The sequence below is a fragment of the Micromonospora haikouensis genome, from assembly GCF_900091595.1.
Taxonomy (GTDB): Bacteria; Actinomycetota; Actinomycetes; order Mycobacteriales; family Micromonosporaceae; genus Micromonospora; species Micromonospora haikouensis.
Window position 1 is genome coordinate 1 of record NZ_FMCW01000009.1, and the last position, 115,343, is coordinate 115,343.

Annotated in this window: 93 protein-coding genes and 1 tRNA gene (1 of these 94 running past the window's edge); 45 read left to right on the forward strand and 49 right to left on the reverse strand. The window is 73.9% G+C overall.

All coding sequences use genetic code 11. From position 1 onward, the window contains the following. The 3 genes from GA0070558_RS34210 to GA0070558_RS32785 form a co-directional block, all read left to right on the forward strand. Positions 1-290, forward strand: a 290-nt coding sequence (locus tag GA0070558_RS34210) for a transposase family protein (RefSeq protein ID WP_141722197.1), incomplete at its 5' end; no start/stop codon positions are given. Positions 291-299: 9 nt separating this feature from the next. Continuing rightward, complete coding sequence (gene pglX, locus GA0070558_RS10765) at positions 300-1,568, forward strand: BREX-2 system adenine-specific DNA-methyltransferase PglX (protein WP_256091867.1); 1,269 nt, start codon at positions 300-302, stop codon at positions 1,566-1,568. Positions 1,569-1,764: 196 nt separating this feature from the next. Next, the gene (locus GA0070558_RS32785; RefSeq protein ID WP_141722198.1) at positions 1,765-2,568 is read left to right on the forward strand and encodes a hypothetical protein; all 804 of its coding nucleotides are present in this window, start codon (positions 1,765-1,767) and stop codon (positions 2,566-2,568) included. A 56-nt stretch (positions 2,569-2,624) separates the two neighbouring features. On the opposite strand, the gene GA0070558_RS10775 is transcribed toward GA0070558_RS32785, so the two are convergent. The 3 genes from GA0070558_RS10775 to GA0070558_RS10785 all read right to left on the reverse strand — a co-directional run bounded on the left by GA0070558_RS10775 (position 2,625) and on the right by GA0070558_RS10785 (position 4,671). Then, positions 2,625-3,524: an SWIM zinc finger family protein gene (locus GA0070558_RS10775; RefSeq protein WP_141722199.1), complete on the reverse strand. Its 900-nt coding sequence runs from the start codon at positions 3,522-3,524 to the stop codon at positions 2,625-2,627. A 65-nt stretch (positions 3,525-3,589) separates the two neighbouring features. Continuing rightward, complete coding sequence (locus GA0070558_RS10780; RefSeq protein ID WP_091278186.1) at positions 3,590-3,793, reverse strand: DUF397 domain-containing protein; 204 nt, start codon at positions 3,791-3,793, stop codon at positions 3,590-3,592. 23 nt (positions 3,794-3,816) lie between these two features. Then, positions 3,817-4,671 (reverse strand): helix-turn-helix domain-containing protein, encoded by an 855-nt coding sequence (locus tag GA0070558_RS10785; protein ID WP_091278189.1) that lies wholly within the window; start codon positions 4,669-4,671, stop codon positions 3,817-3,819. Positions 4,672-4,818: 147 nt separating this feature from the next. Between GA0070558_RS10785 and GA0070558_RS10790 the strand changes: the two genes are divergently transcribed. The 5 genes from GA0070558_RS10790 to GA0070558_RS10810 all read left to right on the forward strand — a co-directional run bounded on the left by GA0070558_RS10790 (position 4,819) and on the right by GA0070558_RS10810 (position 15,469). After that, on the forward strand, positions 4,819-5,337 hold the full coding sequence (locus GA0070558_RS10790) for a hypothetical protein (RefSeq protein ID WP_091278191.1): 519 nt from the start codon (positions 4,819-4,821) through the stop codon (positions 5,335-5,337). 83 nt (positions 5,338-5,420) lie between these two features. Beyond that, entirely contained in the window at positions 5,421-9,179 is a 3,759-nt protein-coding gene (locus GA0070558_RS10795; RefSeq protein WP_218106981.1) for a DUF6079 family protein, read from the forward strand. Beyond that, positions 9,176-11,992 (forward strand): BREX-2 system phosphatase PglZ, encoded by a 2,817-nt coding sequence (gene pglZ / locus GA0070558_RS10800; RefSeq protein WP_091278193.1) that lies wholly within the window; start codon positions 9,176-9,178, stop codon positions 11,990-11,992. The genes GA0070558_RS10795 and pglZ overlap by 4 nt, the downstream gene beginning before the upstream one ends. Continuing rightward, entirely contained in the window at positions 11,989-13,308 is a 1,320-nt protein-coding gene (brxD, locus tag GA0070558_RS10805) for a BREX system ATP-binding protein BrxD (protein WP_091278195.1), read from the forward strand. Before pglZ ends, brxD begins: the two co-directional genes overlap by 4 nt. 73 nt (positions 13,309-13,381) lie before the next feature. After that, positions 13,382-15,469, forward strand: a complete 2,088-nt coding sequence (locus GA0070558_RS10810; protein ID WP_091278411.1) for a DEAD/DEAH box helicase — start codon at positions 13,382-13,384, stop codon at positions 15,467-15,469. A gap of 21 nt (positions 15,470-15,490) precedes the next feature. On the opposite strand, the gene GA0070558_RS10815 is transcribed toward GA0070558_RS10810, so the two are convergent. The 3 genes from GA0070558_RS10815 to GA0070558_RS10825 form a co-directional block, all read right to left on the reverse strand. Continuing rightward, on the reverse strand, positions 15,491-17,722 hold the full coding sequence (locus GA0070558_RS10815) for a S8 family peptidase (protein WP_091278197.1): 2,232 nt from the start codon (positions 17,720-17,722) through the stop codon (positions 15,491-15,493). Between the two features lie 143 nt (positions 17,723-17,865). Next, positions 17,866-19,818, reverse strand: coding sequence for an excinuclease ABC subunit UvrC (uvrC, locus tag GA0070558_RS10820; protein WP_091278199.1), 1,953 nt, complete (start codon positions 19,816-19,818; stop codon positions 17,866-17,868). A gap of 10 nt (positions 19,819-19,828) precedes the next feature. Then, entirely contained in the window at positions 19,829-21,169 is a 1,341-nt protein-coding gene (locus tag GA0070558_RS10825; protein WP_091278201.1) for a jacalin-like lectin, read from the reverse strand. Positions 21,170-21,400: 231 nt separating this feature from the next. Here GA0070558_RS10825 and GA0070558_RS10830 point away from each other — a divergent pair, with 231 nt between their 5' ends. Beyond that, entirely contained in the window at positions 21,401-24,640 is a 3,240-nt protein-coding gene (locus tag GA0070558_RS10830; RefSeq protein ID WP_091278204.1) for a penicillin acylase family protein, read from the forward strand. Positions 24,641-24,694: 54 nt separating this feature from the next. Here the strand turns inward: GA0070558_RS10830 and GA0070558_RS10835 are convergent, their stop codons facing one another. From GA0070558_RS10835 to rsgA, 3 genes are all read right to left on the reverse strand, one after another. Then, positions 24,695-25,165, reverse strand: a complete 471-nt coding sequence (locus tag GA0070558_RS10835; protein WP_091278205.1) for a Rieske (2Fe-2S) protein — start codon at positions 25,163-25,165, stop codon at positions 24,695-24,697. Positions 25,166-25,387: 222 nt separating this feature from the next. Next, complete coding sequence (uvrA, locus tag GA0070558_RS10840; RefSeq protein WP_091278207.1) at positions 25,388-28,333, reverse strand: excinuclease ABC subunit UvrA; 2,946 nt, start codon at positions 28,331-28,333, stop codon at positions 25,388-25,390. Positions 28,334-28,617: 284 nt separating this feature from the next. Continuing rightward, the gene (gene rsgA, locus GA0070558_RS10845; protein ID WP_091278209.1) at positions 28,618-29,670 is read right to left on the reverse strand and encodes a ribosome small subunit-dependent GTPase A; all 1,053 of its coding nucleotides are present in this window, start codon (positions 29,668-29,670) and stop codon (positions 28,618-28,620) included. A 178-nt stretch (positions 29,671-29,848) separates the two neighbouring features. Between rsgA and GA0070558_RS10850 the strand changes: the two genes are divergently transcribed. Continuing rightward, on the forward strand, positions 29,849-30,565 hold the full coding sequence (locus tag GA0070558_RS10850) for a maleylpyruvate isomerase family mycothiol-dependent enzyme (RefSeq protein WP_091278211.1): 717 nt from the start codon (positions 29,849-29,851) through the stop codon (positions 30,563-30,565). 6 nt (positions 30,566-30,571) lie between these two features. After that, positions 30,572-31,225 carry an MBL fold metallo-hydrolase gene (locus GA0070558_RS10855; protein ID WP_091278213.1) on the forward strand — a complete coding sequence of 218 codons (654 nt, stop codon included), beginning with the start codon at positions 30,572-30,574 and terminating at the stop codon, positions 31,223-31,225. A 30-nt stretch (positions 31,226-31,255) separates the two neighbouring features. Here GA0070558_RS10855 and GA0070558_RS10860 read toward each other — a convergent pair whose 3' ends face one another. Together GA0070558_RS10860 and GA0070558_RS10865 are read right to left on the reverse strand one after the other, a co-directional pair. Further along, complete coding sequence (locus tag GA0070558_RS10860) at positions 31,256-31,879, reverse strand: DedA family protein (RefSeq protein WP_077939142.1); 624 nt, start codon at positions 31,877-31,879, stop codon at positions 31,256-31,258. A 10-nt stretch (positions 31,880-31,889) separates the two neighbouring features. Then, on the reverse strand, positions 31,890-32,663 hold the full coding sequence (locus GA0070558_RS10865) for a class I SAM-dependent methyltransferase (RefSeq protein WP_077939141.1): 774 nt from the start codon (positions 32,661-32,663) through the stop codon (positions 31,890-31,892). A gap of 182 nt (positions 32,664-32,845) precedes the next feature. On the opposite strand from GA0070558_RS10865, the gene GA0070558_RS10870 reads away from it, so the two are divergent. Beyond that, a complete protein-coding gene (locus tag GA0070558_RS10870; RefSeq protein WP_043967472.1) occupies positions 32,846-33,049 on the forward strand; it encodes a cold-shock protein in 204 nt (67 codons plus the stop codon). 180 nt (positions 33,050-33,229) lie between these two features. Here the strand turns inward: GA0070558_RS10870 and GA0070558_RS10875 are convergent, their stop codons facing one another. Next, positions 33,230-33,745 (reverse strand): MarR family winged helix-turn-helix transcriptional regulator, encoded by a 516-nt coding sequence (locus GA0070558_RS10875; protein ID WP_091278214.1) that lies wholly within the window; start codon positions 33,743-33,745, stop codon positions 33,230-33,232. Between the two features lie 184 nt (positions 33,746-33,929). On the opposite strand from GA0070558_RS10875, the gene GA0070558_RS10880 reads away from it, so the two are divergent. Beyond that, on the forward strand, positions 33,930-36,101 hold the full coding sequence (locus tag GA0070558_RS10880; RefSeq protein ID WP_091278216.1) for an MMPL family transporter: 2,172 nt from the start codon (positions 33,930-33,932) through the stop codon (positions 36,099-36,101). A gap of 162 nt (positions 36,102-36,263) precedes the next feature. Here GA0070558_RS10880 and GA0070558_RS10885 read toward each other — a convergent pair whose 3' ends face one another. Beyond that, positions 36,264-37,649, reverse strand: a complete 1,386-nt coding sequence (locus GA0070558_RS10885) for a DedA family protein (RefSeq protein ID WP_091278415.1) — start codon at positions 37,647-37,649, stop codon at positions 36,264-36,266. A gap of 137 nt (positions 37,650-37,786) precedes the next feature. Here GA0070558_RS10885 and typA point away from each other — a divergent pair, with 137 nt between their 5' ends. After that, positions 37,787-39,655, forward strand: coding sequence for a translational GTPase TypA (typA, locus tag GA0070558_RS10890; protein ID WP_091278218.1), 1,869 nt, complete (start codon positions 37,787-37,789; stop codon positions 39,653-39,655). Between the two features lie 55 nt (positions 39,656-39,710). Continuing rightward, the gene (locus tag GA0070558_RS10895) at positions 39,711-40,577 is read left to right on the forward strand and encodes a serine hydrolase (RefSeq protein WP_091278220.1); all 867 of its coding nucleotides are present in this window, start codon (positions 39,711-39,713) and stop codon (positions 40,575-40,577) included. Between the two features lie 434 nt (positions 40,578-41,011). Here the strand turns inward: GA0070558_RS10895 and GA0070558_RS10900 are convergent, their stop codons facing one another. Continuing rightward, complete coding sequence (locus GA0070558_RS10900; RefSeq protein WP_091278222.1) at positions 41,012-41,809, reverse strand: tyrosine-protein phosphatase; 798 nt, start codon at positions 41,807-41,809, stop codon at positions 41,012-41,014. A 44-nt stretch (positions 41,810-41,853) separates the two neighbouring features. Here GA0070558_RS10900 and GA0070558_RS10905 point away from each other — a divergent pair, with 44 nt between their 5' ends. Both GA0070558_RS10905 and GA0070558_RS10910 read left to right on the forward strand, forming a co-directional pair. After that, positions 41,854-42,951, forward strand: a complete 1,098-nt coding sequence (locus GA0070558_RS10905) for a mandelate racemase/muconate lactonizing enzyme family protein (RefSeq protein WP_091278224.1) — start codon at positions 41,854-41,856, stop codon at positions 42,949-42,951. 57 nt (positions 42,952-43,008) lie between these two features. Beyond that, the gene (locus GA0070558_RS10910; protein ID WP_091278418.1) at positions 43,009-43,998 is read left to right on the forward strand and encodes a C40 family peptidase; all 990 of its coding nucleotides are present in this window, start codon (positions 43,009-43,011) and stop codon (positions 43,996-43,998) included. A 62-nt stretch (positions 43,999-44,060) separates the two neighbouring features. Here the strand turns inward: GA0070558_RS10910 and GA0070558_RS10915 are convergent, their stop codons facing one another. After that, the gene (locus tag GA0070558_RS10915) at positions 44,061-45,059 is read right to left on the reverse strand and encodes a TerC family protein (RefSeq protein ID WP_091278227.1); all 999 of its coding nucleotides are present in this window, start codon (positions 45,057-45,059) and stop codon (positions 44,061-44,063) included. Positions 45,060-45,473: 414 nt separating this feature from the next. Between GA0070558_RS10915 and GA0070558_RS10920 the strand changes: the two genes are divergently transcribed. Together GA0070558_RS10920 and GA0070558_RS10925 are read left to right on the forward strand one after the other, a co-directional pair. Further along, the gene (locus tag GA0070558_RS10920) at positions 45,474-45,767 is read left to right on the forward strand and encodes an antibiotic biosynthesis monooxygenase family protein (RefSeq protein WP_043969328.1); all 294 of its coding nucleotides are present in this window, start codon (positions 45,474-45,476) and stop codon (positions 45,765-45,767) included. Between the two features lie 276 nt (positions 45,768-46,043). After that, the gene (locus tag GA0070558_RS10925) at positions 46,044-46,814 is read left to right on the forward strand and encodes an SDR family oxidoreductase (RefSeq protein ID WP_091278229.1); all 771 of its coding nucleotides are present in this window, start codon (positions 46,044-46,046) and stop codon (positions 46,812-46,814) included. A 63-nt stretch (positions 46,815-46,877) separates the two neighbouring features. Here the strand turns inward: GA0070558_RS10925 and GA0070558_RS10930 are convergent, their stop codons facing one another. Together GA0070558_RS10930 and uvrB are read right to left on the reverse strand one after the other, a co-directional pair. Further along, complete coding sequence (locus GA0070558_RS10930) at positions 46,878-47,831, reverse strand: helix-turn-helix domain-containing protein (RefSeq protein ID WP_091278232.1); 954 nt, start codon at positions 47,829-47,831, stop codon at positions 46,878-46,880. 100 nt (positions 47,832-47,931) lie between these two features. After that, positions 47,932-50,040 carry an excinuclease ABC subunit UvrB gene (gene uvrB, locus GA0070558_RS10935; RefSeq protein ID WP_091278234.1) on the reverse strand — a complete coding sequence of 703 codons (2,109 nt, stop codon included), beginning with the start codon at positions 50,038-50,040 and terminating at the stop codon, positions 47,932-47,934. 312 nt (positions 50,041-50,352) lie between these two features. On the opposite strand from uvrB, the gene GA0070558_RS10940 reads away from it, so the two are divergent. Further along, positions 50,353-52,242: a hypothetical protein gene (locus GA0070558_RS10940; protein WP_091278236.1), complete on the forward strand. Its 1,890-nt coding sequence runs from the start codon at positions 50,353-50,355 to the stop codon at positions 52,240-52,242. A 31-nt stretch (positions 52,243-52,273) separates the two neighbouring features. On the opposite strand, the gene coaE is transcribed toward GA0070558_RS10940, so the two are convergent. Continuing rightward, the gene (coaE, locus tag GA0070558_RS10945; RefSeq protein ID WP_091278237.1) at positions 52,274-53,458 is read right to left on the reverse strand and encodes a dephospho-CoA kinase; all 1,185 of its coding nucleotides are present in this window, start codon (positions 53,456-53,458) and stop codon (positions 52,274-52,276) included. 350 nt (positions 53,459-53,808) lie between these two features. Then, positions 53,809-55,302: a 30S ribosomal protein S1 gene (rpsA, locus tag GA0070558_RS10950; RefSeq protein WP_043967455.1), complete on the reverse strand. Its 1,494-nt coding sequence runs from the start codon at positions 55,300-55,302 to the stop codon at positions 53,809-53,811. 427 nt (positions 55,303-55,729) lie between these two features. Here rpsA and GA0070558_RS10955 point away from each other — a divergent pair, with 427 nt between their 5' ends. The 4 genes from GA0070558_RS10955 (at position 55,730) to GA0070558_RS10970 (ending at position 57,849) form a co-directional block, all read left to right on the forward strand. Beyond that, positions 55,730-56,548 (forward strand): class I SAM-dependent methyltransferase, encoded by an 819-nt coding sequence (locus GA0070558_RS10955; protein ID WP_396788085.1) that lies wholly within the window; start codon positions 55,730-55,732, stop codon positions 56,546-56,548. 97 nt (positions 56,549-56,645) lie between these two features. Then, the gene (locus GA0070558_RS10960) at positions 56,646-57,248 is read left to right on the forward strand and encodes a Uma2 family endonuclease (protein ID WP_256091868.1); all 603 of its coding nucleotides are present in this window, start codon (positions 56,646-56,648) and stop codon (positions 57,246-57,248) included. A gap of 42 nt (positions 57,249-57,290) precedes the next feature. Then, positions 57,291-57,512, forward strand: a complete 222-nt coding sequence (locus GA0070558_RS10965) for a hypervirulence associated TUDOR domain-containing protein (protein WP_077939128.1) — start codon at positions 57,291-57,293, stop codon at positions 57,510-57,512. 49 nt (positions 57,513-57,561) lie between these two features. Then, positions 57,562-57,849: a DUF3140 domain-containing protein gene (locus tag GA0070558_RS10970; RefSeq protein WP_043969323.1), complete on the forward strand. Its 288-nt coding sequence runs from the start codon at positions 57,562-57,564 to the stop codon at positions 57,847-57,849. Positions 57,850-57,942: 93 nt separating this feature from the next. Here GA0070558_RS10970 and polA read toward each other — a convergent pair whose 3' ends face one another. From polA to GA0070558_RS11010, 8 genes are all read right to left on the reverse strand, one after another. Next, positions 57,943-60,651 (reverse strand): DNA polymerase I, encoded by a 2,709-nt coding sequence (gene polA, locus GA0070558_RS10975; RefSeq protein WP_091278239.1) that lies wholly within the window; start codon positions 60,649-60,651, stop codon positions 57,943-57,945. Positions 60,652-60,780: 129 nt separating this feature from the next. Next, positions 60,781-61,491 (reverse strand): ABC transporter ATP-binding protein, encoded by a 711-nt coding sequence (locus GA0070558_RS10980; protein ID WP_043967447.1) that lies wholly within the window; start codon positions 61,489-61,491, stop codon positions 60,781-60,783. After that, the gene (locus tag GA0070558_RS10985; protein ID WP_255705384.1) at positions 61,481-62,386 is read right to left on the reverse strand and encodes an ABC transporter ATP-binding protein; all 906 of its coding nucleotides are present in this window, start codon (positions 62,384-62,386) and stop codon (positions 61,481-61,483) included. Before GA0070558_RS10985 ends, GA0070558_RS10980 begins: the two co-directional genes overlap by 11 nt. A gap of 7 nt (positions 62,387-62,393) precedes the next feature. Further along, positions 62,394-63,548 (reverse strand): branched-chain amino acid ABC transporter permease, encoded by a 1,155-nt coding sequence (locus tag GA0070558_RS10990; protein WP_077939125.1) that lies wholly within the window; start codon positions 63,546-63,548, stop codon positions 62,394-62,396. Then, positions 63,545-64,495, reverse strand: coding sequence for a branched-chain amino acid ABC transporter permease (locus tag GA0070558_RS10995; protein ID WP_091278241.1), 951 nt, complete (start codon positions 64,493-64,495; stop codon positions 63,545-63,547). The genes GA0070558_RS10990 and GA0070558_RS10995 overlap by 4 nt, the downstream gene beginning before the upstream one ends. Positions 64,496-64,587: 92 nt before the next feature. Further along, positions 64,588-65,757, reverse strand: a complete 1,170-nt coding sequence (locus GA0070558_RS11000) for a branched-chain amino acid ABC transporter substrate-binding protein (RefSeq protein ID WP_091278243.1) — start codon at positions 65,755-65,757, stop codon at positions 64,588-64,590. Positions 65,758-66,022: 265 nt separating this feature from the next. After that, the gene (locus GA0070558_RS11005; protein WP_091278245.1) at positions 66,023-67,318 is read right to left on the reverse strand and encodes a hypothetical protein; all 1,296 of its coding nucleotides are present in this window, start codon (positions 67,316-67,318) and stop codon (positions 66,023-66,025) included. A gap of 127 nt (positions 67,319-67,445) precedes the next feature. Further along, positions 67,446-68,066, reverse strand: coding sequence for an ANTAR domain-containing response regulator (locus tag GA0070558_RS11010; protein ID WP_043969321.1), 621 nt, complete (start codon positions 68,064-68,066; stop codon positions 67,446-67,448). A gap of 94 nt (positions 68,067-68,160) precedes the next feature. On the opposite strand from GA0070558_RS11010, the gene GA0070558_RS11015 reads away from it, so the two are divergent. Then, a tRNA-Leu gene (locus GA0070558_RS11015) sits at positions 68,161-68,235 on the forward strand. Between the two features lie 35 nt (positions 68,236-68,270). After that, positions 68,271-69,020 (forward strand): transcriptional regulator, encoded by a 750-nt coding sequence (locus GA0070558_RS11020; protein ID WP_091278246.1) that lies wholly within the window; start codon positions 68,271-68,273, stop codon positions 69,018-69,020. A 39-nt stretch (positions 69,021-69,059) separates the two neighbouring features. Here the strand turns inward: GA0070558_RS11020 and GA0070558_RS11025 are convergent, their stop codons facing one another. Beyond that, on the reverse strand, positions 69,060-70,238 hold the full coding sequence (locus GA0070558_RS11025) for a trans-sulfuration enzyme family protein (protein ID WP_091278248.1): 1,179 nt from the start codon (positions 70,236-70,238) through the stop codon (positions 69,060-69,062). Positions 70,239-70,340: 102 nt separating this feature from the next. Between GA0070558_RS11025 and GA0070558_RS11030 the strand changes: the two genes are divergently transcribed. The 3 genes from GA0070558_RS11030 (at position 70,341) to GA0070558_RS11040 (ending at position 73,569) form a co-directional block, all read left to right on the forward strand. Then, on the forward strand, positions 70,341-70,820 hold the full coding sequence (locus tag GA0070558_RS11030; RefSeq protein WP_043967433.1) for an Lrp/AsnC family transcriptional regulator: 480 nt from the start codon (positions 70,341-70,343) through the stop codon (positions 70,818-70,820). Between the two features lie 171 nt (positions 70,821-70,991). Next, on the forward strand, positions 70,992-72,587 hold the full coding sequence (locus GA0070558_RS11035) for an MFS transporter (protein WP_091278250.1): 1,596 nt from the start codon (positions 70,992-70,994) through the stop codon (positions 72,585-72,587). Next, complete coding sequence (locus GA0070558_RS11040) at positions 72,559-73,569, forward strand: LLM class flavin-dependent oxidoreductase (RefSeq protein WP_043967429.1); 1,011 nt, start codon at positions 72,559-72,561, stop codon at positions 73,567-73,569. Before GA0070558_RS11035 ends, GA0070558_RS11040 begins: the two co-directional genes overlap by 29 nt. A gap of 223 nt (positions 73,570-73,792) precedes the next feature. On the opposite strand, the gene GA0070558_RS11045 is transcribed toward GA0070558_RS11040, so the two are convergent. Further along, a complete protein-coding gene (locus GA0070558_RS11045) occupies positions 73,793-76,060 on the reverse strand; it encodes a rhamnogalacturonan lyase family protein (protein ID WP_091278251.1) in 2,268 nt (755 codons plus the stop codon). 223 nt (positions 76,061-76,283) lie between these two features. Between GA0070558_RS11045 and GA0070558_RS11050 the strand changes: the two genes are divergently transcribed. Further along, positions 76,284-77,702, forward strand: a complete 1,419-nt coding sequence (locus GA0070558_RS11050; protein ID WP_256091869.1) for a pyridoxal-dependent decarboxylase — start codon at positions 76,284-76,286, stop codon at positions 77,700-77,702. A 4-nt stretch (positions 77,703-77,706) separates the two neighbouring features. On the opposite strand, the gene GA0070558_RS11055 is transcribed toward GA0070558_RS11050, so the two are convergent. After that, on the reverse strand, positions 77,707-78,681 hold the full coding sequence (locus GA0070558_RS11055) for a sulfite exporter TauE/SafE family protein (protein WP_091278255.1): 975 nt from the start codon (positions 78,679-78,681) through the stop codon (positions 77,707-77,709). 121 nt (positions 78,682-78,802) lie between these two features. After that, positions 78,803-79,273, reverse strand: a complete 471-nt coding sequence (locus GA0070558_RS11060; protein WP_091278257.1) for an RrF2 family transcriptional regulator — start codon at positions 79,271-79,273, stop codon at positions 78,803-78,805. Between the two features lie 223 nt (positions 79,274-79,496). Between GA0070558_RS11060 and GA0070558_RS34220 the strand changes: the two genes are divergently transcribed. Both GA0070558_RS34220 and GA0070558_RS11070 read left to right on the forward strand, forming a co-directional pair. After that, positions 79,497-80,789 carry a serine/threonine-protein kinase gene (locus GA0070558_RS34220; RefSeq protein WP_256091870.1) on the forward strand — a complete coding sequence of 431 codons (1,293 nt, stop codon included), beginning with the start codon at positions 79,497-79,499 and terminating at the stop codon, positions 80,787-80,789. After that, positions 80,786-82,573 carry a vWA domain-containing protein gene (locus GA0070558_RS11070; protein WP_256091871.1) on the forward strand — a complete coding sequence of 596 codons (1,788 nt, stop codon included), beginning with the start codon at positions 80,786-80,788 and terminating at the stop codon, positions 82,571-82,573. The genes GA0070558_RS34220 and GA0070558_RS11070 overlap by 4 nt, the downstream gene beginning before the upstream one ends. Positions 82,574-82,615: 42 nt before the next feature. On the opposite strand, the gene GA0070558_RS11075 is transcribed toward GA0070558_RS11070, so the two are convergent. The 3 genes from GA0070558_RS11075 to GA0070558_RS11085 all read right to left on the reverse strand — a co-directional run bounded on the left by GA0070558_RS11075 (position 82,616) and on the right by GA0070558_RS11085 (position 85,585). Further along, positions 82,616-83,500 carry an acyl-CoA thioesterase gene (locus GA0070558_RS11075; RefSeq protein WP_043967423.1) on the reverse strand — a complete coding sequence of 295 codons (885 nt, stop codon included), beginning with the start codon at positions 83,498-83,500 and terminating at the stop codon, positions 82,616-82,618. Further along, positions 83,497-84,945: a pyruvate kinase gene (gene pyk, locus GA0070558_RS11080; RefSeq protein WP_077939116.1), complete on the reverse strand. Its 1,449-nt coding sequence runs from the start codon at positions 84,943-84,945 to the stop codon at positions 83,497-83,499. The genes GA0070558_RS11075 and pyk overlap by 4 nt, the downstream gene beginning before the upstream one ends. Positions 84,946-85,228: 283 nt before the next feature. After that, positions 85,229-85,585 carry a YciI family protein gene (locus GA0070558_RS11085; protein WP_043969319.1) on the reverse strand — a complete coding sequence of 119 codons (357 nt, stop codon included), beginning with the start codon at positions 85,583-85,585 and terminating at the stop codon, positions 85,229-85,231. Between the two features lie 404 nt (positions 85,586-85,989). Between GA0070558_RS11085 and GA0070558_RS11090 the strand changes: the two genes are divergently transcribed. The 6 genes from GA0070558_RS11090 to GA0070558_RS11115 all read left to right on the forward strand — a co-directional run bounded on the left by GA0070558_RS11090 (position 85,990) and on the right by GA0070558_RS11115 (position 91,601). Next, entirely contained in the window at positions 85,990-86,670 is a 681-nt protein-coding gene (locus tag GA0070558_RS11090; RefSeq protein WP_091278263.1) for a PAS domain-containing protein, read from the forward strand. Next, positions 86,667-87,371 (forward strand): PP2C family protein-serine/threonine phosphatase, encoded by a 705-nt coding sequence (locus GA0070558_RS11095; RefSeq protein WP_091278264.1) that lies wholly within the window; start codon positions 86,667-86,669, stop codon positions 87,369-87,371. Before GA0070558_RS11090 ends, GA0070558_RS11095 begins: the two co-directional genes overlap by 4 nt. A 54-nt stretch (positions 87,372-87,425) precedes the next feature. Continuing rightward, positions 87,426-89,018 (forward strand): GMC family oxidoreductase, encoded by a 1,593-nt coding sequence (locus GA0070558_RS11100; RefSeq protein WP_091278267.1) that lies wholly within the window; start codon positions 87,426-87,428, stop codon positions 89,016-89,018. A 66-nt stretch (positions 89,019-89,084) separates the two neighbouring features. Then, complete coding sequence (locus GA0070558_RS11105; protein WP_091278269.1) at positions 89,085-89,957, forward strand: aldo/keto reductase; 873 nt, start codon at positions 89,085-89,087, stop codon at positions 89,955-89,957. Between the two features lie 105 nt (positions 89,958-90,062). Then, entirely contained in the window at positions 90,063-91,064 is a 1,002-nt protein-coding gene (locus GA0070558_RS11110) for an SEC-C metal-binding domain-containing protein (protein ID WP_091278271.1), read from the forward strand. A gap of 93 nt (positions 91,065-91,157) precedes the next feature. Further along, complete coding sequence (locus GA0070558_RS11115) at positions 91,158-91,601, forward strand: nitroreductase family deazaflavin-dependent oxidoreductase (RefSeq protein WP_091278273.1); 444 nt, start codon at positions 91,158-91,160, stop codon at positions 91,599-91,601. Positions 91,602-91,610: 9 nt separating this feature from the next. Here the strand turns inward: GA0070558_RS11115 and GA0070558_RS11120 are convergent, their stop codons facing one another. Beyond that, positions 91,611-92,417 carry an esterase/lipase family protein gene (locus GA0070558_RS11120; protein WP_091278275.1) on the reverse strand — a complete coding sequence of 269 codons (807 nt, stop codon included), beginning with the start codon at positions 92,415-92,417 and terminating at the stop codon, positions 91,611-91,613. A 300-nt stretch (positions 92,418-92,717) separates the two neighbouring features. Between GA0070558_RS11120 and GA0070558_RS11125 the strand changes: the two genes are divergently transcribed. Continuing rightward, entirely contained in the window at positions 92,718-93,482 is a 765-nt protein-coding gene (locus GA0070558_RS11125) for a class I SAM-dependent methyltransferase (protein WP_091278277.1), read from the forward strand. On the opposite strand, the gene GA0070558_RS11130 is transcribed toward GA0070558_RS11125, so the two are convergent. Together GA0070558_RS11130 and GA0070558_RS11135 are read right to left on the reverse strand one after the other, a co-directional pair. Further along, positions 93,403-93,747: a hypothetical protein gene (locus GA0070558_RS11130; RefSeq protein WP_439709586.1), complete on the reverse strand. Its 345-nt coding sequence runs from the start codon at positions 93,745-93,747 to the stop codon at positions 93,403-93,405. The genes GA0070558_RS11125 and GA0070558_RS11130 overlap by 80 nt on opposite strands. Further along, positions 93,744-94,010: a hypothetical protein gene (locus GA0070558_RS11135; protein WP_256091873.1), complete on the reverse strand. Its 267-nt coding sequence runs from the start codon at positions 94,008-94,010 to the stop codon at positions 93,744-93,746. The genes GA0070558_RS11130 and GA0070558_RS11135 overlap by 4 nt, the downstream gene beginning before the upstream one ends. A 78-nt stretch (positions 94,011-94,088) precedes the next feature. Here GA0070558_RS11135 and GA0070558_RS11140 point away from each other — a divergent pair, with 78 nt between their 5' ends. After that, on the forward strand, positions 94,089-94,304 hold the full coding sequence (locus GA0070558_RS11140) for a helix-turn-helix transcriptional regulator (RefSeq protein WP_043967415.1): 216 nt from the start codon (positions 94,089-94,091) through the stop codon (positions 94,302-94,304). A gap of 871 nt (positions 94,305-95,175) precedes the next feature. Here the strand turns inward: GA0070558_RS11140 and GA0070558_RS11145 are convergent. The 3 genes from GA0070558_RS11145 to GA0070558_RS33360 all read right to left on the reverse strand — a co-directional run bounded on the left by GA0070558_RS11145 (position 95,176) and on the right by GA0070558_RS33360 (position 96,549). Then, positions 95,176-96,009 carry an SAM-dependent methyltransferase gene (locus GA0070558_RS11145; protein ID WP_176734178.1) on the reverse strand — a complete coding sequence of 278 codons (834 nt, stop codon included), beginning with the start codon at positions 96,007-96,009 and terminating at the stop codon, positions 95,176-95,178. 211 nt (positions 96,010-96,220) lie between these two features. Next, positions 96,221-96,382 (reverse strand): hypothetical protein, encoded by a 162-nt coding sequence (locus GA0070558_RS33355; RefSeq protein ID WP_176734179.1) that lies wholly within the window; start codon positions 96,380-96,382, stop codon positions 96,221-96,223. Continuing rightward, positions 96,373-96,549 carry a hypothetical protein gene (locus tag GA0070558_RS33360; RefSeq protein WP_176734180.1) on the reverse strand — a complete coding sequence of 59 codons (177 nt, stop codon included), beginning with the start codon at positions 96,547-96,549 and terminating at the stop codon, positions 96,373-96,375. The genes GA0070558_RS33355 and GA0070558_RS33360 overlap by 10 nt, the downstream gene beginning before the upstream one ends. A gap of 146 nt (positions 96,550-96,695) precedes the next feature. Here GA0070558_RS33360 and GA0070558_RS11150 point away from each other — a divergent pair, with 146 nt between their 5' ends. Further along, positions 96,696-97,265 (forward strand): hypothetical protein, encoded by a 570-nt coding sequence (locus GA0070558_RS11150; RefSeq protein ID WP_091278281.1) that lies wholly within the window; start codon positions 96,696-96,698, stop codon positions 97,263-97,265. 386 nt (positions 97,266-97,651) lie between these two features. Here GA0070558_RS11150 and GA0070558_RS11155 read toward each other — a convergent pair whose 3' ends face one another. Together GA0070558_RS11155 and GA0070558_RS11160 are read right to left on the reverse strand one after the other, a co-directional pair. After that, positions 97,652-98,083, reverse strand: a complete 432-nt coding sequence (locus GA0070558_RS11155; protein WP_091278283.1) for a hypothetical protein — start codon at positions 98,081-98,083, stop codon at positions 97,652-97,654. Positions 98,084-98,200: 117 nt separating this feature from the next. Further along, positions 98,201-99,085 (reverse strand): LysR family transcriptional regulator, encoded by an 885-nt coding sequence (locus GA0070558_RS11160; RefSeq protein WP_256091874.1) that lies wholly within the window; start codon positions 99,083-99,085, stop codon positions 98,201-98,203. Between the two features lie 102 nt (positions 99,086-99,187). On the opposite strand from GA0070558_RS11160, the gene GA0070558_RS34225 reads away from it, so the two are divergent. After that, entirely contained in the window at positions 99,188-99,580 is a 393-nt protein-coding gene (locus GA0070558_RS34225) for an FAD-dependent oxidoreductase (RefSeq protein WP_256091875.1), read from the forward strand. Further along, positions 99,514-100,143: an FAD-dependent oxidoreductase gene (locus tag GA0070558_RS11165; RefSeq protein ID WP_256091876.1), complete on the forward strand. Its 630-nt coding sequence runs from the start codon at positions 99,514-99,516 to the stop codon at positions 100,141-100,143. Before GA0070558_RS34225 ends, GA0070558_RS11165 begins: the two co-directional genes overlap by 67 nt. A gap of 59 nt (positions 100,144-100,202) precedes the next feature. Here GA0070558_RS11165 and GA0070558_RS34230 read toward each other — a convergent pair whose 3' ends face one another. The 3 genes from GA0070558_RS34230 to GA0070558_RS11180 all read right to left on the reverse strand — a co-directional run bounded on the left by GA0070558_RS34230 (position 100,203) and on the right by GA0070558_RS11180 (position 104,628). Beyond that, on the reverse strand, positions 100,203-101,057 hold the full coding sequence (locus tag GA0070558_RS34230) for a hypothetical protein (protein WP_256091877.1): 855 nt from the start codon (positions 101,055-101,057) through the stop codon (positions 100,203-100,205). Positions 101,058-101,060: 3 nt separating this feature from the next. After that, positions 101,061-103,619, reverse strand: coding sequence for an FtsK/SpoIIIE domain-containing protein (locus tag GA0070558_RS11175; RefSeq protein ID WP_091278288.1), 2,559 nt, complete (start codon positions 103,617-103,619; stop codon positions 101,061-101,063). A gap of 181 nt (positions 103,620-103,800) precedes the next feature. Further along, positions 103,801-104,628 carry an SGNH/GDSL hydrolase family protein gene (locus GA0070558_RS11180; RefSeq protein ID WP_091278290.1) on the reverse strand — a complete coding sequence of 276 codons (828 nt, stop codon included), beginning with the start codon at positions 104,626-104,628 and terminating at the stop codon, positions 103,801-103,803. Between the two features lie 196 nt (positions 104,629-104,824). Here GA0070558_RS11180 and GA0070558_RS11185 point away from each other — a divergent pair, with 196 nt between their 5' ends. Further along, positions 104,825-106,378 (forward strand): M1 family metallopeptidase, encoded by a 1,554-nt coding sequence (locus GA0070558_RS11185; protein ID WP_091278293.1) that lies wholly within the window; start codon positions 104,825-104,827, stop codon positions 106,376-106,378. 48 nt (positions 106,379-106,426) lie between these two features. Here GA0070558_RS11185 and GA0070558_RS11190 read toward each other — a convergent pair whose 3' ends face one another. Both GA0070558_RS11190 and gltB read right to left on the reverse strand, forming a co-directional pair. After that, the gene (locus GA0070558_RS11190) at positions 106,427-107,929 is read right to left on the reverse strand and encodes a glutamate synthase subunit beta (RefSeq protein ID WP_091278295.1); all 1,503 of its coding nucleotides are present in this window, start codon (positions 107,927-107,929) and stop codon (positions 106,427-106,429) included. Further along, positions 107,922-112,586, reverse strand: coding sequence for a glutamate synthase large subunit (gene gltB / locus GA0070558_RS11195; protein ID WP_091278297.1), 4,665 nt, complete (start codon positions 112,584-112,586; stop codon positions 107,922-107,924). The genes GA0070558_RS11190 and gltB overlap by 8 nt, the downstream gene beginning before the upstream one ends. Before the next feature lie 145 nt (positions 112,587-112,731). Between gltB and GA0070558_RS11200 the strand changes: the two genes are divergently transcribed. Beyond that, on the forward strand, positions 112,732-113,583 hold the full coding sequence (locus GA0070558_RS11200) for a GNAT family N-acetyltransferase (protein ID WP_077939091.1): 852 nt from the start codon (positions 112,732-112,734) through the stop codon (positions 113,581-113,583). Between the two features lie 256 nt (positions 113,584-113,839). Here GA0070558_RS11200 and GA0070558_RS11205 read toward each other — a convergent pair whose 3' ends face one another. Both GA0070558_RS11205 and lgt read right to left on the reverse strand, forming a co-directional pair. Further along, a complete protein-coding gene (locus GA0070558_RS11205; RefSeq protein ID WP_091278299.1) occupies positions 113,840-115,027 on the reverse strand; it encodes an FAD-dependent oxidoreductase in 1,188 nt (395 codons plus the stop codon). Between the two features lie 15 nt (positions 115,028-115,042). Further along, on the reverse strand, positions 115,043-115,343 hold the final stretch of the coding sequence (gene lgt / locus GA0070558_RS11210; RefSeq protein WP_091278301.1) for a prolipoprotein diacylglyceryl transferase. 839 nt of this gene lie beyond the right edge of the window; 301 of the gene's 1,140 nt are visible here — the last part of the coding sequence; the start codon falls outside the window, past its right edge; it ends in the stop codon at positions 115,043-115,045.

The window sequence follows — 115,343 nt, forward strand, 5'->3', positions numbered from 1 at the left end:
TGCGAGCGGCCGGCACCGACCTGCGACCCCTCGGCGACCTGGGCTACGAAGGCGAGTCCACCACCATCACCGTGGCGTTCAAGAAACCGAGGAACAGCCGCCTCACCACCATCCAGCAGCAGTTCAACAAGGCCCACAACAGCCTGCGAGCCATCGGCGAACGCGGAAACTCCCTGCTCAAGACCACCTTCAAGGCGCTGCGCAACATCAGCCTCGACCCATGGCGCATCGGCAAGATCGTGGCCGCCGCACTCGTCCTGCTCCACACCGAACACGACCGCACCACATGACCACCTCTTGTGATCAGAACATTGCGCGGAATGGCTCAGTGCCTGACGGCCGCGAGCCCGGCGGCGGTCGCGGCCGAGGAGACGCCTACCGCCGAGCGCCTGGCCGACGCCGAGCGCGAGTGGCATTCGCTCCGGGGCCGGATGATCGCACTTCAGGAGGAGCTGGACTGGCAGGTCTATGCGCAGTACGGCCTGCTGCCCGAGGAACTGACCGCCCCGGCCCGTTCCGTGCCGGAGTTGAGCCTCGGTGAGCGGGCCTTCGAAATCGTGCTCGCTCGGAAGGTGAAGGAGGGCAGCGCCGACACGCAGTGGTTCGTCCGGCACGGCTCGACGCCGATCACCGAGCTGCCCGATCACTGGTCGCCGGAATACCGGGCCGTGGTCCGGAAGCGGATCGAGGTCATCGAGTCGAACCGCTACCTCGCGCTAATCGAGCGACCGGAGTGCAAGCGCCGCTGGGCCACCCCAGGCTGGGACAAGCTGCTCGACGCCGCACTGCGGAATTGGCTGCTGGACCGGTGCGAGGCGCGGGAGCTGTGGTATGCCCCGGACGAGAACGGCAATCCGCAGCCCCGCGCACTGTCGGTGGCCGAACTCGCCGACGAGTTGAGCCGCGACCCGAACGTCCTCGCCGTGGCCGCCCTCTTCGACCCGAGCCGGGAACTGCCCAGGATCCTCGCTGACCTTATCGACGGCGAGCATGTCCCGTACCTGTCGAAGCTGCGTTACACCGCCAGCGGCCTGACGAAGCGGGCCGAGTGGGAGTTGGTCTGGGAGAAGCAGCGCCAGGAGGACGCCGCCCCCGACGAGCCGACCCGGCAGGCGATCCGCAAGACGATCCCGGTGCCGCCGAAGTACAAGCCCGTCGACTTCCGGAAGAACAGCTACTGGTCCAACCGGGGAAAGCTCGACGTGGCCAAGGAACGCTTCGTCTCCTACCCGGGCGCGGGGCGGGCGGGTGACCCCTCACTCCTGATCGGGTGGGCCGGCTGGGACCACCGCGATCAGGCGCAGGCTCTCGCCCTGCTCATCGTCCAACGTCAGGAGGCGGACGGCTGGACGGCAGAGCAGTTGACGCCGCTGCTGGCCGGGCTGCACGAGGTGCTGCCCTGGGTCCGCCAGTGGCACGGGGAGATCGACCCGGACACCGGCGAATCCCCGGCGGACGCCTACAGCGGCTTCCTGGACGAACGGCTCAACGACCTCCACCTCACCGAGGCCGACCTGACCGGCTGGCAGCCGCCGGCCACCCGTGGCCGGCGGCACCAACAGACCTGATCGCCAAACAACTACGTAAACGGCGAATAAGGGAGATGAGTCCAAGCAGGTCAATGGATCGATGTCGGCGGCCCTGTTGAGCAAGCCAATGTCGGGCCTACGACTCCGACTTGCGGCGGAACCCTATACGCCTGGAAGCTACTGCCGCGGAGGTTTCCGTCAACCGTTCGTAGGTACGACTTCCAGGGGGCACAGGATGCAAGCCGAAGCCAGTAATGCGCAGGAGCACATCTGCGAAAACTGTGGCGTGATCTGCGTACCACAAGGTGACGGCTGGATCCATCCCGAGCCGTGGGCCACCCTCAAGTCCCGTCGCGTCTGCGACAACCCGAAGGAACTACGTCCTGCCAACCCGCGCGAGATCAAGAACGGCGCGATGCAGTCGCTAAAGCGGGATCGCTGGATGATCGAAGAGCAACTCGCCGCGCTTGTCGTGCCCGAGGGATCGCTTATACGAGTGGGTGTCGTCGGCTGTTATGCCCCGACTCCTGAGGCGACCATTCACCCTCGCGGTTGGGGCTACCTCGCCAGCGACGGCCACTACGGTCTCGGGGCAACCACCACAACCCGCCGCTACGACGGACCTGGAGAACTGGCCGCTGAGCTGCGTGCATTGTTCTGGGCCCTGCGCAGGCTGCTGCCCCGCTACCGCCTCGAAGTGCTTACCGACTATCCGGAGATCAGGGAACTGATGAATGCTTGGCGGCGCGGCAATGTCGAGGCCATCCCACCTGGCTACGACTCGGAGCGACGCGACTCCGGACGCGAGGCCAAGCTAAGCCGGGCAGCTCGGACTGTGCATCTGAACGCCGACCGGGTCGTCGTCGAGGTCGTCGAGAACTACGCCGACACGCCGCTTGGTCTAGGTGCAGACAATCTCGCCCAGATCGGCTGGAAGTGGTGCTCCGGCAAGCTACACAAGGGCGACGCCAAGGACAGAGGGCTCGCCGCAGCCGCCCAGCATCTCAACGTCGCCCCGGCATTGCTGTCAGGAGACTGACCGTCCGACAGCCGGCCAGCAATCCGCTGCATGCAGCGCGGGTGTTGTGACGGATATCAGCGGCGATTCCGCAGCGCCTTGACCCGTTGGTGCCCGAGCACGGCGAGATAGTCCCACGGCTCGTCGAGGCAGGAGTCGACCTCGGCCGCCTCGATGATCTCGGCGAGCCGGGCGGCCAGTTCGTCAGGGTCCGGCTGCACCTGCTCGCAGAGCTGGACGTGGACCGCCCGGAGCGCGCCGCCGATCTCGGCCGGCTCTTCCTCGTACGTCTCCCAGGCGTCGTAGAGGTAGCCGGAGAGTCCGTCCCACGCGCGGGCGGCGCGCTCGACCAGCAGCAGTGTCTCCTCGGTCGGCGGTCGTTGGGCAAGCATCTCGACTTCCTCGACGATCGCCCGCCCGGCCTTCTCCACGTCGTGCAGATCCCAATGGTTACCGCTGGTCGCCTCGTGGGCCAGGTTGTCGATCGTGCGACGGATGTCGTTCAGCTCGGCGGCGGTGAGGGACGCGAGCTGACCGGCCTGTGCCCGCAACCTGCTCTCCAGCACGCGATCCGTGGCCGCCCACTCGGCGACCAGCAACGCCAGCCGTCGGGCGGGGATGTTCCGTGCGAGTTCGACCAGCCCAGCGACCCGGGGGTCGACCGCCAGGGCCGACGGTGGCGTGGCCGCCGAGGACCAGGCGAGACCTTCGTCCAAGGCAGCGAGCGTGAGGGCCACCGCGTGCGCGCACAGCCCCGCGCCGTCCGGGCAGTCACACTCGGCGGTGAAGCCGTCCGCCGTGATGCCCACCCAGACCTCAAGCGGTGGCTGCCCGGCCTCCCTGACCACGCCGGATGCTCCCCCGCCGGCCGGCGCGAACTCCACCGGCTGACCGGCTGCCCGCAACTTGTCCGCCGCTGCGCAGGCCACGAAACCGGCCGCGTCCCGCAGGGCTTCGATGTCGATACTTACCGCCATCCGGCCATCTAACCGGGTGTGGGTGATGCCGCCCGCATCAGGGCGGCGATCAACTCGGCGAGGGATCAGCCGCGCAGGCCGCGCCGCAGGCCGACGACGAACGACGACCAGGCGTCCCGGTCGAAGAGGAGCGCAGGGCCACCCGGGTCTTTGGAGTCCCGCACCGCCAACGCGGAAGAGATTTCGGCCACCTCTACACAGTCAGACCCATTTGCACTGCTACGCGAACTCTTACGCCACGTCACGTTCGCAAGGTCGGGCGAGGTCATCGCAGTGCTCCTCAGGCCAAGACTCAGTCTTGAAGCTCGGCGCAGATCCTGACGAGGAAGTCAGCAGACTGGTCAGGGTCAAGCGCCTTCGCACGTAGGTGGTCGAAGACGAGTCTATATCGCGATACCTGCTGATCCTCCTCCAGCAGGAGTGTGTTGGTGTCGTTGTCCACGTAGACGATGGTCGGGTCGAGCGCCGCCTCCGCGTAGTCAAGGATCGTGAAGGCACCACCCATCGAAGCGTGCGCGCCCGCAGCGAAGGGCAGCACCTGCACCTCAACCGTCGGCAGTTGACATGCCTCGACAATGCGCGCCAGTTGAGCACGCATGACCTTGGCACCGCCGACGACCCGCCGAATCGCAGCCTCGTCCAGGATGATCCAGAGCTTCGGCGGCACATCCCGCGCAAGCAGGACCTTCCGAGCTTGACGCGCCGCGATGACTCGATCAACTTCCTCCTTGCTGGCGGCGGTCCGCCCTGCGTGGATGATCGCCCGCGCGTACTCCTCCGTCTGCAACAGCCCGGGAACGTAGAGGCTCTGGAACGTGCTGATCGCCGTCGCCTCCGCCTCGAACCCCACATAGTCGTCGGGCAGGACATCGCCGTACGCGCTCCACCAGCCCTTCTGTCGCGCCTGGCGCGCAAGACTGGCCAACGCATCCCGCTCCTCGGGCGACGCCTCATAGAGATCCAGAAGCTTCCGCAACCCGTCCGAGGCGACCCCGCTATGCCCCTGCTCGATGCGGATCACCTTCGCTCGATGCCAGCCCACCGAGCGAGCAACCTCATCGACCGTCAACCCTCGCTGAGCGCGCAGGCGTCGCAGCTCACGACGCAGTCGACGCGCACGAATCGTCGGGCTTGCAGTCGATGCCATAGCAGACCTCCGTAGGACCACGGTTGGGGACATAGAACCAGACAGCACATCTGAATGCCATCTAACATCCTTCACTGCTACGTTGCAAGATCGCCTGCCGTGGTGCACGCTCAGTGTTCGGTAACTCACCGGAGTCCGGAGGTAGTGGTGACTGAAAATCAAGCGTCGCAGTGGTCCGAGTCCGACTTTCATCGTGAGCTGGCGGCCATGCTGGACGGGGCCGACGTGTCCGAGCGGGTCCAGGCCGCCATCGCGCACGCGCTGACGAAGCCGGACGCGCTCTCGTCGTACGTCAATTCCCTGGTCACCCGCTACACGACGGACCGCGAGCGGGGCTCGGGGCGCAACCGGCCGCCCGCCGGGGCGTACGAGATGCACCGCCGGTGGACGCTGCACCTGTCCTACCTGGCGCCCGACCTGCGGGAGGCCCGCGACCAGGCCGTCGTCTACACGGAGGGCCTGACGATCCTGCGCCCCGAGCTGCCCGCGAGCGCCGCACTGCTGTCCCGGGCCGATGCCTGGAACCACGTCGAGCCGGTGTTCTGCGGCCGGACCGGTCCCGACGGCGAGGTCTGCATGGATGTCACCGGGCATCCCGGCTTCCACAGCGCGGCCGGCATCGGCGGGCTCTGCTGGGGCGACGGGGACAGCGGGGCGGGCCAGTGACGGCTCCGCCGCGCCCGCGGGTATCACCGCGGCTACGCGCGCGGTTGGTGGCCGCCGGCATCCGTTCCGCTACGGTGTTACGCATGCTGGCACCGCCCTCTCAACCCCTCCTCCGGGACTTCATCGAAATCCCCGACCCCAGGGCCACCAGCGACAGCGACTACGTGCTCAAGCTCGCCGACGGGATCAGCGACGCCGAGCAGACCATCAACGAGTACGTCATCCCGCCGAGTCTGGCCGACAACTTCGACCAGGCCCTCGGGCTGATCTCCACCGCCCTGTCCAGCGGCGCGTCCCGGGCCGCCTACCTGCACGGCTCGTTCGGCTCCGGCAAGTCCCACTTCATGGCGGTGCTCCACGCGCTGCTGCGCGGCGACCGGGCCGCCCGGGACCGGGACGAGTTCGCCCCCCTGCTGGCCCGGCACGACTCGTGGCTGGCCGGGCGGAAGTTCCTCCTCCTGCCATACCACCTCATCGGGGCCAAGTCGCTGGAGCAGCGGGTGCTCGGCGGCTACGTCGAGCAGGTCCGCCGGCTGCACCCGGACGCCCCGATCCCGGCGGTGCACCGCACCGACGCCCTGCTCGAACAGAGCCGACGCCTGCGCGAGCAGATCGGCGACGAGGCGTTCATCGCCGGCCTGCCGCAGGGCGAGGACGAGTGGGGCGACTCCTGGGACCCGGCGCAGCTCGACGCGGCCTTCGCCGCCGCCTTCGACGACGACGGACGCCGCCGGCTGGTCCGCGACCTGCTCGGCACCTGGCAGCAGGGCTTCTTCCGCAACGCCATGGAGGACGCCGAGGGCTTCGTCTCCCTCGACCGCGGCCTCACCGAGATCGCCCAGCACGCCAAGGATCTGGGCTACGACGCGCTGGTGCTCTTCCTCGACGAGCTGATCCTCTGGCTCGCCAACTCCATCGGCGACCAACAGTTCGTGGCCCGGGAGATCCAGAAGATCACCAACTTCGTGGAGGGCAGCGACGCCCGCCGGCCCATCCCGGTGGTCACCTTCATCGCCCGGCAGCGGGACCTGCGCGACCTGGTCGGCCACGAGGTCACCGGGGCCAGCGAGCTGGGCTTCCAGGACACGCTCAACCTGGCCAGCGGCCGGTTCGACGTGATCACCCTGGAGGACCGCAACCTCCCCGAGATCACCCGCCAGCGGCTGCTCAAGCGGATCGGCGGCGACGGCGGGCCGGCCGACCAGGCGATCACCGAGGCGTTCGAGCGCCTCAGGCGGGTCCGCGACGACGTGTGGACGACGCTGCTCGGCACCGACACCGGCAGCGGGGCCGATCTGGAGTCGTTCCGCAAGACGTACCCGTTCAGCCCGGCCTTCGTCTCCACCCTCGTGCACGTCTCCAGCGCGCTGCAACGCTCCCGCACCGGGCTGAAGCTGATGCGGCAACTGCTCATGGACCGCCGCGACGACCTGCGGCTCGGCGAGCTGATCCCCCTCGGTGACCTGTTCGACGTGCTCCGCAGGGGCGGCGACCAGCCGTTCACCGAACGACTCAAGGCCGAGTTCGAGACCGCCCAGAAGCTCTACGAGGGCAAGCTGCGCCCATACCTGCTGGACCGACACCGGCTCACCGACGACGACCTGGCCGCCGCCCGCCACGGTGGCACCCCCAACCGTGAGCTGGCCGGCCGGATCAGGGCGTTCACCGGCGAGGACCGCCTGGTCAAGACCCTGATCCTGTCCGCGCTGGCCCCGTCCGTGCCGGCGCTGCGCAACCTCACCCCCCGCAAGCTGTCCGCGCTCAACCACGGCAGCATCACCAGCACGGTCCCGGGCGGCGAGGTCGGCCAGGTCCGACGGCGCATCGAGGACTGGGCGTCCCGGTTCGGCGAGATCAAGATGCTCGACGGCGACGGGGTGCGCCTCGACCTGATCGGCGTCGACGTGGAGAGCGTGCTCAACAACGTCCGGCATCTCAACACCCCCGGCAACTGGCGCGCCCTCGTCAAGCGGCTGCTCTGGAAGGAACTCGACGTCGCCGAGACCAACCAGGACTGCGACCAGGCGACCCTGGTGTGGCGGGGCAGCCGCCGCAGCGTCGAGATGATCTATGGCAACGTCCGCGACGAGAAGGACCTGCGCGACGACGCCTTCCACCCGTTCGTCCCCACCGCCTGGCGGATCGTCGTCGACTACCCCTTCGACGACGGCGGCTACCACCCCTCCGACGACCGCAGCCGGGTCCAGCAGTTGCGGTCCCGCTTCACCGACCAGGTGCTCTGCTGGATCCCGGCGTCGCTGACCACCGCCCGCCAGGCCGACCTGGGCCGGCTCGTCGTATTGGACAACTTGCTAAGTGGCCACCGGTTCGACGCGGCGGCCAAGCACCTCAGCGAGGACGACCGGCGGCGGGCGCACGCCACCCTGACCAGCCAGCGCGACGCGCTCCTGGTTGCGGTCACGGGGGTGCTCAAGCAGGCCTACGGGCTGGCCACCAAGAAGCCCGAGGACGTCGTGCCGACGTACGACGAGCATCTCATCACCCTCAGCAACGGGCCGACGCCGACGCTGCCGGTCGGGGCCCGGCTGGCCGACGCGCTGCGCGACGTCGCCGACCAGCTCCTCCAGCAGCAGTACCCCGCCCATCCCGACTTCGACCCCGACCGGCGCGGCGAGGCGCTGAAGCCCGCCGACCTCCGGACGGTCCTGGAGTACGTCCGACGCGCGGTCGAGGCACCGGACGGGCGCACCGAGGTGGAGAAGAAGGACCGGGCGGTGGTCCGCCGGATCGCCAACCCGCTGCTGCTCGGCGAGATGCACGAGGCCGCATTCGTCCTCGGCCGGCACTGGGTGGAGCACTTCCAGCGCCGGGCCGGTCAGGAGGGCATCGACGGCGACCTGCGGGTGGCCGACCTGCTGCGCTGGCTCGACGACCCCCGCCCCCAGGGGCTCGACCCGCTCGTCGCCCAGCTCGTCCTGGCCAGCTTCGCCGAGCAGACCGACCGGACGTGGATCCGGCGCGGCGGCGGTGTCGTCACCCCGCAGCCCGAGCTGACCGCGATCACCGGGGAGCTGGCCCTGCGTACGCCGCAGCGGCCGGACCCGGCGGACTGGACGGCGGCCCGCGAACGCGCCATGCACCTGTTCGGCTTCATGCCGCCCGACCTGGCCCGGGGCCGGCTGGTGGCGATGTTCGTGCAGGACCTGTCGAAGCGGGCCCGGTTGCACCGTAACGCCGCGCACCGCCTCGTCGAGGAGCTGGAACACCAGGGGCCGCGCATCGGCCTCGACCCCCGGTCCGGTGACTGGCCCCGGCTGCGCACCGCGCAGGTCGCCGCCGACCTGCTCGACGGGCTGGACTCGCGGCACCAGGACATCGACATCGTCCGGCAGCTCGCCCGAGCCGAACTCGGCGGGCCGCCCCAGCGCGCGGGCCGCAGCATCCGCAGCGCCGAGGAGGTGGGGCACGCGCTGCGCGAGGCCCCCTGGGACACCTTCGGGCTCCTGACCGAGCTGGACGAACGATGGACGGCCGAGGCCACGGAGATCCTGACCGCCCTGCGGCAGGCCCTCCGGGACGACGAGCTGACCACCCCGCTGACGGGCGCGCTCGGCAAGGCGCGCAGCCGGGCCAACGACCTGCTGCGCCGGGCCACCCGTCGAGCCCCCCGCCCCACCCTCGAACAGCCGCCCGTTGCCCCGCCCGAGGGGGGCCACCACCTCGATGTGATTCTCACGCCCGACGGCGCGGGCCCCGAGGAGCACGGCGCTACTGTCCTGGCCTCCGACGACGACCTCGACGCCGCGGTGGAGACGATCCGCGCCCTGGCCCGGCAGCACCCCGGGCGGAGGATCGAGCTGCGCTGGCGGATGTTGCCGTGACGCGTACGACCGAGGAGCCGGTGGGCCGGGTCGCCGCCCGGCCCGCGGCGTTGCCCGTCAACCCCGGCGCGCTCGCGCAGCGGATCGGTCAGCAGTTCCGCGCCCACCCGCCCCGGGAGGGGCCACCGCCGGTGGTGCTGGTCGCCGCAGCACCGGTCTGGCCCCACGACCCGGTGCTGGCCGTCGGCGGGGACCGCCGGGTCCGGGTGGTGCCCTGCCCCTCCGTGCTGGCCGTCTGGGAGCAGGTGGCGCTGCCCCACGACGACCCGACGGTGTTGCTGACCGACGTGCCCCAGCACGAGCTGGGCATGGGCATCCTCAGCCGGGTGTTCCGGCGACGCGTCATCCACCTCGACCCGTGGGCCCTAGTGGCCGAGTCCTTCGGCGCCCGGCACGTCGACTCCCGGTTGGTGTCGCTCCCCTGGGCCGGGACGGCGCTGGTCGAGGCGATGCCGGCGAAGGGGTGGCCCCGGCTCACCGGCACGGTGCTGGAACGGGACACGGCGCTGCGTCACCTGGCCGCCGAGCGCCTGGGATTGGCGCGGCTCGGCGTCGAACCCGACGATCTCGACGTCACCGGTCTGCTCTGGTGGACGACCCTGCCCGGGGCGGCCGACCTGCTCACCTCGCTGCCCGAGGCGGAACGAGCCGGGCTGGTCACCTGGCTGACCGAGGTGTTCGGCGCACCGCTGCGGGCGCTGTCCACCCTGCTCGCCGTGGACCGGCTCGCCGACGCGATGCCCCTCGGCCTCGTCTGCGAGGCGCTCTGGTCACCTGCGGTCGGCGCCGATCCGGACACGCTGCGCGCCCAGGGGCGCGTCGAGCAATACTTCGGCAGCCCCCCGTTGCCCACCGCCGTGGTCACCTCCTTCGCCGCCGCCACCGACCGGGCGACGGTCGACCTGCTCCAAGCCGCCGCGCGGAACGACGCCTGGCTGCCGTCCGCCCGGCAGGCGAGCCACGCGGTCCTGGACCGGGCCGAGGAACTGCTGACGATGTTCGGAGCGCAAGAGCCGGGTCGGACGAGTCGCATCCTGCGCACCGGGTTCACGCACCGCCTCGGCGCGGTGGCGACCACCGTGCAGGCCGCGCTGCGCGCCCTCGATCACGCCGACCGGCAGCCGGAACGGGTCCCCGCCGCGCTGGACGCCGCCCACGCAGCGATTGCCGCGCTGGAGAGCCACCACCTGTCGGGTAGCTATCCGCACCGCGTCGAGCGGGCCCGGATGGTGCTGCGGCTGCTGCGCTGGCTGGCGACCGACGCCAATCAGCCCACCGGAGTCGCCGACGGCATCGAACGGCAGGTCGCCGAGTGGGGCTGGGTCGATCTCGCGCTCGAACACGTCTGGGCCGGCGACGACGCCCACCCGGGACTCGGCCGGGCCTACCGGGCCGTGCACGACCGGGCCCGCGACCGCCGCCGGGACTTCGACGGCGTCTTCGCCGAGCAGCTCGCCCGCTGGACCAGGGACGGCAGTCCGGACGGTCGCCTGCTCACGGTGGAGACGGTGCTCCCCCGGGTCGTCGCGCCCGTGGTGCGCGAAAGCACCCGGCCGGTGCTGCTCGTCGTCATCGACGGCATGAGCGCGGCCGTCGCCGCCGGGCTCGGTGCGGAACTCGCGACCCTGGGCTGGGTGGAGTACGACCCGCTCGGCGGGACGCGGCGGCGGGGAGCCGTCGCCGCCCTACCCACCGTGACCTCGGCCTCCCGCGCGTCGCTGCTGTCCGCCGCGCTTAGCGAGGGTGACCAGGCGACCGAGCGGGCGGCGTTCCGGCAACATCCGCTGTGGCGGGGCCGTCGGGCGGAGCTGTTCCACAAGGGCACGGTGCACGGCAATGCCGGCGAGGTGCTGCACGAACGCCTGGTGCAGGCGCTCAGCGAGGTGGACATGCTGGTCGGCGTCGTGGTCAACACCGTGGACGACGCGCTCGACCACGGCCGGGAGAGCGCCGACGCCGGCTGGCAGCTCGCCAATCTCGGCCCCCTGCGTACCCTGCTCGACCACGCCCGCTACCACGGGCGCGCCGTGATCATCACCAGCGACCACGGTCACGTGCTCGAACGCGACGGCGAGCAGCGGACCGTCGTCGCAGCGGCCTCCGCGCGGCACCGCACCGACCCGACGCCGCCCGCCGACGGCGAGGTGGAACTGGTCGGCTCGCGGGTGGTCGCCGACGGGCAGCGGGTGGTGGCGCTCTGGGATGCGGGGCTGCGTTACCTGCCACGCCGGGCCGGCTACCACGGTGGGGCGTCCCTGGCCGAGGTGACCGTGCCGATGCTTGCGCTGCTCCCGCTCGGCGCAGCGGCCCCGACGGGTTGGCGTCCCGTCGCCGCCCAGGAGCCCCCGTGGTGGACGGCAACGGTCGCCGGGCACGAAGCGCCGCCCCCGCCCCGGCCGGCTCAGGATGGGCGGGAGCGGGCCGGACGGAAGCCGAAAACGACCGTCCCGCCGCGCGACACCGCCGCGTTGTTCGACCTCCCGGCGGCCCCGGATGTCCCCTTGCTGGACCGGCTGTTCGCCTCGGAGATGTTCGACGCCCAGCACGCCCTGACTCCGCGCCGGGTGCCGATCGGCAAGATCCGGGGAGCCCTGGCGGCCCTGATCGACAACAACGGCGTGCTGCCCACCGTACTGCTCGCGGAGCGGGCGGGCGAGCAACCGGGCCGCGCCAACGGCTTCGTCGCGACGCTGCAACGGATCCTGAACGTGGACAACTTCCCCGTGCTGTCCCAGGTCGACGACGGTCGCACCGTGCGGCTCGACGTGCCGTTGCTGTGCCGCCAGTTCGGGGTGCCGGAGGAACGCCGGTGAGCCAGCAGGTCAGTGCCGCACGACGTCGCCTCGTCGTCGACGCGCTGCGGCGCGGCGCGGTTCCCGAGTCCGGCCTCGACCTGCTGGCGGTGGGGCTCGACCGCTTCAGCGGGGCGATCAGCGAGGAGATCGAGACGGTACGCACCGGCGGCGCGGTGTTCAAGGCCGTGCGCGGCGAGTACGGCTCCGGCAAGACCTTCTTCGCCCGCTGGCTCGCCGAGCAGGCCAAGCGCGCCAACCTGGCCACGGCCGAGGTGCAGGTATCGGAGAACGAGACGCCCCTGCACCGGCTGGAGACGGTCTACCGGCGGCTCATCGAACGGCTCACCACCGCCACGTTCCCGCCCAGCGCCCTGCGGCAGATCATCGACGCCTGGTTCTACGCCTTGGAGGAGGACGCCCTGGCCGCCGGGGACCTCGATCCGGCGGACGAGCAGGCGGTCGGGCGCGTCGTCGACGATCTGCTCGCCCAGCGGCTGGCCCGGGTCAGCCGGACCGCCCCGAGCTTCGCCATCGCGCTGCGCGGCTACCGCACCGCGCTCGCGGCGGGCGACGCCACCGGCGCCGAGGCGGTGCTCGCCTGGCTCGGCGGGCAGCCCCACGTCGCGGCGGCCGCCCGCCGACACGCCGGCGTACGCGGCGACCTCGACCACTTCGGGGCGCTCGGCTTCCTCCAGGGTTTGCTGGCGGTGCTCCGCGACTGCGGCTACGCCGGCCTGCTCGTCGTGCTGGACGAGGTGGAAACCCTGCAGCGAGTCCGCTCCGACGCCCGGGACAAGGCCCTCAACGCCCTGCGGCAGCTCGTCGACGAGGTGCACGCCGGTCGGTTCCCCGGGCTGTACCTGGTCATCACCGGCACGCCGGCCTTCTACGACGGCCCGCAGGGCGTGCAGCGGCTGGCGCCCCTGGCCCAGCGGCTGGCCACCGACTTCCCCGCCGATCCCCGCTTCGACAACCCCCGCGCGGTGCAGCTCCGCCTGCCCGGGTTCACCGTCGACTCCCTGGTCGAGCTAGGCCGACGGGTGCGCGACCTGTTCGCCGCCGGCTCCCCCGCCGAGGAGCGGCTGCGGGCCGTGGCCGACGACGCCTACCTGGCCGACCTGGCCCGCGCGGTCACCGGGCAGCTCGGCGGCCGGGTCGGGATCGCGCCCCGGCTCTTCCTGAAGAAGCTCGTCGCCGGGGTGCTCGACCCGGTCGAGCTGTACCCCGATTTCGACCCCCGCCGGGACTACGCGCTCACCCTCGCCCCCGCCGAACTGACCGACGTCGAACGCAACGCCACCCGGGCCGACGACATCGAGCTGGAGTTGCCGTGACAGCCGCTGCGGCTCCCGCGTGACCGGGCCGCACCCGGCCGAGCCAGCCTCCGCCGCCGATCGGCTGCATCCGGTGTTGCTGCACCACATCGTCAACACCCTCGGGTGGCCACGGCTGCGCGGGTTACAGGAGAGGGCCGTCATTCCGCTGCTCGCGGGCGACGACGCGCTGCTGCTCGCCGCCACCGCCAGCGGCAAGACCGAGGCGGCGCTGTTCCCGGTGCTCTCCCGCATGGCGGCCGGCAACTGGTCCGGCACCTCGGTGCTCTACGTCTGCCCGCTGAAGGCGCTGCTGAACAACCTCGCCCCCCGCCTGACCCAGTACACGTCCTGGCTGGGCCGCCGATGCGCGGTGTGGCACGGCGACACCACTACCGCCGTGCGGCAGCGGATCCTGCGCGAACGGCCGGACGTCCTGCTCACCACCCCCGAGTCCATCGAGTCGATGCTGGTCAGCCGGACGGTCGACCACGCGGCCCTCTTCGCCGGGCTACGGGTCGTGGTGGTCGACGAGGTGCACGCCTTCGCCGGCGACGACCGGGGCTGGCACCTGCTGGCCGTCCTGGAGCGGCTCACCCGCCTGGTCGGGCGTCCGCTGCAACGAATCGGGCTCTCGGCCACCGTCGGTAACCCCGTCGACCTGCTCACCTGGCTCCAGGGAGCCGCCGCCGGCCACCGGCCCGCCCGGGTCGTCTCCGTCGATCGGCCTGGCACCATCGAGCCCGCCACTCCGGCACACTCCGGTGTCGTCGAGTTGGACTACGTCGGATCGTGGGAGAACGCCGCCACTGTCATCGCCTCGCTACACCCGGGTGAGAAACGCCTCGTCTTCTGCGAGTCCCGCCAGGGCGTCGAGCAACTGGGGCAACTGCTCCTTGGCCGAGGAGTGACCACGTTCCTGTCCCATGCCTCGCTGTCACGTCAGGAGCGGGCTCGCGCCGAGCAGGCGTTCGCCGAGGCCCGGGACTGCGTCATCGTCTCCACCAGCACCCTGGAACTCGGCATCGACGTCGGCGACCTCGACCGGGTCATCCAGATCGACGCGCCGCAGACCGTGGCATCGTTCCTGCAACGCCTCGGTCGCAGCGGCCGACGCGCCGGCACCTCACGCAACTGCCTCCTGCTCACGCTGGGTGAGCCCGCCCTCCTGCAAGCCGCCGGGCTGCTGCTGCTGTGGGCGCGGGGCTGGGTCGAACCGGTGGCGGCACCGCCCGAACCGCGGCACATCGTGGCACAGCAGATCCTGGCCCTCTGCCTCCAGGAGGGACAGGTCGGTGACCGGGAATGGCGTCGCTGGTGGAACGGGCTGGCCCCGTACGACAAGGCAGCGGAGGACATACTGCGGTTCCTCCTGGCCGAGGGCTACCTGGAGCGGGACGGAGGCATGCTCTTCATCGGCCCGGCGGCGGAACGTCGCTTCGGCCACCGCCACTTCATGGAGATGCTCTCGGTCTTCACCGCGCCGCCGCAGTTCACCGTCCTGGCCGGACGCGCCGAGATCGGCCGGGTGGATCCGGCCCTACTCACCGAGGAGACGACCGGCCCACGTCGGCTACTCCTCGCCGGCCGGAGCTGGCGGGTGACGCACCTCGACTGGTCGCGGCGGCGGTGTTTCGTCGAGCCAGCCGACGAGGGTGGGCGTGCCCGCTGGACCGGTTCCGGTGCCGGCGGGCTGTCGTTCGCGCTCTGTCAGGCCATGCGTGAGGTGGTCCTCGGTGCCACGCCGCCCGTGTCTCTCACCCGGCGGGCAGCCAGCCGGCTGGCCGAGATCCGCGCACAGCACCGCGACAACGCGCACCCAGAGGCCACCGTGGTCACCCGGCCTGCAGGCGGCGGGATACGGTGGTGGACGTGGGCCGGCTACCGGGCCAACGCGACACTGGCCAGCACTCTCCGGGAGGTCGCCGACCCGGTTCAGGGCCACGGCGACCTGTACGTGCGGCTCCGGGACGACCTGACGGCAGCACGATGGCGGGACGTCCGAGAAGCGGTGGCGGACCGGATCCGTCTGCCCGAGGTCGACTCCCGGGCACTGGCCGGCCTGAAGTTCAGCGCCGCCCTGCCACCGGCGCTGGCCGGGGCGACGCTGTCCGCTCGGCTGGCCGACCTGCGGGGAGCGCGGGAGGTGTTGAGCCGTCCCGCTCGATTCACCGCAGGGTGACCCGCCCCCACGTCATCACTGTCAGAGGGTCAGCTTCCAGCCCTCGATCAGGCCCTCGTAGCCGGCGACGTTCTCGACCCGCAGCTTCCAGGTGCCGAGGGTCGGCTTCCCCGACAGGTCGGCGATGTAGGCCTCGCGGGCATTCGCCTTGTACGACCCCACGAGGCTCTCCTTGAGCAGCACCACCTGCCCGCCCGGCGCGACGAGGGAGATCTGGAGGTCGCGACCGTACTGGTGCGCGATGCTGACCTCGACGTAGCTGGTGGTCGACGGGGCCCGGCCGCAGTCGGGCACGCTGATCGGCGACTCGACCGTGCCGGAGGCCGGTATCCGCACGTCGGCGGTGGCGACCCCGCCGCACGCGGGCGCGGGCAGGTCAGCGCCCGCCACGTTGATCTTCCAGGAGTCGAGGAACCCGGTGCCCTGGGCCAGGTTGTCGCTGACGTACAGGTTCCAGGTGCCGTTGGCCGGCTCGGCCGACAGGTCGTAGGTGAACGTGTAGTCGATGCGGTCGCTGTCCCCGCCGGTGTGGTCCATGAGGAAGTACCAGGTGCCGCGGGGCGAGATCAGCCGCACGTCGAGCTCCCCGATCACGGCGTGCTCGATGTGCACCTCCACGGTGCTGTTGCGGGCGGCGTTGCCGGGGCAGCCGGTGACGGTGATCGGGGCGTAGAGGTTCTGGAAGTCGGTGATCGCCCGGTCGGTGCCGTCGGAGCGGACGCAGGCGGCCGGGTCGTCGACGCGCAGCTGGACGGCCACCGCGCGGGTCGCGGCGGTCCCGGTGCCGATCACCGTGACGGTGTACGCGCCGGCCAGCGCCGTCGAGGCGGTGCTGAGCGTGAGCGTGGTGCCTGCGTTGGAGGAGATGCTGGCGGGCTGGAACGTGGCCGTGACGCCCGCCGGCAGGCCCCGGGTCGCCAGCGCGACCGGCTGGGACGCGCCCCTGGTGACGGTGCCGGCGATCGTGGTGGAGACGGTGCCACCGGCGGTGACGGTGATGCTGGCCGGGGTGGCGGTCAGGGTGAAGTCGTTGGCCGGGGTGGTGGGGTCGACGTGCAGCAGCCGGTTCGGCGTGCCGGCGCCCGCGTCGGTCACCACCCCGGCGGTCGCGTCGGCCAGGAGCGACTGGGTCACCTGGGCCGGGGTGTAGGTCGGGTGGTCGGCCAGGATCAGTGCGGCGGCCCCGGCGACGTGCGGGCTGGCCATCGACGTCCCGGAGGCTGTGCGGGTGGTGGCGGTCCCGCCGATGTAGGCCGAGGTGATGTCGACGCCCGGCGCGAACAGGTCCACGCAGGTGCCGATGTTGGAGAACGAGGCGCGCGCGTCGGTGGCCCCGGTGGCGGCCACCGTGATCGCCTCCGGCACGGAGGCCGGGGTGGTCGTGCACGCGTCGGCGCCGTTCTCGTTGCCCGCGGCCACCGCGTAGGTGACGCCGTCGGCGATGGACCGCCGCACGGCCTCGACCATGGGCGCGTACGCCGCGCCGCCGAGGCTCATGTTGGCCACGGCCAGCTCGCCGGGGTCGTGGTCGCCGGTGACCCAGTCGACACCGGCGATGACCTGCGAGGCCCAGGCGCCGCCGGTGCAGCTCAGCACGCGCACGGCGACCAGTTGCACGTGCTTGGCCACCCCGAAGGTGGATCCGCCGAGCGTGCCGGCCACGTGGGTGCCGTGGCCCTGGCAGTCGGTGGCGTCGGCGTCGCCGTCCATGAAGTCCCAGCCGGACACCGCCCGGCCGGCGAACTCGCCGTGGGCGAGGTTGATGCCCGAGTCGATGACGTAGGCCCGCACGGCCGCCGTGGCGCGGGGGTAGGTGAACGAGTTGTCGAGCGGCAGCGCGCGCTGGTCGATCCGGTCGAGGCCCCAGGACGGGGTCGGGGTCTGCACGTCGGACGCGGACACCGTGCGGTTCTGCGTCACGGAGGCCACGGCCGGGTCGGCGGCGAGCCGGCGTGCGCCCCGCTCGGAGAGCCGGGCCTCGAAGCCGCGCAGGGCGTGCCGGTAGACCAGGCCGACGTGGCCGCCCTGCCGGGAGGCGAGGCGACGGGCGGTGGCGGGCACGGCGTCGGCCGTGACGGCGGCGTCCCGCAGCACGACGACGTAGGAGCCGGCCACGGCGTCCGGGCCGCCGGCGGCGAGGATCTCGCCCTCGGCCGGGGCGGCGATCGCCGGGGCGGCCGCGGTGAGGGCCAGCAGGGTCGCTGCGGCCACGGTGCCGAGCCGGGAGGTCCTGCGGCGTCCTGCCGGTGTCATGGTTGCCTCCCCCAGACGACGTGCGCGACGCGGCCCCGGCCCGCCACGCGTCGGGCGCACGCGCGGACGGCCGTACCGCCGACATCATGGACACACGGACACCCTCGACGCCATAGATCGACGTCAATTATTTGCGCCGGACGCTAACTGCCGTCGCCTGCGGCGGGCCGGGCGTCCGCCCCGGGGTTGAGGGCGGCCGTGATCGCCTCGGCGGTGCGCCGGCCGACGCCGGGAACCTCGGTGATCTCCTCGGTCGAGGCCGCCGCGAGCCGCTTGAGCGAGCCGAAGTGGCGCAGCAGGGCCTTGCGCCGCACCTCGCCGAGGCCGGGCACCGAGTCGAGCGCCGACTCCGTCATCCGCTTGGAGCGGCGCTGCCGGTGGAAGGTGATGGCGAACCGGTGCGCCTCGTCGCGCACCCGTTGCAGCAGGTAGAGCCCCTCGGAGGTGCGCGGCAGGATGACCGGGAACTCGTCGTCGGGCAGCCACACCTCCTCCAGCCGCTTGGCCAGGCCGCACAGCGCCACGTCGTCGACGCCCAGCTCCGCGAGGGCCTGGGCCGCCGCCGCGACCTGCGGCGCGCCGCCGTCGACCACGACCAACTGCGGCGGGTACGCGAACCGGCGCGGCCGGCCCGTCGTCGGGTCGATGCCCGGCCGGTCGGGGTCGGCGGCGGTCTCCTCCCCCAGCTCCCCGGTCTCGGCGCGGGCCTCGAGGTAGCGGGCGAAGCGGCGGCGCAGCACCTCCGACATGGCGGACAGGTCGTCGGTGGCCCCCCGGACGATGAACCGGCGGTATTCGCTCTTGCGGGGCAGGCCGTCCTCGAAGACGACCATGCTGGCCACCACGTCGGTGCCCTGGATCTGGGAGACGTCGTAGCACTCGATGCGCAGCGGCGAGGTGCGCATGCCCAGCGCGTCGCTGATCTCGTCGAGGGCCTTGCCCCGGGTGGTCAGGTCGCTGCCGCGCTTGAGCTTGTGTCGGGCCAGGGCGTCCTTCGCGTTGCGCTCCACCGTCTCCAGCAGGGAACGCTTGTCGCCGCGCTGCGGCACCCGCAGCGACACCCGGCTGCCCCGGCGGCCGGTCAGCCAGTCGGCGAGCGCGTCGGCGTCGGCGGGCAGGGCGGGCACCAGCAGCTCGCGGGGCACGTCGGCCTCGCCCTGCTCGCCGCCGTAGACCTGGGTGCAGAAGTGGTGCACCAGGTCGCCGGGGCTCAGGTCCTCGGTCTTCTCCACCACCCAGCCGCGCTGGCCGCGCACCCGGCCGTCGCGGACGTGGAAGACCTGGACGGCGGCCTCCAGGGGGTCGTCGGCGAACGCGACCACGTCGGCGTCGGTGCCGTCGCCGAGCACCACGGTCTGCTTCTCCATGGCCCGGCGCAGCGCCGCGACGTCGTCGCGCAGCCGGGCGGCCTTCTCGAACTCCAGCGCCTCGCTGGCCTCGGTCATCTCGCGTTCGAGCTTGCGGACCATGGTGTCGGTGCGCCCGGCCATGAACTCGCAGAAGCCGTCGACGATCCCCCGGTGCTCCTCGGCCGTGACGCTGCCGACGCAGGGGGCGGAGCACTTGCCGATGTAGCCCAGCAGGCAGGGGCGGCCGACCTGCCCGGCCCGCTTGAACACGCCGGCCGAGCAGGTCCGCGCCGGGAAGACCCGCAGCAGCAGGTCGAGCGTCTCGCGGATGGCCCAGGCGTGCGAGTAGGGCCCGAAGTAGCGCACGCCCTTGCGTTTGGCCCCGCGCATCACCTGGAGCCGGGGGAACTCCTCGTCGAGGGTGACGGCGAGGTACGGATACGACTTGTCGTCGCGGTAGCGGACGTTGAACCGGGGGTCGTACTGCTTGATCCAGGTGTATTCGAGCTGGAGGGCCTCGACCTCGGTGCCCACGGTGACCCAGTCGACCGACTCGGCCGTGGTGACCATCTGCTGGGTGCGCTGGTGCAGCCCCCACAGGTCGGCGAAGTAGGAGTTGAGCCTGCTGCGCAGGTTCTTCGCCTTGCCGACATAGATCACCCGGCCGGTGCCGTCGCGGAACCGGTAGACCCCCGGGGCCTCGGGGATGGTGCCGGGTGCGGGGCGGTAGGTCGAGGGGTCAGCCACGCTCCGAAGACTAGCCGCCGGCCCCGACACTCCAGAGCACGCCGAGCTGGTCCACCTCGCTGCCGCTGCGGCCGAAGAACCCGGCGAGACGGCCACCGGGCGGGGCGGTGAAGGTCACCGCGTCGCCGGTCGGGGTGCCCCCGGCCAGGGTGCGGCCGAGGTTGGTGGTGAGCCGGGCGGAGAAGATCCGGGTCCGGCCGTCCTTCTTGCCCTGGGTGAGGGTGACCTGGTCGACGTACTCGCCGTCGGCCAGGGTCAGCGTGGCCGGGGTGCCGCCCGTGCCGCCGTGGGTCAGGCTCGCGCCGTCGGCGAGGCGTACGCCGATCTGGTCGAGGCGGGAGCCGGCGCGCAGCGAGACGGCGGTGACCCGGGGGCCGACGGCGTCGAGGTCGGTGAACGGGGTGCCGTGCGGGCCGCCCCAGGTGTCGCTGGCGCGCAGCCCGTCGGCGAGGGTCCAGGTGAACCAGGCGGCGTGCGGGTAGTGGTCGGACAGCGGCGCGCCGGCCGGGTCGAGGAACGCGGCGTGCTCGTTGCGGTAGCGGTCGAGGTCGAGGTCGATCAGCCGGTCGCCCCGGTAGAGGATCTTGTCGACGACCTCGCAGGCGTTGGTGACGTTGGCCGGGTCGCAGGTCAGCGCGGGGCTGCCGGCGGCCGGGGGCACCCCGCCCCGCTCCTGCTGCACCCACACGTCGGTGAGGCCGTTGGCGGCCACGAGGTCGCGGATGTTGTCGCCGGTGCGGGTGTAGCGGACGTTGAGGTCGCCGGCCACGATCACCGCGTTGCCGGCGGAGTTCGCCTGCACGTACGCGGAGAGCTGGTCGATGTTGGACCGCCGGGCGGCCAGGTCGGGCTCGTCGCTGCCGGCGTTGGTGTGCACGTCGTAGAAGTCGACGTAGACGCCCTCGGCGAGCCGGATCCGGGACCGGCTGAAGCCCTTCGGGGTGAGGCAGTCGGTGCCGTGGCAGTCGTCCCAGCGCACCCGGACGAAGTCCGACACCGGGTAGTTCGACATCGTGTTGAGGCCGTCGCCGAAGGGCACGCCCCCGCTGGTGGCGGTGCGGTACGGGTGCCGGTCGGTGGCGTACAGGTCGGCGTGGTAGTTGAAGTCCTCCTGGACGTGCACGATGTCGTAGCCGTTGACCCGCTCGCCGATGGGCCGGGTGTTGGTCGCCGGGTTGCCGCTGGACAGCGGCTCGGGCAGGCCGGCGACGTTGTAGGTGAGCAGCGAGAAGCCGCCCGAGGCGACGGCGGCGGGCGCGGCCCCGGCGGCGGGCGCGGCGACGGCGGGCGCGGCCGGGGGCAGCAGGGCGGCCAGCAGCGTCACGGACGCGAGCAGGCGGGTGGGTTTCATCCGACGTCCCTTCCAGACAGTGGGGTCCGGTGTGGCCGGCACCAGCCCGGGGGATCGAAGGTTATCCAAGGAACGCGGCCGGTTCAATACTCGCGGGTAACCGGCGCGCGACATGCCGATTGACGTCTTCCAATCTCGCGGCGAGACGCCTACCATCCGGTAACTGAATGTTCTTCATGTAATGATCGCCACCCCGCCCCCGTCTTGATCCCCACCCCCCGGAGGATCACCATGCCCCGTCCCACCGCCCCGCGTCGCCTGCTGGCCGGCGCGACCGCCGCCGTCGGCGTCGCCGCCCTGCTCGTCGCCACCCCCACCCCGACCACGACGCCCGCGAGCGCCGCCGCGAAGGCAGCCGCCAGCACCTTCGCCGCCAACGACTACTGCCTCGGCGAGTGCGGCGACATCGTCCCGCCGGGCCAGAACGGCAACGCCACCCTCGTCGAGATCCTCGCCAACCAGACCCTCGGCACGCTGCCCCGGCACTCCGCCGACCAGCTCGACAAGTACGCCGACCTCGTCTACGGCTACGCGGGCCTGCGCCCCGAGCAGATCGGCACCTTCTTCAACGACGCCTCCTTCGGGGTGCCCTCCGGGCAGGTCGAGCGGGACTACTCGCCCCGCGCCGACGTGCGGGTCGTGCGGGACCGGGCCACCGGCGTCCCGCACGTCACCGGCACCACCCGGGGCGGCACCATGTACGGGGCCGGCTACGTCGGCGCCGAGGACCGGCTGTTCACCATGGACCTGATGCGCCACGTCGGCCGGGGCACCCTCACCCCGTTCGCGGGCGGGGCCCCGAGCAACCGGGAGCTGGAGCAGAGCGTCTGGCGCAACTCGCCGTACACGGAGGCGGACCTGGCGGCCCAGGTCGAGGCGCTGCGCGCCAAGGGCCCGCGCGGCGAGCAGCTCTACGCCGACGTCCAGGAGTACATCGCGGGCGTCAACGCCTACATCGACGTCTGCATGTCCAGGCGCAACTGCCCCGGCGAGTACGTCCTCACCGGGCACCTCGACGCGATCACCAACGAGGGCGGCCCGGAGCCGTTCACGATGACCGACCTCATCGCCATCGCCGGCGTCGTCGGCGGCCTGTTCGGCGGCGGTGGCGGCACCGAGATGCAGTCCGCGCTGGTCCGCATCGCCGCCCGCGCCAAGTACGGCCCGACCGAGGGCGACAAGGTGTGGGCGGGCTTCCGCAACCAGAACGACCCGGAGACGGTGCTGACCCTGCACGACGGGCAGAGCTTCCCCTACGGTTCCGCCTCCCCCGACGCCGCGAGCGTGGCGCTGCCCGACGCCGGCACGGCCAGGGTCGAGCCGATCTTCACCGACCCCACCGGCTCCGCCGCCAGCCGGGCCACCGGCAGCAGCAGTTCGGAGCTGGCCGCCGCGCTGTCCGGGCTGACCATCGACCCGGCCCACCGGGGCATGTCGAACGCGGCCGTGGTCTCCGCCGCCAACTCCGCGACCGGGCACCCGGTGGCGGTGTTCGGGCCGCAGACCGGCTACTTCTCCCCCCAGCTGCTGATGATCCAGGAGCTGCAGGGCCCCGGCATCAGCGCCCGGGGCGCGGCGTTCGCCGGCCTCAACCTCTACGTGCTGCTCGGCCGGGGCCAGGACTACGCCTGGAGCGCCACCTCGTCGATCCACGACATCACCGACACGTACGCGGTGCCGCTGTGCACCACCGACGGCAGCGCGCCGACGCTGGCCAGCGACCACTACCTCTTCCGGGGGCAGTGCGTGGCGATGGAGCAGCTCGCCCACACCAACAAGTGGAAGCCGACGGCGGCCGACACCACGCCCGCCGGGTCGTACAAGCTGGTGGCGTGGCGCACCAAGCTGGGCCTGGTCGCCTGGCGCGGCACCGTCGGCGGCAAGCCGCACGCGTTCACCCAGCTCCGCTCCACCTACCGGCACGAGGCGGACTCCGCGATCGGCTTCCAGATGTTCAACGACCCGACGGAGATGGGCACCGCCGACGCCTTCGTCGCCTCGGCGGGCAACGTCGAGTACGCGTTCAACTGGTTCTACGTCAACTCCACCCAGTCGGCGTACTTCAACTCCGGGCTCAACCCGCTGCGGGCGGCCGGGTCCAACCCGAACCTGCCGATGAAGGCCGAGCCCGCGTACGAGTGGCAGGGCTTCCAGCCCGACACGAACACCGCCAGCTACGCGCCGCGCGCGGCCCACCCCAACTCGGTGGACCAGGACTACTACATCAGCTGGAACAACAAGCAGGCCAAGGACTTCGGCGGGGCCGACGGCAACTTCAGCTTCGGCGCGGTGCACCGGGGCGACCTGCTGGACAAGCCGCTCAAGGCCGGCATCGCCGCCGGCAAGAAGTACGACCGGGCCACGCTGACCAGCCTCGTCGAGCAGGCCGGCGTGACCGACCTGCGCGGCGTCGAGGTGCTCGACGAGCTGATCCGGGTGCTGGAGAGCCAGCCCGTCGGCGACTCCGCCCTGGCCGCCGAGATCGCGAAGCTGAAGGCGTGGCGGCAGGCCGGCGCGCTGCGGGTGGAGACGGCCAAGGGCTCGAAGGTCTACCAGCACGCCGACGCCATCCGCACCTTCGACGCCTGGTGGCCGCTGCTGGTGCGGGGCGTGTTCCGCGACCAGCTCGGCCCCGACCTCTACCAGGCGCTGATCAACGCGCTCCAGATCAACGAGTCCCCCTCCGGCCACCAGCAGGGCGACAAGTCGACCCTGCCCACGTCCGCCAACGAGGCCCAGGCGCACAAGGGCTCGTCGTTCCAGTACGGCTGGTGGGGGTACGTCGACAAGGACCTGCGGGCGGTCCTCGGCGACCCGGTCGCCGGCGGCCTCGGCCGCACCTACTGCGGCGGCGGCGCCCTCGCCGGCTGCCGGCAGATCCTGCTCGACACGCTGAAGGCCGCCGCCGCGACCCCGGCCACCACCACGTACCCGGGCGACTCCACCTGCTCCGCCGGCGACCAGTGGTGCGCCGACACGATCGTGCAGTCGCCGCTGGGCGGGATCAAGCACGCCCCGATCGCCTGGCAGAACCGGCCCACCTACCAGCAGGTGGTGTCGTTCCCGGCCCGGCGCGGCGACGACGTGTCGAACCTCGCCGCCGGCAAGGCGGTGACCGCGTCGAGCGCCCAGCTCGGCTACGCCGCCGGCAAGGCCGTCGACGGGGACCTGGGCACCCGGTGGGCCAGCTCCTGGGCCGACGACCAGACGCTGACCGTCGACCTGGGCTCGGCCCGGCCGGTGGGCCGGGTGGCACTGGCCTGGGAGTCGGCGTACGCGACGTCGTACCGGATCGAGGTCTCCGCCGACGGCACGACCTGGCGCACGGCGTGGTCCACCACGGCCGGCGACGGCGGCACCGACGTGGTCGCGTTCGGCGCCGAGACCGCGCGGTACGTGCGGATGCGGGGCCTGACCCGGGCCACGACCTACGGCTTCTCGCTGTGGGAGATGTCGGTCTACGCCCGCTGAGGGGCGAGGACGGCGGCGGCCGGTCCGGGGTGACCCGGGCCGGCCGCCGCCGGTTCAGGCGAGGGTGATCTGGTCGCCGTCGACCTTGAGCTCCTTGGCCGCGAGGGGCGTCGTCGCCGGGCCCGACTTCACCGAGCCGTCGGTGATGGAGAACTTGCTCATGTGGCAGGTGCAGTTGATCGTGCCGCCGTCGACGTTCGACACCGGGCAGCCCTGGTGGGTGCAGATCGGGTCGAAGCCCTTGAACGTGCCGGCCTCAGGCTGGGTGATCACCACGCCCTTCGCGGCCAGGATCAGGCCGCCGCCGACCGGGACGTCGGCGGTGCTGGCCAGCGCGCCGGAGTCGCCGGCGCCGCCGGTCGCCGCCGTGCCGCCGCTCGGGGCGGAGTCGCCGCCGGCGGAGTCGTCGGAGTCGTCGCCGCCGCACGCCGACAGGACGACCGCCGCGCCCAGCGCGCCGGCACCGGCGAGGAGGGCGCGCCGCGTCTGCGTGGCCGGCCCGGTCTGCACCTGCTCGTCACTCATGTCTGGCCTCTCTGTCGACTGCCCGGTCCGGAAGGGTGCCCGGGCCTCGTTGGGGTCCACGGATCACTGTGCCTGAAGGTTCAACAAATCGACCACAGTGATCGTTTTGGCGGCGGGCCCACGGGCCGGCCGGGGCGGGCTCGGCGCACGAGCAGGGCGGCGGCGACGCGAAGGGGCGCCCCGGACGAACCGGGACGCCCCTTGTCGGCGTGCGCGGCAGCCTCAGCGGGCCGCCGCCGCGACCTTGCGGGCCCGGGGGCGGGCCGGGGCGCCGTTGGCCTTCGCGGCCCGCCCGGTGGCCGCCTTCGCGCCCCGGGCCTCCCCGTCGAGCCCGAGCACCGGGCGCAGGAACCGGCCGGTGTGACTCTCGGGCACCTCGGCGACCTCCTCGGGGGTGCCGGTGGCCAGCACCGTGCCGCCCCGGTGGCCGCCCTCGGGACCCATGTCGATCAGCCAGTCGGCCGTCTTGATCACGTCGAGGTTGTGCTCGATGGTGATCACCGTGTTGCCCTTGTCGACCAGCCCCTCCAGCACCATCAGCAACTTGCGGATGTCCTCGAAGTGCAGGCCGGTGGTCGGCTCGTCCAGCACGTAGACCGTGCGGCCGGTAGAACGCTTCTGCAGCTCGGAGGCGAGCTTGACCCGCTGCGCCTCGCCGCCGGAGAGCGTCGGCGCGGGCTGGCCCAGCCGGACGTACCCCAGGCCGACGTCGACCAACGTCCTGAGGTGCCGGTGGATGGCCGGGATCGCGGAGAAGAACTCCGCCGCCTCCTCGATCGGCATCTCCAGCACGTCGGAGACCGTCTTGCCCTTGTAGTGCACCTCCAGGGTCTCCCGGTTGTACCGGGCCCCCTTGCACACCTCGCACGGGACGTACACGTCGGGCAGGAAGTTCATCTCGATCTTGATGGTGCCGTCGCCGGAACACGCCTCGCACCGGCCACCCTTGACGTTGAACGAGAACCGGCCCGGACCGTACCCCCGGACCTTGGCCTCGGTGGTCTCGGCGAACAGCTTGCGGACGTGGTCCCAGACCCCCGTGTACGTCGCCGGGTTGGACCGGGGCGTGCGGCCGATCGGCGACTGGTCGACGCCGACGACCTTGTCCACGTGCTCCAGGCCGCTGACCCGGGTGTGCCGGCCCGGCACGTGCCGCGCCCCGTTGATCTGGTTGGCCAGCACCGCGTGCAGGATGTCGTTGACCAGCGTCGACTTGCCCGAGCCGCTGACCCCGGTGACCGCGATGAGCTGGCCCAGCGGGAACGACACGGTCAGGTTACGCAGGTTGTGCTCGCGCGCGCCGTGCACCACCAGCTCCCGGCCCGGGGTCTGCGGCCGGCGGCCCGTCGGCGTCGGGATCTCCCGCCGGCCCGACAGGTACGCCCCGGTCACCGACTCCGGGTTGGCCAGCAGGTCCGGCACCGACCCGGAGTGCACGATGCGCCCGCCGTGCTCGCCCGCGCCCGGCCCGATGTCGACGATCCAGTCGGCGGTGCGGATGGTGTCCTCGTCGTGCTCGACGACGATCAGGGTGTTGCCCAGCCCGCGCAGCCGCACCAGCGTCTCGATGAGCCGGTGGTTGTCGCGCTGGTGCAGGCCGATGGACGGCTCGTCGAGCACGTAGAGCACGCCGACCAGGCCGGAGCCGATCTGGGTGGCCAGCCGGATGCGCTGCGCCTCGCCGCCGGACAGGGTGCCGGCCGGGCGGTCCAGGGAGAGGTAGTCCAGCCCGACGTCGAGCAGGAACCGCAGCCGGGCGTTGATCTCCTTGAGCACCCGCTCGGCGATCATCTTCTGCCGGTCGGTCAGCTCGATGCCGGCCAGCAGCTCGGCGCACTCGCCCACCGACAGGTTGCACACCTCGGCGATGCTCTTGCCGGCCAGGGTGACCGCGAGGACCTCGGGCTTGAGCCGCGCGCCGCCGCAGGCCGCGCAGGGCACGTCGCGCATGTAGCCCTCGTACTTCTCCCGCGACCACTCGCTCTCGGTGTCGGTGTGCCGGCGCTCGATCCACTGCACCACGCCCTCGAAGCCGGTGTAGTAGGAGCGCTCGCGGCCGAACTTGTTGCGGTAGCGCACGTGCACCTGGTCGCCGGAGCCGTGCAGGATCGTCTTCTGCGCCCGCGCCGGCAGGGCCCGCCACGGGGTGTCGACGTCGAAGTGCTCGGCCTCGCCCAGCGCCTCCAGCAGGCGCAGGAAGTATTCCAGGTTGTGCCCGGACGACCAGGGCTGGATCGCGCCCTCGCGCAGGGTGCGCTCCGGGTCGGGGACGACCAGCTCCGGGTCGACCTCCTTCTTGGTGCCCAGGCCGGTGCACTCGGGGCACGCGCCGTAGGGGGCGTTGAACGAGAAGACCCGGGGCTCCAGGTCCTCGATCGCGAGGGGGTGGTCGTTGGGGCAGGCCAGGTGCTCGGAGTAGCGGCGCTCCCGGTCGGGGTCGTCCTCGGCGAGGTCGACGAAGTCGAGCAGGACCAGGCCGCCGGAGAGGCCGAGCGCCGCCTCGACCGAGTCGGTCAGCCGCTGCTTGGCGCTGGGCTTGACGGTGAGCCGGTCGATCACCACCTCGATGGTGTGCTTCTCCTGCTTCTTGAGCTTCGGCGGCTCGGTCAGCGGGTGCACCACGCCGTCGACCCGGGCCCGCGCGTAGCCCTTGCCCTGCAGCTCGGCGAACAGGTCGACGTACTCGCCCTTGCGGCCGCGCACCACCGGGGCGAGCACCATGAACCGGGTGCCCTCGGCCATCGCGAGGACCCGGTCGACGATCTGCTGCGGGCTCTGCCGGGAGATCCGCTCGCCGCAGACCGGGCAGTGCGGCTCGCCGACGCGGGCGTAGAGCAGCCGCAGGTAGTCGTAGACCTCGGTGATCGTGCCGACGGTCGAGCGCGGGTTGCGCGAGGTGGACTTCTGGTCGATGGAGACGGCGGGGCTGAGGCCCTCGATGAAGTCGACGTCCGGCTTGTCCATCTGGCCGAGGAACTGCCGGGCGTACGACGACAGCGACTCGACGTAGCGGCGCTGCCCCTCGGCGAAGATGGTGTCGAAGGCCAGGCTGGACTTGCCGGACCCGGAGAGCCCGGTGAAGACGATCAGGGCGTCCCGGGGCAGGTCGAGACTGACGTCACGCAGGTTGTGCTCGCGCGCGCCACGGATGATCAGTCGGTCGGCCACTGTCCGTGTACTCCCGGTGAAGAAGGCGAGGAGAATGTGGGCGCTCGGGGGCGGCCGGGAGGCTTCCGGGACGGCCCCGAACGGTCGTGCGGGCGCAGAAGAAGCGCCTCGGCAACTCTAGCCCCGAGGTATGACAACTTTCCGCGCCCGCACATTCCCCCAGATCAACCCGGTCGCGCCGGGACCCGTCACGGCCCCGGCCCGCTGCCCTCGCCCCGGCACCGGCGCCCCGGCGGCCGACCGCCGCCGCGGTCAGCTCCCCGCTACCCCGGCAACACCGACAGTCACGGCCGGGCCGTCCGTCGTCGCCCGCCGCGCCAGCCGCCCCGGCGCTCGGCGGCCAGCCGGGTCTCCCGACGCCGGCTCTCGAAGGCGATCTCCCGCTGCAGCCGGCGCCAGCTGTCGTACCGCCGGACGGCCAGCTCCCCCGCGGCGAGGGCGTCGCGGACGGCGCAGCCCGGCTCGGCGTCGTGCGCGCAGTCGCCGTACCGGCAGCCCGTGGCCAGCGCGGCGATGTCGGCGAAGGCCCGGTCCAGGCCCGCCGCGCCGTCGAGCAGGCCGACCGCGCGTACCCCCGGGGTGTCCAGCACCGCGCCGCCGCCCGGCACCGGCACCAGCGCCCGCCAGGTGGTGGTGTGCCGGCCCTTGCCGTCGACCCGGCGGATCGCCTGGGTCGGCATCACCACCGCCCCGGCCAGCGCGTTGACCAGGCTCGACTTGCCGGCCCCGGACGGGCCGAGCAGGGCCAGGGTGCGGCCCGGGGCGACGTGCGGGCGCAGCGCGTCGAGGCCGTCGCCGCGCTCGGCGCTGACCGGCAGCACCGGCACCCCGGGCGCGACGCCGGCGAACTGCCGGGCGATCGCCGCCGGGTCGGCGGCGAGGTCGGCCTTGGTGAGCACCACCAGCGGCGTGGCCCCGGACTCGTGCGCCAGGGACAGCAGCCGCTCGATGCGGGCGACGTCCGGCTCGGGGTGCACCGGCTCGACGACGGCCGCCGCGTCGAGGTTGGCGGCGAGCACCTGCCCGCTGGCGTCCTTGCCGGCGGTGCGGCGCACCAGCGCCGTGCGCCGGGGCAGCACGGACTCCACGGTGACCGGCCCGTCGGGCCAGGCGTGCAGCAGCACCCAGTCGCCGGCGCAGGGCAGCCGGGTCAGGTCGCGGGCCGCGTCGGCGAGCACCGCCGCGCCGAGGGTGGCGCGGACCGGCCCGTCCGCGCCGAGCACCGTGCACACGCCCCGGTCGACGCGGGCCACCCGGCCCGGAGTCCGGCCGGCGCGGGTGCGGGCGTGGGCCGCCCGTTCGGCGTCCCAGCCGAGGGCGGTCAGATCGATGGACATGGCAACCTCTTCAGGGTCGGTGGATACGGTGGGGCGACACGCGTGCTTCGACCGGCATGGGCACCACCTCCTCCGAGTCCCGGTGTCGCGTTGCACCGCCGACGGTAGGGGCCGCGCCGACGCGCCGAAAGCGATTTCCACGGCGACGCCGGGGCCGCGGGCGGCTAGGGTTCGGGGCGTGACCGCGGACCCGCTGCTGCTGACCGGTGACCTCGACGACGCCACGGCCCGGCTGCTGCGCACCGCCGCGGCCCTCGACGACGCGGCCGTCGCCGCGCCCTCGCTGCTGCCCGGCTGGACCCGGGCGCACGTGCTGACCCACCTGGCCCGCAACGCCGACGGGTTCGTCAACCTGCTCACCTCCGCCCGCACCGGCGAGCGGATCCCGATGTACGCCAGCACCGCGGCCCGCGCCGCCGACATCGCCACCGGGGCGGCCCGAACACCCGCCGCGCTCCTGGACGACCTGCGCCGCTCGGCCGAGCGGTTCGCCGAGGCGGTCGCCGCGATGCCCGTGCAGGCGTGGGCGGCGACCGTGGAGACCCGACGCGGCCCGTGGCCGGCGGCCATGCTGGTCTGGGGGCGGCTGCGGGAGGTCGAGGTGCACCACGTCGACCTGGCCGCCGGCTACACGCCGGCCGACTGGCCGAAGGCGTTCGCCCAGCGGCTGCTGCACGAGGTCACCGCCGGCCTCGCCGGCCGGGACGACGCCCCGCCGCTGGTGCTGCGCTTCGACGGCAGCAGCCACGAGGTGGTCGTCGGCGACCCCGACGGCGCGCCCACCGTCACCGGCCCCGCCCACGGGCTCGCCGCCTGGCTGACCGGCCGCGGCGGCGCCGACACGCTCGCCGTCACCCCCGACGGTCCCCTGCCGACCCCACCGGAATGGATGTAAGGACGCATGACCTACAGCGGAGACGTCAGCCCCGGCGGCGCGCCGGCCGTACGCGAGCTCGACGGGCTCACCATCACCAAGGTGTCGGTGGGGCCGATGGACAACAACGCCTACCTGCTGCGGTGCCACGACACCGGCGAGCAGCTGCTGATCGACGCGGCCAACGAGGCGCCCCGGCTGCTGGAGCTGGTCGGCGACGCCGGCCTGGCCACCGTGGTCACCACCCACCAGCACATGGACCACTGGGTCGCGCTGGAGGAGGCCGTCGCCAAGACCGGCGCGCGGGCGCTGGTGCACGCCGACGACGCCGCGGGCCTGCCGATCCCGGCGCAGCCGCTGACCGACGGCGACACGGTGGCCGTCGGCGACCGCGAGCTGGAGGTGATCCACCTGCGGGGGCACACGCCGGGCTCGATCGCCCTGCTCTACCGCGACCCGGCGGGCGTGCCGCACCTGTTCACCGGCGACAGCCTCTTCCCCGGCGGGGTCGGCAACACCGACCGGGACCCGCAGCGGTTCGGTCAGCTCGTCGACGACGTCGAGCACCGGCTGTTCGACCGGCTGCCCGACGAGACCTGGTTCTACCCGGGGCACGGCCGGGACAGCACCCTCGGCGCGGAGCGCCCGTCGCTGCCGCAGTGGCGGGCCCGCGGCTGGTGACCGGCGACGGCGCCGTCGCCCGCCCGGGGCTCAGGCCGCCGGGGCGGCGGGGACGGCGCCGCGCAGCCCGCGGCGCGTGACGAGCAGCACCACGCCGGCCAGCAGCAGACCCACCGCCATGGTGACCAGCAGCGGCGGAACGTCCACCGGCAGCAGCCCGGCCAGCGAGCGGGACAGCGTGCCGAGGGCCACGTAGAGGCCGGCCCAGAGCGCGGCCCCGACGCTCGCGCAGGCCAGGAACCTGCGGTACGACATCCGCAGGCCGCCCGCCGCCAGCGGCAGCAGCGCGTTGAACACCGGCAGGAAGGGCGCGACCAGCACCATCCGGCCGCCGCCCCGACGCAGGACGGACTCGGCCGCCGCCCAGCGGGACTCCCCGATCCAGCCGCCGACGCGGCTGTGCCGCAGCCGGTCGCCGTAGCGCCGGCCGACGAGGAAGCTCAGCGACCAGCCGGCCACGCAGCCGGCGACCACGGCGGCGACGGTGCTCGCGGCGGTGGCCGGCCGCCCGACGCCGACCGCGGCGAGGACCGCGACGTCGCCGGGGACCAGCACCCCCACCAGCGGTACGGCGTCGAAGAGCATCACCACCCCGAGCACCCCCACCAACAGGATGGTGGGCAGCTCCCCGACCTGGTGTGTCCATTCCGCCATGGTCCGTACGCTACGGCCGGTCCGCCACGTCCGGCATCGGGTTTGATCCCCTAGCCGACCCTGATCCCGCCTCGGGGTCGGCCCCGCCGGCCCGGGGCCGCAGCACCTCCACCCGGCGCACCGGGGAGTCGACGGCCGGCTCGGTGGTGGGCACCCGGTAGGTGGCCACCGGGTCCAGCAGGTCGCGGGGCAGGTGCCCCCGGCCGGGGTCGCCCACCAGCACCCGCGCGCCCCGGGCCACGGCGCGACGCAGGAACGGCAGCATCCGGCCCGCCATCTCCCGGTCGTAGAAGACGTCCCCGGCGACGAGCAGGTCCGCGTCCGGCGCGTCGGAGTCGAGCAGGTCCTCGCCCATCGCGGCGACGGCGACCCGGTTGGCGCGGGCGTTGACGGTGACCGCCGCCACGGCGTACGGGTCGATGTCGTTGGCCACGACCCGGGCCGCGCCGGCCAGCGCGGCGGCGATCGCGACGAGCCCCGAGCCGGCGGCCAGGTCGAGCACCCGGCGGCCGGCGGCCAGCTCGGGGTGGTCGAGCAGGTGCCGGGCCAGGGCCTGGCCGCCGGCCCAGGCCGAGGCCCAGTACGGCGGCGGCAGCGCGTGGCCGGCGGCGGCCTCCATCCGGGCCCACCAGACGATGGCGTCCTCGGCGAGGTGCAGCCGCACCTCGGGCACGAAGGGGGTGGCGACGAGCCGCAGGCGGTCCAGCCCCTCGCCGGGCACGTCGATCTCCCGCTCCAGCACGGCCAGCGCGGTGGCTGCGGGACTTGTCATCGGGGCAAGCATGCCGCAGGCGGGGCGCCGCCGGGCGGGTTTTCCCAGGGCTGCGCCCGGGGCGCGGGCATTTTCGGGTAAGCCCTGCGGCACTTCGCCCAGCAGATCCGGGTTTTGCCGGTTACTCTCGGGGAGGTACAGGGCGATCATCGACCAGCGGTCGGTGCTCACCCGCTTTGAACAGGGAGAGATGCATGGCTACCGGCACGGTCAAGTGGTTCAACTCGGAAAAGGGCTTCGGCTTCATCGAGCAGGACGGCGGAGGTCCGGACGTGTTCGTCCACTACTCGGCCATCGCGTCGAGCGGCTACCGGGAACTCAACGAGGGCCAGAAGGTCGAGTTCGAGGTGACCCAGGGGCAGAAGGGCCCGCAGGCGGACAACGTCCGCGCGATGTAGCTCCGTGCCGGTGACGGCGGTCGGGTCGACGATCCCGGCCGTCGCCGCAGCGCACCCGCGCCCGCCGCGCCCGGCGTACTCCGCCGCGCGGCGGGCGTTTTCTCTGTTCTGACCGGAAGTTCCATCGCCGGCAGCGTCGTCGTCACCCGCCCCGGTTGCCCGTCGGCCGGGGCGGGCGGGTCAGCTCGGCGCGCGGTGCGGCGGCTCCGGGCGGGTCGCCCGGACCTGGTCGAGGTGCTCCCGCATGGTGGCCACCATGACCGTCATGAAGCGGCGCACCACCTCCAGCTCGTCGTCGCTGAAGCCGGCCATCGCGGCGTCGGTGCGGTGGCCGAGCGGCTGGAAGAACTCCATGGCCAGCGCGGCGCCCTGGTCGGCGTAGCGCAGGAACACCTTGCGGCGGTCGCCGGTGTCGCGGTCCCGGCGGACGTGGCCGGCGCGCTCCAGCCGGTCGATCAGGGCGGTCACCGAGCCGGAGGACAGGTTGAGCTTCTCCCCCAGCCGGCCCGGGGTGATCGGAGCGCCGGTGAGCTCGGCGTCCATGACGGCGATGAGCGCGTGCAGGTCGGTGCCGTTGAGGCCGTGCAGGCCGGCGAAGGCGTGCCCGACGTGCTGTGCGTCGGACGAGTAGCGCCGCAGGTCGTTGGTGATGGCGGCGACGAGCTGCTCGCGCCGCGTTTCCCGTTTCCGGTACATGCCGTGCGTTGCCACGACGTCGCTTCCCCCTCCCCCGTGCGTGCCGGTTGCAGCATAGTCGAGCTGTCGATAATCTCGCTTATCAAGATACTCGGCAGGCGCGACAATCGGGTCCTTCGCACTCGCCGGCCGAGCCCGCCCACCGGTGCCCCGCGCCCCACCCCGACAACCACGAGGGAACCCGATGTCTGTGTTCACCCGCGTCGCCCGCGGCCGGCTCGCCGCCTGGCTCACCGTGGCCGCCGCGATCGTCCTCAGCGCGGTCGTCTTCGGGCTCCCGAAGCCCGACAACCCCGCCTCCGTCTCGTCCACCGGGCTGTCCGTGCAGTGGCAGTCCACCCAGGTCGAACGACTCCAGGACGAGCTGCCCTCCCGCGACGTCCAACCCGCGATCGTCGTCGTCAGCCGCGCCGACGGCGCCCCCCTCACCGAGCCGGACCGCGCGGCGATCACCGCCCGCGCCGGCGAGCTCGGCCGCTTCGCCGTCGGCGGTCGGGTCAGCCCGCCGCAGACCTCACCCGACGGCACGGTGGCGCTGCTCGCCGTACCGATGTCCACCGCCGACGGCCAGACGGCCGTCGCCGACGCGGTGGCCGACCTCCGCAGGGCCCTCGACGGCCTGCCCACCGGCCTCACCGCGCAGGTCACCGGCGCCCCCGCGTTCACCGCGGACCTGACGCAGGTCTTCGAGGGCGCGGACGTCACGCTGCTCGCCGTCACCGCGGGCGTCGTCGCGCTGCTGCTGCTCGTCACCTACCGCAGCCCCTTCCTGTGGATCGTGCCGCTCGTCGTCGTCGGGGCCACCGAACAGCTCACGCTGCGAGCCGTCGACACGATCGTCCCCGCCCTCGGCATCCACCTCCAGGAGGGCGCGGTCACCGGCATCGCCAGCGTCCTCGTCTTCGGCGCCGCCACCGACTACGCCCTGCTGCTCATCGCCCGCTACCGGGAGGAACTGCGCCGCGAGGCCGACCGCTTCGCCGCGATGCGCGCCGCCCTGCGCCGCACCGCCGAACCCATCCTCGCCAGCGGCGGCACCGTCGTGCTCGGCGTGCTCACCCTGCTGCTGTCGGAGCAGGAGAACAACCGGGCCCTCGCCGTGGCCTGCGCCACCGGCATCGTGTTCGCCATGCTGTCGGCGCTGTTCGTCCTCCCCGCCGCGCTGGTGCTCTTCGGCCGGGGGCTGTTCTGGCCGTTCGTGCCCCGGGTCGGCGGCCCCGCCCGTGAGGGCCGGCTGTGGGGCCGGCTCGGCACCGCCGTCGTCCGCCGCCCGCTGCCGGTCGCGGCGCTCGCGACGCTGCTGCTCGCCGGCCTCGCCCTCGGCGGGCTCGGCATCCGCACCGGCCTGTCCGAGACCGAACAGTTCCGGGTGAAGCCCGAGGCCGTCGCCGGCGCGGAGACCCTCGCCCGGGCCTTCCCCGCCGGCACGACGCAGCCGGTCGCCGTCCTGACCACCCCGGCGGCGGCGCCGGCCGTGGTGGCGGCCGCCACCGCCGTACCCGGGGTGGCCTCCGCCCGCCCCGGGGACGCCGGCACCGCCGTCGCCCAGGTCGACGTGGTGCTCGAGGCCGAACCGGGCAGCGCCGACTCGGACCGCGCGATCGAGGCGCTGCGCGCCGCCGTCGCCGCGGTTCCCGGCTCCGCCCCGCCCGCCGTCGACGGCGTCGAGCGGTTCGACGGCGCGGTCGTCGGCGGCACGGTCGCCGCCACGTACGACTCCAAGGAGGCCGACGGCAGGGACCTGCGGCTGATCCTGCCGATCATCCTGCTGCTCGTCGCCGCGGTGCTCGTGCTGCTGCTGCGCGGCCTGGTCGCACCGGCCCTGCTCGTGCTCACCGTCGTCGCCTCGTTCTTCGCCAGCCTCGGCGCGGCGTGGCTGCTGTTCGACCTCGTCCTCGGGTTCCCGGCGCTCGACAGCGGCGTCCTGCTGCTCGCCTTCGTCTTCCTCGTGGCCCTCGGCGTCGACTACAACATCTTCCTCGTCACCCGCGCCCGCGAGGACGCCCGCCGCACCGGCACCCGCGACGGCATGCTCTCGGCCCTGCGCGTCACCGGCGGCGTGATCACCAGCGCGGGGGTGCTGCTCGCGGCGGTCTTCGCCGTCCTCGGCGTGCTGCCGCTGATCCTGCTGACCCAGATCGGGGTCATCGTCTGCATCGGCGTGCTGCTCGACACGCTGCTGGTGCGCACGGTCCTCGTGCCGGCGCTGGTGTTCCTGCTCGGCGACCGCTTCTGGTGGCCCGGCCGGATCCCACCGGCACCCACCGGCGACGCAACCGACACCGACACACCCGACGCCGACGACGCGGGGCGGGCGGGGCGCGACGGGGCCGAGCCGGCGGCGGCCCGGAGCTGAGGACCGCGCGGGCGGCGGCGGGGACGGGACCACCGCCGCCGCCCGCGCGCCGGTCCGGGCGGCGCGCCCGGCCGGCGGACCCGGGTCCCGCCGCTCACCCCGGCGCCCCCGGGGCGGCCCGGCCGTCGGTCGGGCGCATCCTCACCGCCATGTCCGACCTGGTCACCGGCCGCCCGCGCCGACCGCCCGGTCCCGCGTCGCCCAGGCGACCATGAACAGCGCCGTCCAGGCCACCCCGAGCAGCACCGAGGTGATCGTGCTGCTGGCGGTGCCCTGCCCCAGATAGAGCCGCGCGCCGCCGATCGCGGCCACCCCGGCCGCCGCGGCCGTCCACGCCGCCACCGTCACCGGCCAGGGCGAGCCCCGCGACAGCAGCCAGGCCAGGGTGCACAGGCTCGCCGCCATCACCGCGTTCTGCGTCGCGAACAGGACCCCCTCCTCGCCCGAGGCGAGCCGGCCCGGCGCCACCACCTCGGCGACCACGGCGAGCACCACCAGCGGCAGGAACGCGCCGACGGTGCCCACCACGTCGAGCAGCTCGGCCCGCGGCAGCGCACCGCCGCGCCCCGGGCACGGACGCTGCCGCCACGCCCGACCGGCGGCCACCACCGCCACCAGCGCGATCAGCACCGAGCCGCGCGACACGGACACCACGGTCAGCGCGACCTCCGCCGCGCCCGGGGTACGCCGGTCGGCGAACCAGCCGGCGATCGCGTCGTCGACCACCGCCAGCCCGCTCCACCGCATCGCCGCCCCGAGCAGCCAGGCGATGGCCACGCCGGCCACGAACAGCAGCACCAGCCCCGCGGCCAGGTTGATCAGCAGCGTCCAGCCGGGGCCGACGCGCATCGCCAGCAGGAAGAACAGCACCCCGTACCGGGCGGCGAGCCAGCGCAGCGGCGGCAGCGCCGCCGCCCGGGCCAGCAGCGCCCGGGCCGGATCCGGGTGGCGGCCCAGCCAGCGGCCCACCAGCACCACGGCGAGCACCCCGCCGAGCAGCACCAGCACCGCGCCGGTGGCCCGGCCCAGCAGCCGCGACACCGTCTCGTACGACTCCCCGGCCAGGTTGCCCGCCAGCACCGACCCGCCCACCCAGGTCACCACGCCGGCGAGGTTCCACGGCGCGAACCGGCGGTACGGCATGCCGGCCGCCCCCGCCAGGCGGGGCGCGAGGGTGCGGGCGAACGCCACCCAGCGGGCGGTGAGGACCCCCCGCCCGCCGAGCCGCTCCAGCAGCGCGTCGGCGCGCCGCCACCGGTGCGGACCCACCCGCGCCCCGAAGCCGGACGCGCGCAGCCGTGGACCGTAGCGGCGGCCCGCGCGGAACGCCAACGTGTCCCCGGTCACGGCTGCGACAATCATCACCAGCAGGGCGGGGCCGAGCCGCAGCGCGCCGGTGTACGTGAGGAAGCCGACCAGCAGCAGCGTCGCCTCGCCCGGCACCAGCAGCCCGACGATCACCGCCGTCTCGCCGGCCACGATCGCCGCGGCGACCAGGTAGACCAGCAGGGGCGGCAGGCCCTGCACCGAGTTCAGCAGATCGTGCACGACGGCCCCCGGCTCACGCGGCCAGCATGACAGCCGGGCCGCCGGCACCGACAGCCACGCACCCACCGGATCCGGCCGGCGGCCGAGGGGCGACCCCGACGCGGCACCTGATCCGCGCAGGCGGGAGGATGGAGCCCATGCAGCTTCGCACCGACCTCCGCAACGTCGCCATCATCGCTCACGTCGACCACGGCAAGACCACCCTGGTCGACGCCATGTTGCGGCAGGCCGGCGCCTACGGCGCCCGCGGCGAGACGACCGAGCGGGTGATGGACTCGATGGACCTCGAAAGGGAGAAGGGCATCACCATCCTGGCCAAGAACACCGGCGTGCGCTACCTGCCGGCGGACGGGTCGGAGCCGGTCACCATCAACATCATCGACACCCCGGGCCACGCCGACTTCGGCGGTGAGGTCGAGCGCGGCCTCACCATGGTCGACGGCGTGGTGCTGCTGGTCGACGCCAGCGAGGGCCCGCTGCCGCAGACCCGCTTCGTGCTGCGCAAGGCGCTGCGCGCCCGGATGCCGATCATCCTGGTGATCAACAAGGTGGACCGCCCCGACGCCCGGATCAAGGAGGTCGTGGACGACACCTACGAGCTCTTCCTCGACCTGGACGCCGACGAGGAGCAGATCGACTTCCCGATCGTCTACGCCTGCGCCCGCGACGGCATCGCCTCGCTCACCCAGCCCGCCGACGGCTCCGTCCCGCAGGACAGCACGAGCCTGGAGCCGCTGTTCCGCGCCCTGCTCGACACCATCCCGCCGCCCGCCTACGAGCAGGACGCGCCGCTGCAGGCCCACGTCACCAACCTCGACGCCTCCCCGTTCCTCGGCCGGCTGGCGCTGTGCCGGGTGCGGCAGGGCACCATCGCCAAGGGCCAGACCGTCTCCTGGTGCCGCACCGACGGCAGCACCCAGCGGGTTCGCATCTCCGAGCTGCTGATGACCGAGGGCCTGGAGCGCAAGCCCGCCGACTCGGCCGGCCCCGGCGACATCATCGCCGTCGCCGGCATCCCCGAGATCATGATCGGCGAGACGCTGGCCGACGCCGAGAACCCGATCCCGCTGCCGCTGATCACCGTCGACGAGCCGGCGATCTCGATGACCATCGGCACCAACACCTCGCCTCTGGTCGGCCGGGTCAAGGGCGCCAAGGTCACCGCCCGGATGGTCAAGGACCGCCTCGACAAGGAGCTGGTCGGCAACGTCTCGCTGCGGGTCCTGCCCACCGAGCGCCCCGACGCCTGGGAGGTGCAGGGGCGTGGCGAGCTGGCCCTGGCGATCCTCGTCGAGCAGATGCGCCGCGAGTCCTACGAGCTGACCGTCGGCAAGCCGCAGGTCGTCACCCGGGAGATCGACGGCAAGATCTGCGAGCCGGTCGAGCGGCTGACCATCGACGCCCCCGACGAGTACCTGGGCGCGATCACCCAGCTCCTGGCCACCCGCAAGGGCCGGATGGAGCAGCTGGTCAACCACGGCACCGGCTGGATCCGGATGGAGTGGCTGGTCCCCGCGCGCGGCCTGATCGGCTTCCGCACCGAGTTCCTCACCGACACCCGGGGCACCGGCATCCTGCACCACGTCTTCGAGTCCTACGAGCCGTGGTTCGGCGAACTGCGCACCCGCAACAACGGCTCGCTGGTCGCCGACCGGGCCGGCGCGGTCACCTCCTTCGCGATGATCAACCTCCAGGAGCGCGGCCAGCTCTTCGTCGAGCCCACCACCGAGGTGTACGAGGGCATGATCGTCGGCGAGAACTCCCGCTCCGACGACATGGACGTCAACATCACCAAGGAGAAGAAGCTCACCAACATGCGAGCCTCGACCTCCGACGAGACCGAGAAGCTGATCCCGCCGCGCAAGCTGTCGCTGGAGCAGGCCCTGGAGTTCTGCCGCGAGGACGAGTGCGTCGAGGTCACCCCCGCCGCCGTCCGCATCCGCAAGGTCGTGCTCGACCAGACCCAGCGCGCCCGCGCCACGGCCCGCCGCAAGCACGCCGGCTGACCCCCTGCCGCCGGCCCCCGGACGACCGGGGGCCGGATCGGCTACCGTCACCCGCATGATCTGGGACGAGCTCGACGCCCGCCTGGACGCACTGCCGGGCACCGTCTCGGCGTACGCGGGCCGGGTCGACGCCCCGGCGACCTGGACCCGGCACCCCGACGCCACCCACTACGCGGCCAGCACCATGAAGGTCGCCGTGCTGCTGGCCCTGCACCGGGCCGCCGAGGCCGGCACGCTCGACCTCGACGCCCCCGTCGACGTGCGCAACGAGTTCGACTCCGCCCTGCCCGGCGCCCCCCGGTTCGCCTGCGCCCGGCACTACGACAACGACGAGGCCGTCTGGGAGCGGGAGAACGGGCGCGCGCCGCTGCGCTGGCTGGCCGAGCGGATGATCGTGCGCTCCAGCAACCTGGCCACCAACCTCTGCCTGCGCCACGTCGGCCTGCCCGCCGTCGCCGACGCGTGGGCCGCCGCCGGTGCCCGGCACAGCGTCACCGGGCGCGGCATCGAGGACTTCGCCGCCCGCGAGGCCGGCATCACCAACCTGGTCACCGCAGCCGACCTGGCCGCCCTGCTCGGCGGGCTGACCGCTGGCGCGACCGGCCCCGGCCCCCTCGCCTCCCCCGCCGGCTGCGCCGCCATGCTCGACGTCCTGTTCGCGCAGGAGTTCCGCGAGGACCTCGCCGCCGGCCTGCCCGACGGCGTCCGCATCGCCCACAAGAACGGCTGGGTACGCGGAGTGCGCCACGGTGCCGGCGTCGTCCACCCGGCCGACGCCCCGCCGTACGTGCTGGTCGTCTGCACCACCGGCGACCCGGCCGGCGGCGGCGCGGCGGACGGGGACGCCTGCCGGCTCCTCGCCGACATCTCCGCCCGGGTCTGGGCGGCCCGCCACGACCTGCGCCCGGCCGCAGCGGCCTGAGGGCATCGGCTCGGTCCGGCGCCGAGCCGAGCCGGGCCCGGTGGCCGGTCGCGGCACCGAGCCGCCGGCCGGTCGCGGCACCGAGCCGAGGGCCGGGCACGGCGTCGGCAGGTGACTCTGGGCAACGCCGCGGCACGTCGAGACGACCTGCCGCGCGCCCTTTGCTCTGCACCCACGGACGCAGCAGTCACGCAGCGCATCGGGCCGCCGCTCCCGCCCGCCGCCTCCGAACCGGACTTTCCCCAGTTCAGCGACGTGTTGCGTCGATGGGTGCAGAGCAAAGGGAGCGCATGAGGTCTGTTCGGGTCGCAGCAACCTGACGAAGAGTGAAGATTGGCCACGACCGGTCTCGCCTCCCGCAGCCGTCACCGCACGTGACCAGCGAACGGCGGGCCGGGCACGGCGGCCGGGCCGGGCGCCGGCAGTGGCGGGGCTCAGTCCAGCAGGTTGTCCCGCAGCGCCGCCAGGTGCGCCCGCGTCAGCCCCAACCCGTCGCGCAGGTACGCGTCGAACGAACCGTGCACCCGCCGCACCTCCGCATACGCGGCATCCAGGTACTCCTCGCGCACCTCCATCAGCGGCCGGATCGCCGCCTCCGCCAGCTCCGGCTGCCGGGCCCGCATGGCGGCCAGGACGACCTCCTTGAGGCTCTCCGTCTGCGCATTGGTCCGCAGGTAGTCCGCCCGGATCGCCGCCTCGTCCACCCCCAGCGCGGTGAGCAGCACGACCGACAGCCAGCCCGTGCGGTCCTTGCCGGCCGAGCAGTGGAACAGCAGCGGCAGGTTGCCCGCGTCGGCGGCCAGCCGGGCCGCCCCGCCGAAGCCCGCGCGGGCCGCCTCGCCCGTGACGAACCAGCGGTAGATCTCCGCCATCGCCGCCGGGGTCCCCTGCAGGGCCAACGCCGTCTCCGCGCGCAGGTCGTGCCCGAGCAGCACCTCCGACACCGCCGTGAAGACCGGGTGCGCCGGGTCGTACACCGGCAGACGCACCACCCGGGGCTCGCCGGGCAGCCGGTTCGGCGGCGCCGTCGCGATCTCCGAATCGTCGCGCAGGTCCACCACGCAGGCCGGAGCGATCTTGCCCAGCACCGGCAGGTCCTCGTCGGTCAGCCGGCCCAGCGCCGGGGTCCGGATCAGCCGGCCGGCCCGCACCCGGCGGCCGTCGAGCCCCACCATGCCACCGAGGTCGCGCGCGTTCGGCGCCCCCACCAGCTCCCAGTCCCGCCCGCCCATTCGGCCTCCCCTGTCGTCGCCGGGTCACCTATAGGGTGCCGCACATGACGATCACCGCGGTACGCACCCATCGGCTTTCCGCGCCCCTGCACACCCCGTTCGTCACCGCGCTGCGCCGCACCACCACCACCGACACGCTGATCGTGGAACTCGTCGACGACGACGGGCGCTCCGGCTTCGGCGAGGCACCGCAGGTGTGGCAGGTGACCGGGGCGTCGCTGGCCGGGGCCGAGGCGTGCGTGCGGGAGATGCTGGCACCGGGGCTGGTCGGCCGGGACGCCGACGACCTCGTGGCCCGGTGCGCCGAGGTGCGCCGGGCGGTGGCCGGCAACGAGGCCGCCAAGGCGGCGGTGGACACCGCCCTGCACGACCTGGCCGCGCGCCGGCTCGGCGTACCCCTGGTGCGGTTGCTCGGCGGCACGGCCCTGCGCGTGCCCACGGACGTCACCCTCGCCGCGGGCGACGCCACCGACCTGGCCGCCGCCGCGCGGCAGCGGGGCGGCGAGGGGTTCTCCGTGCTCAAGCTGAAGGTCGGCACCGACGCTGCCGGCGACCTGGAGCGGGTCCGGGCGGTCCGGGCGGCCGTCGGCCCCGACGTGCGCATCCGGCTCGACGCCAACCAGGGCTGGACCCCCCGCGAGGCGGTCCGGGTGATCCGCGGCATCGAGGACGCCGGCCTCGGCGTCGAGCTGGTGGAGCAGCCGGTGTCCCGCTGGGACCTCGACGGGCTGGCCTGGGTCAGCGACCGGGTGGGCCTGCCGGTCCTCGCCGACGAGTCGGTCTTCGGCGTGCGTGACCTGGTCGAGGTGATCCGCCGCCGGGCCGCCGACATGGTCAACGTCAAGCTGGCCAAGTGCGGCGGCCTGCACGCCGCCCGCACGCTGCTGGACCTCGCCGCCGAGCACGGCGTCGGCACGGTCGTCGGCTCGATGATGGAGAGTCAGGTCGGGCTTGGCGCCGCGGCCAGCCTGGTCGCCGCCCACGGGACCAGCGCCGTCTCCGACCTCGACGCCGCCTGGTGGCTGGCCTGGTCGCCGGTGCGGGGTGGCATCCGGTACGACGGGGCGACCGTCGTGTTGCCGGACGCGCCCGGCCTCGGCATCGACTCCGTGTCTGAAGCAAAGATTCAGTCGGCTGGTTGATAGGCGGCGCTTTCTTTCATAGGGTCGCGACAGGGACGCCGCGAACTGGGGGTGGACGTGAAGCTGCAACCGGGCCGCGAGGCCGTCGTCCGGGTCGCGGTCGCGACCCTCTGGTCCCGCCCCGAGGCGGTACGCCCCGTCGACCGTCCCGCCCTCGACGCGCCCGCCGACGTCGCCGCCTGGATCTCCGGCATGGACGCCGACCAGCAGGTCGGCGAGTGCGTGCTGAGTCAACTGCTGCTCGGCGAGCGCGTGCTGGTCACCGCCCTGCGCCCGGACGGCTGGGCGCACGTCGTGGCCGTCGAGCAACCGGCGGCCCGGCTCGACCCGCGCGGCTACCCCGGCTGGCTCCCGGCAGCCCAGCTCACCCCGCGCCCGGCCCACGCCACGCCCGCCCCGGCCCACGACGCGCCCGCCCCGAACGACACCGCCCCGGCCCCGGCCGACAACCAGGGCGCCCCGGTCGGTCCCTGGGTCGTCGACGCGACCGTCACCGCCCTGCACGCCGCCCCGGCCGGCGAGCCGGTCGTCGCCGGGGTCATCCTCGGCACCCGACTGGCCCCGGCCGGCCCGCCGGTGGACGGCTGGCGTCCGGTGCACGCCCCCGGCCAGGACCGGCCGCTCTGGCTGCCCGACGCGCACCTCGTGCCGCCGCCCACCGCACCCCCGTCCCCGGCGGACGTGCTGACCGTCGCCGCCCGGCTGCGCGACGTGGCCTACGTGTGGGGCGGGGTGTCGGCGTACGGGATCGACTGCTCCGGCCTGGTGCACCTGGCCTGGCGGCGGTTCGGCGTGGTGCTGCCCCGCGACGCCGCCGACCAGGCCGGCGCGACCACCCCGCTGCCCCTGGGCACCGAACGCGTCGGCGACCTCTACTTCTTCGCCCGGCCGGGCCGACAGATCCACCACATCGGCTTCGTCAGCGCCGCCCCGGACGGCGACGCCGACCGGCGCATCCTGCACGCCTGCTACCGGCACCGTCGGGTCCTGGAGGAGGCGATGCCGGCCGACCGGACCGCCACCCTGGTCGGCGCGCACCGGGTCTGAGCCGCCCGACACGCCGAAGGGGCGCTCCCGGTGCCGGAAGCGCCCCCGTTGCCGCGAGCGGCTCAGCCGCGCGCCGACGCCAACTCTCGCCGCCGGTCCCGGGCCGACTTGATCAGGCTGGCCACGGTCGCCACCGAGAGGGTGCCGAGGATGACGGTCAGGGACAGCCAGATCGGGATGTGCGGGGCCCAGGCCACCGGCTCGCCGCCGTTGACGAACGGCAGGTTGTTGTCGGCCAGGGCCTCCAGCACCAGCTTGACGCCGATGAAGCCGAGCACCACCGCCAGGCCGTAGCTGAGGTAGATCAGCCGGTCCAGCAGCCCGCCGAGCAGGAAGTAGAGCTGGCGCAGGCCCATCAGCGCGAAGACGTTCGCGGTGAAGACCAGGTACGGCTCCTGGGTGATGCCGAAGATCGCCGGGATCGAGTCCAGCGCGAAGATCAGGTCGGTGGTGCCGATGGCGATCATGACGATCAGCATCGGGGTGAACAGCCGGCGGCCGGCCTCGTGCGTGGTCATCTTCGCGCCGTCGTACTCCCTGGAGATCGGCAGCGCCTTGCGGCTCCACCGGATCAGCAGGTTCTCGCTGAACTCGTCCTCGTCCGGCTCGCCCTGGCGGGCCAGGTTGACCGCCGTGTAGATGAGGAACGCGCCGAAGATGTAGAAGACCCAGGAGAACTGGGTGATCAGGGCCGCACCGGCGGCGATGAACCCGCCGCGCATGAGCAGCGCCAGCACGATGCCGATCAGCAGCACCTTCTGCTGGTACTGCCGGGGCACCCCGAAGCGGGCCATGATGATCACGAAGACGAACAGATTGTCCACCGAGAGGCTGTACTCGGTGAGCCAGCCGGTGTAGAACTCACCGGCCACCCCGGGGCCGGAGAAGACCCACAACCCGGCGCCGAAGAGCAGGGCCAGCCCGACGTAGAAGCCGACCCACAGGCTCGACTCGCGGACGCTCGGCTCGTGTGGTCGTCGGCCGATGATCAGCAGGTCGACGACGAGAACCGCTGTCAGTGCGACGAGGGTCCCCGCCCACACCAATCCGGACACGTTCAATCCCATCCTCCGGCAGACACACGGCGTCGGGCACACCGTACGCCCGCCGGGGCGAGTGGGTGTGGCGACGCGGACACTGGTGGCTGTCGGAGGTCTCTTCCGTCGCCGACCCGCGAGCGGGCCGACAACCTACGGAGCCGGGTCGCGCCGCCGGGGGCGGTCGACCGTGCTGACGACTCCGTCGCGGGGGAATACTCCCCTCCTTCGCGACCCATTGTTCACCATCGCGAGGCCGGCGCGCATCTCCTGCTTTCACCCGGGGGGCCTCAGCGGGCTTCCAGTGACGGATATCTCCGCGCGTGCGGCGTCCTAGGAGACCATCCCGCAGTCGTGCCGGCGTGGATCTCCGCGCCGGCGGTGGACACGGCCACCCCGGCGGCCCGGCCTCAGCCGGCACCGTGCGAGGCTCTGGGCATGGTGCTTGAGGTTGCGCTCATCGACGTGACGCCCGGACACGAGGACGACTTCGCCGCCGCGTACGCGCGGGGGCACGAGATCCTGGCCGGCACGCCCGGCTGCCGCTCCGTGCGGATGACCCGGGGCGTCGAGTCGCCGACGCGGTTCGTGCTGCTGGTCGAGTGGGATTCCGTCGCCGCCCACGAGGAGAACTTCCGCGAGACCGAGCGGTTCCAGCAGTGGCGGGCGCTGATCGGCCCGCACTTCGCCGGCCCGCCGCTGGTCGAGCACTTCGTCGACGTCCCGGCCTGACCAGGAGGGCGTCGGGCCGGGTGGGTGGCCGGCGGCACCAGGGCCGCCTGAGCCGGCGCCCCTGAACCGGCACGTCCGAGCCGGCGTCGCCGCCTCGCTCGACGCCCGGGCCCCGGCCGGTCCCCGCCCCGTCGTGCCGAGAGTGTCGTACCCCCCGGCTACGGTGCGCTCGCGCGCGCGGCCACCGGTCCCGGCGGGCTCGGGGTTGCCGGGCCCGGTGGCCGCGCGGCGATAATCGCTGGCGGTCCTCACCTCGGCGGGCTTGGCTTGTCAGCCATGACGGCACGCATCGCTCTCGTGACCGGCGTCAGCCGGCGCGCCGGCATCGGCGCCGCGGTCGCCCGCGCCCTGGCCTCGGCAGGCCACCGGCTGCTGCTGACCGGCCTGCCCGACTACGACGACACGCAGCCCTACGGCGGCGACCCGGAGGGCGTGCCGGCGCTGCTCACCGAGCTGGGCGACCGCGCGGCCCACGTCCGGGCCGACCTGCTCGACCCGGCCGCACCGGCCGCCCTCGTCGGCGAGGCCGTCCACCGGTTCGGCCGCCTCGACACGGTGGTGGCGGCGCACACGTACTCGACGCAGACCCCGCTGGGCGGCCTCGACGCCACCGAGATCGACCGGCACCTGCTGGTCAACGTCCGGGCCACCCTGCTGCTGGCGGAGGCGTTCGCCGCCGGGTTCGCCGCCCGTAGCGACACCGACGGCGGCCGGCTGGTGCTCTTCTCCAGCGGGCAGCGGCTGGGCCCGATGCCCACCGAGCTCGCGTACGCGGCGAGCAAGGCGGCCCTGGAGAACCTGACCGTCCAGCTCAGCCCGCTGCTCATGCCGAAGGGCATCACGGTCAACTGCGTCAACCCCGGCCCCACCGACACCGGGTACGCCGAGCCCGGCGCCCATGCCCTCGTGGCGCGGCTCTTCCCCGGCGGCCGCTGGGGGACCCCCGAGGACGCCGCCCGGCTCGTCCGCTTCCTGTGCTCCGCCGACGCCCGGTGGATCACCGGTCAGGTCATCGACTCCGAGGGTGGCTTCAACCGATACCGGTGACCCCGCCCGCCGCCGGGGTGGGCAGCGGCCGGCGCGGTGCGGCGGGTCGGCCCCGGGGCGAGGTCAGTCCTGCGGCAGGCGGGGACGGGGCAACACGGCGCCCTCCGGCCGCGCCCTCACCGACGGCTGACCGCCGAGGTCGGCCGCGGCCGGCAACGACGGGTCGTCGGCGAGCCGGGCCAGCAACGCCGCCGTCTCCGTCGCCGGGAGCGCGGCGTCGAGCAGCCGGTCGATCACCGCGTCGTACCAGCCGAGGTCCGCCGGGGAGACGAGCCGCACGTCGGTGGTCAGGGCTTCCAGCATCACCGTGCGCGGGTCGGCCGGGTCGGGGAACGAGTATCGGGTGAACGGGGTCAGCGGGTGCGCGCCGCCGGCCGTCACGCCGGGCGGGACCACCCGGATCGTCACGTTCGGCCGGCCCGCCAGGGTGACCAGGTGGCGCAGCTGCTCACGCCAGATGCCGTCGGGCACGCCGCCCGGATCACAGGCCGCGAGCTCCAGCAGCGCCGTGTAGCGGGGCGGCTCCGCCCGGTGCAGCACCTCCTGCCGGACCAGCCGGGCCCGCACGTCGGCCTCCACGTCCACGTCGGGATGCAGCAGCCGGGCGACGCCGAGCCGCAGCCGCGCGTACGCCGGGGTCTGCAACAGCCCGGGCACCACGGCGGGCTGGTATTCCACCACGGTGGCGGCCCCGGCCTCCAGCTCGGCGTAGGCGCGTTGCCGCTCCCCCATCCCGCCGAGCGTCTTCCACCAGCCGCGGCCCGTCGCCGCGTCCCGGGCGATGACGATCAGCGCGTCACGCTCGTCCGGCGCGACCCGGTAGACGTCCAGCAGGTCGAGCACGTCGGCGAGATCCGGCCGGCTCTGCCCCAGCTCGATGCGGGACAGCTTGGAGGTGGACGCCCAACCCAGCCGGTCACAGACCTGCTCCAGCGTCAGCTCCTCCCGCCTGCGTAGCTGGCGCAACTCGGCTCCGAGTCGCGCCCGTCGAATCACCGGACTCGTTGGCAACGGCATCCCCGCCTCCCCAGGACGGAGAGTACGCAGATCGATCACTCGCTGCAATACCTCGCTTGCTTACGGCAACGGCATCCGGGGCCCCGGAAGTGCCCGACGGTCACTTCACGCCGGCCGCGTCCATCCCCCGCAACTCCTTCTTGAGGTCGGCGACCTCGTCGCGGATCCGGGCGGCCAACTCGAACTGCAACTCCCGCGCGGCGGCCAGCATCTGGTCGTTGAGCTCCTGGATGAGCTGGGCCAGATCGGCCCGCGCCATCCCCTCCCGCGACGGACCGGCCGCGCCGGCCCGGCTGCGGCTGCGGGTCTCCTTGACCGGCGCCTTGCCCCGCGACAGCTGCCGCGCCGCGCCACCGACCCGGGAACTCTCGGTGTCCTCCGCCTCCCGGTAGATGTCGTCGAGAATGTCGTGGATCTTCTTGCGCAGCGGCTCGGGGCTGATCCCGTGCGCCTCGTTGTGGGCCACCTGCTTGGCCCGGCGCCGGTTGGTCTCGTCGATCGCCTCCGCCATCGACGGGGTGATCTTGTCGGCGTACATGTGCACCTGACCGGAGACGTTGCGGGCCGCCCGGCCGATGGTCTGGATCAGCGACCGGCCGCTGCGCAGGAAGCCCTCCTTGTCGGCGTCCAGGATCGCCACGAGGGACACCTCGGGCAGGTCCAGACCCTCGCGGAGCAGGTTGATGCCCACCAGCACGTCGTACTCGCCCTTGCGCAGCTCGCGCAGCAGCTCGACCCGGCGCAGCGTGTCGACCTCGGAGTGCAGATACCGCACCCGGATGCCGTTCTCCAGCAGGTAGTCGGAGAGGTCCTCGGCCATCTTCTTGGTCAGCGTGGTGACCAGGACCCGCTCGTCGCGCTCGGTACGCAGCTTGATCTCGTGCATCAGGTCGTCGATCTGCCCCTTGGTGGGCTTCACCACCACCTCGGGATCGATCAGGCCCGTGGGGCGGATCACCTGCTCGACGAACTCGCCCTGGGCCTGCTCCAGCTCCCAGGAGCCGGGGGTGGCGGAGAGGAAGACCAGCTGGCCCACCCGCTCCAGGAACTCGTCGAACCGCAGCGGCCGGTTGTCGGCGGCGCTGGGCAGCCGGAAGCCGTGGTCGATGAGCATCCGCTTGCGGGAGGCGTCGCCCTCGTACATGCCGCCGATCTGCGGGATCGTCACGTGCGACTCGTCGATGACGGTGAGGAAGTCGTCGGGGAAGTAGTCGAGCAGGCAGTGCGGCGGGCTGCCGGGCAGCCGGCCGTCGATGTGCATCGAGTAGTTCTCGATGCCGGAGCAGAACCCGACCTGCCGCATCATCTCCAGGTCGTAGGTGGTGCGCATCCGCAGCCGCTGGGCCTCCAGCAGCTTGCCCTGCCGCTCCAGCTCAGCGAGGCGCTCGGCCAGCTCCGTCTCGATGTCGCGGGTGGCCCGCTCCATCCGCTCCGGCCCGGCGGCGTAGTGGGTGGCCGGGAAGATCATCAGGCTGTCGACCTCGCGGACCACGTCGCCGGTGAGCGGGTTGAGGTAGTAGAGCTTCTCCACCTCGTCGCCGAACAGCTCCACCCGCACGGCGAGCTCCTCGTAGGCCGGGATGATCTCCAGCGTGTCGCCGCGGACCCGGAACGTGCCCCGCTGGAACGCCATGTCGTTGCGGGTGTACTGGATGTCGACGAGGCGGCGCAGCAGCTGGTCGCGGTCGAGCTCCTGCCCGACGGCGACCCGGACGGCGCGGTCGAGGTATTCCTCCGGGGTGCCCAGACCGTAGATCGCCGAGACGGTGGCCACCACCACCACGTCCCGACGGGTCAGCAGCGACATGGTCGCCGAGTGCCGCAGCCGCTCGACCTCCTCGTTGATCGAGGAGTCCTTCTCGATGTAGGTGTCGGTCTGCGGGATGTAGGCCTCGGGCTGGTAGTAGTCGTAGTAGGAGACGAAGTATTCCACCGCGTTGTGCGGCAGCAGCTCGCCGAACTCCTTCGCCAGCTGCGCGCAGAGCGTCTTGTTGGGCGCCAGCACCAGGGTGGGCCGCTGCAACCGCTCGACGAGCCAGGCCGTGGTGGCGCTCTTGCCCGTGCCGGTCGCGCCGAGCAGCACGGTGTTGCGGTCACCGCGCCGCACCCGGCGCTCCAGGTCGTCGATGGCGGCCGGCTGGTCGCCGGCCGGCTGGAACTCGCTGACGACCTGGAAACGGCCGTCGAGCCGGGGAATGTCGAGCGCCATGACCCCACCGTACGCCCGGGGTCCGACAAGGCGGGACGACTACCGTCGGTCCGTGATCGGCTTCGATATTCGCATTGTGTGGCGGATCTCACCGCGCTAGGGTATGGCCGTAGGCCGCTCGCGGCGGCCGTCCGGGCCGGCGGCTCGGCCCTCGACGGCCGACACGCCCCCGGCACAGGGGTCGCAGCACCCGGACATCACCGGCGTGCGCACCCGACGTGGTCGCGCACAGGCGCAGACCGGCCGCCGCGAGCGCCCCCAGCCGCCCGAGGCACGCGTCACCTGTCCCGCACGCCACACGTTCATCCTCGCGTGGAGAACTCCCCCGGGCCGACACCCCGCCCCGCCCGGCCGATCCGGCCGACGCACCCGCTTGCCGAGGGCCCGGCCCGGCCCACGGCGACGCTCCCCCTCGTGGTCGCCCCCGCCCGGGGCCGGCGCGGCGACCGGGGGCCCGCAGCGCACCGCGCCCGGCCGGGCGGCGGACGCGGCGGCGCGGGCCGGGGCGGAGGCGGCAGCGGGGGCGGGCGCCGGCGCGCCGCCGTGGTCGCGCTGGGCGTGGTCGCCGCCGCTGCGGCGGCGGGCCTGGTCGTCGGACTGCTCACCTGGGTGCCGGCGGCACCGGAGCCGTCCCGGCCGCTGACGCCGGCGGAGGCGGAGCGCCTCGCGGCCGTGCGGGTCACCAACCACCGGGACGTGCGCTCCGGCGTGCGCCTGACCCTCGGCGAGGCCGGCGCCCGCACCGACGTCGTGGGCTGGGTCGACTGGTCCCGCCCGCTGGCCTACCTGGACGTGGGCGGGCCCGGCGCCGGCCCGGACCGGGGGCTCCTCCAGGCGACCCCCGAGCTGCTGCTGACCCGGCCCGACCCGACCGCGGTGCCCGCCCCCGCGTATCCGCCGCTGGTGCCGCCGACCGACGGCTGGCGGGTGGGCGACGCGGCCGCCGCCCGCTCCCTGCGTCCCGCGGTCGACCTGCTCTTCGCGCTCGCCGCGCCCCGACCCGAGCGGGCCGGGCGCTTCCCGGCCGACGACGCCCGGTGGCTGGCCCCGGCCGAGGCCGGCGGGCTGCCGGTGGACGTGTTCCGGTCCCGCCTGCCCGGCGATGCCGCCGGCAGAGCGCTTCCGGCCCCTGCGGGGCCGAGCGGCGGAGCCCGCCCCGGCGGCACGGCGAGCCGGAGCGCCCCGACCGGCCGGCCCGCCGCGGCAGGCCCGGCAGATCCCGCCGCGCCGCCCGGGTCGACGCCGCGCGAACCGGGGCCGAGCAGGTCGACGCCGGAGCGGGCGGCACCGGGTGCGCCGGCGACGCCGAGGCCGGCCAGGTCGGGGGCGAGCGCGTCGGCCCCGGGCACGGCGGCACCGGCCGGCACCTGGTCCGCGCCCACGATCAGCCTGCCGACCGCGATCCCGCCAGCCGGGCCGCCGCTCGACGGGGCCGCCCGCTGGTGGGTCGACCAGGACGCCCGGCTGCACCGGCTGGAGGGACGCCTGCGGGACGGCGCACCGGTGACGCTGGAGTTGCAGCGGGCCAACCGGCCGGTGCTGTGGCCGGTGGCCGCGCTCGGTGGCCGCGCGGGGCTGCCCCGGGCGCTCACCGGCCCCGAGGAGGACCGGCTGGCCCGGTTGGCGACCCGGATGCGGGCCCAGGGCGGTGCCGTCGCCACGCTCACCGCGCCCGTCGCCCCGGGCCGGGCCGTGGCCGGCACCGGCTGGCTCAGCTGGACGGCGCAGGCGGCGTACCTGTCGGTCGGCGGCACCGGAGCGTGGCCCGGCCGGACGCTACGCCGCTACGACGCCGCCGGGGTCTGGTCGGCCCCGGCGACCGGCGACCCGGCCGCCCCGCCGCCGCTGCCACCGCCGCGCACCGGGTACGCCTGGCACCACCGCCCACCCGACGCGGACGACGCGGACGACGTCGACCTGCTGCTGGTCGCCGCGCTGCGCGTCGGCGCGGCGACGGAGCGGACGGCCCGCCCGGCGACCCGGATCCGCGGGGACCGCCTCGCCGACCGGGCGGTCGACGTGATCGAGGTGGACGCGGAGCGCGGCACGCTGCGCTGCTGGATCGACCGGTCCGGGCTGCTGCGCCGGCTGGAGCTGCGCACCCGGCTCGGCACGTACGCCCAGCTCGACCTGGCGCCGGGCCCGGTGCCGGCGCTGCCGCCGGTGTCCCCGTCGCCGGCGAGGCCGCGCGCCCCACGCTGACGCCGCCGGAGCGGCGACACCGGCAGCGGGCTCAGGGTCGCCAGCCGGTGCGCGCGGCCCACTCCTCGGCGCGGTGGTGCTCCTCGTCGAACCACGGATCCCGGGCCGTGGTGTTGCGGGAGCCCCCGTCCGGCGCACTGGCCGCCAGGTCGCCCTTGAGCGTCAGGTACGCGGCCCGCCGGTCAGGGTCGGTGCGCAGGTGGTCGCGCATCAGCAGCGCGTACCGCCAGCCGGGCGAGCCCTCCGGCCGCAGGTGCAGGCGCACCGGGCGGCCCGGGTCGGCGCTGCCGTGCAGCCCCTTCTCCCACCGGTCGCTGCCCGCCGGGCGGGGGCTGTCCCACCACTGGCCGGGCAGGCGCGGGAAACCGGCCGCGGCGAGGCGCTCGGCGAGGACGCCGTCGGCCTCCGCGAGGCTCGGCACGGTCACCTGGATGTCGATGACGTCCCGGGCGGCGAGGCCGGCGACGGCCGTCGAGCCGACGTGGTCGAGCCGCGGATCGGCCGGGGCGAGCACGTGCCGCAGCCGGGCGGCCAGCCGGGCGTACTGCTGCGGCCAGGTCGGATCGGGGCCGGTCAGGGCGGTCTCGTCGGGTTCGGCCACCCGGCGGAGCCGGACGTTCTCCTCGTACGGCAGCAGCCGGTCACGCCACAGCCCGTCCACCTCGGCGTGCAGCTCGTCGAGGGTGCCGTCGTTGTGCAGCACCACGTCCGCGACCGCATCCCGGCGGGCGTCGTCGGCCTGCGCGGCGATCCGCCGCTCGGCCTCCGCCCGGCTCATCCCCCGGTCCCGCGCCAACCGGCCCAACCGGACGGCGACCTCCGTCTGCACCACGACCACCAGGTGGTACGTCGGAGCGAGCCCGACCTCGACCAGCAGCGGCACGTCGTTGACCACGACGGCGTCGGGCGCCGCCGCGGCGGCCAGCTCGGCGGTCCGCGCGCGGACCCGGGGGTGGGTGATCGCCTCCAGCCGGCGGCGGGCCGCCTCGTCGGCGAAGACCAACCCGCCCAACGCGGCCCGGTCCAGGGCACCGTCGGGGCCGACGACGCGGTCACCGAAGGCGGCGACGATCTCCCTGAGCCCCTCGCTGCCCGGGGCGACCACCTCGCGGGCGATCCGGTCGGAGTCGATCACCACCGCGCCGAGAGCGGCCAGCCGCGCCGCGACGGCGCTCTTGCCGGAGCCGATCCCGCCGGTCAGTCCCACCATCAGCACCGCAACAGTCAACCGGATCGGCACCTGCACCGCCAAACCGGCCGGTGCCGGGCCAACGGGCCGACTGCCGCCCGCCCGGGCGCTGAGCCGGTCGGGCACCGAGCCGCCCGCTCGGATCCTGGCCCGCCCGCTCGATGCCGGGCCGTTCGGGGCACCGGCCGACCAGCGTCGACTCTGGTCGGCGTCTCCTCTGGCGAAGGGTGGGCGCGGGTGGTGGGGCCGAAACGACGACGGGCCCCGCCCCTGCGGCCCGGTGGAAACCGGATCGCGGGGACAGGGCCCGTCGTCGTCAGCGGCGGCTCCGGCTCGGATGCGTCGTCGCACGCACCCGGCGGGGAGTCGTCACGGGGTCACTTGCCGCCGGCGAGCTTCTCCCGCAGCGCGGCGAGCGCCTCGTCGGTGGCCAGGGTGCCGGCCGGCTCCTCGGCCTGCCGGCTCGGGGCCGTGCTGGTCGAGGTGGTGGTGCCGCCGGTCGACACGGCCGGAGCCGGGTTGGCAGCGGCCTCGGCGTCGGCGGCCCGGGAGGTCTGCACCTGCTTGGTGTGGGCCTCCCAGCGCTGACGGGCCTCGGCGTACTGGTTCTCCCAGGTCTCGCGCTGCTTGTCGTACCCCTCGAGCCACTCGCCCGTCTCCGGGTCGAAGCCCTCCGGGTAGATGTAGTTGCCCTCGGCGTCGTACGTCGCGGCCATGCCGTAGAGGGTCGGGTCGAAGTGCTCCTCGCCCTCGACGAAGCCCTCGTTGGCCTGCTTGAGCGACAGCGAGATCCGGCGGCGCTCCAGGTCGATGTCGATGACCTTGACCATGACCTCGGAGCCGACCTGGACGACCTGCTCCGGGATCTCCACGTGGCGCTCGGCCAGCTCGGAGATGTGGACCAGGCCCTCGATGCCGTCGTCCACCCGGACGAAGGCGCCGAACGGCACCAGCTTGGTGACCTTACCCGGCACGATCTGCTGGATCGCGTGGGTGCGGGCGAACTGCCGCCACGGGTCCTCCTGGGTCGCCTTCAGCGACAGCGAGACCCGCTCGCGGTCCAGGTCGACGTCCAGGACCTCGACCTCGACCTCCTGGCCGACCTCGACGACCTCGGACGGGTGGTCGATGTGCTTCCAGGACAGCTCGGAGACGTGCACCAGGCCGTCCACGCCGCCCAGGTCGACGAACGCGCCGAAGTTGACGATCGAGGACACGACGCCCTTGCGGACCTGGCCCTTCTGCAGCTTGTTGAGGAACTCGGTGCGCACCTCGGACTGCGTCTGCTCCAGCCAGGCCCGGCGGGACAGGACCACGTTGTTGCGGTTCTTGTCCAGCTCGATGATCTTGGCCTCGAGCTCACGGCCGACGTACGGCTGCAGGTCACGCACCCGCCGCATCTCGACCAGGGACGCGGGCAGGAAGCCCCGCAGCCCGATGTCGAGGATGAGACCACCCTTGACCACCTCGATGACCGAGCCGCGGACGACGCCGTCCTCGTCCTTGATCTTCTCGATCGTGCCCCAGGCCCGCTCGTACTGCGCCCGCTTCTTGGAGAGGATCAGACGACCCTCCTTGTCCTCCTTCTGGAGGACCAGGGCCTCGATGTGGTCACCGACCGAGACGACCTCGGCGGGGTCCACGTCGTGCTTGATCGACAACTCCCGAGAGGGGATGACACCCTCGGTCTTGTAGCCGATGTCGAGCAGGACCTCGTCCCGATCGACCTTGACGACGGTGCCTTCGACAATGTCGCCGTCGTTGAAGTACTTGATGGTCTCGTCGATCGCGGCGAGGAAAGCCTCCTCGGAACCGAGATCGTCGTGGGTGACCCGGGTGGCGCTCGAGGGGGCCTCGATGCTGCTCGTCATGTGGGCGGTTGCTCCGGTCGGATGGGTTGTCACAGCAGGCTGGTGTCGCGGTGACCTGTTCGCGCCAGCGGATCCGTCGCCGGGCACACCGAAGATCACTAGTGAGGTCCTGATGTGGCTCCGTCTGGAACTCCGCGACCGCGCGCCTTCTCCCTGCCGAGGCACGCGACCCGCGAGCGCATCGTCTAGCCTACCGTGCGCATTACCACAGCGTGCAAGCCCCGGGAGAAGTGATCCAGCCCGCTTTCGCGACGGACTGCACCTTTCGTGCCCGAAGCGGCGGTTTACGGGCGAGGGACCCGGCCTCTCCGCCGCCTGCCCCGCCCCCCACCGGGCGCCACGCCGGGCCCGCCCCACGCCGCGCCGGGCCGACGGTCGGGGTCGCCACTAGACTGCCGCGGTGACCGACGACCTGGCCGATCTCCCCGTGAGCGCGGAGCCCGACGCGGCGCCGGGGGTGCTGCGTCGGCCGGTGACCGACGCCGACGCCCGGCGGGCCAGTCGCGGCTGGTGGGACTCCGACGCCGACGACTACCAGGCGGAGCACGGCGCGTTCCTCGGCGACGTGGACTTCGTCTGGTGCCCCGAGGGGTTGCGCGAGGCCGACGCGCGGCTGCTCGGCGACCTCGCCGGGCGCCGGGTGCTGGAGGTGGGCGCGGGGGCGGCCGCCGCCGCCCGGTGGCTGGCCACCCAGGGGGCCCACCCGGTCGCCCTGGACCTCTCCGCCGGCATGCTGCGGCACGCGACGGACGCCGCCCGGCGCAGCGGCGTACGGATCCCGCTGGTGCAGGCCGACGCGCTCGCGTTGCCCTTCGCCGACGCGGCGTTCGACACCGCGTTCACGGCCTTCGGGGCGATCCCGTTCGTGGCCGACTCGGCGGCGGTGATGCGCGAGGTGTTCCGGGTGCTGCGCCCCGGGGGGCGCTGGGTGTTCTCGGTGACCCACCCGATGCGGTGGATCTTCCTGGACGACCCGGGGCAGGGCGGGCTCACCGCGGTGCACTCGTACTTCGACCGCTCCCCGTACGTGGAGCAGGACCGCACGGGCGCGGCGACGTACGTGGAGCAGCACCGCACCCTCGGCGACCGGATCAGGGAGCTGGTCGGCGCCGGGTTCCGGCTGGTGGACCTGGTCGAGCCGGAGTGGCCGGAGGGGCACGAGGGGATCTGGGGGCAGTGGAGCCCGCTGCGCGGCCGGCTCTTCCCCGGCACCGCCATCTTCGTCGCCGAGAAGCCGGCGGGCTGAGCCCTCGTCGGGGCCGACGCGTCGAGCCGCAGGACCGGCCGGCGGATCGCACCGTCGGTGCGACGTCCCGACCGACGGGCGGCGTTACGCTGACCGGGTGAGCGCCGAGCCGATCCCGACACCACCTGGCCCCTGGTGCCCGGACCCGATCCGGCAACAGCGTGCCGACTACACGCTGGAAGACCTGCCCCACCTGCCGGACGACGCCCCCCGCGTCGAACTCGTCGACGGAGCCCTCCGAGTGACACCCTCCCCCACTTTGGGCCACCAGGACATCGCCAGCCTGCTGTGGCTGTGGCTGCGCGCGCACGCGCCCGAGCACCTACGCGCCACGCAGGCCGTCGGGGTCGCGCTCGACGCGAAGAACACCCGGCAGCCGGACGTGCTGCTGCGCCGCGCCGACGTACGCGCCGACCGGTCCCTGCTCCAGCCCGAGGACGTGGTCCTCGCGGTGGAGGTGGTGTCCCCCGGCACCCGGCGGATCGATCGCTTCGCCAAGCCCGCCGAGTACGCCGCCGCCGGCATCCCGTTCTACTGGCGCATCGAGCAGGACCCGGTGCACGTGTACGCGTACCGGCTCAGCGACCGGCTCAGCCTCGGCGGCGAGCGGCAGTACGAGCTGGTCGCCGACAGCGCGGAGCTGATCGCGCTGGCCGAGCCGTTCGAGATCAAGCTGCCGGTCGCCGAGCTCACCGGCTGACCCGGCCCGTTTCGCCGCACCCGCCCCGGGTAGCCAGGCCGCATGGCCGAGCAGAGGGAATTCCGCGCGGGCGACCACGTGTCCTGGGCCAGCCACAGCGGCCGGGCGTACGGGGTCGTCCGGGAGAAGCTCACCGAGCGCACGCACGTGCGGGGGCGCGCCGTGAACGCGTCCCCCGAGCAGCCGCAGTACCGCATCCGCAACGACGACTCGGGGCGGGACGTCGCCCACCGGCCGGAGGTGCTGCGCCGTGAGCGGGAGTGAGGGGGACCGGCACGGGGAGACGTACCGGGAGTTCACCGAGGCGGTCAACATGCGGCCCGGCGAGCTGTCGGCGTGGCTGGAGAGCGACGAGTCGAAGCACGTCGGCTGGCGGAAGAAGGGCACGGCCGGCGGGGAGTCGGTGGGACACTCGTCCGGCCGGCGGATCGTCGAGCTGCTGCGCCGCAAGCGCGCCGAGCTGACGGAGGCCGACTACCGGCACATGCGCAAGGTCGTCGGCTACGTGCACCGGCACCTGGCGCAGCGCCCCGCAGGCGACGTGCGGGACACGAAGTGGCGTTGGTCGCTGATGAACTGGGGCCACGACCCGCTCCGGTGAGCGGGCCGCGCCCACGGCCGCCACGACCCGCCCGCGGGTGCGGGCCCGCGCCCGACCGCCCCGGCAGGCGGCCCCACCCGGGCCCGACGCCGGTCAGTGGTCGGCGCTGTTCCAGTCCGGGCCCTCGCCGACGGAGACCTCCAGCGGCACCGACAGCGGGTACGCCCCGCCCATCTGGCCGCGCACCAGCGCCTCCAGGGCGTCGCGTTCGCCGGGGGCGACCTCGAAGACCAGCTCGTCGTGCACCTGGAGCAGCATTCGCGAGCGCAGCCCGGCCTCGCGCAGGCCGGCGTCGACGCGCAGCATGGCGACCTTGATGATGTCGGCCGCCGAGCCCTGGATGGGGGCGTTGAGCGCCATCCGCTCGGCCATGTCCCGCCGCTGCCGGTTGTCGCTGACCAGGTCGGGCAGGTAACGGCGGCGGCCCAGGATGGTGGAGGTGTAGCCGTCGTGCCGGGCACGGGCCACCACCTCCTGGAGGTAGTCGCGGACCCCGCCGAACCCGGCGAAGTAGTTGTCCATCAGCCCGCGCGCCTCCTCGGCGGTGATGCCGAGCTGCTGGGACAGGCCGAACGCGCTCAGCCCGTACGCCAGGCCGTAGTTCATCGCCTTGATCTTGCGCCGCTGGTCGGCGGTGACCTCGGCGACCGGCACCGCGAACACCGACGAGGCGGTGGCGGCGTGGAAGTCGTGGCCGGAGTTGAACGCCTCGATCAGCTTGGCGTCCGACGACAGGTGCGCCATGATCCGCATCTCGATCTGGCTGTAGTCGGCGGTGAGCAGGCACTCGAAGCCCTCCCCCACGACGAACGCGCGGCGGATCCGCCGGCCCTCCTCGGTGCGGATCGGGATGTTCTGCAGGTTGGGGTCGGTGGAGGAGAGCCGACCGGTGGCCGCCACGGTCTGCTTGAACGTGGTGTGGATGCGGCCGTCCTCGGAGACCGACTTGAGCAGGCCGTCGACGGTCGTCTTCAGCTTCGCCACGTCCCGGTGGCGCAGCAGGTGCTCCAGCACGGGCAGCGGGTTCTGCGCGTAGAGCCACTGCAGGGCGTCGGCGTCGGTGGTGTAGCCGGTCTTGATCTTCTTGGTCTTCGGCAGCCCCAGCTCGCCGAAGAGCAGCTCCTGGAGCTGCTTGGGCGAGCCCAGGTTGAACTCCCGACCGACGGCGGCGTACGCGCCCTGCGCGGCGGACTTCACCTCACCCGCGAAGTGCGCCTCCAGCTCGTGCAGGTAGTCCAGGTCGGCGGCGATGCCGACCCGCTGCATCGCGGCGAGCACGTCCGACAGCGGCAGCTCGACCTCCGCCATCAGCCGGGCGGACTGCTCGCCGTCGCGGGACAGCTCGGCGTCGATCGCGTCGGCGAGGTCGAGGGTGGCCCGGGCCTGGAGCATCAGGTTCTGCTCGGCCTCGCCGTCGTCGCCGAGCCCCTCGAAGGTGAGCTGCCCGGTCTCGGGGGCGTCGACCCGCAGCTCGCGGTGCAGGTAGCGCAGCGCCAGGTCGGTCAGGTCGTATGAGCGCTGGTCGGGGCGGGCCAGGTAGGCGGCCAGCTCGGTGTCCCGGGCGACGCCGGCCAGGGACCAGCCCCGGGCGGCGAACGCCAGCCGGGCGTGCTTGCTGTCGTGCAGGACCTTCGGCCGGGCCGGGTCGGCCAGCCAGGCCGCGAGGGCCCGCTCGTCGGCCTCGGCCAGCGCCGTCGGGTCGAGCCACGCCGCCGGGCCGGTGGCCAGCGCGAGGGCCAGGGCGTCGAGCTGCGGCTCGTAGCGCTCGCGGGGGGCCGTCGGCTTGGCCGGGGTCTTCACCGCCACGCCGACCTGGGTGCCGGCGGGGGCGTGTGCCTCCAGCCAGGTGACCACCGCCCCGGGCTCGGTGAGCCGCTCGGCGGCCAGGTCGAACCCGGCCTCGGCCTCCGGCTCGACGGCCTCCAGGTACTGGTAGAGGCGGTCGCGCAGGATGCGGAACTCCAGGGTGTCGAAGACCTGGTGCACGGCCTCGCGGTCCCAGCCGGCCCAGCGGGCGTCCTCGGGGCGGACCGGCAGCTCCAGGTCGGAGACCAGGCAGTTGATCTCGTAGTTGCGGATCACGTCGGCGAGCCGCTCGCGCAGGCTGTCGCCGGCCTTGCCCTTGATCTCGTCGGCGCGGGCCACCACACCGTCGAGACCGCCGTAGAGGTTGATCCACTTGGCGGCGGTCTTCGGGCCGACCCCCGGCACGCCGGGCAGGTTGTCGCTGGTCTCGCCGACCAGCGCCGCCAGGTCGCGGTAGCGCTGCGGGCCCACGCCGTACTTCGCCTCGATCGCGGCGGCGTCCATCCGGGCCAGGTCGGAGACGCCCTTGCGCGGGTAGAGCACGGTGATGTGGTCGTCGACGAGCTGGAAGGCGTCCCGGTCGCCGCTGGAGATCAGCACCGACATGCCCTGGTCGCGGGCCTGGCAGGCGAGGGTGGCGATGACGTCGTCGGCCTCGTAGCCCTCCTTCTCCACCACCGGGATGCGCAGCGCCGCGAGGACCTCCTTGACGAGGCTGACCTGGCCCTTGAAGTCGGCCGGGGTCTCGCTGCGGCCCGCCTTGTATTCCGCGTATTTCTCCGTGCGGAAGGACTGCCGGGAGACGTCGAAGGCCACGACGATGTGGGTGGGCTGCTCGTCGCGCAGCACGTTGATCAGCATCGAGGTGAAGCCGTAGACGGCGTTTGTCGGCTGCCCCGTCGTGGTGGAGAAGTTCTCCACCGGCAGGGCGAAGAACGCCCGGTATGCCATGGAGTGTCCGTCGACGAGGAGCAGGCGCGGCGTCGTAGCTGTCACGGCAGCGACTCTAGCCCGTACAGCTGACATCCCCGCCGCGCGGCACACGACGACGACAGCCCCGGCACGGCCGGCAACGCCGACGGCCGGCCGCCCGCGAGGGGGACGACCGGCCGTCGGCGGCGCGGGTCAGGCCACGCCGAGGTACGCCTCCTTGACCGCCGGGTCGTGCAGCAGCTCCTGGCCGGTGCCCTCCTTGACGATCCGGCCGGTCTCCAGCACGTAGCCCCGGTGGGCGCGGGACAGCGCCTGCTGGGCGTTCTGCTCCACCAGCAGGATCGTGGTGCCCTGCTCGTTGATCCGGGTGATGATCTCGAAGATCTGCTGGATCAGCTTCGGCGCGAGCCCCATCGACGGCTCGTCGAGCAGCAGCAGCCGGGGCCGGGCCATCAGCGCCCGCCCCACGGCGAGCATCTGCTGCTCGCCGCCGGACAGGGTGCCGCCGGCCTGCTTGCGCCGCTCGGCCAGCCGGGGGAACAGGTCCAGCACCATGGCCATGTCCTTGGCGATCTCCGCCTTGTCCCGGCGGGTGTACGCCCCCATCTCCAGGTTCTCCAGCACCGTCATCCCCGGGAACACGCCCCGGCCCTCCGGCGCCTGCCCGATGCCCCGGGTGACCCGCAGGTCGGCCCGCATCCGGGTGACGTCGGTGCCGTCGAAGACGATCGAACCCTGGGCCACCGGGCGCAGCCCGGAGATCGCCCGCATCGTGGTGGTCTTGCCGGCGCCGTTGGCGCCGATGAGCGCGACCACCTCGCCCTCGTTGACCACCAGGCTGATCCCGTGCAGGGCCTGGATGCGCCCGTAGAGCAGAGTCAGGTCCTTGATCTCAAGCAGCATCGGTCGGCACCCCCAGGTACGCGGCGATCACCTTCGGGTCGTCCCGGACCTCGGCCGGCAGCCCCTCGGCGATCTTCTTGCCGAACTCCAGCACGACGATCCGGTCGGTCACGCCCATCACCAGCCGCATGTCGTGCTCGATCAGCAGCACGGTCGTGCCCTTGTCCCGGATCTGGCGGATCAGGCCGAGCAGTTCCTCCTTCTCCGCCGGGGTGAAGCCGGCGGCCGGCTCGTCCAGGCAGAGCAGGGCGGGGTCGGTGGCCAGCGCGCGGGCGATCTCCAGGCGGCGCTGCTCGCCGTACGACAGGTTGCGGGCCAGGTCGTTCGCACGCCGCTCGATGCCGACGAACCGCAGCAGCTCGCGCGCCTTCTCCCGGCCCTCCCGCTCCTCCCGGAAGTGCCGCGGCAGCCGCAGCATGGCCGAGATGACGCTGGTCTTGTGGTGGACGTCCGCGCCCACCATCACGTTCTCCAGCGCCGTCATCTCGGGGAAGAGCCGGATGTTCTGGAACGTCCGGGCAATGCCGGCCTTGGTGATCCACGACCGCCGCTTGCCGTTGGTGCGCTGCCCCTTGAACCGGATCTCACCCTCGGTGGGCCGGTAGACGCCCGTCATCGCGTTGAAGCAGGTGGTCTTGCCGGCGCCGTTCGGGCCGATCAGGCCGAGGATCTCCCCCTTGTAGAGGGTGAAGTTGACCTTGTCGAGGGCGACGACGCCACCGAAGCGCAGCGTCACGTCGTCGACCTCCAGCAGCGGTTCCCGCCCCGCCGCGTCGGGCCCGGCCGGGGTGGCCGCCGTCGGCGCGCCGGAGCCGGGCTCCGGTGGCACGCCGACCGTGCTGCGGCCGTCGGCGGTGATGTCGCGGTCGCTGCTCGCGTCGCGCTCGCTCTTCATCTGCGGATCACTCACTGGGCACCTTCTCCTGCGGAACCGCCTCCTGCCGCCGGTCGGCGAACTCCGCCGCCCGCCGCCGGTTGGGCACGATGCCCTGCGGACGGAAGATCATCATGACGATGATGACCACCCCGAACACGAGGATGCGGTATTCGGCCGCGTCGAACTCCACCCCGACCAGGTCGCCGGCGCCGCGCAGCCACTCCGGCAGGTACCAGGTGATCGCGCCGCCGACGATCGCGCCCTTGATGTTGCCCGCGCCGCCCAGGATGACCGCCGCGAGCACCAGGATGGAACTTTCCAGCACGAACTGGTCCGAGTTGATGAACGTCTGCTTGCCGGCGAAGACCGCGCCGGTGAGGCCGGCCACCGCCGCCCCGATCGCGAACGCCCACAGCTTGTACTTGAACGTCGGCACGCCCATGACCTCGGCGGCGTCCTCGTCCTCGCGGGTGGCCACCCAGGCCCGGCCGACCCGGCTGTTGGCCAGGTTCCGCACCAGCACGATCACCAGCAGGATCAGGGTCAGCAGCAGCCAGTAGTAGGGCCGGGCGTCGACCACACCGAACAGCGGCTTGCCGTCGGAGCCGGTGCCCGGCGGGTGCGGGATCGCCGGGATGCCCCGCTGCCCCTGCATCACGCCCTCGTTGCGGGCGGCGTAGAGCCGGATCATCTCGGCGAAGCCGAGGGTCACGATGGCCAGGTAGTCGCCGCGCAGGCGCAGCGTCGGCCCGCCGAGGATGACGCCGGAGACCATCGCGACCATGACCGCGACCGGCACCGCCGCCAGCCACGGCCAGTTCGTCCCCAGCCGGCTCTCCGGCGAGGTCAGCAACGCCACCGTGTACGCGCCGAGCGCGTAGAAGCCGAAGTAGCCCAGGTCGAGCAGGCCGGCGAAGCCGACCACCACGTTGAGCCCGACGGCCAGCAGCACGAACACGGCGGTGTCGAACAGCACGCCCGCGAAGTCCGAGCGGGTGGTGTAGAAGGCGAAGTACTCGCTGCCGATGGGGAAGCCGAGGTACTCGTAGAACCACCGGTTCGGCAGGATGTAGAGCAGGACGATCAGCGCCGCGATCGCGGCCCAGCGGACCTGCTTCGGCATCGCCGCCCAGCGGCCCTTGAGGGCCGGGGAGCGGCCCTTGTCCACGGTGGCGGTCATGCGCGCGCCCTCCCGAGAGATTCGCCGAGCAGGCCGGTGGGCCGGAACATCAGCAGCACGATCAGCAGCACGAAGCCGGTGAAGTCCTTCCAGTCTCCGCCGAACAGGCCGGCGGCGTAGTTCTCCGCCACCCCGAGCAGCAGGCCGCCGAGCAACGCGCCGCGCAGGTTGCCGATGCCGCCGAGCACCGCCGCCGCGAACGCCTTGAGCCCGATCAGGAAGCCCACGTTGAACTTCGTGTAGCCGTAGCGGACGTTCCACAGCAGCGCCGCGACGCCGGCCATCAGGCCGCCGAGCACGAAGACCAGCAGGATCACCCGGTTCTTGTTCACGCCCATCAGGGCGGCCGTGTCCGCGTCCTGGGCCACGGCCCGGATGCCGCGGCCCAGCCGGCTGCGGTTCACGAACTGGTCCAGGCTGACCATCATCACCAGCGTGACACCGAGGATGAGCAGCTGGATGTTGGTGACGGCCGCGCCGAACACGGTGAAGGCCGTCTCCGAGGGGATCAGCACGGGCATGCCGAACGGCGCCCGGGAGGTGCCGATGCCGAAGGACTCGGCCAGCACGAACGACGCGCCGATCGCGGTGATGAGGAAGGCCAGCGGAGGCGCGTTGCGCCGGCGCAGCGGCCGGTAGGCGACCAGTTCCACGGTCACCGCGGTCGCCGCCGAGGCGACCGCCGCCACGACCAGGCCGGCCACCAGCGCGAGGATCAGCGGGCCGATGGCGGGCGAGGGGGAATTCTGGTCGTAGCCGAGGGCCTCCCAGGTCCACAGGGCGGTGAACGTACCGACCATGAAGACCTCGGAGTGGGCAAAGTTGATCAGGCGGAGAACGCCGTAGACGAGGGTGTACCCGAGGGCGACGAGCGCGTAGATCGCGCCCTGTTCCAGCCCGGTGATGGTCAGGGCCGGGAAGTTCCCGAACAGCTCATCGAAGTTCAAGTGGGGGCTCCAACTGTGCGGTCAAACGACGCGGCCGGGAGGAACCACTCCCGGCCGCATCGTCTGTGTCCCTGGCGGGACCGGCGAACCGGTCAGGCCTTCGGGATCTCGATGTCCGGGACGACCTGGCCCGCGTTGACCTTGAACGCCCAGACCAGCACCTGGGCCGGGTCCAACTCGCCGTTGGACTCGAACTTGTACGTCACACCGGTGGCGGTGCCCGCCTTGTTGTAGGACTTCACGAAGGCGAGCAGGTCGGCCCGGGTGGACTTACCGGCCTTGATGCCCTCGAGGAAGATCTTCGTGATGTCGAACGACACGTCGGCGTAGGTGCCCGGCTCGGCGTTCTCGAAGGCCGCCTTGTAGTCGGTCACGAAGGTGCCCTTGGCCGCGGTGGCCGGGGCGCAGGGGCAGGTCAGCACGGTGCCCTCGGCGACCTGCTGGCCGGCGACCTTGATGAAGTTGGCGTCGTTGACGCCGTCGCCGGCGACCATCGTGCCCTTCCAGCCGGCGCCCTTGAGCTGCTTGAGCAGCAGGCCCGCCTCGGTGTAGTAGCCACCGAAGAACAGCACCGTCGCGCCGCTGCCGACGATCTTGGTGACGACCGCGGAGAAGTTGGTCTGCTTGACCTGGACCTTGTCCTCGCCCGCGACCGCGCCGAGGACCTTCTTGACCTCGTCCACCAGGCCCGCGCCGTACGCCGACTGGTCGTCGACGACGTAGACCTTCTCGGCCTTCAGCACGTTCTTGATGTAGCGGCCGGCGGCCGGGCCCTGCGAGGTGTCGTTGCCGACGCCCCGGTGGAAGATCTTCCAGCTCTTGGTGCTCAGGCTCGGACGGGTCGCCGACGGGGTGATGATCGGCAGGCCGGCCTCGTCGAAGATCGGGTCGGCCACCTCGGACTCGCCGGAGAACGCCGGGCCGACGATGCCGACGACCTTGGTGTCGCCCACCGCCTGCTGGGCCAGCGCCGGGGCCTTGGCCGGGTCGCCCTGCGAGTCGTACTCCGCGAGGTTGACCTTGCAGTCCGCGTTGTCCTTGTTGTACTGGTCGATCGCCAGCTTCGTGCCGTTGCGCATGTGGATACCGAGACCCGCGGCGTCGCCGGTCAGCGGGCCGAAGAAGCCGATCTTGAGGTCGCAGGCCGCCTTGTCGCCGCTGCCACCCTCCGTGCCACTGTCGGCCTTACACGCGGCCGCGCCACTGATAACGAGCGCGCTGATGGCCACGCCACCCAGCACCCGTGCGAGCTTCTGCCTCACGGCTCGTACCCTCCTCAGTCCGAAGGCCCGAACCACCCGCCGCGACTTGCGAATTGGACCTTGCAGGGGGTGGACGAACCGACCGCGTACCCGGTCTGGGCCGGGACGTTATCCCACAGGCAGGGCACGCCGTAAGACCTAGAAAGCGGGGTTGACCTAACCGTTACGTTGAGTGGCCAGATCCGCCGGAGTGCTGTAACACACACCGCGGGGCACGGGCGAAATCAGACATCCGACACCGGCCGGTAACACACCGGTGGCACGCTCAGCCGGGCCTGCCCGGCAGCCGCGCCGACCACAACCGGGCCCCCTCGGCACCGCCGTCCACCAGCAGCAACACCTCGCCACCCGCCCCGGCCACCGCGACCGACCGGTCCGGCGTCGCCGCCAGCGCCACCGGCAGCCGCACCGGCGCCCAACCCCCACCGTCCGTGGAGAACCACGCCGAGGAGCCCGCGGCGGCCACCGCCACCGCCAGCACCCCGCCGTCGACCGCCGCCAGGCCCGCCACCTGCCCCGACCCGCCCGCCGCCGACGGCCCCACCGCCCCGCCCGGTCGCCACCCCGCCACGTCCCGTACCCACGCCGCCAGGGCATCGCCGCGCCGGCCCACCCCGACCAGCCGCTCCCCCGCCCGGACCACCCGCTGGAGATCGCCCGGCGCGTCCCCGGCCGGGAGGACCTGCCGCCGCCAGCCGAGACCGTCCGGCGAGGTCCACACCGCCGGGTCACCGCCCGGCCGCCCCGGGGCACGCACCGACCCCACCAGCACCCACCCCGACGCCGCCGCCGTCACGTCCGCCGCCCACGTGCGCCCCGCCGCGTCCGACGCCAGCTCGGGCACGCCGCTGACCAGTCGGAACTCCCCCGCGTCGGCCGACGACCAGGCCGCCGCGCCGGTGCCCCGGTTGCCGGCGATCACCCACCCCGCCGGGCCGCCCGCGATCCGCCCCACGTTCACCGCGTCGGGACCGCCGAACACCTCGAACTCGGCCGGCACCTCCACCACCGAGCCGTCGGCGAGCTGCCGCCACGTGCTGATCCGGGGATTGCCGTGCACCCCGCCGCTCTTCGCACCCACGGCCGCGAGCCGGCCGTCGCGGCAGCCGACCGCCGTGAGCACGTTCTCCGCGCCGTACGCGGTGCGTGGCGTCAGCCGCAGCGGCGACCACGCGAACCCGGTGCCGCGCGGCGCGGCCGACACACCCGGGGACGACGCCGGAGCCGGGCTGGACCACGCCGCCGGCCGGGTCACGCCCGCCGCGTCGGCGACCGCGCCCACCACGAACCAGCGCCCGCCGCACGCCGCCGCGTCCCGCAGCAGCAGCCGGCCCGGGGCCCCCGGCGGCGTCGGCAGGGTCAACGCCCGCCAGTCGGGGCGCAGGGAACCCGGGTCGGGCGCGGCACTCCCCGGGGCCGGCGCGGCACCATCCGGCTCGGGCGCGGCACGCTCGGACGACCGGCAGCCCGCCAGCAGCACCGCGAGGCCGGCGACCACGCCGAGCACGCCGCGCAGCGCCCGCAACGGTCCCGACGCCCGACGCGGGCGGTGACGAGGCATGCATCCGATCGTATCGATCAACCGGAGTGCCGGGGACCCCGCGCCGCCGGGGAACGCCCGCGGCAGGCCGCGGATCTTGGACGGTTGCCGCTCGCGGCGAACAGCAACTGTCCAAGAATCAGGGGCCTCAGGAGGCCGGCTGTGCCACCTCGCCGCCGGCCGTCTCGGCGAGGATCCGCTCGGCGACCTCCTTCATGGTCATCCGGTGGTCCATCGCCGTGCGCTGGATCCACTTGAACGCCTGCGGCTCCGTCATGCCGTACGTCGTCATCAGCGCACCCTTGGCGCGCTCCACCGTCTTGCGGATCTCCAGCCGGTCGGTCAGGCCCGCGACCTCGGCCTCCAGCGCGGCGATCTCCGAGTAGCGCGACAGGGCGATCTCCACGGCCGGCACGAGGTCGCTCTTCTGGAAGGGCTTCACGAGGTACGCCATCGCGCCGGCCGCCCGCGCCCGCTCCACGAGGTCCCGCTGGCTGAACGCGGTCAGGATGATCACCGGGGCGATCCGGGCGCCGGCGATCCGCTCGGCGGCGGCCAGCCCGTCCATGATCGGCATCTTGATGTCGAGGATCACCAGATCGGGCTTCAGCTCCTCGGCGAGCCGGACGGCCGTCTCGCCGTCGCCGGCCTCACCGACGACCTCGTAGCCCTCCTCGACGAGCATCTCGGCCAGGTCGAGCCGGATGAGCGCCTCGTCCTCGGCGATCAACACCCGCCTGCGCTCGGCATCCGTCTGCGTCTCGGCCACGAGCCACTCCCACCAGTCTGCGCCCGACACCCGCCGTGCCGGGTGTCGCCGTCCCTAGCGTAGTGGGTAGTCTGTCAGGGCCGAATCATGGAAGGCCCTCGTAGCCCAACCGGCAGTAGGCAATGCACTCAAACTGCATACAGTGTGGGTTCGAATCCCACCGAGGGCACAAAAATTGTCATACAGGCGTTCGAAGATAAGCGGGTGCACCCGCCTGAGATCCGCGCCCGCGTCCGCGCGCTCCACCTGTCCGGCTGGAGCATCGCCGAGGCCGCCCGCAGCGTCGGGTTGCCGTACACGACGGTCCGCCACTGGTGCAGGGATCGGCCCGAGAGCAGGCAGCAGGCCAGCGCCCTGCGGTGTTTCCGCTGCCGCCCGGGCGTCGACAATCCGACAGATCCGGGTGCCTACGCCTACCTCCTCGGCCTCTATCTCGGCGACGGCCACCTCGTCGCCACCGCGCGGATCCCGGTGCTGCGCGTCTACTGCACGACGTCCTGGCCGGGGCTGATCGACGCCTGCGAGACCGCCATGAGGGCGGTCCTTGCCAACAGCGTGCAGCGGGTCCGGAAGCAGGGCTGCGTGGCGGTCCAGAGCTACGGCCGGCACTGGCCGTGCCTGTTGCCGCAGCACGGGCCGGGCAAGAAGCACGAGCGGCCGATCGTCCTGGCCGGCTGGCAACGCGAGATCGTCGCCGCCCGCCCCGGCGACTTCGCGCGCGGGCTGTTCCACTCCGACGGCTGCCGGGTGGCCAACCGGGTGACCATGCGCGGCAGGGGCTACGTCTACCCGCGCTACCTGTTCAGCAACGAGTCCGCCGACATCATGGGGCTCTGCCAGTGGGCGCTGGGCCTGCTCGGCGTCGCCTGGCGGATGAACCGCCCCAACTCGCTGTCCGTGGCCCGGCGCGAGGCGGTCGCGGTGCTGGACCGGCACGTCGGCCCGAAGTCCTGACCGGCCGGGCGGGGCGTCGTCGTCCGGCAGCGGCAGCGGTCAGCCGAGCGCGGCGAGTGCCTGTTCCAGGTCCGCCCGCAGGTCTTCCGGGTCTTCCAGGCCGACGGAGAGGCGCAGCAGCCCGCCGGCGGGTCGGGCGTCGCCGGCGACGGGCCGGTGGGTGAGCGAGGCGGGGTGCTGGACGAGGGTGTCGACGCCGCCGAGGGAGACGGCGTGGGTGATCAGCCGGCAGGCGGCGGCGACGGTGGCGGCGGCGGGCGCGCCGCCGCGTACCTCGAAGGCGAGCAGGCTGCCGGTGCCGGTCATCTGCCGGCCGACGAGCCCGGCGGGGTCGTCGAGGCCGGGGTGATGCACACGGTCGACGGCGGGGTGGCGGGCGAGCCAGGCGGCGAGTTTCTCGGCCCCGGCGGACTGGGCGCGGACGCGCAGGGGCAGGGTCTGCAGGCCGCGGTGCAGCAGGTACGCGCCGAGGGGGTGCAGGATCGCGCCGGTGAGGGCGCGGACCTGGCGCAGCCGGGCGGCCCAGTCCTCGTCGCAGGCGACGACGCCGGCGAGGACGTCGCCGTGGCCGCCGATGCTCTTGGTGGCGCTGTGCAGGACGAGGACGGCGCCGTGCCGGGCGGGTCGCTGGAGCACAGGGGTGGCGACGGTGTTGTCGACGAGCAGCGGGGTGTCCCCGGCTGCGGCGGCGAGGGCGGCGATGTCGACGAGGTCGAGGGTGGGGTTGGCGGGGGTCTCGACGACGACGAGGGCGGTGTCGGGGCGGATCGCGGCGGCGACCTGGTCGGGGCGGGCCCAGGTGACGTCGGTGCCGAGCAGGCCGGTGGCGAGGACGTGGTCGGTGCCGCCGTAGAGGGGGCGGACGGCGACGACGTGGCGGTTGCCGTCGCGGGTGGCGGCGAGCAGGGTGGCGGTGAGGGCGGCCATGCCGCTGGCGAAGGCGACGGCGGCGGGGGTGCCTTCGAGTTCGGCGAGGGCGGTTTCGAAGCGGGCGACGGTGGGGTTCCAGAGCCGCTGGTAGACGGCGCTGCCGCCGGGCGGGAGGGTGCCGCCGGTGGCGAGGGTTTCGTAGGCTTCGCCGCCGTCGGTGACCGACGGCAGCGGGTTGGTGGTGGACAGGTCGATGGGTGGGGCGTGGACGCCGAGGGCGGTGAGGTCGGCGCGGCCGGCGTGCACCGCGGCGGTGTCGACGGATCGGGTGTCCACGGTGCTGCTCATGGCGGGAAGCGTCGAACATCGCAGTGATGCCGGGCAAGAGAACCGTAGAAGATTCTGCGAGTGAGGCTTCAGTTACGCGGAGATTCGGAGCAGGATGGGTGGATGCCCCTTGCACCGAATGATGTGCGGCCCTTCGCCGCCCTGGACGACGTCGACCGCGCGATCCTGACCGAGCTGGCCGCGGACGGCCGGCTGCCGAACAACGCCCTCGCCGAGCGGGTGGGGGTGGCGGCGTCGACCTGCCTGACCCGCACGAGGGCGTTGCGGGAGTGCGGGGCGATCCGGGGGTTCCACGCGGAGGTGGATCCGGCGGCGGTGGGCCTGCCGTTGCAGGCGCTGGTGTCGGTGCGGTTGACGGCGCACGAGCGGGCGGCGGTGGACGCGTTCCGGGCCCGCTCGGTGCGGCTGCCGGGGGTGGTGTCGGTGTTCCACGTGGCGGGCGCGGAGGACTACGTGCTGCACGTGCGGGCCGCGTCCGGGGACGCGTTGCGGGACTTCGTGCTCGATCATCTGGCGGTGGATCCGGCGGTGCAGCACACCCAGACGAGCCTGATCTTCGAGCAGGTGCGCGGCACGGGCTGAGGACGGGACCGGCCGGGGCGGGCCGGCGGGCCGGCGCGGCAACAGTCGGGCAGGCCGGCGCGGCAACCGGCCGGCGGGCCGGTGACGCCACCGGGCCAGCCGCGTTGTACGGGGTGAGGCGCACCGGCCCACCGGCGGTCGCGCGGGGCCGGGAGAGACGCGGGTGTCGGCATGCGCAGATGGTTTCCCCTGACGGCGGTCTGCCTGGGCACGTTCATGCTGCTGGTCGACGTGACGGTGGTGACGGTCGCGCTGCCGGACATGGTGCGGGACCTGGACGCGTCGTTCGGCGCGGTGCAGTGGGTGGTCGACGCGTATGCGCTGGCCCTGGCGGCGCTGGTGCTCGGGGCGGGGGCGGTGGCCGACCGGGTGGGGCACCGGGTGACGTACCTGGTGGGGGTGGTGGTGTTCGCGCTGTCGTCGCTGGCGTGCGGGCTCGCGCCCGGCGCGCAGGGGCTGGTCGCGGCGCGGGCGGCGCAGGGCCTCGGCGCGGCGGCCATGTTCGCCACGACGTTCGCGCTGTTGGACGGGGCCTACGCGGGCCGGGACCGGGGTGCCGCGTACGGGGTGTGGGGGGCGGTGTCGGGGGCGTCGGCGGCGGTGGGACCGGTGCTGGGTGGGCTGCTCACCGAGGGCGTGTCGTGGCACTGGATCTTCTTCGTGAACCTGCCGGTCAGCGCGGTGGCGCTCGGGCTGGGGGCGCGGACGCTCCCGGCGGGCCGACCGGCGGTGGGTGGGCGGGTGGACGTCGGCGGGGTGGTGGTGTTCGCCGTGGCGGCGGGCTGCGCGACGTACGCGCTGATCCGCGCGGCCGAGGCGGGCTGGTCGGATGCCGTGGTGTGGGCGGCGGCGGGCGCGGCGGCGGTGCTGCTGGCGGGGTTCGCCGTGGTGGAGTGGCGGGTCCGGCAGCCGATGTTCGACCTGGCGTTGCTGCGGGACCGGGCGTTCGTGGCGGTGCTGCTGGCGGGGCTGCTGTTGACGTTCGCGGCGTTCGCGCCGTTGGCGTACTCGATGATCTGGTTGCAGTCGGTGCTGGGGCTGGGTCCGGTCGGCGCGGGCCTGACCGGGCTGCCGATGTCGGTGGTGGCGTTCGTGGTGTCGGCGGTGTCGGGGCGGGCGCTGCACGGCCGGCGTCCGGGCCTGGTGATCGGTGGCGGGCTGTTGTGCGTGGGGGTGGGCAGCGCGGTGACGGCGGTGCTGGTGCGCGGGGCGGCGGGCTGGCCGGCGCTGGTGCCGGGCGGGGCGGTGATCGGCGTGGGGGTGGGGCTGGCGACGCCGGCGCTGGGCGCGGTGGCGATGTCGCTGGTGCCGGCGGCGCGGGGCGGGATGGCGGCCGGCGCGGTGAACACCTGCCGGCAGCTCGGGTTCGCCTTCGGCATCGCCGCGCTGGGCAGCGTCTTCGCGGCGGGGACGCGGGGCGTCCTGCAGGCGCGGGGGGTCGCCGACGCGGCGGGGGTCGCGCACGCCGTCGCCGGCGGGCGGGTGTCGGGCCTGCTGGGGGCGGTGCCGCCGGAGGGGCGGGAGCTGCTGGCGGGGGCGACGCGGGCGGCGGCGGTGGGCGGGGTACGGGCGAGCTTCGCGGTGGCGGCCGGGGTGGGGATCGGCGCGGGCCTGCTCGTGCTCGGGCTGCTGCGGGCCGGGGCGGGTGGGCGGATTCCGGGTGCCGGGGCGGGCGGGGACCGACCGGGCGACGGGGCGGGCGGGAACAAACCGGGTGCCGGCGGGGTTGGTTCCTCGCGTGATCGACGTACCCCTGTCAGTCCTTGACGTTGCCCCGGTCGCGGCCGGTTCCACGGCCGGCGAGGCCCTGCGGCACACCACCGACCTGGCCCGGCGGGCCGAGGAGCTGGGCTACCGGCGGTTCTGGGTGGCCGAGCACCACAACATGCCGGCGATCGCGAGCTCCGCGCCGGCGGTGCTGATCGCGCACCTGGCCGCGCACACGAGCACGATCCGGCTGGGCTCGGGCGGGGTGATGCTGCCCAACCACGCGCCGCTGGTGGTGGCCGAGCAGTTCGGCACGCTGGAGGCGCTGCACCCGGGCCGGATCGACCTGGGCATCGGCCGGGCGCCGGGGACCGACCAGGTGACGGCGCTGGCGTTGCGCCGGACGATGGAGGGGCTGTCGGCCGAGGGGTTCCCCCGGGAGCTGGCGGACCTGATGGGCTACTTCACCGGCGAGCACGCGGGGCCGATCGTGGCGACGCCGGGGCGGGGCGAGCAGCCGCAGGTGTGGCTGCTGGGCTCCAGCGGGTTCAGCGCGCAGCTCGCGGGGCTGCTGGGGTTGCCGTTCTCGTTCGCGCACCACTTCAGCGCGCAGCACACGCTGCCGGCGTTGGCGCTGTACCGGCAGCACTTCCGGCCGTCGCGGTGGCTGTCGGAGCCGTACGCGATGGTGGCGGTGAACGCGATCTGCGCGGAGACCGACGAGCGGGCGCAGTGGCTGGCGGGGCCGTCGGCGCTGGCGTTCCTGAAGCTGCGCTCGGGGCGGCCGCAGCCGTTGGCGTCGCCGGAGGAGGCGGCGGCGTACCCGTACACGGCGGCGGAGCGGGAGTTCGTCGTGCAGCGGCGGGAGGGGCAGGCGATGGGCTCGCCGGAGACGGTGGGCCGGCAGTTGACGGAGTTGCTGGCGCGGACCGGCGCGGACGAGTTGATGCTGACGTCGATGGTGTACGACGGGGCGGACCGGGTGCGCTCGTTCGAACTGGTCGCCGAGAAGGTGGCGGGCGGGTTGCGCCGGCAGGGGTGAACCCGGCGGACCGGCGGGGGTGAACCCGGTTGGAAACGCCCGAAACACGATCTTCATACCGGCGTCACCGGTGCGTTGCGGTCGCGGCGTAACTTTGGTCCCGGTGGTGGTACGGCACTCCCCGGTCGGGACGGGTCGGGGGTGCTGCGGTGTGGTGCACCGGGCCGGAGCTGTGCGGATTCCGCGGCTGCGGCCCGGTGCCTGCCACCTTACCTAAGCGCGGTCAGCGCAGGTAGATGTTGGGCGTGGGCGGGGTCCCCATGCCGTCTCCGATGAAGAAGCCCGGGTGCGGCGGCTGGTTGTAGGCCGTGTTCTGCCAGGCGATCGCGGCGCGGTACTGCGGGTCGTGCATGAGGGTGTGGATCCGGGTGCTGGTCTGGGTCGGGGTGCTGTAGATGCGCAGGGCGCGGCTGTCGCTGGTGCGCCAAATCACTTCTTCCCGCCAGTCGCCGAGGATGTCGCCGGAGAGCGCCGGGGTGGACTTGGTGCTGTTGTTGGAGGCGACGTCGCTGCCGGTGAGCAGCCGGGTGTCGCCGGAGGTGCCGTACTTGTCGATCTTCGTGCCGTCGAGGAGCTCGCGCACCGGGTCGGCGTCCCACCAGGCGAGGAAGTTCGCCGACGACGGCTTGCGGCCGACGTTCTGGCCCCTGGTGTTGGCCAGGTAGCTCACCGCCGACGACCAGGACTCGGCGCCGGGGCTGCCGGCCCAGATGTCGCCGGAGACGCCGCGGCCGTTGTCGCCGGAGGCGGGGGTGGACCAGATGACCTGGCCGGTGCGGGCGTCGGCGAAGTAGGAGCTGGGCTTGCTGCCGTCCTCGTCGACCTTGAAGACCTCCAGGCCGGAGCGGCTCGGGTCGAGGTCGCCGACGTGCAGGGCGTCGCCGTGGCCGTTGTTGGTGGAGTGCAGCAGGCGGCCGTTGTCGTCGATGGTGGCGGCCCCGTAGACGATCTCCTGCCGGCCGTCGGCGTCGACGTCGGCGACGGACAGGTTGTGGTTGCCCTGCCCGGCGGCGGCGGAGTTGCCGGAGGCGTTGGAGTCGAACGTCCACCGCTTGGTGAGGGCGCCGTTGCGGAAGTCCCAGGCGGCGATGACGGCGCGGGTGTAGTAGCCCCGGGCCATGATCAGCGAGGGGCGCTGGCCGTCGAGGTACGCGGTCGCGGCGAGGAACCGGTCGACGCGGTTGCCGTAGCTGTCGCCCCAGGAGGAGACGGTGCCGCGCGGCGGGTCGTAGTTGACGGTGGACACCGCGGCACCGGTGCGGCCGTCGAACATGGTGAGGAACTCGGGGCCGGACAGGACGTACCCGCTGGAGTTGCGGTAGTCGGCCGACGACGAGCCGATGACCTGGCCGGTGCCGGAGCGGGTGCCGTCGGCGGTCTTCATGGCCACCTCGGCGTCGCCGTCGCCGTCGTAGTCGTACACCTGGAACTGGGTGTAGTGGGCGCCGGCGCGGATGTTGCGGCCGAGGTCGACGCGCCACAGCCGGGTGCCGGTGAGGGTGTACGCGTCGACGTAGACGTTGCCGGTGTAGCCGGACTGCGAGTTGTCCTTGCTGTTGGACGGGTCCCACTTGAGGACGATCTCGTAGTCGCCGTCGCCGTCGAGGTCGCCGACGCTGGCGTCGTTGGCCGAGTAGGTGTAGGCCTCCCCGGTGGGGGTGGTGCCACCCGGCGGGACCTGCAGGGGCACGTCGAGGTAGCCGTTGGCGAACTGGAGCGCGGACGCGGACGCCGCCTGCTCGGCGCCGCCGACGACGGCCCGCACGGTGTACGCGGAGCCGGCCGCCGCCCCGGCGTCGAGGTAGTTGGTGGCGCCGGTGATCGGGCTGGCGTTGACCTTGGTGGAGCCGCGGTAGAGGTTGAACGACACCCCGGAGGTCTCGGTGCCCAGCAGCCGCCAGGAGACGAGGTTGCCGCTGCCGGAGCGGACGCTGATCAGCCCCCGGTCGAGGTTCTCCATCTGCTTGGCCCCGGCGGGCGGGGTCGTGGGCGGCGGGGTGGTGGGCGGCGGCGTGGTCGGGGGCGTGGTCGTGGGTGGGGCGCTCGTCGGGGGCGCGGTGGTGGGGGTGGTGCCGCCGGTGCAGGTCGTGCCGTTGAGGGCGAAGCTCGCCGGTACGGGGTTGCTGCTGTCGTTCCAGGAGGCGTTGAAGCCGAAGTTCGCGGTGCCGTTGGTGCCGAGCGCGGCGTTGTAGCCGGCGTCGCGGGCGGTGACCTGGGTGCCGGACTGGGTGACGGTGGCGTTCCACGCCTGGGTGACCTGCTGGCCGGCGGTGTAGGACCAGGTGAGGGCCCAGCCGTTGATCGGGTCGCCGAGGTTGGTGACGGTGACGTCGGCGCCGAAGCCGCCGCCCCACTGGCTGCTGATCTTGTAGTCGACGCGGCAGCCGGCGGCGGCGGCCGAGGCGGCCACGGTGCCGAGGGCGCTGGCGGCGAGGGTGGTGGCCGCGACGGCGGCGGCCAGGAGGGTGCGGCGGGATGCGGTCAGGTGCACGAGGGTGCCTCCGGGGAGGTCGGGCGGGCGCGGCGACGCGGCGGCCCCGGTGGCCTGCCCTTGGCCGCCGGGTTGCGTCCGCCGCGCTGGCGGCGGTGATCGGACATCGCATCGACGTCCATGGTTCGGCTTCGCGCCCCTGGGATGCTAGGACACCGCTTTCCCCGCCGCAACAACGTCCCGGTCCCTTGCGCCCACCCGGCTGACTTGGTCGACTCGTCGGATGGCTGAGCACATGGACCCCGAGGAGTTCCGCCGCGCCGGGCACGCGGTGGTCGACTGGATCGCGGACTACTGGGCCACCCTCGGGCAGCGCCCGGTGACCTCGCAGGACCCGCCCGGCGCGCTGGCCGCCGCGCTGCCGGCCGGGCCGACCGCGCACGGCGAGCCGGTCGCCGCGCTGCTGGCCGACCTGGACGCGCTGGTCGCGCCCCGGCTGACCCACTGGCAGCACCCGGGCTTCTTCGGCTACTTCCCCGCCAACACCTCCGGCCCCAGCGTCCTGGGCGACCTGGTCAGCTCGGGGCTGGGGGTGCAGGGCATGCTCTGGGCCTCCGCGCCGGCCTGCACCGAGCTGGAGACGGTGATGCTGGACTGGCTGGCGGGGCTGCTCGGCCTGCCCGAGCGGTTCCGCTCCACCGGTCCCGGCGGCGGGGTGATCCAGGACTCGGCGTCGTCGGCGACGCTGGTGGCCACCCTCGCCGCGCTGCACCGGGCCAGCGGGGGCCGCTGGCGACAGGTGGGCGTCGACCGCCGCTACCGGGCGTACACCTCCACCGAGGGGCACTCGTCGATCGAGAAGGCGGCCCGCATCGCGGGGCTGGGCCGCGACGGGGTGCGGGTGGTCGCCGCCGACCCGCAGACCCTCGCCATGGACCCCGACGCGCTGCGGGCGGCGGTCCGGGCCGACGTCGCGGCCGGCGACGTGCCGGCGATCGTGGTGGCCACGATCGGCACCACCTCCACCACCGCCGTCGACCCGGTGCCGCAGATCGGGGCGATCTGCGCGGAGTACGGCGTCTGGCTGCACGTCGACGCCGCGTACGCGGGCGCGGCGGCGGTCTGCCCGGAGCTGCGCTGGTCGCACGCCGGCCTGGAGTACGCCGACTCGTACTGCTTCGACCCGCACAAGTGGCTGCTCACCGGCTTCGACTGCGACGCGTTCTGGGTGGCCGACTCGGCGGAGCTGGTGGAGGCGTTGACGGTGCTGCCGGAGTTCCTGCGCAACGCGGCGAGCGACTCCGGGGCGGTCGTCGACTACCGGGACTGGCAGGTGCCGCTGGGCCGCCGGTTCCGTGCCCTGAAGCTGTGGTTCGTGCTGCGCTGGTACGGGGTGGAGGGGCTACGGGCGCACGTCCGCTCGCACGTGGCGCTCGCCGACCGGTTCGCCGCCCGGGTCCGCGCCGACGACCGGTTCGTCCTCGCCGCGCCGCACCCGTTCTCGCTGGTCTGTTTCCGCCTCGCCGCCGGCGACGAGGCGAGCGCCGGGCTGCTGGAGCGGGTCAACGCCACCGGCCGGGTGTTCCTCACCCACACCCGGGTCGCCGGCCGGTTCACCCTGCGCCTGGCGATCGGCTCGCCGCTGACCACGCAGGCCCACGTGGACGACGCCTGGGAGCTGGTCGCGTCGGCGGCGGGGTGAGCGGTCAGCCGGCCACCGGGGCGGCGGCGGGCTCGTCCGGGGCGGGCTGGTCGGGGGTCGACTGAGCCGGCTGGGCCGTGGCGGGCTGGTCGGCGAGGGCCGCCTCGACCGTGGCGCGGGCGCGGCGGGTGCGGCGCAGCGCGCGGACGGCCAGCACGACGGCGGCGATCCAGCCGGCGGCCAGCAACGCGTAGACCGTCCACTGGGCGCCGCCGGGCAGCCCGCCGGCGCGCACCAGGGTGCGGGCGTTGGTGAGCACGATGACGCCGCCGATGACGGCGCCGAGCAGCTGGGCGGGGACGATGCGGACCAGCCAGGCGGCGATCGGTGCGGCGATGAGGCCGCCGATGAGCAGCGCGGCGACGGTCGGCAGCAGGAAGCCCTCGGTGCCGAGGCCGATCAGGAAGCCGGCGCTGGCCGCGCCCGCGACGACGAACTCGGAGGTGTCGACCGAGCCGATGACCTTGCGGGGTTCCATCCGGCCGGAGACCAGCAGCGCCGGGGTGGCGACCGGGCCCCACCCGCCGCCGCCGGTGGCGTCGACGAAGCCGGCGACCAGGCCGAGCGGGCCGAGGAAGCGGGCGCGCAGCGGCCCGGCGGCGCGGCTGGCGCGCAGCGGCCGGGAGAAGCGCACCAGCAGGTACGCGCCGAGGGTGAACAGGATCGCGGCCATCCAGGGCGCCGCGGCCTCGGTGGAGATCGAGCTGAGGAAGGTGGCGCCGGCGAACGCGCCCACCGCGCCGGGCAGCGCGATGCGGGCGACCACCCGCCAGTCGACGTTGCCGAACCGCCAGTGGGCCACCCCGGCGGCGAGCGTGGTGCCGATCTCGGCGAGGTGCACCGACGCCGACGCGGCGGCCGGGGCGACCCCGGCCACCAGCAGCAGGGTCGACGAGGTCAACCCGTAGGCCATGCCGAGCGAGCCGTCCACCAGTTGCGCGACGAGCCCGACCAGGGCGAGGACCAACAGCTTGCGCACGAGCGCCCCCTGACTTTTCGGCATCTCCTATCGACTTGGTCGACAATGCGGCACGAGACGGCCTCGGGTCAAGTCCCTATCGGTTAAATGTCGGGACGCTTGCGGCGGGTGGGGTTGCGGGTCAGCTCCAGGCGCCCGGGTCGGCGGCCAGTTCGCGGACCCGCTCGGGCATGGTGCCGTTCGCCACGTCGGCGACGGTGACCAGTTCGAGGATCTCCCGCTCGCTGGCCCGCAGGGCGATCCACACGTCCTGCAACGCGCGGGCGGCCCCCCGGTAGCCGAGCTGCTCCGGGCGCTGCCCGCGCACGTGCGCCAGCGGCCCGTCGATCACCCGGATCACCTCGGCGAGGGAGATCTCGGCGGCGGGCCGGGCCAGCCAGTAGCCGCCCTCGGGGCCACGCTGGGCGTGCACGATGCCGCCCCGGCGCAGCTGCAACAGGATGCTCTCCAGGAACTTGGGCGGGATCTCCTGGGACCTGGCGATCTGCTCGGCGGTCACCGGGCGGGCCCGCGCGGCCCCCGCACCGTCGGCGACCGCCGCCAGCTCGGCAGCCGCGCGGAGGGCGTAGTCGACCCGGGCGGAGAGACGCATGCCGGTCAGGTTAGTCGCCCGCCCGACCGGCCGGGCTGCCGGCCCTCAGCCGAACGGGGGAACCGGGCCCGCCAGGGCCGTCCCACGGGCCGGGCCGCCGACCGACCGGCCGGGCTCCACGCTGGCGCGGGCGTGGCACCATACCGGTGTCGACGGATCGACGCCGGCCGCCGGGGTCACCCCGCGGCCGGGACCGCCAGGGGCGATGGGGGCAGCCACAGCGATGCCGGAGACCACTTCGCTCGGCCCACGGGACCCGGACCGGGCCGGCCCCTACGAGCTGCTCGGCCGGCTCGGCTCGGGCGGCCAGGGCGTGGTCTACCTGGGCCGCGACCGGCAGGGCCGGCTGGTCGCCGTCAAGATGCTCGACCTCTCCGCGCCACCCGACCCGCGCGCCCGGGCCCGGTTCGCCAAGGAGATCGACGCCGCCCGCCGGGTCGCGCCGTTCTGCACCGCGCAGATCCTCTTCGCCGACGTCGACGACGACCCGCCGTACGTGGTGAGCGAGTACATCGAGGGCCCGACCCTGCACCGGCACGTCCACGAGCGGGGCCCGGTCGCCGACAACGTGCTGCACCGGTTGGCCGTGGGCACCGCCACCGCGCTCACCGCGATCCACCAGGCCGGCGTGGTGCACTGCGACCTCAAGCCGGACAACGTGGTCCTCGGCGCGGACGGCCCCCGGGTGATCGACTTCGGCATCGCCCGGGCGCTCGACGTCACCGGCACGGTGACCGGCGGGGTCATGGGCACCGCCGCGTACATGGCGCCGGAGCGGTTCCGCGACGACGAGGTGGGCCCCGCCAGCGACGTGTTCGCCTGGGCCGCCACCGTCGCGTACGCGGCGACGGGCCGCCCGCCGTTCGGCACCGGGGCGGTCGCGGCGGTGCTGCACCGGGTGCTGCACGACCCGCCGGACCTGACCGGCTTCTCCGGCCCGCTGGCGGAGCTGGTCGCCGAGTGCCTGGCCAAGGACCACCGGGCCCGGCCGCCGGCCGAGCAGGTCCTGCTGCGGCTGCTGGGGCACGGCCCGCGCGGCGGCGCGCCGGTGCCGATCCGGGCGGCCCTGCAGCAGGGCACCGACGCGGCGGCCACCCAGCCGGTCCCCCGCCAGCCGGCGGCGCACGCCCCGACGGCCTGGCAGCCACCGCCCCCGACGGCCTGGCAGCCACCGCCCGCGACGGCGTGGCAGCCGGTCCAGCCGCCGGGTGGGCCCGCGGCGACGTACCCGCCGGTGGCGCACGGGGCGCGGCCCGAGCACTGGCCGCGGCGGCTGCGCCGGGAGGCCACCGACGCGTGGGGCGTCTCGGCGGCGATCTTCCTCGGCGCGGCCGGCGGCGCCGTGGGGTACGTCGCGTCCACCGCCGTGGGCACCGCCGCCGGCGTCGGGGCGGTCACGTTCGTCGTGGTCTACGGCGTGCGCCTGCTGCTCGCCACGGCGCTGCCGCCGGCCGCCCCGCCTGGGGACGCGACGCCGATGTCCCCGCCCGACCCGCACCCCTGGAGGAGCCGATGACCGCCGGCCAGCGTTCCGCCCGGCCGTGGCTGCCGTACACCGTGGCCGTCGTCGCCGGGCTCGCGGTCATCGCCGCGGCGTACGTGATCGTGCGGCCGGCCCCCGGCCCGGACCGCTCCGGGTGCGTGGCGCTGGAGGTGAACTCCTCGACGGAGAAGGCCGACCTGGTCGCCCAGCTCGCCGCCCGGTACAACGCCGCCGACCGGCGCTTCGGCGGGCGCTGCGCCGAGGTGACCGTGCACGGGCTCAACTCGGGCAAGGCGATGGAGGCCCTGGCGGCGGGGAACTGGTCCGGCCGGCAGCCGGGCGTCCCGGCTCCGCAGGTGTGGCTGCCCACGTCGTCGCTGTGGACGGGCCGGCTGCGGCTGCTCGACGAGCAGGCGGGCCGGGCGGCGCAGACCCCCGACCGGTACCCGTCGATCGCCAACAGCCCGCTGGTCATCGCGATGCCCCTGGAGAAGGGCGAGCTGGTGCGCCAGCGCGGCAAGCTCGGCTGGGCGGACGTCCTCGGGCTCTCCGGCGACGCCGGCTGGGCGGCCTTCGGGCGGCCCGAGTGGGGCCGGTTCACCTTCGGCAAGGACAACCCGAACCTGTCCACGTCGGGGCTGGCGGCCACCATCGCCACCTACTACGCGGCGGTGCGGCGGTCCAGCGACCTGACGAAGGCCGACCTGGCGAAGCCCGCGGTGACCCAGTTCGTGCGCCGGATCGAGGCGAACGTCTCGCACTACAGCGACGACTCGGTGGACCTGCTGCGCGACCTCGCCGAGGCGGACCTGGGCGGGGCGGTTGCGGGCGCGGCCGGGGACGCGCGGGCCCGGGACATGAGCGCGGTCGTGGTCCAGGAGGAGCTGGTCTACCAGTACAACGAGGGGCAGCTCAGCCCCACCCCGGGGCAGAAGCCGCGGGTGCCGCTGGTGGCAGTGCACCCGAGCGAGGGCACGTTCAACCTCGACCACCCGTACGTCGTGCTGCCCTCGGCCGATGCGGCGCAGCAGGCGGCGGCCCAGGACTTCCTGGCCTTCCTCCAGGACGACCCGCAGCAGCGCAGCTTCGCCGACCTCGGCTTCCGCGACCACGAGCGGCGGGCGTCGGACGCGCTGGTCGCCGCCGTCCGGGGCGGCACGGACGGGCAGCTGACCTACTTCGACCCGCCGGCGCCCGAGGTGGTCGACGCGATCCTGCGCGGCTGGGGCACGCTGCGCAAGAAGGCGAACATCCTGCTCGCCGTGGACACCTCCGGCTCGATGAACGCCAAGGTGGGCAGCCGCACCCGGTTCCAGGTGGCCACCACCGCCGTCGACCGGGGCGTCGGCCTGCTCAACTCCGCCGACCGGGTGGCGCTGTGGTCGTTCTCGTCGGAGACGCCGCAGCGGCCGGGGAAGCCGTACAGCGAGGAGGTCCGGCTGGGCCCGTACGACCGGGCCGCGTTCGCGCGCCGGCTCACCGGGCTGCGGGTGGGCGGCAACACCGCGTTGTACGCGACGGTCCGCGCCGCGCACCGCCGGCTGCTCGCCGACTACGACCCCGACCGGATCAACGCGGTGGTGGTGCTCACCGACGGCAAGAACGAGTATCCGAAGGACAACGACCTCGGCCGGCTGCTCGCCGACATCGAGCTGGACCCGGACCGGCCGGTGAAGGTCTTCTGCGTGGCGTTCGACCGGGAGTCCGACCTGGCCGCGCTGGACCGGATCGCCGGGGCCAGCGCCGGCAAGGCGTTCGACGCCACCGACCCGGCGACGATCGACGAGGCGTTCGTGAAGCTGGTCAGCAGCTTCTGAGGCCGGCTGCCGGGGGCCTCCCCGGTCAGCCGCCGCCTCTGCTCAGCCGCCGACGCGGCGCAGCAGGCCCTCCTGCACGGCGCTGGCGATGTGCCGGCCGTCGGTGGTGAACATCCGGCCGGTGGCCAGCCCGCGGGCACCGGAGGCCGACGGGCTCCAGCAGTCGTAGAGGAACCACTCGTCGGCCCGGAACGGCCGGTGGAACCACAGGGCGTGGTCGAGGCTCGCGCCGACCACGCCGCCGGGGCCCCAGACCTCGCCGTGCACCGACAGCACCGAGTCCAGCAGGGTCAGGTCGGAGGCGTACGTCAGGGCGCAGGCGTGCAGCAGCGGGTCGTCGGGGAGCTTGCCGTCGATGCGCATCCACACCCGCTGGTGGGGGTCGGCGGGGCGGTCGCCGGGGCGGACCCAGCCGGGCTCGCCGACGTAGCGCACGTCGATGGGGCGGGGGATCTGCCCCCAGATGCCGAGCCGCTCGGGGTAGCGGGCGAGGCGGTCGCTCATGGTGGGCACGTCGTCGGGGGCCGGCACGTCGGGCGGGGTGGGGGCGTGGTGGTCGAGCCCCTCCTCCTCGTGCCGCTGGAACGACGCCGACATGAAGAAGATCGGCTTGTCGTGCTGGAGCGCCACCGACCGGCGTACGGAGAACGACCGGCCGTCGCGGACGTTCTCCACCTGGTATGCGATCGGCTCGGCCGGGTCGCCGGGGCGGACGAAGTAGCCGTGCAGGGAGTGGACGAACCGTTCGGGGGCGACCGTGCGGCCGGCGGCGACCAGGGCCTGACCGGCGACCTGACCCCCGTACACCCGTTGCGGGCCGACCGGGGGGCTCATCCCCCGGAAGGCCATCGCGCCGGTGTGTTCGAGGTCGAGGACCTCCAGCAGCTGGTCGACGGCCGCCTGGCCGACGGTCGCCCCGTCGGTCACTGCAACGCCCGCGCGGAGGCCGCGTCGACCAGCGAGCCGAGCTGGTGCACGCGCAGGGTGTTGGTGGAGCCGGGGGTGCCCGGCGGGCTGCCGGCGACGATGACCACGTAGTCGCCGGGGTTGGCCCGGTCGAGGCCGAGCAGCGCCTGGTCGACCTGGCGGAACATGTCGTCGGTGTGCTCGACGAACGGCATCAGGAACGTCTCGACGCCCCAGCAGAGGGCGAGCTGGCTGCGCACCTCGGGCACCGGGGTGAACGCCCACAGCGGGAGGTCGCAGTGCAGCCGGCTGAGCCGCTTGACGGTGTCGCCGGTCTGCGAGAAGGCGACGAGGGCCTTCGCGCCGATGGCCCGGGCGATCGACGACGCGGCGACGGTGAGCGCCCCGCCGTGGGTGCGCGGGTCGTGCTGGAGCCGGGGCACCCCGATCGAGCCGGCCTCGGTCGTCGTGATGATCTTGGCCATGGTGCTGACCGTGAGCACCGGGTACTTGCCGACGCTGGTCTCGCCCGAGAGCATGACCGCGTCCGCGCCGTCGAGCACCGCGTTGGCCACGTCGGACGCCTCGGCGCGGGTCGGCCGCGAATTCTCGATCATGGAGTCGAGCATCTGGGTGGCCACGATGACCGGCTTGGCGTTCTCCCGGCACAGCTGCACGGCGCGCTTCTGCACCAGGGGGACCTGGTCCAGCGGCAGCTCGACGCCGAGGTCGCCACGGGCGACCATGACGCCGTCGAAGGCCAGCACGATCGCCTCCAGGTGGTCGACCGCCTCCGGCTTCTCGACCTTGGCCAGCACCGGGCGGCGGACGCCCTCCTCGTCCATGATGTTGTGGACGAGCTTGATGTCCTCCGCCGAGCGGACGAAGGACAACGCGATCATGTCGACGCCCAGGCCGAGGGCGAAGCGCAGGTCCTCGGCGTCCTTGTCCGACAGGGCCGGGACGCTGACCGCCACGTTGGGCAGCGAGACGCCCTTGTTGTTGGAGACCGGGCCGCCCTCGGTGACCAGGCAGCGGATGTCGTTGCCGACGACCTCGCTGACCTCGACGGCCACCCGACCGTCGTCGATGAGCAGCCGGTCGCCGGCCTTCACCTCCTGCGGCAGCTTGCGGTAGGTGCAGGAGACCCGCTCCTTCGTGCCGAGGACGTCGTCCCCGGTGATCACGACCGAGTCGCCGGTGCGCCACTCGTGCGGGCCGTCGGCGAACCGGCCGAGCCGGATCTTCGGACCCTGGAGGTCGGCGAGCACGGCCACCGGCCGGCCGGCGGCGTCGGCGGCCTCGCGGACGAGTCGGTAGACCGCCTCGTGGTCCGCGTGGCTGCCGTGGCTGAAGTTGAGTCTCGCCACGTTCATGCCCGCTTCGACGAGCCCCCGGATTCGCTCCGGTGACGAGGTGGCGGGACCAAGGGTGCAGACGATCTTCGCGCGGCGTGTCACGCCCATCAGGCTAGTCTCTCCTCCGGGTCGGTCTGCGGGCCGACCCCTTTCGGACTGCGGAACAGTTTCCGACGACGCGTCACGCCCGCGCAGCAAAACGGGCGGAACCGCACCGGAAGCATCGTCCGGAGTCGTCGTGTGTCGGCGGGCATCGGCGACCGCGCGCCGGGAATCCTACCGCCCGGTGTCACCTCCCATGGGCACGCTCCCCGCCGCCGTGGCCGACGCTAGCAGCGCGCGGCCGGTGACCGCCGTCACGATCGCGACAGCGGCCGGCCCGGGGCGCCGTTCAGCTCTGCGTGCGGGCAAGGGGGAACTCCACCGAGCCGGCCGGGCAGAGGAACGTCATCACGTCGACGGCGTAGAGCCCCGCCTGCACCGCCGGGTCGGCCTCCATGACGCTGCGCACGTCGTCCACGGAGCCGGTGCGGGCCAGGCCGAAGCCGATCGGTGGGTCGGGCTCGCGCCCGGGGCCGTCGATCGACCCGGCGACCAGGACGATCCCCCGCCGCTGCAACGCGCGCATGTGCTCGGTGTGCTCGGCCTGCAACCGCTGGACCGTCTCGGCGGGCAGGGCCCGCCCGGACGGGCCCGGGTAGAGCACGATGCACTCGTACGTGTCGAGCGCGAAGTCGACCTGCGGCATCCCGGTCACGGCGTCCCCTCCCGCGCTGCCGGCCCACGCCCCGCCCGCGGACCCGCCCCGGCCAGCCTCGCACGCGCCGGCCCACCGCCGGGGCCGCTCGGCGCAACTGCCCCGGTCGACAGCCGCGAGATCACCCCGGGGCGGCGGGTCGGGCCCGCTGGTACGGTCCGAGGAGATGGCAAAGGCGCCGGGGGGCAGCGAGCGAGGGCCGTGGGGGGACGACGTCCCCACCCGTCGGGCCGCCGCACCACGACGCGCCCCGGCGGGCCGCCGAACCGGACCGGCGGGCGGACGACGCGCACCGGCGAACCGACGACGCGCACTGGCGGGCCATCTTCGCCGCCGCCGGGGAGACGGGCGCCCGCGTCGCCGGCCACGACTGGGCGGCCACCCCGCTGGGCCCCGTGCACACCTGGCCACAGAGCCTGCGCACCGCCGTGGCCAGCCGCCTGCGCTTCCCCGCGCCCGTGATGCTGTGCTGGGGCGAGAGGCTGGTGGTGCTGCACAACGACGCGTACCTGCCGGTGCTGGGCGACGCCGGGCCCACGGCGCTCGGCCGACCGGGCGCGGAGGTCTGGCCGGGCGCGTGGGACGTGCTGGGCCCGGCGCTGCGTGACGTGCTGGCCGGAGCGGCCGTCACCCGCTCGGAGCAACGGACGCCGCCGGACGGCGCGGGCAGCCCCGGGAGGCGGCGGCTCACCTTCTGCCACAGCCCGGTCATCGACGAGTCGGGCACGCCCGGCGGGGTCCTCACGACGGTCACCGCGAACACGCCGGTCAGCGGACGCCCGGCGGTGCCGTCGCCCCGGCCCGCCGGCGCCGAGCCGCCGCCCGACGCCCCGGTGGCCGGGGAGCGCGGCGACCGCAGGCGCGCGCTGCGGCAGGCGGAGGCGTTCGCCCGGCTGGCGGGCGCGTTGAGCTTCGCCCGGGGCCGGGCGGGGATCGTGGACGTGGTGTACCGCACCGTCCCGACGCTGCTCGGGGCCAGCGGGCTGCGCGTGGCGACGGCCGACCCGGGCGCAGTCGTGCTGGCGGTGACCGGCGACGGCGGGCCCGGCTGGCCGCCACCGAGCACGACCTGGTGACCCGGCTGGCCGGGCGGCTGCGCACCTCGGCGCGGGCCGCGCCGCCGACCCTGGACGTCGCCACCCGCTACCGGCCTGCGGTCACCGGCATGCACCTCGGCGGCGACTGGTTCGACCTGATCCGGCTCGACGGCGACCGGCTGGCCGTGGTCGTCGGCGACGTGGTCGGCCACCAGGTCGAGGCCGCCGCCGACATGGCGCAGCTGCGCACCGTCGTGAACACGCTGATCCGGCTCGGGGTGCCGCTGGGCGAGGTCTTCCCCCGGCTGACCGACCTGATCGGCGTCGGGTTCCTCGGCACCTGCCTGGCGCTGGTCGTCGACCCGGCCGCCGGTGAGGTGGCGGTGGCCCGGGTCGGCCACCCGCACCCGGTGCTGGCGCGTCCCGGCAGCGCCCCGGAGCCGGTCGAGACGGCCAGCTCGCTGCCGCTGGGCATGGTGCGGGAGCCGGTGGCGGTGACGACGGTGCCGTTCCGGCCCGGTGACCTGCTGGTGGCGTACACCGACGGGCTGGTGGAGCGGCGCGGGCGGACGTACGACGCGGGGCTCGGGGCGCTGTGCGGCGCGGTCGACGCGGCCCGCGACGCCCCGGTGGAGGCGGTCGCCGACGCGCTGCTGGACGGGCTGGCCGGCTCCGAGGACGACCAGGCGCTGGTGGTGCTGCGGCACGTCGACCGGCGGGGGGCCCTTCCCCCACAGTGATCAACCCACTACCTTCTGAGGGATTCTCGTAACCGGTGGTGAGTGAGGGATCGCGTGGAGGAGTTCGACTACGTCGTGGTGGGCGCGGGCGCGGCCGGATGCGTGCTGGCCCACCGGCTCAGCGCGGACCCGGCGACCCGGGTGCTGCTGGTCGAGGCCGGCGGGTGGGACCGCAGCCCGTTCGTGCGCATCCCCAAGGCGTTCAGCCGGCTGATGGACGACCGGCGCACCGCCTGGCACTACCCGGCCGAGGCGGCGCCGGGGCGGCGGGAGGTGTGGCAGCGCGGCCGGCTGGTCGGCGGGTCCAGCTCCGTCAACGGCATGGTCTACGGCCGGGGCGACCGCCTCGACTGGGACGGCCTGGAGCGCCTCGGCAACCCGGGCTGGGGGTGGGACACCATGCTGCCGATCTTCAAGCGGCTGGAGGACCATCCGCTGGGCGCGTCGCCCACGCGCGGGGCCGGCGGGCCGCTGCGGCTGTCGTCGGCGACCGGCACCGACGCGCTCTGCGAGGACGTGATCGCCGCCGGCCAGGCGCTGGGCTGGCGCCGGTCCGACGACCTCAACGCCACCGAGGACGAGCGGATCGGGTACGTCACGGCGACCATCCGCGACGGCCGCCGGGTCAGCGCCGCCGACGCGTTCCTGCACCCGGTGCGGGACCGGCCGAACCTGACCGTCGCGGTGGGCACCGCCGTGCGGCGGATCCTCGTGCGCGGCGGCCGGGCGGTCGGCGTACGGGCCGGCAGCGGCGGCCGCACCGTCGACTACGCGGCCTCGGCGGAGGTGATCCTCGCCGCCGGGGCGATCGCCAGCCCGCAACTGTTGCAGGTGTCGGGCATCGGGCCCGCCGACACGCTACGCCGGGCCGGCGTCGACGTGCTGCTCGACCGGCCCCGGGTGGGCCTCGGGCTGCGCGAGCACCGGTCGGTGCCGGCGCAGTTCCGGCTGGTCGGCGACGGCGGCTACAACCACATGCTGGGCAGCCTGCTCGGGCAGGGCCTGGCCACGCTGCGGTACGCGCTGACCCGGCGGGGCCCGCTGAGCCTGCCGGTGCACGACGTGGGGGCGCACATCCGGTCCACGCCGCAGGTCGACCACCCGGACGCCCAGTTGCTGATCGCGCCGTTCTCGGCGGCCCCGCCCCGGCCGGGCCACGCGCTGGAGCTGGAGACCGAGGCGGGGATGATGGGGCTGTGCACGGTCACCCGGCCGGACAGCGAGGGCAGCCTCGCCATCTCCTCGGCCGACCCGGGCACGCCGCCGCGGATCGTGGCCAACTACTTCGCCACCGGGCACGACCGGCGGGTCCTCGTGGACGCGTTCCGCCGGATGCGGGAGCTGTTCGCCACCGCGCCGATCGCCGGGCGGATCGCCGCCGAGACGGTGCCCGGCCCGGCCGTGCGCGGCGACCGGGAGATCGTCGAGGCGGCGCTTTCGCTGGGCTACTGCGGCTACCACGCCGTCGGCACCTGCGGCATGGGCCCGTCCGACGAGCACGTCGTCGACGCCCGGCTGCGGGTACGCGGCGTCGACGCGCTGCGGGTGGTGGACGCCTCGGTGCTGCCGGTGCTGGTGTCCGGGTACCTCAACGCGCCGGTGATGGCGCTGGCCTGGCGGGCGGCCGACCTGATCCTGGCCGACTGACTCCGGACGGGCGGGGTACGGGAGCACAATCGACCGGACGACACGCACAGGATTGGGGTTCGACTCATGGGTGACGACGCTGGCAGGCAGCCCGCGAAGGACTCCGGCACCTACCGGATCGGCGGCGACCTCCAGGTCGACCGGCTCGGCTACGGGGCGATGCAGCTCACCGGGCCGGGCGTGTGGGGCGACCCGAGGGACCCGGCGGAGGCGGTGCGGGTGCTGCGCCGGGCGTACGAGCTGGGCGTGACGTTCATCGACACCGCCGACTCGTACGGGCCGTTCGTCTCCGAGCTGCTGATCCGGCAGGCGCTGCACCCGTACGCCGACGACCTGGTCATCGCGACCAAGGCCGGGCTGACCCGCTCCGGGCCGGGCGACTGGCGGCCGGTGGGCCGGCCGGAGTACCTGCGCCAGCAGTGCGAGTTGAGCCTGCGCCACCTGGGCCTGGAGTCCATCGGGCTCTACCAGCTGCACCGCATCGACTCGTTGGTGCCGCTGGCCGACCAGCTCGGCGAGCTGGCGCTGCTCAAGCAGGAGGGCAAGATCCGGCACATCGGGCTGTCCGAGGTGACCGTCGCGCAGATCGAGCAGGCCCGCCAGATCACGCCGATCGTGTCGGTGCAGAACCTCTACAACCTGGCCGACCGCAGCGCCGAGGACGTGCTCGACCACTGCGAGCGCAACGACCTGGCGTTCATCCCGTGGTTCCCGATCGCCACCGGCAACCTGGCGAAGCCGGGCGGCCCGCTGGACGCGATCTCCACCGACCACGGCGCGACGCCCGCGCAGCTCGCGCTCGCCTGGCTGTTGCGGCGCTCGCCGGTCGTGCTCCCCATCCCGGGTACGTCGTCGGTGGCGCACCTGGAGGAGAACGTGGCCGCCGCGCAGGTGCAGCTCACCGACGACGAGTACGCGGCCCTCGCGAAGGCCGCCTGAGCCCGCCGCCGGGTGCCGGCAGAACGGCCGTGTCCCGACAGGCATCAGCCGCCGGGTGACGCTAACCTGGCCGGGTCCCGTCTCCCGAGCCTCCCGGATGCGCCGATGACCGTCGAATATCTGCTGACCACCGACGACCTCGACGAGATCGGGCACCTGGAAAGCCCGGAGCGCGCCGACCCGGAGGCGCTGCTGGCTCGCCTGCTACGTGCCGTCGACTCCGACCGGATCGCCGACCCGCGCGACCGGGGCTACGCGCTGTCGCTCGCCTCGGGCATCGCCGAGACCGAGCTCAAGGACCTGGCCCGGGCGCTCGACCTGGCCGACCGGGCCGTCGAGGCGGACCGGGCCAGCGGCGAGTCGATCGTGTCCGCACGCGCCGACCGGGCCCGGCTGCTGCACCTGCTCGGCCGCGCCGACGAGGCGATGGCCGAGCTGACCGCGCTGCGCCCGCTGTTGGAGACCGACCCCACGGCGTCGTATCTGGTCGACACGCTGGAGGACACCGGCCGGGTCGAGCTGGCCGAGCGGTGGCTGACGGAGGCGGCGCGAGCCGTCATGGGGCGGGTCCACGAGCCGGAGTCGGAGGAGGCCCGTCGGGCGGCCGGCGCGATGCTGTACGGGCTCGTGCGGCACCGCCACCGCATCCGCGCCGATCTGGGGCTGCCGCACGACGACCTCGACGACCTGTCCGACCGGCTGGACGCCGCCGGGCCCACCCCGGACCCGGCCGCCGGCACCCGCGAGGGCCTGCTGTTCTGGCCGCGGGCGGACCTGAACGCCCTGCTGCTGCGCTGGCCGGCCCTGGCCACGCAGCTCGGGGCGAACTGGGACGAGCACCGGGGCGTCGTCGAGCGGGAGCTAATCGGGCTGGCCGCCGACGGGGCGCCGGGCCTCGCCCTCGTGCCCGGCTCCGCCGACGGGTTCGCCGCCCACGTTGCCGACGGCGACCTCGACCCGACCGACGAGGAGACCGTCGACTCCTACGCGGAGACGCTGTTGGCCTCGCTCGACGCGATGCCGTGGCCGCCCGGCCGCAACGACCCGTGCTGGTGCGGCGCCGGCGGCAAGTACAAGAAGTGCTGCCTGCCCCGATCCCGCGGCTGACCGCCACGGGGCCCACGGGGGCGGGCGCAGCCGCTAGCCTCCGACCCGGAGGCGGCTGCCCTGAGGCGGCGCTACGGGGTGAGGAGACGAGAGATGGCGGAAACCGAACGGGACCAGGCGGTCGTGGACAGCCCGGTCGACTGGGTGGCCAGCCACGTGCGGCGGTACGTGGCGACCGACGGCACCGACGGAGGCACCTTCCACGGCTACGACGCCCTTCTCATCACCACCCGGGGCCGCCGCTCCGGGCAGCTGCGGCGCACCGCGCTCATCTACGGCCGCGACGGCGACCGGGTGGTGCTGGTGGCGTCCAACGGGGGTGCGGCGACGCACCCGGCCTGGTATCTGAACCTGGTCGCCGACCCCGAGGTGGAGCTCCAGATCGGCGCGGAGCGGTTCCGGGGCCGGGCACGGACGGCGTCGGCGCAGGAGCGGCCCCGGCTGTGGGAGCTGATGGCGAAGGTCTTCCCCACGTACGCCAGATATCAGCGGGACACCGACCGGGAGATTCCCGTCGTCGTGGTCGATCGCGCCTGACGGCGGAAGTCAGAGGGCGTAACAGTCGGGGCGCACCGGGGAGTCGGTGAGCGCGCCCCGGACGACGGTGTACGTGGTGCCGTCGAGGACGAGGCCGAGGTGCCCGACGATCCGCAGCGGGCACCACGACTGGATGAGCACGTTGGTGGCCCCGTCGGCGAGGGTCGCGTTGTCGACGGGCCGGACCAGCTCGTCCTGGAGGGTGCGCACGGCCGTCCAGCGCACGTCGCCCGGGGTGTCGTCGCCGTCGTTGAGGGCGGTGAGGAAGCTCGACCCGATGGCCATCTGCTGGCAGGCGACGATGCCGAGGCAGCTGCCGAGGCCGAGGAACTTGGCGATGTCGGCGACGTAGGTGCCGTAGTGCGGGGTGCCGAGGCTGACGTACCGGCCCACCCTGGTGCCGCCGCCGAGGTTGCGGATGAGGTAGCGGGAGACCAGGCCGCCCTCGGAGTGGGCGACGAGGTCGACGCGGGCCGCTCCGGTGGCGGCGCGCACCTGGTCGACGTACGCGGAGAAGGCCCGGGCGGAGTCGGCGATGTCGCCGAAGCCGAGGCCGGGGAGCTGGTAGATCCACACCCGGAAGCCGTCGACGCGCAGCCGGGCGGCGAGCGGCTCGTAGCCGAGGGCGGGGGTGCTGAGCCCGGCGACGACGATGACGGGGTTGGCGGCAGCGGCGGCCGGCGGGGCGGCGCTGGCGGGTGCGGCGGCGGGCCTGGCACCGGTGGTGGTCTGCGCTGCGGCCGGGGACGGTGCGGCCAGCGCGGCGGCGGTGGCGGTGGACGCGGCGAGGGCGGCGAGGATCTTTCGGAGCAGCATGGCTGCACCTCCCGGTGAGGGTGTCCCGGCGGGGCCGGGAGGAGGCAGGGAGCGTTCCGATCGATCGTGGAACGATGATGAGGCTGGCGATCCAGTGGAGTCAATGGAAAGTTACGCGCGGGTAACACGTTGTCGCGCCCAGGGCGAATTCCGGCGAACCGGGCTCATGATCGACTCCATGTCGGCGACATGGCGGTATCCGCGCCTCGGGATGCCGCCACCTCCCCGACATGATCACGGAAGTCCACGGGATGCGAAACCGTCTCGCCGTATCCGGCGCGGACACCGACACTGTTCGTCGTGGACGATCCCGCACGACGCAACCGGGCCGCCTGGGAAACCGCCGCCGGGAAGTACGTCCGGGAGCACGACGACCTGCTGCGCGAGGCTCGGGAAGGCACGTCGCTGTTCCCGTACGAGATCGATCTGCTGCGCCCGCTGCTGCGCGCCGCACCGACGGTGGTGCACCTGCAGAGCGGCCACGGCCTCGACGACGTGGCCCTCGTCGAGGCCGGCGCGCGTACGGTGATCGGGGTCGACTACAGCGCGGTGACGACCGGCGCGGCGAACCGGCGCGCCGCCGCACTGGGGCTGGCCTGCCGGTACGTGGTGGCCGAACTCCCCGGCGCTCCACTGCGCGACGGCTGCGCGGACCTGGTCTACACGGGCAAGGGCGCGCTGATCTGGATGCGGGACCTGGCCGCCTGGGCGCGCGACGTCGCCCGGCTGCTGCGGCCGGCGGGTCACCTGTTCGTGTACGAGGCGCACCCGGCGGCCGCCCTGTGGAGCTGGGACGCCGACGAGCCCCGGATCCGGGCCGACCGGAGTTACTTCGGTGATTGCTTCGTCAACGACACGTTCCCGGGGAACGGCGCGGTGGAATGGCAGTGGACCCTCGGGGAAATCGTCAACGCGGTGCTCGCTGCCGGCCTGGAACCGCTGTACCTGGCCGAACACCCCGAACCGTTCTGGCGGCCGGGCGGAGTCACGGCGGCGGCCTGGACGGGGCGGCTGCCGAACGCGTTCTCCCTGCTCGCCCGCCGCCGGCCGGAGCCGGCAGACTAGCCGGCACCCGCAGCCCGGCAGGCTGCACGAAGATCGACCGGCGCGCGACCGCGTCGCCCCGCGCGTCGAGCTGGTAGCCGTCGAGCCAGGTCCACCCGTGGTAGGTGATCCAGTCGGCGTGCACCCGGATCAGCCGGAAGAAGATCGGCTCGACGAACTGCGGGCTCGCCGCCCGGGTCACGTGCAGCAGCGTCCCGGCCCGCAGCAGGGCTTCTGTCGGCGCATAGGGAGCTGAGTCATCGGCGACATCACGCGCCGCGCTCACAGCCTGCCGCCCTCGCCGTCACCGTCACCCGCCCCGCCTCCAGCCCCGCCCACGGCGTCGGCCCCGCCTTCGGCCTCGGGCTCCGGCCCGTGCGGCCAGTGCCGATGGCTGATCGGTAGGCGGTGGCGGTGCCGGCAGGGCAGCTCGTTGCCGCACGCGCAGACGTACCGCCACCGGACCCACGACCACACCGGCTTGTGCCGACAGGCCAGGGTCAGGGCGGTGGCGAGCAGGTACTCCTTGTAGGACACTCGTCGTGGCATATGACCACCATTGCGGCAGGCCAACCGGTCAATTGGCTATTGCCGATCGGACAGCGACGACCGCCCTACCGTCGGCGCATGGGTCGTGGCTCGGTGCTCCTGATGGGGCCCTACGAGATCGCAGAGCGCCTGGGCGTGTCGCGGCAGCGGTTCCAGCAGCTCACCCGGTATCCCACCTTCCCGAAGCCCTACCAGGAGCTGCGCGGCATGAAGGTGTGGCTGGCCGAGGACGTCGAAGAGTGGATCAGGAAGTACCGCCAGCCGCGCCCCACCGAGGACGACACCCCGGAATGATGCGTGCGGCCGGACGGTTGGCTTGCTTCCCTGCAAGGTGGCCTTACCCACGGCCGCGAGCCGCGTCGGTCGCAGTGCCTGGCCCCTGTTGCTGCAGGTCAGGCACCCCGCAGGGCCGGCCCCTGGCCTTCCATGCTCCAGGTGCTCAATGCTGCTGTCCGCCAGCCGTCACACCCCACTCGCATAGGGCGCTTGAATAGCATCCATGAGGAATGCGCCCAAGCTGCTGATTGCAGCAGCGGCAGTGACGGGAACCGTGGCCTACAGCCTTCCGCAGCCATGGTCACTTGTGGCGGCCCTAGCCGACCTGCTCTTGATCGGCCTCGCCGGTGGGCTTTGGCGGAGGGCACACGAGCGGGAATCCCTCCAGCACGCGCCCGGCAGGTCCGAAGACCGGCCGATCCCGCAACCGGGAGCGTACTTTCCCTTCCCCTACGACGACTCAGAGAACGAAAGCGCGCGTGCGGCGCCTTTATCAGCTCGGCGCAGGCGCTGGCGCGGCTCTACTATCAAGGACACGCCATCACGTACCAGCCGTTTAGGACGACAGCTGCGACTTCGACTCAACAGGATTGTCAGCGCGGAGGACGGCGCGACGAGTGGGAGTGAGAGCTTGGTGGATCTGGCAGCCAGATTGCAGCGAACGAACAGACGGGGTCAGCTATGGTGGTTCCTGGCCGGCGTAGCTGCTTCCATACCCACAGGTGTCCTGGTCAACCTTCTGACGGGCTAGCGGCAAGCAGCGACGTCCTGTCAGGATCAGCGAAGTGCGCCCTGTCGGCGAGGTCGACCACCATGCCCCTGACCCGGCCCGAACCACTCCATCCACCGCTGCCTTGGCCGCTGGGGCGGCCAAGGCAGCGGTCACGGATCAGCTGGCGATCCGGCCCATCGCGCCGTAGCCGAGCTGCCGCGACGGCGTTTGGACATCCACGTCCAGACCCGGGTCCGGACGCCAGTCCGCCATCAGGGTCACCCCCGGATCAACCAGTTCCATACCTTCGAACCAGGACGCGAACGTCGCCTTGTCCCGCACGTGGAGGGTCGCGCCGACCCCGGCTTGGTAGGCGGCGACCATTCGGTCTACCTGTGCTCTTGTTTCCGCGTCCACCGTGTCGGCGGTGAGGTGGGAGATCGCGAGGTGACTGCCAGGCGCCAGGGCGTCCCGATACGCCGCGACGAGCCCCTTCGGATCATCCTCGTCGGGAACGAACACGAGCAGCCCACCCAGGATGATCCCCACCGGCTGAGACAAGTCAATCAAATCGCGGATTGCCGGGTGTGCCCATACCTGCTCGGGGTGCCTCCCGTCGGCTTCCGCCATGGCGGCAAGCGGCTCCTTCGCAAGAATCTCCTCGCCGTGGATGACGGCCGACGGGTCGTTGTCCACATAAATCACCCGCGCGCGGGGGTTGAGGGCGTGCGCCACCTCGTGCGTATTGTTGGCCGTCGGCAGACCCGCCGCGATATCGATGAACTGCTCCACCCCCTGCGCCACCAGATATCGCACGGATCGGCGCAGCCACTCCCGGTTACCGCGAGCCAGCAGGTCGACGCTGGGGAGCGTCAGCTTGATGCGCTCCGCCTTCTGCCGGTCGATGGCGAAGTTGTAGAGTCCTCCCAGATAGTAATCGTAAATCCGTGCGATGTTGGCGTTTTCCACGTCAGCTACCGCTTTATCCAGGCGGTTGGCGATTGCCGTCATTCGAGCCCCTTCGGATTTTGCTACGGCGCGGGACCGGCTCGCCGGTCCGCCACATGATAATCCGACAACCATGGATATTGCGATGCTGTGTCCGCCATCGATTTGACCGTGCGGACGCTCTTACGGCAGCCGCCGCTCGTGGCCGTCAGCTTGGAAAAGACTCAATAATGACGGTTGCGGTGGTGCTTCACGAGGCCGGCGGTCGGCCGGCTCAGCCCTCGTCGCCCCCGCGCTGACCGGACGCTCGATCGGTGATCAGGCTGGAAGTCTTGCCTGTCGCCGTCCTGACCAGGTCGAAGGTCGCGTTGCCGAGGCACTTGACGGCATCGACGCCCTCTGCTCCTGTTTCGAGCGCCTTGTCCGTCACTTCCATGGCCGCGTCCGGTCTCGACGCGCTCCGACCCGGTCCTTGCCCGGCAGGTAGCAGTCCACGATGCCCTGGAGGTGTTCGCGGCGCAACGGGTTCTGCTTGAGGGTGACATGCCGGTTGGCGCGCGAGGCGACGTGCTGCACGGAGTTGAGCTGCTCGACGGTGAACACGACAGGATATGAAGGAGTGCCCACATCCAGCCACCCTGGGCGTATCGGGTATCCGACAGAAGTTCACAGATACTATCGACGATCTTCATCCGTTGATGGGTCAAGATTCTTCGCGATCACTGTGGACCGACACGACCGGGAGAGCCATGCGGGACAGCCTTCTCAGCACCGCCGACGAGGTGTTGGAGCGGCTCGAAGACGAGATCGCCTTCCTGGCGGAGGGCCTGGCCGGCGTGTCCGAACAGCTCACCTGCCTGACCACCGAGCTCGACGACCAGCTCGCCGAGGGCAGCCCCGACCAGGTCGGGCACACCCTCGACCGGGTCGCCGCGCTCCTGGGCGACCAGGCGCTCAGCGACCTGACGGCCCTGGCCGGGCTCGGCGCGATCCGCCACGGCCATCCCCCGCAACGGGACGACGACAGCGTCCACGCGATCCCCACGCTGCCCACCGAGGGAGTGCCCGTCGCTGACGGGCAGGGCGACGCGGACGAGCGCTCGGCCGACGAGCTGCGGGCCCTGGTCGCGTCCGCAGCGGACCACCTCCGGCGGCTATCGGTCTTCGTCACCGACCGGTTCGACCTGGCCCGCGCGGCGGCGGAACGCGGTGACGCCGACCGGGCGCTGGAGGAGCTGCGGCTGACCCGGGAGGCCGCCGGCAGCGCGCCCGTGAGCTACCAGCTCTGGCTGACCTGCCTGGCCGACCTGCCCGGCTGACGCCGCCCACCCGGGTGACGACCACCCGACCGGGACGCCCCTCGCCGTCGGCGCCGGCCACCGACCCACGAGCGGCGGCCCATGCCGACGATGTCAGCTCGGGACGACCTCAGGGCGTCACGCTGCGTTGCCGCGACCGCCCGGCGGCCACACCCCGCGCAAGCCCTTTGCTCTGCACCCGGATACGCAACAGCCACGCACGGTAAACCACCAGCCCCGCCCGCACCGACTCGCTTGCGCCTATGTGTCGAGCCAGGCCACCGTGATGCGCATATGGGTGCAGAGCAAAGGGACAGCGGGAAGTCTGGCGGGGTCGCGGGGGCATCACGAAGGGTGACCTCGGGCCGGCGTCGCACACACGTCGCCGGTCACCTCACAGACGGTGATCAGTCTGCGGCAGGCTCGGGAGCGGCGGCAACGGGTCGGGCCCCCGCCGCCACGGCCCGCAGCTCCGACTCGGGCACCCGCTCCGGCTCGGCGCGCACGTCGATGGCCACCCCAGGCTCGACCAGCCGGAACGCCTCGCCGCCGCCGACGAGGCCGGTCACGTCGCCCTCGGTGAACTCGGTGAGCGGCCACGCCGCGGCGTCCCGCTCGTGATAGTCGGCGAGGAATTCACGCAGCGCGTCGAGCGTGCCCAGCCGGCTCCCGCGCAGGACGTGCACCCGCAGGTCGACCCGCCAGCCCTCCGCCACCTGCCGCTCCCACACCCGGGTGCGGAAGCGCACCCCCTCCCACTCGCTGGCGAAGTCGGACACCTCCCCGTCGACCCCCGCCGGCACGTACCCGATCATGAACCCGCCCAGGTCCTCGCTCATCGCCGCCTCCCCCTCGCCCTACCCGACCCCGCGCCGGGATCCTGGACACCTATCGTCCACAACGGACGACCACTGTCCAAGATCCCGGCGGCCACGGGACGACAAGGGGCGGCACAGTCAGCCCAGGAGCGCCACGAGGGCGTGGACGGCCGGGTTGGTGGTGAGGCGGGGCCAGGCGAGGCCGACGTCCACCGTGGGGGTCGGCGCGGTGAACCGGCGCAGCCGTACCCCCGGCACCTTCAGCGCCCGCGCGCGACCGGCGGGCACGGCCGCGATCACGTCTCCCTGCGCCACCGCGCGCAGCAACTGCTCGTCGTCGGGCTCCTGCCGGACCAGCCGGAAGCCGCCGCGCGGCCAGACCTGGGCGATGGTCCGGTCGAACATCCCGGGGCCGTTGTCGCGGGGCCACATGACGGCCGGCAGGTCCACCACCTCGGCCCGGCTGATCCGGCGGCGGCCGGTCGCCAGCGGATGCCCCGCCGGCAGGGCCAGCAGCAGCTCCTCGGTGTCGACGGTGCGACACGCGAGCGCCGGCTCGTCGACCGGCGGGCGGACGAACGCCGCGTCGAGCCGGCCGGCGAGCAGCCCGGCGACGTTCGGCGCGGTCCAGGCGGTCTCGGCGACGACCTCCACGTCGGGATGGGCGGCGCGGAACCGGGCCACCAGGGCGTCCACCGGGCCGCCGCGCGCCGACCGGGTGTACGCGAGCCGCAGCCGCCCGCCCCGGCCGTGCACCAGATCCCTGATGCGGGCGGTGCCGGCGTCGACGTCGGCGAGCAGCCGGGCGGTCTCGGCGGCCACCCGCTGCCCCACCTCGGTCAGCGTGCAGCCCCGGCTGGTGCGGTGCACCAGCGGCACGCCGAGCTGGCGTTCCAGGGCGCGGATCTGCTGGCTGAGCGCCGGCTGGGCGATGTGCAGGCGGGCGGCGGCCCGGGTGAAGTGCAGCTCCTCGGCGAGCACGGCGAAGTAGCGCAGCCGGCGCAGGTCCGACCAGGCGTCCATCCCCGGATCATAAGCGCCGCTTATCGCCGCCTGCCCGTTCCGTCTTGGACGCCCGCCCGGACGGCCGGCCACGATCCGAACGACGACCGGAAGGAGCGGACGATGGCGGAGCGGATGGACGTGGTGGTGGTCGGCGGCGGGATCATCGGGCTGACCGCCGCCGTGACCCTGCAGGAGCGGGGCGCGCGGGTGACCGTGCTGGCGGCGGACGACCCGGCGGACACGGTGTCGACGGTGGCCGCTGCCGTGTGGTACCCGACGCACACCGACGAGGATCCCCGGGTGCTGCGCTGGGCGAGCGAGACGCACGCGGAGCTGGGCCGCCAGGCGGGGGCGGGCGTGCCGGGAGTGGTGGCCCGCCGACCCGGATGCTGCTGCGCCACCGCTACGGTGGCCCGCCGTGGTGGGCGGCGGCCACCGGGGACCTGGTGGCCGGGCCGGCCGAGCCGCCGTACACGGCGGTGCTGCGGTTCACCGCGCCGACGGTGGAGATGACGCCGTACCTGGGGTGGCTGGCCGGGCGGGTCACCGCCGGCGGGGGGCGGGTGCTGCGCCACCGGGTGCGGGACCTCGCCGAGGCGTTCGACGTCGCCCCGACGGTGGTCAACGCGACCGGGCTGGCCGCCGGCCGGCTCGCCGCCGACCCCGCCGTGCACCCGGTGCGCGGGCACCTTGTGCTGGTGGCCAACCCGGGGCTGACCACCTCGGTGCGCGACGAGGACGACCCGGCCGGGATCACCTACGTGCACCCGCGCCGGCACGACGTGGTGCTCGGCGGCACGTACCAGCCGGGCGTGTGGGACACCGGGCCCGATCCGGCGACGGCGACGGCGATCCGGCGGCGGTGCGTGGCGCTCGTGCCGGAGCTGGCCGACGCGCCGGTGCTCGGCGAGCGGATCGGGTTGCGCCCGGCCCGGCACGGCGGCCCCCGGGTGGCGGTCGAGCCGGCGGGCCCCGCCGGGGGCCGGCTGGTGCACGCGTACGGGCACGGCGGCGCGGGGGTCACCCTGTCCTGGGGGTGCGCGGCCGAGGTGGCCCGCCTCGCCCTGGACGGCTGACCGGCGACGCGACCGGCGACCCGGGACCGGTGACCGGACCGGGACCGGGGCTGCCGGACTCAGCCCAGCAGGCGGAACAGCACCAGGTAGCCGCAGTAGGCCAGTGGCATGAGCAGCACGCAGGTCACGAAGCCGAGCGGCACGAACCGGGGCGGCGGCCCGTCCGCGCCCAGCGCCGGCCGCCCCCACCGGCCGAGCACCAGGTAACCGGCGACGAAGCAGAGCACGGGCAGCGCCCCGCAGGTCGCCACGTAGACGGCCCCCGGGCTGGCCACCACGCCCGCGACGCCCAGCAGCACCACCGCCAGCACGACGCCGGCCGCCGCGCACGCCGCGTACACGGCCAGGGCCCGCGCCAGCGGCGACCACGCCGGCAGCAGCGGCGGCCGCCGGCCGACGGCCTCCGTGAGGCCGATCAGCCGGTCGGTCTCGTCGGCGAGCCGCCGGGCCTCGGCCAGCTCCGCGCCCGGGTCGACGCCCCCGGCGCGGGGCGCGGGCACCCCGGCCGCCGTCGGCACCGCCACCACCGCGCCGGTCGTCGTCGCACCCTGGGGGTACGCCCCGACACCCGGCCGCCCCGGCGCGGCGGCTGCGCCGCCGGTCCCCGCCGTCCCCGGCTCCGGCGACCCGCCGGCCCTGCCGCCTGACGGCCCCGCCCCGGCCGCTGCCGCCGGGGTGGCGGCCGGCGACGCGGGGCGCTCGCCCGCCGTGGGTGCCGGTTCGGCGGTGACGCCGGCAGCCCGGCCGAGCTGGTCGAGGCGGTGGGACTGGGCGTCGAGGCGTCGGGTGAGCTGGTCCAGCGTCGCGCGCAGGGCCGAGCGGCGGCGGTCGGCGGCGACGGCGTCCCGGTCGGTCTCGCGGCGCTGGTCGGCGAGCTGCCGGGCCAGGGCGGCGTACTCGGCGAAGGTGGCCACGGCTCAGCGCTCCTCGTCCTGTTCGTGCCCCGGCCCGGTGAACGGCACGATCAGCCGGGTGCGCTGGTCGTGCCGGTCCACCAGCAGCGCCCGGTCGGGGCGCGGGGTGTAGGCGAGGTCGTGCTCGCCCAGGTGCAGTCCCAGCTCCGCGCCGGGGACGTTCAGCGCGACCAGGCAGGCGACGTCGTCGCGGTGGTGCGCCCCGCCGAGGTCGTCGGCGAGCCGGCGCAGCCCCCGCCACCAGCCCAGCAGGTGCACGCCGCGGCCCGGGCCCTCGCGCAACAGGGCGCGCAGGTCGTCCAGGCCGGAGCGGAACGTGGCCGGGTCGGTGCCGGCGAGGGCGGCCGAGGCCGCGTCCGCGCCGAAGAGCACCAGGTAGGTGCGGTCGGCGGCGGGCTGGCCGGCGGCGAGCGCGGCGATCCGGTCGCGCAGGGCGGCCGGGTCGAGCCGCTGCACCGGGTGGCCGGCGGCGGCGAGCGCGGCGGCGGTCGCGTCGACCACCGGGTCGACGGCGGCGGCCAGCCCGGCGAGCAGGAACCGGGCCCCGCCGGGGGCGTGCTGCCGGGCGAGGCCCAGCGCGGCGGCGCGCAGCACCTCCGCGCCGACGGTCGAGGTGCCGACCACGGCTAGGTGCCGGCCCGGGGTCGCGTCGAGGGTGAACGAGGCGGGACTGTTCGCCACGTCGACGACGCGGCCCACCAGGGCGACCGGGGGCCCGACGCCGGGGCGCAGGGCGGCGACGGCGGGATCGTCGTCCGGCCGTGCCGGATCGTACCCCCGGAAGACGGTGGGTCCGGCGGACCCGGCCGGCCGCTCGCGCCACAGCTCGTGGCGCAGCCGGGCCAGCTCGGCGCGGGCGGCGTACGCGTCGGGGAAGCGGACCACGGTGTCGGCCCCGGCCGCCCCGGCGGCGGTGTTGAGCACGGCCGCGCCGATCGGCAGCGCGTCGGCGGCGGTGTTGAGCGCGTCCAGCACTCCCCCGCCGCCGGGCAGGGCCACCCGCAGCGGGAACTGCCCGAAGATCGCCTCGGCGCGGCCGTACAGCGACTCGATGCCGGCGGTGGACTGGCTGGCCAGCACCAGGTGCACCCCGTACGAGCGGCCCTTGCGCGCCAGTTCCTCCAGCAGGTCGACGGCCTGGCGGGCGACGGCGTCGGTGCCGGCGAGCAGCACCTGGAACTCGTCGACGACCGCCACGATCCGGGGCACCGCCGCGTCGCGGGGCAGGTCGGCGAGCTTCGTGACGCCGTGCCGCTTGAGGACGGTCGCCCGCCGGTTCAGCTCCCGGCGCAGCTCCCGCAGCACGGCCAGGCCGTACTCCCGGTCGCTCTCGATGCCGACGACGCGGGCGTGCGGCAGCCAGGACGGGTCCCGCTCGGTGGGCACGAACTCGGTGAAGCTGACGCCCTCCTTGAAGTCGAGCAGCCAGAGCTGGAGCTGGTCGGGGGCGTAGCGGGCGGCCAGCCCGTAGAGGGCGTCGAGCAGGAACACGGTCTTGCCGGCGCCGGTGCGCCCGGCGACGAGCCAGTGCGGGGTGGCGTCGTCGAAGGCGACGGTGACCGGCTGCCGCCCGGCCCGGCCGACCACGGTGGACAGCCCGGCGGCGCTGGTCGCCGCCCAGCGGCGGGCCGGCAGCAGGTCGGCGAAGGCGGGCGGGGTGTCGCGGCGGGCGGCGGGGGCGAGGTGCGCGGCGAGGGCGGCCACGGTGGCCGGCGGCAGGTCGCCGTCGAGGACGACGGGGGCGGCCAGCCCGGAGCCGTCGGCGCTGAACGGGTGCCCGGGCGGGTCGCCGACGTGGGCGTACCGCTGCATCAGGCGCAGCGCGGTGGCCGCGCCCGGCGGCGGCGCGTCGGAGGCGGCGGGGCTCTGCTGGCCGGCTCCGCCGGGTGAGGCGGCGCGGTGGCCGGCGAGCAGCACGCAGACCGCGGCGGACGCCCCGGCGTGGGTGAGCGCGGCGAGCCGGGCCAGCTCGCGGGGGCCGGGCGCGGCGGCGACGACCAGCACCAGCAGCTCGCGGGCGGCGGGGTCGGCCTCCTGGGCGGCCCGGACGTGCCGCTCGGCGGAGTCGAGCAGCGCGGCGACCTCGGCGGCGGTGGTGGCGGTCGGGGCGAGCACCCCGGCGTCGAGCAGCGGGCGCAGCGGCAGGAAGGTGGCCCCGAAGGCCACCGTGTCGATCCCGGCGACCCGGACCGTGCCGGGCGGGGCGGTGGCGAGCAGCCGCAGCACCACCGCGCGCAGCAGCTCGCCGACGCGCGGGTCCCGGGCGTCGGCGTCGACGGTGAGGTGGCAGCCGCCGCCGAGCGGGACGAGCACGGGGAAGCCGCCGTCCAGTGTGGTCGCCTCGCCGACGCGGATCGGGGCGGGCACGCCGGTCAGCGCGGTGACCCCGGGGGCGGGGGCGGCGAGCCGCCCGCCCACGGCGGCCAGCCGGGCGACGACGTCGGCGGCGGTGGGGGCGGCCGGGCCGGGCGCGCCGAGCGACCGGCGGGCCCGGTCGAGCCGCTCGCGGGCCTGCCGATGGGCGGCGACCGCCTGACCGTACGCCGACGCGAGCCTGCCCACCCTCTGTTGCCCCCCACGCGCGATGGCCGTCTGGTCCAGCGAACCCTAACGGACGCGCGGCGGCGTGGGACAGTCCGCCGCGGCGGCGCGCGCACCGGCCCCGCCGGGGCGGCCGGCGGGGCCGGTGGTGGGGCCTGAGGCGGGGCCCGCCGGCCGCCGGCCGTCTCCGCGGGGCGCGGGGTCAGCCGGTGACGGCGGTGAGCGCCGGCAGGTAGCCCAGCCGGTAGCCGTCGGCGTTCGGGTGGTACGCCTCGATGACGCCGGTGACGTCGCGGATCCACGGCGCGGCGGCGCAGACGCCGTGCCCGGCGAAGTAGGGGCGGGCGTCGGCGAAGGTGGCCCCGGCCGCGGCGGCCCGGCCGGCGGTGACCGAGGCGAGCAGGTCGGCGGCCTCGTTGATGATGGTGCGCTTGTAGGCGCTCATCGCCAGCGCGCCGCAGGAGGTCGTCTCGAACAGGCGCGGGTAGCCGAGCACGACGAGCCGGGCGTTGGGGGCCTTCTCGCGGATCGCGGCGTAGGTGCGGTCGAGGCGGCCGGGCAGCTCGGTGGTGGCGAACGTCCTGGCCTCGTCGACCGCGCCCTCGCAGGTGCTGGTGCTGCCGAACCGGCAGCTCGTGATGACGTCGACGAAGCCGGCGTCGTTGCCGCCGATGGTGATGGTGACCAGGGTGGTGCTGGTGCTCAGCGCGCTCACCTGCTTGTTGATGACGTCGGCGGTGACCGCGCCGCCGCAGGCGGGGAACGTAAAGCTGGCGACCTGGTGGGCGGCGGCCCAGAGCGGGGCGTACGACTTGTCGCTGCGCAGGCAGGTGGACAGGTCGTACGGCCCGGCGCCGACGCCGGACGAGTAGGAGTCGCCCAGCGCCACGTAGTTGATCGCGGCGGCGGCACGGGCGGGTTTCGCCGCCTGGGCGGCCTGGGCGACGCCGGGGGCGGCCGCCGCGCCGAGGGTCGCGGCGAGCAGGGCGGTCAGCGCGGTCAGGGCGCGGGCCAGCGGGCGGTGGGGCATGGGGAACCTCCGCGGGGGCAGGGGTGGTGGATCCTCGGAACCGCGCGCGTGGCCCAGGGGTGGTGGTTACTGGTCGGTAATGCTATCGAAACATTTCCATCGAGGGAATAGGGCGCGGACCGCCCGCGCGGGACACACCCGTTTACATCTGTCGATTAGGTTGGCCGGCGTACACCCAACGGAGGGAGTCCATCCCGTGCGACGCGTTCTCGCGGCGGCCATCGCCGCCCTGACCGTCTCCACCGCCGGCGCGGTCGCGGCCGGCGCACCCGGCCACGCCGCCGCCCGATCGGGCTGGGGCCGGCCGGCCGCGGCGCCGGCCGCGCCCACCCCGGGCAGCCCCGGCCTCGGCGACAGCTACTTCCCCGACTACGGCAACGGCGGGTACGACGTCGACCACTACGACGTCCGGCTGCGCTACGAGCCCGCCACCGACCAGCTCTCCGGCACCACCACGATCCTCGCCCGGGCCACCCAGGACCTCTCCCGGTTCAACCTGGACTTCGTGCTCGGCGTCCAGTCGGTCAAGGTCGACAACTACCCGGCCACCTTCGCCCGCGAGGGCGCCCACGAGCTGGTTATCACCGCGCCCCGCCCCATCGTCTCGGGCCAGTCCCTCACCATCGTGGTGCAGTACGCGGGCGTGCCGTCGCAGACCCGCGTCGACGGCTGGACCGGCTGGACGAAGACGGCCGACGGGGCGCTGGCCGTCAACGAGCCCGAGTCGGCCTGGTGGTGGTACCCGAGCAACGACCACCCCAGCGACAAGGCCACGTGGGACGTCTCCGTGTCGGTGCCGACCGGCGTCGAGGTCGTCAGCAACGGGGTACAGCCCCGGCCGCCGCTGGCCGAGCCCGGCAACCGGACCCGCTGGGGCTGGCGCAGCGCCACGCCGGGCGCGACGTACCTGGCGTTCCTCGCCATCGGGCAGTACGACATCGTCACCGACACCGCGCCGAACGGGCAACCGGTCGTCAACGCGTACAGCACCACGCTGGGCTCGCTCGGGCCGGCCGCGCGGGCCAGCATCGGACGCACCGCCGAGATCGTCGACTGGGAGAGCGGGATCTTCGGGCCGTACCCGTTCGAGGCGCAGGGCGGCGTCGCCGCTCCGGCCAACAGCCTCGGCTTCGCCCTGGAGACGCAGACCCGCTCGGTGTACGGGCCGGGCTTCTGGCGGCGCGGGTCGAACACCTACGTGGTCGTGCACGAGAACGCCCACCAGTGGTTCGGCGACTCGGTCTCGGTCGCGGACTGGAGCCAGATCTGGCTCAACGAGGGCTTCGCCAGCTACGCCGAGTGGCTCTGGTCGGAGGAGCAGGGCGAGGGCACCGCGCAGGAGTGGTTCGACTTCACCTACGCCAGCTACCCGGCCGACGACGAGTTCTGGCAGGTGCCGCCCGGCGACCCGGGCGCGAACAACGTCTTCGACGGCGCGGTCTACGACCGGGGCGCGATGGCCCTGCACCAGCTCCGACTGGCCGTCGGCGACGCGGCGTTCTTCCGCATCCTGCCGGAGTGGACCGCCGCCCACCGCCACGGCAACGGCACGATCGCGCAGTTCCAGGCCCTCGCCGAGCAGGTCTCGGGCAAGGACCTCGACGCCCTGTTCACCACCTGGCTGTTCACCAAGGGCCGCCCGGAGCTGACGTCGGGCGCGGCGGCGGCCCGGTCCGCCGCCACCCCGGCCGCCCCGGTCAAGCCGAAGTCGTGGGCCAAGGTCCGCGAGGCCCACGAGCTGCTGCACTGACCCGCCGGCGGGCCGGGACACCAGGTCCCGGCCCGCCGAGCGGGGCCGTCAGCGGGCGGCGAGGGGCTGCCGCTCCGGGTCGACCGGGGCGGGCAGCTCGCCCACCCCGCCCAGGTAGGAGTGGATCGCGGCGGCCGCCGCCCGCCCCTCGGCGATCGCCCACACGATCAGCGACGCGCCCCGGTGCATGTCCCCGGCGACGAAGACGCCGTCGGCGTCGGTCTGCCAGTCCGGCCGGGCGTCGATCGCGCCCCGGGCGTTGCGGGCCACCCCGAACTGCGCCAGCAGCGGCTGCTCCTCGGTGCCCTCGAAGCCGATCGCCAGCAGCACCAGGTCCGCCGGCAGCTCCCGCTCCGAGCCGGGCACCGCCGTGACGATCCGCCGGCCGTCGCGCTTTTCGACGGTCACCTCGGCGATGCGCACGGCGCGCACCTGGCCGGTGCCGTCGTCGACGAACTCCAGCACGGCGGCGGCGAACACCCGGTCGCCGCCCTCCTCGTGCGCCGGGTAGCTGCGCAGGATCCACGGCCAGGTCGGCCACGGGTCGCGCGCGGCGTCGCGGGCGTGCGGCGGCTCGGGGTACAGGTCGAGCTGGTGTACGCCGGCCGCGCCCTGCCGGTGGGCCACGCCGAGGCAGTCCGCGGCGGTGTCGCCGCCGCCGATGATCACCACGTGCTTGCCGGCGGCGTCGATCGGGGTGCCGTCGGGCAGCACCGCGAGGGCCGGCCGGCCCTCGCCCGCGGCGACGACGCGGTTCGCGGCGACCAGGTGCGCCATCGCCTGGTGCACGCCGCGCAGCGCCCGCCCCGGCGTCTCCGGGGTGTCCCGGCCCTGCAACGCGCCGCAGGCGAGCAGCACCGCGTCGTGCGCCTCACGCAGCTGCTCGGCGGTCACGTCGACGCCGACGTTCACGCCGGTGCGGAACCGGACGCCCTCGGCCTCCAGCTGGGCCAGCCGCAGGTCGATGTGCTGCTTCTCCAGCTTGAAGTCGGGGATGCCGTAGCGGAGCAGACCGCCGATCGCGTCGTCGCGCTCGTACACCGTCACGGCGTGGCCGGCGCGGGCGAGCTGCTGGGCGGCGGCCAGGCCGGCGGGCCCGGAGCCGACCACGGCGACCGACCGGCCGGTCGGCGCCGCCGCCGGACGCGGCGCGAGGCCACCCCGGGCCGCCGCGTCGGCGATCTCCACCTCGACCTGCTTGATGGTGACCGGCTGCCCGCCGCCGATGCCGAGCACGCACGCCGCCTCACAGGGCGCCGGGCAGAGCCGGCCGGTGAACTCGGGGAAGTTGTTGGTGGCGTGCAGCGACTCCACCGCGGCGTCCCAGCCGCCGGTGCGGACCAGGTCGTTCCAGTCCGGGATGCGGTTGCCCAGCGGGCACCCGTCGTGGCAGAACGGGATGCCGCAGTCCATGCAGCGGGTGGCCTGCTCGCGGATCAGCGCCTCGCCGGCCGGCGGGTACACCTCCCGCCAGTCGGTGATCCGCACCGGCACCGGCCGGCGCGCGGGCAGCCGCCGGTCGTAGCGCAGGAAACCGTTCGGGTCAGGCACGAGCCACCTCCTGGGCGACCACCCGCGTGGCGGGCGGCACCGGCGCGGCCGGCGCGCTCAGCGCGCTCATCACCGCGTCGTCGACGTCATGGCCGGCGGCTTCGGCGGCCCGCATGATCTCCAGCACCCGGCGGTAGTCCCGGGGCACCACCGCGGTGAACTCCTCCACCGCCTCCGGCCAGCGCTTGAGCAGCGCCTCGGCGACCGCCGAGCCGGTCTCGGCGACGTGCCGGTGCACCAGCTCGTGCAGCCGGTCGGACTCCTCGTCGCTCAGCGGCGACAGGTCGACCAGCTCGGTGTTGACCCGCCGCTCGTCGAGCCGCCACACGTACGCGGTGCCGCCGGACATGCCGGCGGCGAAGTTGCGCCCGGTCTCGCCGAGCACCACCACCGTGCCGCCGGTCATGTACTCGCAGCCGTGGTCGCCGACGCCCTCGACGACCGCCACCGCGCCCGAGTTGCGCACGGCGAACCGCTCGCCGACCCGGCCGCGCAGGAAGACCTCGCCGGCCGTGGCCCCGTACAGGATGGTGTTGCCGGCGATGATCTGGTCCTCGGCCCGCTCCCCCGACGCGGCCTCGCCGTCGACGAACGGCGCGGCGGCGTCCGGGCGGACGACGAGCCGGCCGCCGGAGAGCCCCTTGCCGACGTAGTCGTTGGCGTCGCCGTGCAGCCGCAGCGTGACCCCGCCGGGCAGGAACGCGCCGAAGGACTGCCCGGCGGTGCCGCGCAGCAGGAACTCGATGGTGTCGGCGGGCAGGCCGGCCCCGCCGAAGCGGCGGGTGACCTCGCCGCCGAGCATCGCGCCGACGCTGCGGTGCTCGTTGCGCACCGCCACCTCGACCCGCACGGGCGTGCCGTCGGTCAGCGCCGGCTGCGCGAGGGCGATCAGCTCGTTGTCCAGCGCCAGCTCCAGCCCGTGCTCCTGGGCCCGCACGCCGCGCCGGGCAGCGCCGGCCGGCAGCTCCGGCAGGTGCAGGACCCGACCGAGGTCGAGGCCGTGGGCCTTCCAGTGGTCGATGGCCGGTACGACGTCGAGCAGCTCGGTCCGCCCGATCGCCTCCTCGATCGAGCGCAGGCCCAGCTCGGCGAGGTAGCCCCGGACCTCCTCGGCGAGGAAGAGGAAGAAGTTCTCCACGAACTCCGGCTTGCCGGTGAACCGCTCGCGCAGCACGGGGTTCTGGGTGGCGATGCCGACGGGGCAGGTGTCGAGGTGGCAGACCCGCATCATCACGCAGCCCTCGACGATGAGCGGGGCGGTGGCGAAGCCGAACTCCTCCGCGCCGAGCAGCGCCGCGACCAGCACGTCCCGGCCCGTCTTGAGCTGGCCGTCGACCTGCACGGTGACCCGGTCGCGCAGCTTGTTGAGCAGCAGGGTCTGCTGCGCCTCGGCCAGGCCCAGCTCCCACGGGGTGCCGGCGTGCTTGAGCGAGTTGAGCGGGGACGCGCCGGTGCCGCCGTCGTGGCCGGAGATGAGGATGACGTCGGCCTTGAGCTTGGCCACGCCGGCCGCGACGGTGCCGACGCCGGTCTCGCTGACCAGCTTGACGTGCACCCGGGCGGCCGGGTTGACGCACTTGAGGTCGTGGACGAGCTGCGCCAGGTCCTCGATCGAGTAGATGTCGTGGTGCGGCGGCGGGGAGATCAGGCCGACGCCGGGGGTGGCGTGGCGGGTGCGGGCGATCCACGGCCACACCTTGTTGCCGGGCAGCTGGCCGCCCTCGCCGGGCTTCGCGCCCTGGGCCATCTTGATCTGGAGGTCGTCGGCGTTGACCAGGTATTCGCTGGTCACGCCGAACCGGCCGCTGGCGATCTGCTTGACCGACGAGCGGCGGGCCGGGTCGTGCAGCCGGTCGACGTCCTCGCCGCCCTCGCCGGTGTTGGACTTGCCGCCGAGGCGGTTCATGGCGATGGCCAGGGTCTCGTGCGCCTCGGCGGAGATCGACCCGTACGACATCGCGCCGGTGGCGAACCGCTTGACGATCTCGCTGGCCGGCTCGACCTCGTCCAGCGGCACGGGCGGACGGACGCCGGTGCGCAGGGTGAACAGCCCGCGCAGCGACCCGGCCTTCGCGGCCAGTTCGTCGACCTTGGCCGTGTACTGCCGGAACACGTCGTACTGGCGGCTGCGGGTGGCGTGCTGGAGCAGGAAGACGGTCTCGGGGTTGAACAGGTGCAGCTCGCCCTCGCGACGCCACTGGTATTCCCCGCCGACCTCCAGCCGGTCGGTCGCCACCGCGCCCGGCGCCGGCCAGGCCAGCGAGTGCCGGGCGGCCACCTCGGCGTGCACGCCGTGCAGGTCGACCCCGCCGATCGTGCTGGGGGTGCCCCGGAAGTAGCGCTCGACGAGGCGGGCGTCCAGGCCGACGGCCTCGAACACCTGCGCCCCGCAGTACGACGACACGGTCGAGATGCCCATCTTGGACATGATCTTCAGGACGCCCTTGCCGAGCCCCTTGACGTAGTTGCGCACCGCCTTCGCCGGCTCGACGCCCGTCAGGGCGCCGGTGGCGATCATGTCCTCGACCGACTCGAAGGCCAGGTAGGGGTTGACGGCCGCCGCGCCGTAGCCGATCAGCACGGCCGCGTGGTGCACCTCGCGGCAGTCGCCGGACTCGACGACCAGCGCCACCTGGGTGCGGGTCTGCTCGCGGACGAGGTGCTGGTGCACGGCGGCGGTGAGCAGCAGCGACGGGATCGGGGCGAGGTCGGCGTTGGAGTCGCGGTCGGACAGCACCAGGATGCGTACGCCGTCCTCGATCGCCTCGGAGACGTGCCGGCAGATCTCGGTGAGCCGCGCCTTGATCCCGGCCCCGCCGTCGCGGGCCCGGTAGAGCCCGGAGACCCGCACGGCCTTGAAGCCGGGCAGGTCGCCGTCCTCGTCGATGGAGAGGATCTTGGCCAGCTCGTCGTTGTCGATCACCGGGTAGGGCAGCACGATCTGCCGGCAGCTCGCCGGGCCCGGGTCGAGCAGGTTGCCCTCCGCGCCGATCGTGTGCTGGAGGCTGGTCACCAGCTCCTCACGGATGGCGTCCAGCGGCGGGTTGGTGACCTGGGCGAAGAGCTGGTGGAAGTAGTCGTAGAGCAGCCGCGGCCGGGTCGACAGCGGGGCGATCGGGGTGTCGGTGCCCATCGAGCCCAGCGGCTCGGCCCCGGTGCGGGCCATCGGGGCGAGCAGGATCTTCAGCTCCTCCTCGGTGTAGCCGAAGGTCTGCTGGCGGCGGCGCACCGAGTCGTGGGTGTAGACGATGTGCTCGCGCGGCGGCAGGTCGCCCAGGTCGATCAGCCCGGCGTGCAGCCACTCCGCGTACGGCTGGGCGGCGGCCAGCTCGGTCTTGATCTCGTCGTCGGAGACGATCCGGCCGGCGACGGTGTCGACCAGGAACATCCGGCCAGGCTGGAGCCGGCCCTTGGCGACCACGGTGGCCGGGTCGAGGTCGAGCACGCCCGCCTCGCTGCCGAGCACCACCAGGCCGTCGGCGGTGCGCCACCAGCGCCCCGGGCGCAGCCCGTTGCGGTCCAGCACCGCACCGACGATCTCGCCGTCGGTGAACGCGACCGACGCCGGCCCGTCCCACGGCTCCATGAGGCTCGCGTGGAACCGGTAGAAGGCGCGCTTGTCGGCGCGCATGTCGGGGTCGTTCTCCCACGCCTCGGGGATCATCATGAGCACCGCGTGCGGCAGGCTGCGCCCGGCCAGGTGCAGCAGCTCCAGGACCTCGTCGAAGTTCGCCGAGTCGGAGGCCGCCGGGGTGCAGACGGGGAACACCCGGCGGATGTTGCCGGGCAGGTTCGGGCTGCGCAGCAGCGCCTCGCGGGCCTGCATCCAGTTGCGGTTGCCGCGGATCGTGTTGATCTCGCCGTTGTGGGCGATGATCCGGTACGGGTGGGCCAGCGGCCACGACGGGAACGTGTTGGTGGAGAACCGGGAGTGCACCAGCGCGATGGCGCTGTCGACCCGCCCGTCGGTCAGGTCGGGGAAGAACTCGGGGAGCTGGTCGGGGGTGAGCATCCCCTTGAACACCATCGTCCGGCACGACAGCGACGGGAAGTAGGCCGCCACGCCCCGCTCGGCGGTCTCCCGCTCGGCCTGCTTGCGGACGCAGAACGCCACCCGGTCCAGGTCGAGGCCGGACAGCGGGGAGCCGGCCGGGCCGGCGGGGGTGTCGGTGAGCCGGCTGGCGGCCAGGAAGACCTGCCGCACCCGGGGCATCGCCGCCAGGGCGGTCTCGCCGAGGCCGCTCGGGTCGGTGGGCACGTCCCGCCAGCCGAGGACCTCGGCGCCCTCGACCAGGGCGTACTTCTCCAGGACCCGGCGGGCGCGGGCCTCGCCGTCGTCGTCGGTCGGCAGGAAGACCAGGCCGGTGGCGTACTCGCCGGCGGGCGGCAGCGGGAAGTCGACGACCTCGCGCAGGAACGCGTCCGGCACCTGGATCATGATGCCCGCGCCGTCGCCGGTGTTGTGCTCCGCGCCCCGGGCGCCCCGGTGGTCCAGCCGGAGCAGCGCGCCGAGACCGTTGGCGACGACCGAGTGGGAGCGCCGGCCGTACAGGTCCGCCACGAACGCCACCCCGCACGCGTCGTGCTCGTGCGCGGGGTCGTACAGCCCGGCCGCGGGCGGGGCCGACTGCTGGCTGAGAGGGTACGGAAAGGCCACCGGGCCTCCTGTCGTCACTCAGGTTGGATCATGGTCGGGACGACGTCGGCCCTTATGGGTCTATTGAGTCTACGTTAGGGGTAGGCGCGCAAGGCCAGTTCAGATTGATCACACTTCCAGATTCTGGGAAGGGTAGTCTCGCGCGGTGGATCACGTACGCGTTGAGACGACCGTGACGTTCGACCGGCTGGAGCGGTTCTACGACGCCGTGCCCCGCGACGTGGCCCGCGCCGAGGAGCACGGCCCCCTGGTCCTGTTCGCCCGGGAAGGGGCGGGATGGCCGTTCTACGCGCGTCCCCGCCTCGACGCCGCCGGCCCACCCTCCGTGGCCGACATCACCGCCGTGCGCCAGCGGCAGCGGGACCTCGGCCTGCCGGAGGCGTTCGAGTGGGTGCACGAGCGCAACCCGGACCTGCTCGCGGTGGCCCGCGCTGCCGGGCTGACCGTCCTGGAGGCCCCGCTGATGGTCCTCGACCCCGCCGCCCTGGCCGACCCGGGCAGCTTCACCGACGTGCCGGTGCGCCTGCTGGACGCGGCCTCCCCCGGCCTCGCCGCCGACGTGGCCGCCCGCCGGGCGGTCGCCGCCGTGGGCTTCGCCGCCGCCGGCACCGCCCGGGGCGACGCCGGCCCGGCGCAGCGGGACGCGGCGATCACCGAGCTGGACGTGGCGGCGCTGGAGGAGGAGCGGGCACGCACCGCCGACGGCCGGCGGCTGTCCGCGCTCGCCGAGGCCCCCGGCGAGGGTGCGCTGGCCAGCGGGATGGCGATGCGGGTGGGCGACACCGCCGAGATCGCCGGGGTGGCCACCCTGCCGGCCGCCCGCCGCCGGGGGCTCGCCGCGGCGGTCACCGCCACCCTCGCCCACGCGCTGCGCGCCGCCGGCACCGACCTGGTCTTCCTCTCCGCCGGCAGCGAGGACATCGCCCGCGTCTACGTGCGGGTCGGCTTCCGCCGGATCGGCACCGCCTGCATCGCCGAGCCCGCCGCGATCATCTGACGCCGCCGTCGCCGTCGCGGCGGCCCGCGGGAGGCGCCGCCGCCTGCCGGCCGGGAACGCGCGGCGCTGCCGGCCAGGGACGCGCGGCCATGTCGGCGACATCGCGGTATCAGGGCGTCGGGGATACCGCCATGTCGCCGACATGACGCCCGGGGCCGGCCCGGGGCCGGACCCGGCCCACGCCCGGACCCAGCCGGTGCCCGGACGCGCCCGGACCCGGCTCGGACCGGACCCGGCCCGGCTCGGCCCCGGGCCGTCAGGACGGGGGACGCCACTGCGCGGCGGAAGCCGCCGCGCCGGAGAGCAGGCGGGGACTGATCGCGCCGAGGGCGGCGTCGCGCGCCCGCAGGGCGAGCCGGCCCCGGGCCTGGAGCACCGCCGACATCCGGCGGGTCTGCCGCACCACCGTCGCCGCGCGGGGGCGGCGCAGCCGGTCGTACGCGACCACGGCGTCCGGCAGGCGCGACTCGCGCAGCAGCGAGGCGAGGGTGGCGGCGTCCTCGAAGGCGAGGCAGGCGCCCTGGCCGAGGTGCGGGGGCATGGCGTGCGCGGCATCGCCGAGCAGCACCACCCCGCCCGGCCCGGCCGGGAAGCCGTAGGAGCGGGGCAGCGGGCGCAGCTCGCGGATCTCCTGCTGCACCAGGTCGGCCGGGTCGGTGGCGTCGAGCAGCTCGCCGACCGGTGTGGGCCAGCCGGCGTACCAGCGGCGCAGCAGGGTGAGCTGGGTCTCCGGCGGCTCCGGGCGGGGCGCGCCCGCAGCGGTGGCCACCCAGTAGATGCCGCCCCGGCTCGACGCGCCCGACGAGCCGCGCTCGCCCAGCGAGGCGGCCACGAAGCGGTACCCGGCGCCCAGCGTCTCCCCGCCGACGGACTGGTCGGCCGGCAGCCGGGGCGCCCGGTACCAGGGGATCACCGCCCGCCAGGCGGCGCAGCCGGAGCTGACCACCCGGGACTCGGGGGCCAACTGCCGGCGGATCTCGCTGTCGGTGCCGTCGGCCGCGACGATCAGGTCGGCCTCGAAGCGCTGCCGGCCGTCGCCGACCGACGGGCGCTGGCCCGGCTCGGCCCGCACCGTGCGCACCGACACGCCGGTGCGCAGCTCCACCCGCTCGCCGAGGCCGGCGATCAGGGCGTCGTGCAGGTCCTCCCGGTGCACCACCACGGGCATCCGGTCAGCCGGGGTGGGGCGGGGCTGCACCAGCCACTGCCCGTCGGGGCGGCGCACGCCGCCGTCGGGCAGCGGCGTGGCGATCGCGTCGAGCCCCGCGCCGAGGTCGAGGGCGCGCAGCGCGCGTACCCCGTTGGGCCAGAGCACGACGGCCGTCGGGTCCGGGCGGACCCGGTCGGCGCGCTCCAGGAGGGTGACCTGCCAGCCGGACCGGGCCAGCGCGCCGGCGACCGCCAGGCCGCCGATCCCGGCGCCGACCACCACCGCGGTACGCATGCCGACCCCTCCCGCTCAGCTCTCGCGGTCGGCGGCGCGGGTGCCGGTGGCCCCGGCCGCCTCGTCGTCCGTCTCGTCGGCTCCGTCTTCGTCCTGATCGGCGTCGCCCGCCGCGTCGGGGCCGGCCGCGGCCGGGTCGTCGGGGACGACCCCGGTCTCCCGGTACGCGCGGAACTGCTCCTCGCTCACCACCCGGTAGCCCTCCGGGGCGGCGGCCCGCGCGCCGGCCTCCCGCTCGGACAGGTCGAGCTGGGACACGTCGCCCCCGGTCGGGGCCGGCTCCGGGGCGGGGCCGCCCACCGGGACGAGGTATTCG

What these genes read in the sequence shown, in the direction of transcription:
- GA0070558_RS11135 (WP_256091873.1), bottom strand. Translation starts at nt 94,010, where the DNA reads ATGCCACGACGAGTGTCCTACAAGGAGTACCTGCTCGCCACCGCCCTG.
- GA0070558_RS10795 (WP_218106981.1), top strand. Translation starts at nt 5,421, where the DNA reads ATGCTGGCACCGCCCTCTCAACCCCTCCTCCGGGACTTCATCGAAATC.
- GA0070558_RS10825 (WP_091278201.1), bottom strand. Translation starts at nt 21,169, where the DNA reads ATGAAACCCACCCGCCTGCTCGCGTCCGTGACGCTGCTGGCCGCCCTG.
- GA0070558_RS11050 (WP_256091869.1), top strand. Translation starts at nt 76,284, where the DNA reads ATGGCTGAGCACATGGACCCCGAGGAGTTCCGCCGCGCCGGGCACGCG.
- GA0070558_RS11150 (WP_091278281.1), top strand. Translation starts at nt 96,696, where the DNA reads ATGCGGGACAGCCTTCTCAGCACCGCCGACGAGGTGTTGGAGCGGCTC.
- GA0070558_RS10775 (WP_141722199.1), bottom strand. Translation starts at nt 3,524, where the DNA reads ATGGCGGTAAGTATCGACATCGAAGCCCTGCGGGACGCGGCCGGTTTC.
- GA0070558_RS33355 (WP_176734179.1), bottom strand. Translation starts at nt 96,382, where the DNA reads ATGGAAGTGACGGACAAGGCGCTCGAAACAGGAGCAGAGGGCGTCGAT.
- GA0070558_RS10925 (WP_091278229.1), top strand. Translation starts at nt 46,044, where the DNA reads ATGACGGCACGCATCGCTCTCGTGACCGGCGTCAGCCGGCGCGCCGGC.
- rpsA (WP_043967455.1), bottom strand. Translation starts at nt 55,302, where the DNA reads ATGACGAGCAGCATCGAGGCCCCCTCGAGCGCCACCCGGGTCACCCAC.
- GA0070558_RS10880 (WP_091278216.1), top strand. Translation starts at nt 33,930, where the DNA reads ATGTCTGTGTTCACCCGCGTCGCCCGCGGCCGGCTCGCCGCCTGGCTC.
- GA0070558_RS11110 (WP_091278271.1), top strand. Translation starts at nt 90,063, where the DNA reads ATGACCGTCGAATATCTGCTGACCACCGACGACCTCGACGAGATCGGG.
- GA0070558_RS10815 (WP_091278197.1), bottom strand. Translation starts at nt 17,722, where the DNA reads ATGACACCGGCAGGACGCCGCAGGACCTCCCGGCTCGGCACCGTGGCC.
- GA0070558_RS10970 (WP_043969323.1), top strand. Translation starts at nt 57,562, where the DNA reads ATGCGGCCCGGCGAGCTGTCGGCGTGGCTGGAGAGCGACGAGTCGAAG.
- GA0070558_RS10865 (WP_077939141.1), bottom strand. Translation starts at nt 32,663, where the DNA reads ATGCTTGCCCCGATGACAAGTCCCGCAGCCACCGCGCTGGCCGTGCTG.
- GA0070558_RS11085 (WP_043969319.1), bottom strand. Translation starts at nt 85,585, where the DNA reads ATGCCGCAGGTCGACTTCGCGCTCGACACGTACGAGTGCATCGTGCTC.
- GA0070558_RS11060 (WP_091278257.1), bottom strand. Translation starts at nt 79,273, where the DNA reads ATGCGTCTCTCCGCCCGGGTCGACTACGCCCTCCGCGCGGCTGCCGAG.
- GA0070558_RS10860 (WP_077939142.1), bottom strand. Translation starts at nt 31,879, where the DNA reads ATGGCGGAATGGACACACCAGGTCGGGGAGCTGCCCACCATCCTGTTG.
- GA0070558_RS10985 (WP_255705384.1), bottom strand. Translation starts at nt 62,386, where the DNA reads ATGAAGAGCGAGCGCGACGCGAGCAGCGACCGCGACATCACCGCCGAC.
- GA0070558_RS10830 (WP_091278204.1), top strand. Translation starts at nt 21,401, where the DNA reads ATGCCCCGTCCCACCGCCCCGCGTCGCCTGCTGGCCGGCGCGACCGCC.
- GA0070558_RS10870 (WP_043967472.1), top strand. Translation starts at nt 32,846, where the DNA reads ATGGCTACCGGCACGGTCAAGTGGTTCAACTCGGAAAAGGGCTTCGGC.
- GA0070558_RS10920 (WP_043969328.1), top strand. Translation starts at nt 45,474, where the DNA reads ATGGTGCTTGAGGTTGCGCTCATCGACGTGACGCCCGGACACGAGGAC.
- GA0070558_RS11140 (WP_043967415.1), top strand. Translation starts at nt 94,089, where the DNA reads ATGGGTCGTGGCTCGGTGCTCCTGATGGGGCCCTACGAGATCGCAGAG.
- GA0070558_RS10875 (WP_091278214.1), bottom strand. Translation starts at nt 33,745, where the DNA reads ATGTACCGGAAACGGGAAACGCGGCGCGAGCAGCTCGTCGCCGCCATC.
- GA0070558_RS11005 (WP_091278245.1), bottom strand. Translation starts at nt 67,318, where the DNA reads ATGCCTCGTCACCGCCCGCGTCGGGCGTCGGGACCGTTGCGGGCGCTG.
- GA0070558_RS11145 (WP_176734178.1), bottom strand. Translation starts at nt 96,009, where the DNA reads ATGACGGCAATCGCCAACCGCCTGGATAAAGCGGTAGCTGACGTGGAA.
- GA0070558_RS10785 (WP_091278189.1), bottom strand. Translation starts at nt 4,671, where the DNA reads ATGGCATCGACTGCAAGCCCGACGATTCGTGCGCGTCGACTGCGTCGT.
- GA0070558_RS10895 (WP_091278220.1), top strand. Translation starts at nt 39,711, where the DNA reads ATGATCTGGGACGAGCTCGACGCCCGCCTGGACGCACTGCCGGGCACC.
- GA0070558_RS10905 (WP_091278224.1), top strand. Translation starts at nt 41,854, where the DNA reads ATGACGATCACCGCGGTACGCACCCATCGGCTTTCCGCGCCCCTGCAC.
- GA0070558_RS10780 (WP_091278186.1), bottom strand. Translation starts at nt 3,793, where the DNA reads ATGACCTCGCCCGACCTTGCGAACGTGACGTGGCGTAAGAGTTCGCGT.
- GA0070558_RS11160 (WP_256091874.1), bottom strand. Translation starts at nt 99,085, where the DNA reads ATGGACGCCTGGTCGGACCTGCGCCGGCTGCGCTACTTCGCCGTGCTC.
- GA0070558_RS11180 (WP_091278290.1), bottom strand. Translation starts at nt 104,628, where the DNA reads ATGCCCCACCGCCCGCTGGCCCGCGCCCTGACCGCGCTGACCGCCCTG.
- GA0070558_RS11070 (WP_256091871.1), top strand. Translation starts at nt 80,786, where the DNA reads ATGACCGCCGGCCAGCGTTCCGCCCGGCCGTGGCTGCCGTACACCGTG.
- GA0070558_RS10980 (WP_043967447.1), bottom strand. Translation starts at nt 61,491, where the DNA reads ATGCTGCTTGAGATCAAGGACCTGACTCTGCTCTACGGGCGCATCCAG.
- GA0070558_RS34225 (WP_256091875.1), top strand. Translation starts at nt 99,188, where the DNA reads ATGGCGGAGCGGATGGACGTGGTGGTGGTCGGCGGCGGGATCATCGGG.
- pyk (WP_077939116.1), bottom strand. Translation starts at nt 84,945, where the DNA reads ATGGGCGTGACACGCCGCGCGAAGATCGTCTGCACCCTTGGTCCCGCC.
- GA0070558_RS11105 (WP_091278269.1), top strand. Translation starts at nt 89,085, where the DNA reads ATGGGTGACGACGCTGGCAGGCAGCCCGCGAAGGACTCCGGCACCTAC.
- GA0070558_RS11205 (WP_091278299.1), bottom strand. Translation starts at nt 115,027, where the DNA reads ATGCGTACCGCGGTGGTGGTCGGCGCCGGGATCGGCGGCCTGGCGGTC.
- GA0070558_RS10835 (WP_091278205.1), bottom strand. Translation starts at nt 25,165, where the DNA reads ATGAGTGACGAGCAGGTGCAGACCGGGCCGGCCACGCAGACGCGGCGC.
- rsgA (WP_091278209.1), bottom strand. Translation starts at nt 29,670, where the DNA reads ATGTCCATCGATCTGACCGCCCTCGGCTGGGACGCCGAACGGGCGGCC.
- GA0070558_RS32785 (WP_141722198.1), top strand. Translation starts at nt 1,765, where the DNA reads ATGCAAGCCGAAGCCAGTAATGCGCAGGAGCACATCTGCGAAAACTGT.
- GA0070558_RS11025 (WP_091278248.1), bottom strand. Translation starts at nt 70,238, where the DNA reads ATGAGCAGCACCGTGGACACCCGATCCGTCGACACCGCCGCGGTGCAC.
- GA0070558_RS34220 (WP_256091870.1), top strand. Translation starts at nt 79,497, where the DNA reads ATGCCGGAGACCACTTCGCTCGGCCCACGGGACCCGGACCGGGCCGGC.
- GA0070558_RS11030 (WP_043967433.1), top strand. Translation starts at nt 70,341, where the DNA reads ATGCCCCTTGCACCGAATGATGTGCGGCCCTTCGCCGCCCTGGACGAC.
- uvrB (WP_091278234.1), bottom strand. Translation starts at nt 50,040, where the DNA reads ATGGCGCTCGACATTCCCCGGCTCGACGGCCGTTTCCAGGTCGTCAGC.
- GA0070558_RS11155 (WP_091278283.1), bottom strand. Translation starts at nt 98,083, where the DNA reads ATGAGCGAGGACCTGGGCGGGTTCATGATCGGGTACGTGCCGGCGGGG.
- GA0070558_RS10900 (WP_091278222.1), bottom strand. Translation starts at nt 41,809, where the DNA reads ATGGGCGGGCGGGACTGGGAGCTGGTGGGGGCGCCGAACGCGCGCGAC.
- GA0070558_RS10930 (WP_091278232.1), bottom strand. Translation starts at nt 47,831, where the DNA reads ATGCCGTTGCCAACGAGTCCGGTGATTCGACGGGCGCGACTCGGAGCC.
- GA0070558_RS10855 (WP_091278213.1), top strand. Translation starts at nt 30,572, where the DNA reads ATGACCTACAGCGGAGACGTCAGCCCCGGCGGCGCGCCGGCCGTACGC.
- GA0070558_RS11120 (WP_091278275.1), bottom strand. Translation starts at nt 92,417, where the DNA reads ATGCTGCTCCGAAAGATCCTCGCCGCCCTCGCCGCGTCCACCGCCACC.
- GA0070558_RS10965 (WP_077939128.1), top strand. Translation starts at nt 57,291, where the DNA reads ATGGCCGAGCAGAGGGAATTCCGCGCGGGCGACCACGTGTCCTGGGCC.
- typA (WP_091278218.1), top strand. Translation starts at nt 37,787, where the DNA reads ATGCAGCTTCGCACCGACCTCCGCAACGTCGCCATCATCGCTCACGTC.
- GA0070558_RS11115 (WP_091278273.1), top strand. Translation starts at nt 91,158, where the DNA reads ATGGCGGAAACCGAACGGGACCAGGCGGTCGTGGACAGCCCGGTCGAC.
- GA0070558_RS10990 (WP_077939125.1), bottom strand. Translation starts at nt 63,548, where the DNA reads ATGACCGCCACCGTGGACAAGGGCCGCTCCCCGGCCCTCAAGGGCCGC.
- GA0070558_RS11035 (WP_091278250.1), top strand. Translation starts at nt 70,992, where the DNA reads ATGCGCAGATGGTTTCCCCTGACGGCGGTCTGCCTGGGCACGTTCATG.